The following is a 115,343-nucleotide window of genomic DNA, read 5'->3' on the forward strand; positions in this document are numbered from 1 at the left end:
CTGCGCGCGCGTTCCGGCATTGCGTTCTCGATCGTCAAGGAGCCGACACAGCTCGTCTACGACGACGTGATGAAGAAGATGAAGACGGTCGTGGCGAATCGCGATTCGACGCTCGAAGAGCCGTCGATGATGAAGCTCGTCTACCAAGCCGACACGCCGCAGCGCGTACAGGAGATGGTCAACGCAATCGTGCGCGTCTACCTGCAGCGGGACATCGCATATCGCGCAGAGAAAGCGCAGCGCAATCTCGACTCGCTGCACGCGCGCCTGCCCGTTCTCAAGAAGGATCTCGAGAAAGCCGAAGATGCGCTCAACCGCTACCGCACGACGACGGGCACGATCGATGTCGACCAGCAAGGCATCGCGCTCATCAACCGGCTGAACTCGTTGTCCGAACATCAGACCGTGCTGCAGCTCGCGCTCGACAACGTGAAGGCGCGCTTCCTGCCGGGCAGCACGACCTATCAGACCGTGCAGACGCAGCTCGATCAAGTGAAGAAGGAGATTCAGCAGACGACGACGGCGGCCAACAAGCTGCCGACCGCTCAGCGCGAATTCGTCCGGCTGTCGCGGCAAGTGTCGGTCGCGACGCAGCTCTATACGAGCGTGCTGACCAATGCCCAGCAGCTCGAGATCGCCGTCGCGAGCACGACGCCGGGCGTGAGTGTCGTCGATTGGGCGAACAAGCCGTACAAGAAGGCGTGGCCGCAACGCGGCATCGTGATTCTCGGCGCGCTGCTCGGCGGGCTGTTCGCGGGCCTCGCCGCCGCGTATCTGCTTGCGCGCTATCGCAACGAGCTGAGCGCTCCGCAATCGATCGCAGACGTGTCGGACATTCCCTGCGTCGCCGTCGTCGCCCCTTCGGCATCGGCGCTCGCGCTCGACGACGACAGAACCGGCGCCGCGCGCGCGACGGTGAAACCGCTCGCCGCACGAAATCCAAACGATCCGGGCATTGAAGCGCTGCGTGCGCTGCGCACGAGCCTGCGCGCGGCGTTCTCGCACGACGGCCGCAGCGGCGGCAAGGTGCTGGTGTTCGCGGGCCCGACCGCAGGCGTCGGCAGCAGCTTCGTCGCGTCGAATCTCGCGTATCTGTTCGCCGACGTGAACGCATCGGCGCTGTTCGTCGACGCGGACATGCGCGGCGGATCGCACAATCCGCTCAGCGTCGGCCGCAACGGCGGCGGCATCGGTCTCGCGAACGTGCTCGAAGGCGGGCAATCGCTCGACAAGGCGATCATCAAGATCGGCAAGAGCAAGCTATCCGTGATGACGCCCGGCACGCTCACGGGATCGAATCCGGGCGAGCTGCTCGAACGCGCCGAATTCTCGCAGTTGCTCGCGACGCTGCGCACGCGCTATGACTACGTGATCGTCGACGCGCCGCCCGTGCTGCCGTACAGCGACACGCTGTCGATCGCTGCACAGGACTGCGATGCGGTGCTGCTCGTCTCGCGCGGCAGGACGACCCGCGCCGCGGAGCTCGAAACGGCGCTGCAGCGCCTCGACAGCGTCGACGCGAAAGTCTCCGGCCACATCTTCAACGCATACGTTGCGCCGCCCGATCACCCGCGGACGTCGCAGCAAGCCTGGTGGCGCGATGTCGCCAAGCGTTGGGCGAAATCGCAGCGCACTGCCCGTCCGGCACGAGCAAAGCAGACGTTCCGGATGGCAAAGGGAACCGTCGCGAAAACCTCCCGAAACTGACGGCAGTGAGTCCGATCTCGTCGGATTCCGAATCAATGCGATATGAAGAAGCAATCGCAGAAAAAACCGGGAGCTTCCATACTCCCGGTTTTTTATTGGTTCGAGCGTTCGTATCTTTGCTACAACGACGAAGATCGTTTCGTGAATAGATCGCGAGTCGAATAAGAACCCCAATAGAAAAAACGCGCGTCGCACGCGCTCTCCGGCACGTCCCCAACACGAACCGCGGTCACGCGCCACGGCGGCCAAAGCCCGTCGCATAAGGCTCTCATCGCTTGCGTGAGCAATGGCGTTCGCCATATCGATCCGCGTTTCGAACATACGCCGAACCCTCCGCCGAGTGGGGAAAAGCCGCCCCGAAGCCACTATTTATCTCTCAAACGCAAACATTCAGAACGATCGCGTCGGAATTTTGAGATAGCTTTATCTCAATTTAACCTAAAATAGAAGTTTCTCTATTCGGGGACCCCACCATGAAACGCCTAGCCGCGGTCGCCATGAGCGTGACACAATTCATTAGTATTCCTATCAATTATCCGACGGCGAGGGCTGCATTGCTCGCGCTGTTGCTCTCCGCTTGCGGCGGCGGCGGAGATCAAGGCAAGGTCAACGCCGCCGCCGTCGCGCCGACGAACGGTGTCGTCGTGCCCGCTTCCGGCGCGTCGGCGACGTCCGGCTCGTCCGGCTCGTCGGGTTCGTCGACATCGTCGTCCGGTACGGGCACATCCGCGCCCGCGTCCGGCGCCTCTTCGCCTTCGGAAACCACTTCGGTGCTGCCGTTCTTCGGCGTGAACGGACATTACGTCGACGGCGGCGTCTATGCATCGATACCGCTCGCGACTCAGGCGGCCCACCTTGCCGGACTCGGCATGAACGTCTATCGGCAGGATGTGTACATTCCGGATCACGTCAACACGCTCGCATCGACGGTCATTCCCGGCCTCGGCCCCAACGTCACGGTCCTGCCGATGATCGAAGCGCACCCATGGGCCGATCCTTCGCTGAACGGGCAGCAGCCGACCGAGGCGAGCGCCTATGCGTACGCATACAAGCTTTCCGCCTACGCGGCGAAGAAGCTAGCCGGCATCCCGATGGTGGAATTCGGCAACGAGTACGATCTCGACAGCCACAACGCGCCAATCCAGGGCGACGGTGTCAATATTTCGGATTACGACAATTCAACCTTTCCGATCTGGCGTGGCGCGCTTACGGGCGCGCTCGACGGCTGGCGCTCGGTCGACACGAATCGCACGACGAAGCTGATCGCGAACGCGACATCAGGTGCGCTGCATTTCGGCTTCCTCGACGGTCTGATGACGGGCACACAGCCCGATGGCACGACCGGGCACCCGAAGATTACGCCGGACGTGATCCAGTGGCACTGGTATTCGAACGGCGGCGACTTCGAGAACGCGCTCGGCAAGACCGGCAGATACAACGTGCTTGCACGGCTGAAGGAGCGCTACAACTTGCCGATCATCGTCACCGAGATTGGCGTGAACACGGACAACTCAGACGCACAGATCTCCGCCTACATCGCGAAAACGATTCCTGAGCTGGTCGCGGCAAAGGCGGCCTACAACGTCATCGGCTTCAACTGGTACGAGCTCTATGACGATCGCAGCGGCCCTTACGGTTTGTTGACGGGCAGCGCACAAGAAAAGCCGCGCTACGGGCTCATGAAAGCGGCGATCGCCGGTTCTGCCCTAAACTGATCGGCGCTCGCGCGGCGACACTCGCGTCGTGAGAATGCAGCGCGCTTGTAACCAACCGGTAACGCGTGCTTCCGCTTGGCAGAACGCGGTCCGCCTTGCCTTCGCATGCACTCGATGCCGGGCCGCGCACCAGATCCGCGCGGCTCTCGTCATCGCCCACCGCCGCGCCGCTGACGGTCCGTCGCGTGGTTACCTTTGATTACAACGCCGCCGTTGTGTGACACATGCGGTTCGTACAATTCAATTGCCCAAACAACGCTTAGGAAGAGGCAAAAATGAAAGGTATTCGTTTGGTCGCACTGACTGCTACGGGTCTGTTCGTCTTGATGTCGTCGGTCGCGCAAGCGGCGGGCGGCGGCGCTGGTGGCGGCGGCCACGGCGGCGGCATGGGTGGCATGGGTGGCGCCGGAGGTAATACGGGCGGCATGTCGGCAGGTCATATGAGCAGCTCGGGCATGACGAACTCGAACAGCATCAACTCCGGCGATCGCGACAAAGGTCTTTCTCGCGCAGCCGATCGTTCGGATACGCAGGCTGACCGCGCGAGCACCGCGCCGGGGCGCTCGCATACACACCATGCGTCGACCCACATGACTCATCATCACCACCTCGGCAAGCACACGACCGCCGGCAAGGTGAGCTGATCGATCCGTCTCCGACGGACGATGTCGATGACAAAGGGCGCCATTGGCGCCCTTGTCGCTTTTTCTTCCTGATAATGCACTCTCGTCGCTGACGATCGGCGAGTATCTCCAATACGTCTGCGTCGTCGCACGTCGACCTCCCATGCCGATGCGCCGGTGATGCGACCCCGACGATCGGCGGCATATGGCCGCAGCAAAGCGAGCCGATCTTCGCTGAACGATACGCCGCGCGTCCGGCTCGCGGCATCGCGAATTCGCATACTCCCCCCCACTATACAAAACTGTGCATTGATATATACTCCCCCCCAGTATTTTGGGGGGAGGCGATGAGCCACACCATTCGAGAGAAACAGAAGCTCCTGAACCGCGTGCGCCGCATCAAGGGGCAAGTCGAAGCGATCGAGCGCGCGCTCGAGGAAGAATGCGGCTGCAACGAGGTGCTGCAGCGGATCACGAGCTGCCGGGGTGCGATGAACGGCCTGCTGGCCGTCGTGCTCGAAGATCACATCCGCACGCATCTCGTCGACGCGGACGCGCCCGACAACTACGAAGGCAGCGCGACCGAGCAGCTGATCGGCGTGGTCCACAGCTACTTCAAATAAACGGAGCGATCGATGAGCGAATTCGAAGACGTCGCATTCGGCGCCGGGCACGACCATATTTTCCTCGGGGCCGCGCACGAACAGAACGAACGCAGGACCTGGATCGTCATCGCTCTGTGCGCGGTGATGATGGTCGCGGAAATCGTCGGCGGCACGCTGTTCGGCTCGCTGGCACTGGTCGCGGACGGCCTGCATATGTCGACCCACGCGGGCGCCATGCTGATCGCAGCGGTCGCGTACACGTATGCGCGCAGGCACGCGAACGACTCGCGCTTCGTATTCGGCACGGGCAAGCTCGGCGACCTCGCCGGCTTCACCAGCGCCATCGTGCTCGCGATGATCGCGCTATTGATCGCCTACGAGGCGGTCGCTCGGTTTCTCTCTCCCGTTCCAATTCATTTCGACGAAGCGATTCCGATCGCCGTGCTGGGCCTGCTCGTGAATCTCGCGAGCGTGTGGCTGCTGAGCGGCGACCATCGCGGGCATGATCACGGACACGGCCGCCATCATGGGCATGTTCATGGCCACGATCACGACGCTGACCGCGAACACGGCGATGAAGCGCAGACGATCTCGTTGCGCGACGGCACCTTCGTCGTATCGATCTTCGAGGACGGTGTACCGCCCGTATTCCGGATCGAGCCCGCAGCGGGCCAGCCGGCCGTCGGCGATTTGCAGGCGTCCATCATGACGGTCCGCGCCGGCGGATCGCGGCAGACATTCGAACTGGCGAATCGCGGCGGCTATCTGGAATCGATCGACACGATCCCGGAGCCGCATGCGTTCACTGCGATCGTGCGCCTGCACGATGTCGAGCATTCGCTAGCGTTCGTCGAGCATGACCATCCGCATCATCATGATCACGGCGGCCCGAACGATGCTGCAGTACGCGACCACAACATACGGTCCGCCTACATACACGTGATCGCGGATGCGGCTGTCTCGGTGCTCGCGATCGTCGGGCTCGTGCTCGCGCGCGCATTCGGCTGGATGTGGATGGATCCGCTCGCGGGCATCATCGGCGCGCTCGTGATCGCGAATTGGTCGTACGGCCTGATGCGCGACACTGGCCGCATCCTGCTCGACATGAATCCGGACCGGCGTCTCGCGGATAACGTGCGCCGCTCGATCGAAAGCGGCGGCGACAACGTCACCGATCTGCATGTCTGGCGCCTGGGCCCCGGCCACATGAGCGCTGTGGTGTCCATCGCGACGGGCGATCCGGCGCACGACCCGCGCTTCTATCATCGATTGCTGAAGCGCTTCGAGAATCTGTCTCACGTGACGGTGGAAGTGCATTGCCGTGCTTGACGCGAAGGCGAAAAGAACTGTATTGCCGTTGACGAAGCGTCGACGGACCGAACGCTCCTTCGGTCCGTCGAATGTACACGACGTGATCGTGGCAACCATGATGCAAACCTGAAGCGAACATACCGCGCAAGACGGCCGTCATCGCGCGCGGCCGCTCGCTCGCGCCGTCGTCGCTGCGTTCGAGCGCGTGGAATGCTTAACGGCACCAGCGGCGTCACACCGCCATACATGGAAGCGGCCGCAAGGCCAGCGCGAAACGCAACGCGATTCGCGCCGTATTCGCGGCAGATCGCCTTTCCGATCGACTGCCCGACGGACGGCCCCCGTCGCACCGATGGTCTTCGCCGATCCGGCATCGCAACGCGCCCGGATTGGGCTTGCCGTTTTCGTCTGCGTGTTTCATGTCAAGACCACAAGAACCCGCTACTTCCGAAGTCGTGCCGCTTCGAATGTCAATGATCGGGTTCGGGCGCAAAAACATCGGATGGTAAAAAAGGAAGGGACGGCGCAATACGCCGACGCGCAGCTCGCCGAGTTGCATCCGGACGAGATCGGATACCTGCGCACTTACACCGAGCTGTCGAAGCCGGTGTTCTATGGTCCGGGATTCGTCAACGTGGATGGCAAGCAGGCGTCGTGAGCGGTCCGCACGACGACCGGCATTGGGCGGCGCGCGCAATGCGCGCCGCTCCTTTGTCGTCGAGTTCGCATTCGCGCTCGACGCGCCCGACCGGATCGGCGCACGCCAGCGCAACCGGCATCCAATCACTCGCCTTCAGGTCTTGTAGCTGTCGTCGCGACGCTCGAGCTTGCGGATCAGCGCGGGCCACACGAAAGCGCCTCCCAGGCCGCCCGTCTGCACGGTCGCCGCTTCGGCATTCGTCGCGACGATTTCGCGTGGCACCTCGACCAATTCGCCGCCGTGTTGCGCGGCGATCTGAATCTGGCACGTCGTCTCGAACAGATACATGGCGAGAAACGCATCCGCAATCGATGGGCCGACCGTCAGCAATCCGTGATTGCGCAACATCAGGAACGTCGCACGCCCGAGGTCGGACTGCAAACGCGGCTTCTCTTCGTCCTTCAGCGCGACGCCCTCGTAATCGTGGTACGCGAGCGAACTCAGCACGAACGTCGATTGCTGCGAGATCGGCAGCACGCCGCCACGCTGCGCACTGATGGCAACGCCCGAGCGCGTATGCGTGTGCAGCACGCATTGCACGTCTTCGCGCGCGGCGTGCACCGCGCTGTGAATCACGAAGCCCGCGCGATTCACCGGATACTGTGAATCGTCGACCTTGTTGCCCGCCTGATCGACCTTCACGAGCGACGACGCGGTGATCTCCTCGAACATCATCCCGTACGGGTTGATCAGGAAATGATGATCGGGGCCGGGCAGGCGCGCCGAGATGTGCGTGAAAATCAGATCGTCCCAGCCGTGCATCGCGACGAGGCGATAGCAGGCCGCCAGATCGCAGCGGAGTTTCCATTCGGCCGGTTCGACGTTGGCGGCGGATGCAGTGTTCATAGAGGATTCCTTTCGTTGCCGGCGATTGCCGCGCAACCGTTTCCGATGCATTGTGGACGCGTGAGCGCCGCGCGTCCGTCTCGTGCAGACGGTACGGCGTCGATGCGAATCCGCGTCCGCTCGTCGAATCCGTGCGCCGTCGCGGCGCGGCGCGGCGTCGCGACGGGTCCGTGCGTCACCCTATCAGTTTCGCGCGTCGATGTGCATCGGGTTTGCCCGCGCGCATGCGCTTCAAACGTTTGAAACGGGACCGAACGAATGCGGCGAATCGGCGGCATAATGACGGCCAATGTCATCGAAACGAAACGATTCGCCGCCGCCCCACGCGACCGCACGCTCGACGCCGACGCGACACGCCACCCTCGACGGCCTCCTCCGTGAGATTCGCGCATGCACCGTCTGCGCGTCGCACTTGCCGTGCGGACCGCGGCCGGTCGTGCGCGCGCATCCGCACGCACGTATTCTGATCGTCGGACAAGCGCCCGGCGCGCGCGTCCATGCGTCCGGCATTCCTTGGGACGACGCGAGCGGCAAGCGATTGAGGGAATGGCTGAACGTCGACGATGCGGCGTTCTACGACGAATCGCTGTTCGCGATCGTCCCGATGGGTTTCTGCTATCCGGGGCGCGGCGCGAGCGGCGATAACCCGCCGCGTCCGGAATGCGCGCCGCTTTGGCTCGACAGATTGCTGAGCGAACTGCCCGATATCCGGTTGACGCTGCTGATCGGGCAATATGCGCAGCGACACTTCCTCGGCGCGCGCCGCAAACCTTCGGTTACCGAAACGGTTCGCGCGGGTGCCGAGTACGCGCCCGAGTTCATTCCGCTGCCGCATCCGTCGCCGCGCAATCAGGGCTGGCTCAAGCGGCATCCGTGGTTCGTCACCGACGTGCTGCCCGTGCTGCGCGGCAAAGTGGCCGAACTGCTGCCTTCGCCCGAAGGACATCGGCAGACAAAACACTGACCGTCCGCAAGCATTCGGCTTCGTTCGCCTTCCGAAACAATGCCTCGAACGACTTCGCCGCGAGCGCGACATTCGCGGCGAAGTCTCGTTCAAGCGGCACGCGCATCGCGTACCGCTCGCCGCCATACGCTTCCCGTCAAGCCGGAAGCTGCGGCACCGTCACCGACGTTCCGGCCGGATCGAGCGTCAGCTCGGTACCCGGCGTCGGCCGCAGCGTCGCCTCGTTGTCGCTCGACAGCACGACGAGCCCGAGCCGATGCCCCGCTTCGAGCCTGTAGTCGCGCGGCATGAACGTCAGGCGCAGATCGTACGGCATGCCGGCCAGCACCGGCTCCGAAAGCCAGTTCGACAGGCGGTTGCGCGGATCGGTCCATGCGCGGGTGACGATCGTCGCGCTGCCGTCCGGCGCGCGATCGACCAATAGCGCGGTCACGTTCGCGGTCGCAGAGAACGTCAGGCGGACGCGCGCGGTCACGCTGCCCGAGATCCGCGTCGCGCCCGCGACCGGCGCCGTCTCGAAGCGGCTGCGATGCTCGCCCGTGCTCGCGTTCGCCAGCGTGAGCGCGGTAATTCGCGCATCGTCGGTGAACTTCACGAGCGGACCGCTCGTCGGCTCGCGCAGCAGCGTGCCGGTGCCCGCGCCGTCGCCGCCCGCGAAATACGTGACCCGCGCCGCGCCGCGTGCAGGCCAGCTCGCCTCCTTCAGCAGCGTGCCGTCCGCCTGCTCGATCACCGCGCCCGGGCTACGCTCGACGCCGTTGCCGTAGCCAAGCAGATAGCGCGTGAACCAGCGGTTCACCTGCGCGGTCCATGCGTCGGCCATCGCGGGCACGCGGGTCGGATCGGTATGGCGCGCGCGGTGCAGCCACAACTGTGCCGGCACGCCCTGGCGCCGCATCGCGAGATACCACGACGTCGACTGATCGGTCCTGACGTTGTCGTCGGCAAGTCCCTGTGCAACGAGCGCGGGCGCGACCGCTAACGCGCTCGGAATCTCGCGCGCCGCCCAGAACGCCGAATAATCGCCCGTCTTGCGATCCTCTTTCTGCAGCGCCTCGTCGATCAGGTGCGTGCAGCGCTCCGGATGCGGATTCGTCAGCAGCGCCTTGATGTAGACGTCGACGTCCTCGCCCTGATAGCCGTCCGGCGCGCGCACGAGCCCGCCCGAGCGGTAGTAGCCGTACATGTTCGACAGCCCTGCGACGGGCACGATCGCGTCGAGCCCGCGCGTGCGCAGGCTCGCGACCATCTTCGGCAGCGTGCCGTCGTACGATACGCCGTACATGCCGACGTGGCCCGTCGACCAGCTCGCGACGATAGGCTTGCCGTTCGCGTCTTTCGCGACCGCGCCGCGCCCGAGCCAGCGAATCACCGACGCCATCGCAACCGATTCGTCGCGCGTCAGGATCGTCGGGCAGCCGTCCGAACCGGCCGTGCCGAGCGAGTCCGCATACACGACCGTGAAGCCGCGCGGCACGAAATAGCCTTCGATCCACGAACGTCCCGCGGCGGCCGCGTCGACCTGCTGCCAGATCCGTGTCTGCGGCGCGGCAGCCATGATTCGTGCGGAGACCGAAGCAGCCGGATGCGGCGTGCCGTCGAGCTCGACGTCGACGTTGTGGTTCGGGCTGTCGGCGAGGCCGTTGTAGTAGGGACTCGCGAGCACGATGACGGGCGTGCGTGCACCCGCCGCGGTTTCGGACGGACGCACGATGCGCACGTGTATCCGGTCCTTCGCGCCGTCGCCGTCGGAGTCGACGGGCGTCTCGACCCATGCCTCTTCGGCGATCGTGCTGCCCGACAGCGACGGCTGCACCTGGCCGTTCTCGATCACGGGCCGATAGCGACCACCGCTCGACAGATCGGCATACGGCACGCCGGACGGCGAGAAACGCGCTGCGATCTGAGGTGCGCCGGCCGCCGCCGGCCCCCCCTCCTGTTGGACTTGAGCGAGCGCGGACGCACCCGGAACGCCTGCGCCGTCATCGCCGCCGCACGCGGCAAGCGTCGTAGCGGCAACGAGCGCGGCGATCCATGCGCGACGCGGTTCGGTTCGATGAAATTTCATTGTTGTCCTTATTTAGATGATCGTCGGGAAACGGTCATCCCGTGCGGGATGGCGTCGTGTTGAACATGCCGGCGGACACTGCCGACCGCACCGCGAGCACGTCGGCGCCCGGACGATGCCGGGCGCGTTCGTGACGCGATGCTTCGGCGCTGCCGGCGCGACATGACCGGCCGGCGGCGCCGCGATGCGGGCGTTGCATGACAGAGGGAGCCGCGCACCGACTCACCGCGCCGAGGCCCGCATCCCGCATGACGGGCATCGGCGCATGCGAACGCGAAGCTTCCTCGCGGCAACGCCCGCGTTCGCTCACTGCGCAGCGGCGTTGACGGCGTTGCCGGCGTCGAGCAATCCCGCGCCGCAGGTGCTCGTCGAGCAGCCCGATCCGCTCGCGAACGGACGCGCGCCCGACTGCAGCCGCTGCAGGATCTGCGACGGCGACAGCGTCGGATTGACTGCGAGCATCAGCGCGATGGTGCCCGCGACGTGCGGCGTCGCCATGCTGGTGCCGCTGTAGCTCGCGTAACTGTCCGCGCCCGGCGACGTCTTGCCGGCATTGAGCGTCGACAGGATGCCGACGCCCGGCGCGGCAATCTTCACGGCCGCGCCGTAGTTGCTGAAGCTCGCGCGAACACCGTTGCTGTCGATCGCGCCGACCGCGATCACGCCCAGGCAATTCGCCGGCTGGGTCGTCGATACCGAACCGCCGTTGTTGCCGGCCGCAACGACGACGTTCGCGCCGCGCGACGTGATCTCGCTGATCGCGTTCTGATACGTCGTGCTGCACGTGCGGCCGTATCCGCCCAGGCTCAGGTTCAGCACCTTCGCGGGATTCGGATTCGATGGCGCGCCCGGTACCGACAGGCCCGCGGCCCAGCGCATGCCGTCGACGATGTCGCTCAGCATTCCGCCGCACTTGCCGAGCACGCGCACCGGCAGCACCTTGCCGACCCATGAGATGCCCGCAACGCCAAAGCCGTTGTTCGTCACCGCACCGATCGTGCCCGCGACGTGCGTGCCGTGCCACGAGCTGTTGCTCGCGCCGCAGCCATAGAACGGACCGCTCGGATCGCCGTCTTCCTGCGCGGTCACCCAGTCGCCGGGATCGGATGCGTCGCTGTCGCGGCCGTTGCCGTCGTTTGCGATCGCCGGATCCGAGATGAAGTCGTAGCCCGGCACCAGATTCGCGGCGAGATCCGCATGCGGGCGATAGCCGGTATCGATGACGCCGACGACGACGCGCTCGGAGCCGGTCGTGCGATCCCATGCCTTCGGCAGATTCGCGCCGCCCTTGGGATTGAAGTAGCCCCACTGCTCGGAATAGCGCGTGTCGTTTGGCACGAGGAACGGATGCATCCGCGCATCCGGCTCCGCATACTCGATCGCGCCGTCCGCCGCGAAGTCGCGCGCGAGCGCTTCCGCTTCGGTGAGCGACACGCGACGCTGCAGCGACAGCACGGTCGCGCCTCCCGACATGTCGCGCTTGACGCGAAGGCCCGCCGCGGGATCGGCCGGGTTGCCCGGCGCGGAGGCGGCAGCCGCGCCGAACGCGCGCCCTGCTGCACGCGACTTGCGCGCGGCGAGCACGCGATCGATGACCGCCTGGACGTCGGCGTGCGCCGCTTTCGCGGCCGACGAATCGGTCGACGTCTTCGCCGCGCGCAACTTGACGATCAACTGGTTGACCGCATCGGCCGGCCCGGGAACGAGCGGAGCTGCTGCGGTTTCCGCTTGCGCGACCGAAGCGAGACCGGCCACCGCGGCACAGACGATGGTCACCTTAAATGAAGCAGTACGAATCAATTTAGACATGCCCATACTCCCCCAAACGAAAATTCATGAACGGAATGAGTCGACGATGTTGTGTTGTAGCTGCTTGCTTCGCTGCGCTGCCGGCAAGAAAGGACACGCCGCGCCGATGCGCACGACAGTGCTCGACCGGACGACGTGTTGCCGACAAACCGGTTGTGGTCGATCGAATCGTCCGGCCCGTGCGGCCAGACGATTCGTCTTCCGTCAGATCTGCGTCATGGGAACTGGGCGAAACGGTGACCCGTTCCGTCTGCCCCACCCTCTCAGGTTCTATTTGCCGCGTTTGTATTTATCGGTACGTCTTTGCGACTCGTCAGGCCCTCATCAAGCATTTACTGCGTCGTTCGACGGCAGCAAACTCTGATTACATTTGTATTTCAAAATGTCGACACGAGATCTCGAGCGACGCGGGAACGTCGGGCGGCTAGACCTGCCGCCGTCGGCCCTACAGGCACGGATCGCCGTCTTGTCGGCAATGCGGCGCCTGCGCCGCTCGGTCTCATTTCTTTCCATAAGCTTGCGCAAAACTTATATCGCTGAAATCAGTGTGTCAAACATTTTTAGCTTATATCAAAAAAAGTTTCGTCTTGATTATTCGGAGGAGAATCGGGTTTCACGCTTCGGTAAATCGACCCGCTGCGTTGATTGCGCATGCCAGCTTGGCAGCGCGTAGTTTCTCCATGGTCTCGATCTCGTAGAAGAAAACGGCAACCGCGCAAGAAAGCGCCAGTTTTGAACGCGGAACAGAGAGATTTTCGAACATCGGATCACGCGAACAGGAATAGCTTTTCTTTACCCGCTCCGCATGATGCGGCTGCGTCATCGAACCGGCGCGCATCGCATTGTCGCGATGCGCGTGCATTCCTTCACGGATCGGCAGTGTCGGCGGGATCTCGTGTATCGCGGCCCGACTATATGCGGCGAGAACCGCCAAGAAAGCGCTGCTTTGCAGCAACCCGCTTCGACTCGTGCAGTGCAGCACGTATTTTATTTCGAATATCCCTACACGTCATAAGGAATATCCTCGTGCGATTGCACGCGCCGCTCATTGCGTTGCCGGCTTTTCATCGCGCGCATGGCATACCGAATTGCTTCACCCGTCACGATCGCGGCTGCGTGTTTTCCTTTTGTCATTCGCGTCGTCGTGTCTTCAGATAGACGCCAATGCGATGCTTCATCGATGCGTCGATCGACGAATATCGAGCATGACCGATACCCAAGCGTCATCGCATGTCGGTTTCTTCATCGTCGAAAATTTTTTTTCGATTTCAGAAGTCAATCGCTTCCCCGTCGCGCGGGCATGACATTTTTGTCACGTTCACATGACGCAAGCACATGCCGAACGTCATCGGCGAATGAATGGCATCGCCACGTCCGCGACGAGCGAACGAAGCGACGAATGACGGCGCACACGACACTTCGCAGGTCACGTTCGTCTCCGCCCGCCGGCGCGGCTCCATCACACTTCGCGTCGCGTCCATCCCTCCCGCATTCGCATGTCGCCTGATCGCTTCGCCGGCTGGTTCACAGATGCGGCGTTTCATCGCGGCAACCATCGACGAAACACGATGTGCGCGCCACACGTCATTAATCACGTACACCGAAATGTTGAACTGTGAACGACACGCATTCTCAAAGAATATTTCACGCATTCTTAACGAGTTTGAAATGAAGGTTCTTATCGTAGAAGACGAGCTGAAGACGGGCATGTATTTGAAGCGCGGGCTCACCGAAGCAGGCTTCGTTTGCGACTGGACCCAAGACGGCATCAGCGGCCTGCACCAATTGCAGACCGAGAATTACGACCTCGCGATCCTCGACGTGATGCTGCCCGGCTGCGATGGCTGGACAATCGTTCGCGAGCTGCGCAGGACACATCGGACGCCGGTGCTGTTCCTCACGGCGCGCGATCATGTCGACGATCGCGTAAAAGGCCTCGAGCTCGGCGGCGACGACTATCTCGCGAAACCGTTCGATTTCGCCGAGCTGCTCGCGCGCGCGCGTTCGCTGCTCCGGCGCGGCCAGGCGACCGATGCGCCGGTGCTGCGCGTCGCGAATCTCGAGCTCGATCTCATCCAGCGCAAGGCGCGCCGCCAAGGCAACACGATCCTGCTCACTGCGAAGGAGTTCCTGCTGCTGTGGCTGCTGATGCGCCGGCAAGGCGAGATCCTGCCGCGTTCTCTGATCGCGTCGCAGATCTGGGACATCAACTTCGACAGCGATTCGAACGTCGTCGACGCCGCGATCAAGCGCGTGCGCGCAAAGGTCGATCAGGACTACGAGCCCAAGCTGATCCACACGGTCCGTGGAATGGGATACGTTCTCGAGCAGCGAGGCGAGCCGTGCGAATCGTGCGCGTGATGCATCGGCTCGCGCCGCGCACGATGCGCGTGCGGCTCGCGATCAAGTTCGCGCTATCCACGTCCGTGCTCCTCGCAATCAGCGGCTTACTGCTGTACGAAACGCTCACGCGCACGTTCGCGTATTCGTCGGAGCGCGCGATGGAAACGACGCTCGCCGGCGTGGTCGCACACATCGGCGAAGCGCGCAGCATCGCGGAGCTGCGCGAAAAGGGAACCAGGTTCTACTACTCGTTCCATAGCGACGAAAAGGTCGATTTCGCGATCTACGACGCACGCGGCACCGCGTACATGCAAAGCGGCTGGTTCGCGCCGTTTGGCGGCGTGCGGCAAGCGAAGACCGGCTCCGATCCGACGATCGTCGACGACAAGCGCCACGCAAAGCGCTATCTCGTCGCCGACGCGCGCCTCACCGGCAACCCGGGCTTGCCGCTGCGCGTCGCGGTTCAGTACGACTTCCGCCGCGAGCAGTCGCTGCTGCGCACGTGCGCGATCAGCATCATCGCGATCATCCTCGTCGGCACGGCTGTCGCGGCGACGGTCGCGTACTGGATCGCCGCATACGCGCTCAGGCCGCTGCGCCGCTTCGCCGCGCAGGCCGACCAGATCTCGAGCAGCCGGCTCGCGCAGCCGCTGACCGAAACGGAAATGGCAGGCGAGCTGAGGGAACTCGCGATCTCGTTCAACCGAATGCTCGCGCGACTCAACGCATCGTTTACGCGGTTGAAGGAATACTCGTCCGATCTCGCGCACGACATTCGCACGCCGCTCACCAATCTGCTCGCCGAGGCGCAAGTCGCGCTGTCGCAGCGGCGCTCTGTCGACGAATATCGTCAGGTGATCGAATCGAGTGTCGAAGAGTATCAGCGGCTCGCGAGAATGGTCGACGACATGCTGTTCCTCGCGCGCGCGGACGGCCATCAGAACAAGCTCGACATCGAGCCGGTCGAAGCCTATGCGGTGGCCGACCGGATCGTCCGCTATTACGAGACGGTCGCCGAAGATCGCGGCATCGGGATCGCCGTCGAAGGCCAGGCGAGTTTCAACGGCGACCTGATCCTCGTGCAGCGCGCGCTAAGCAATCTTCTGTCCAATGCGATCCGGCATGCACCCGACAACTCGACGGTCGTCGTCCGCTGCGAGCAGACCGAGCGGGATGTCGTGATCGCCGTGACCGACACCGGGCGCGGAATCGAGGCCGTGCATCTGCCGCGGATCTTCGACCGCTTCTACCGCGTCGATCCGTCGCGCCACGACTCCGCGTCGGGAACCGGACTCGGGCTCGCGATCGTGCGCTCGATCATCGCCGAGCACAGCGGTGATTGCTGGGTCGAAAGCGTGCCGAACGTCTTCACGACGTTCTTCCTGCGCTTCCCTCGTGAGCATGTTGCCGACGACGTCGATTGCGCGCCGCCTGGCCATGATTCGCGTTGGCATCTCGAACAGACTTGAGTCATTTCGCGAATCATTTTAAATTCGAATTCGGCATTTTCATCAAAATGACAAAAACATCATTTGAAGGTCACGTTGCCGGAGGGGCCGTTGTTCAAAATGTCAATCATCGAATTCTCCTTCTGGATTCGATATTGATATGGAGAACGTATGAAAACCAAATTCCTCATTGTCGCCCTCGCCGCCGCGATCGTTTCGCCGGCGGCATTCGCGGACGCGCCGGCCGGAAAGACCCGCGCCCAGGTCTACCAGGAGCTGGTCGAGGCAAAGGCTAACGGGCTCGACTATGTGACCGATGCGTCGTATCCGGAAATCTCGCCGCTCTACGCACCTCGCTTCGCGAACAAGGCCAAGCCGCAGCAGCCGACGCATGCGATCGCCGATACGCGTGGCGACGCAAAGGCGGGGGCCTCGGGCAGCATGTCGGAAGCGGCCGAGGAGCAACGCTGCGTCGGTCCGCGGACGTTCTGCAACCCGTATGCCGGGTCCTGAGAGCCATGGCTGCGCCCCGCGTCATCGCGGATGAAACGTGCGGCAGGTCATCTCGCGATGCCTGCCGCTTTTTGCCGTTCGAAGATATGGCGGTGCGAAAGAGCCGCGCACATGCGGCAAGACGGATTGGCGACGCGATCGCCCGCCGTCGCGTCAACGCGCCGCGAGTAGCTGCGGCAGATCACGCAGGAACGCGTCGCGCGTCCGTATGCCGGTGGAGACAGGTTGCTTGCCCTCGTCTTGCGTGAGACGCGCGAACACCAGCGTTTCCTTGCCGCGCGTGATCCAGCCGACGAACCAGCCGAATCCGTGCGCTTCGTCGCGCGTGCCGTCGGCCAGAAGCGGATAAGCCATGCCGGTCTTGCCGTGCACGACCGCTCCGTCGGCAAGCGTCGTCGTATCGACGATTTGCTCGGTCATGTCGATCGCCTTCGCGGACACAGGCAGCTTGCGATTCAGCATCTTGCTCAGGAATCCGATCTGTTCGAGCGGGGAGATTTGCAGTGACGAACCAATCCACGCGCGATCGAGGCCATTGTTCTTGCCGGGATCGCCGGACACGTCCGCATTGCCGTAATCGAACGCCTTCGCGTATCGCGCGAACCGCTGCGCGCCGAGATTGTGCGTGACGCGTTGCGAGTACCATACGACCGAATACTTGAGCCACCGCGTCGGATCGGTCGGCTGCTTCCACGCCGCACCGCCCCAATCGACGTAGCCGTCGCGATACGGCAGCACGGGCTCGTGCTCGTTGCGCAGGAAGCCGGCGTCGTAGCCCATCAGGCTGATCGCGATCTTGAACGTCGAGGCCGGCGTCGCACGACGGCTGCAATCGCCATCCTTCTGCAGAAACTTGCCCGAGCCCGCATCGGCGATCGCCGTGCAGATCGTCTCGGCATGCACTGATGCGGCGATACAGCCAAGCAAAACGAATGCGCTCGACAGCGCGTGTCGGATTTTCATTGTCGGTATTGAGGAAGTGGAGGATGACTCATCGTTCGGCCCGAACGATCGAATCGACGATTTTATAGCCGGCCGTCACTCTTTCGCTCAGCGGATACGATTTGTTTGCCAGAATCACGACGCCGACCTTCCTTGACGGCACGAACGCTGCATACGTCGAGAATCCGTTCGTCGAGCCGGTCTTGTTGATCCACGCGTCCTGCTTCGGCGGCAGCGGCGGATTGAACGGCTTCGCGACGACGTCCTTGCCGATCAGATCGTTGCCCGCGAGCAGCTCGCCGAGACTCACCGGATACGGATACTGCTCCCAGATCAGGCTCTGGATCATGCCGCCGGCATCGTAGTAGCCGACGTGCGTCGCGTCGAGTGCGCGCGCCCATTTGTCGCTCAGCGGTACGAGCCCCATGTTCGCATCGATGAACTTGATCAGATCCGACGTGCACGACCTGACGCCGTATGCTTCGGACGCGAGCATGCCCGCCTTCAGCCGAATCGGCGCGTCCTGCTTCGTGTAGCCCTGCGCATAATTGCCGCTCTGCTCGGCCGGCACGTCGATGTAGCTGTGCGTCATACGGAGCTCGGGAAACAGGTTTTTCTCGATCAACGTCTCGAAGCGCTCGTTCATGCTCGCCGCCGCAATCACGCCGAGCGTGCCGATGCCGAGATTCGAATAGACGCGGTGCGTGCCCGGCGTGTGCGCGGGCCGCCAGTTCTTCAGATAGTCGAGCAGCTCGGCCGTGTTCGTGATCCGGTCGGGCACGAAGAGCGGCAGGCCGGACGTCTGCGTGCCCATGTTCAGCAGGCTGATGCGATCGAAGCTGCTGCCCTGCAGCGCCGGCAGGTAGCGGCTCACGCTGTCGGCGAACGACAGTTCGCCGCCTTGCTGCGCGTACGCGGCAAGCGTCGCGGTGAATGTCTTGCTGAGCGAGCCGATCTCGAACAGCGTCCGGTCGGTGACGGGCTGCCGCGTCGCTTTCGACGCAACGCCATAGTTGTAGAAGTAATGCCGGCCGTCGACGGTCACTGCAATTGCGAGCCCCGGAATGCCGTACTTGTCCTGCAGCGGCCGCGCGACGGCGTCGACGATGCGTTCGACGTCGGCCGGCTCGACGCCTCGAGCGGCGTGTGCAACGGATGCGATGCAGCAGCTCAGCGCGAGCCACATCTTGATGACGAACTGCGTACTCTCGAGCATGGCGAATCGGGAAAATCGGGGGGTTCGGAATTGGACCGTGGGCGCTTTCGCGCCGCGAGCGAGATGATGCGTCGCGCGCGGCATCCGCGCAACGATGGAAGGCTTGCGCTCGCGACGCCGATCGATCGCCAAAAGCGCGGTCCAGGCTTCGGATATCGGTCGGGAATTATTACAAACGGAATGCAAGTCGGCAAGCGTCGATCGTGCGACGACGCCCGGCCTGGAAAAACACGCGAATCGACTGGATCGACGCAATGAGGCGCGATGCAACCGGTCGCGCGCATGAAGCGAGCTTGCCGATCGACGATGCGGCGAGCGCTTCGTTACGTCACGCACGCCGCCGTGCAAGCAATCGCCGCACGGCGGCGAACGACGCGCCTAAAGCAGAAACCGGATCGGCACGATGTCGATCCGGTTTCTCGCGAGCGCCGCGCCGTGTGGCATCTACATTGTAACGGTCGGTAATAGACAGGAAAACTAAGGATGCGGAGTGACCCGACGATGACAGAGCAAAAAAACGTGCGATATGCGGAGCGGCAGAGAGGCGGCGTCGACGAGCCCGAGGTCATTCCGGAAGCTGCAACGCGCACTTGGCAAGCGACAGGATTTTCACGGCGATCGCGGTCGAGCGGCCATTGCGTCACGCAAGCCAAGTCTCGCTTGCAGGCGTCGTTCGAAAGCGCCGCACGCGTCGAAGCCGAATGCGGCGGCATGCGCCGCGTTGTGCGACTGCGGTCGCGGCGGTCCGCTTCCGTGACGGGGACATTGGACTTCACGGCGGCCGATCGCCGCGTGTCCCCCGGCCCGACTCAGACGAACCGGGCGGCCAATGATAAACGTCGCCCGGCACGCGAGCCGGCGGCCGTCACGCCGGCTGCGTCGGCGCCGCCGAAGTTTGCTGCGTGCGCGACACTTTGCGTGCCAGCAGCGCGATGACGAGCAACGTGACGACATAAGCGGCGATCTGAACACCCGCCGGTCGCGCGGTGTAGCCGATGAGCGTATGCAGCATCTTGCCGACGACGCTCGATTCCTTCAGCAGCCAGGACGTATCCCAGACGGCATCGCCCCACGACGGCAGCCAGCCGGCCGACACGAGAAATCCGACGCCCTGACTCGCCATGCCGGCGGCGAGCAGGACGATCAGCGCATTGGTCACGGAAAAGAGGCGCTTCAACGGGATTTGCAGCAGCCCCGCGTACATGCCGACGCCCAGCCCGACGCCGCCGAGCACGCCAAGCACGCCGCCGACGATCATCTGCGGCGTCTGTCCGGGATCGCCCGCCGCGATGCCGTACAGGAACAGTACGGCTTCCGAACCTTCGCGCAGCACCGCGACGCCGACGACGACCGCGAGCCCCGTCAGCGGCCGGCTGCCCGCCGCGACGGCCATACCGACCGACGACAACTGCTGCGCCATCTCGCGGCCATGCTTGCCCATCCAGATGCTGTGCCACGCAAGCATGACGACCGCGACGAACATCACGCCCGCATTGAACACCTCCTGCCCCATGCCCGACGCCCATGCGGAGATCACGTCGGCGAACGCCGCGATGAGCGCGGCGCCGATCACGCCGCCGAGCAGGCCGCCGCTCACCCACCACCCACGCCTCGGCACGCCCTTGGTCGCCGCGAGGACGATGGACACGACCAGTGCCGCTTCGAGCACCTCCCGGAATACGATGACGGCGGTGGAGAGCATGTTGTGCAGCGCTTACTTGACGGTCAGTTTGGTTTTCGATTCGGCTTCGTGATACTCGTCGTGGAACTCGTACACGCCTGCCTTTAGCGGCCCGATGAGAACGTCGGCCTGCTTGCCCGCGGGAATCACCTTCTCCGCCTTGAAATCGTCGCTCTCGAATTCTGCGGGCGTCGTATCGAGGTTCCTGACCGTCACCTTCACTTTCTTGTCGGCAGGGATCGTGAGACCCGCGGGCGAGAATCTGTGATCCTTCAGAGTCAGGTTGTACGTGTCGTCGGCAGCGAAAGCCTGCGTCGCCGAAGCGGCGAACACGGCCAGCGCGAACGCGGAAATTGTCTGAAGCGTTTTCATGAAAATGAACGGTAGTGAGATGCGGACGATAATAGGAGCGATTCTCGTTCAGACAATTCGATATCCTTATTCTTCTTGTGGGCATAGCGCCGAACGCCGGTCGCGCATCCATCGCCTGGACGAAGGCGCGCCGGGCGACGCGACCGCGGCGCGATGCCGTCAATTAGGCAAACCACCTGTCGTTTTCGACATCGTATGAAGAAAGGGATAGGCAGGGCTCGGTCGCAATCGCTCGCATGAGGCACGAACGTCGATCGATCGACGCTAAAAGGCATGTGCATGGATGCCTGCCCACGTTCAGGCATCGTGCATGTCGATGGCCGCCGGGCTTGCGTCATCGCTTCACCGGCGGCTTTGCTTCGTTCGAATGAAACCTGTTCGGCGCAGCGTCTCCTGCGATGCAAGGCTGCCGCATCCTCAAACTGCGTGGCGCACTTCCGTTTCAGCGGCAAATTGCATACGCCACCGCTTTGATCAATGCTCGGACCGTCATGACCGCGCGAAATTCAACCGCCTGCCCGCGCGTCACGTTTGCTCCGACGGACGTCGACTCGCCTGCCGCCCATCGCTTGCGAACGGTCCGGTCGTGACCGTCCGCTGCAGCAGGCTCTTGCGCATCGACAGAATCTCGTTCAAAAGACCGGAACCGCGATACAGCAAGGAAGTTTCGTGACGCGCATACGCTCCCGCGCGCGCTGCGCTGAGCCAGTTGAACGAGCCGACGCAATAGATCTCTTCGTCGCCGATGACGATCTTGCTGTGCACCCGCCGCACGAACGTCACCGCAATTCCCGCCTCCCGAAACGCCTCTGTGTCGGCGAGCAGGCGCTCGTGCCTGCTCTCGGCCTCGGGGCCAGCATCGCCGATATTGAGCTGCGGATCCGTGTAGATCGCGACGTCGACGCCGCGATCGACCGCTTCGCACATCGCATCGAATGCGCCGACTTCCTTCGCCCGATCGAGCCGCAGCCACGGCGTCACGATCTGAATGCAAGCCTTGACGCGCGACAATGTGTCGAGCAGAAACGCATCGTGCCCCGCCGCATCGCGCAACTGAGAAACCGCCGCATCGCGCGTTTGCAGATCCGTGCGCGGACGATGCTCGAACGGCAGCGCGTTGCCGGGGCGACTAAAGAGAAACGTCGCCAGTACGCCGCGCGGCTCGCTCGGCGCGGCTGTCGTAAAGACATCCATGTCGCCGAACACGAGGAAGCTGTCCTTTGCGCGCGAGACGGCGACATTGAGCATGCTCGCGCTCCGGTCGATGAAGCGGCCGTCGTCGTGCTTCGAATAGACGGGCGAGAAGATCACGACGTGGCGTTCCGCGCCTTGCAGCGAATGCACGGTGCCGCCCGTCAGTTGACCGTCGGCCCGGCCGACTTCGATGCCGCGCTTCTCGCACGCCGCCTGGATGGCCGCGACCTGCGCGGCGAACGGCGACACGATGCCGGCGATTCGAGCGAGCGGCGCTTGATATTTCGCTTCCAGCATCGCGCGATTCGCGGCGAGCCACGCAGCGATCGTCTCGGCTTCAAGCAGATTGCGGCGGCTTCCAGTCGGCAGGCTCTCGCAGATGCCGTCGATGTGCAAGTACGCCATCGGCGGCAGGCAGTCCGGCGCCTGCGCGTCAGAGACCGGCGCCCGCCCGCGCCGCGGCAGCAGCTTGCCGCGATAGCAAAGCGTGTTGCAGAACGCAATGATCTCGTCATAGCAACGTCGATGCTCGTAGAGATAAAGCCCGCGCTCGAGCTCGGGGTCCGCGTGGAAACGGCTCGCATTCTGCGCGACGCGCATCACGCTGCCGCTCGCCGCGGCCTTTCCGGTCTCGGCGATCTTCTCGTATTGCGCCGTCTCGCTTTCTCCGCTCACCAGCCCGAGATTCGCGAGATTGCCGAAGTCGACCTGACGCGGAATCGACCAGATCGGCTCGATCTGCTGGGTGTCGCCGATGACGAGCGCCTTGCGCGCAAGCGCAAACGACGCGCCCGCAACTTCGGGCAGCACCTGCCCCGCTTCGTCGACGATCAGCAGATCGATGAAGTTGTACAGATACTCGCCGCGAAATCCGCCCTCGCCGGCGACGAACGTCCGCATATACTTCGGCAACATTGCGAACGTCGACACCATGCACGGCGTCACCATCATGCGCCGCCGAAAGCGCGGCATCAGCGTCGAAGGGCCGGGGTTGCGCTTTTCCTTCGTCTTCAGGATCGCGGGCATCCACTGCGCCATTTCGAGCAGCCAGCGGCCTTCCCAGTAATGCGTCGTCAACAGGAAGATCCGGAAGCGCAGTTGCGTATCGGCGATGAGGTCGCACTGCGCGAGCGTGAGCGCCTCACCGTCGACTTCGAGGCCTGCTTCGCGCGCGGCCGTCCGGAAGTCGCCTTGCGCGTCCGACAGCGCAAGCAGCACGGATTCGCCGCGCGCTACCGAAAGCGTCGCGGCATCGCGCGATCGGGCGTGCTCCTGAAAATACTCACCTATCGCCGCTTCGATCTCCGACATCGTCGCCCCCAGCGACTCGGGCGCAAACGAGTCGTCGCGCAACGCTTCTTTCAGGTGTTCGCGCGCCAATCGGATGCGCTTGTCCGCGACAGGCGACAACCACGAAAAGAACGCGTAAATCAGCGACTCTCGTGCCCGATAGGACTCCCATCCATCCTTGATCGTCTTCCATCGCCGCGCTTCCGCGCCTTTATCGGCTGCATCCTGGCGCCTGCGCGCCATTTCGTTCGCGGCATCGCCGCCAAGTTCGTTCGCGACCTCATCCTCCACATCGCGCAACAAACGCCAATGTCCTTCGGCGGCCGCGAGCCGTCCGGCCAGCGTCTTCAGTTCATCCTGAAGCCGCGCGACGACTGCGGCGACGGTCGGCTCCTTCATGCCGGGAAACGCCGCCCGCGCGTGAGACAGGTACTCCGCCCTCGCCCGATCGACGTATTCGGTCGTCTCGATCGCGTCGAAGAACGCGTTGGTCTGATACTTGCCGGCCGACTCCGTTTCGCGTTGCTGCGACGGCATATAAGCGCCGAAGCTCGCGACGCCGGGCAACCACCGGCCGCCCAAAGCCCCGTCTCCGTGCGAGAAGTCCTTTCCGAACGCGTCGATGATGTTGGTCACCGCCTGATTGTTGGTCGACGCCGCGCACACCACGGGCGGATCGCCGCCGTCGAGCGCCGCGCGCGCCCACAGCGACGCGACGACGGACAACAGCAGCGTCGTCTTGCCCGTGCCGGGCGGACCATTCACGGCGACGATTTCGCCGTCTTGCGCGGCAAGCACGTGATTGAGCGCCGCGCGCTGCGCGTCGACGAGCGCGAAGCGATCGCTCGAATGTCCCAGTCTGTCGGCAAACGACGCGTCGAGCGAAAGGCACGGCTCGATCTCGGCGGCGGTCTCGCGCGCGTAGGTGTCGAAGAGCGGCGACTCGGGACGTTTGTCGCGCAGATGGTCGTATAGCGGAACGATATGCTGCGTCGCGCCTTTGATGACGTTCTTCTTCAGTACGAGCGCATGATCGACGAGCATGAACTGCTGCGTGCGGAAGACGAATGCGCCGCATACCGCATCCAGCATGCGGTGCACTCCGGCGAGATAGGCAGCCCAGCGCTTCGCGAATTCGTCGAGCTGCATGCCGCTGTCGTCGATCACGTCGGAGGGAAGCATGTTCGGCGCGCCGCCTTCTTTCGTCAGGAACGTGTCGAGGTCGTCGACGGTTCCGATCGAAAAAGCGCCGGCTTCGAGCGGCTGCAGGATATCCCTGGGAACGATCGTGTCGTTTTTCGGCAGCAAGCAGCCGTCGCGCGACAACAGCGCCTGTGTGACGATCGGCGCAACCCATTCCGGCAATTGTTCAGCAATCTTGCCGTGCTCGACTTTCGCTCGGTAAAGCAACGGGCGATAGACGACTTCGACGAAGCGGGTATCGTCTTCTTCCTCGGAAAAAAATGCCGCAACAGTATCCTCGTGCAGGAAACCTGTTTGCGCTTCCGTTTCCGATACCTTCCGGTGCGCGTCCAGTTCGTCTCTTTTCAGCGTCCCCTTTCCCAACTCGGCGTCGACGAGCGAATTCCTCCAATATGCAGCGTAAGCTTTCGATTTGTCGTGCATGGCTTTTTCGGTCGATGGTTGAGCGACGTGGATTGCCGCTGTCGGAGGCTTGCATACGGCGCCGATGGCGAACGTCGAAGGCCGCTGCAAGGTGCTGATTGCCAGATTCGTCTGATTATATTAGCGGCAATGTGATCGCTTCGCGTGATTGGCCAATTGCGGTCGCGTACATGGCGGGAATCGGATGCGGCTGCGCCCGCATGCGCCTCGTCGATTCGGTCGCAACAGAACGAAACCAGACGGCGCACGCGAGATGCAATTCCTTTGATTGACCGCCCACCCTGTTGAACGGATACCGGGCACTTCGGCTGAAATCGCGGTTCGTCGCGTGTTCGCCTGCGGCGGCCCGTATCAACACGGATCTGCAAAGCGATGCAATTGCTTTCGAATCGAGGATTTCCAACGCCGCTTCAGGTTCGCCGAGCCGGGTCGTCGGAAAGATGTTTCAGTGCCGGCACGACCGGCAAGCACGTTCAGCCATGCGACGCGCCGGCGATCACGGAAAAATCACGGAAAAAATGACCCGGACCCGCAAAGACGTAGCGGTTGCGGGCGAATCGTCGCATCGCAGGCCAGGTGGTTCATCGACACTGCCACATCTCGTGAATGGCGGCATTCCGCCGCGCGAACGATCGCCCTCGCACGCATTTCAACGAAACGTCGATCTCAAGGCATCACGAGAAATACACATGGCTGTCGACATTCAGGCCCCGGTGCACGTCGACGACCGCTTGCTCGCGTCATCGCCTCGCAAGCGGAATGGCTGATAGCTATGCTCCGTCCAGACGGAATCTGTTCGGCGACGCGTTGCCTACGACGCGCGACCGTCGCCACCGGACGTCATGCTCGATGCTCGATGCTCGATGCTCGATGCTTGATGCTTGCCGCGTACCGGCATCGTGCGAATGCAACCGCCTTCATCGAAATCGGCACGCTATTCGGCGTGCGGCTCATAGATGACGACGGGGCATTGCATGCAAGCGGCGCTCGCGTGCTGCGCATACCACCTGCATGTGCTTCGGATGCCGCATTTCGGCAGTCCTTCTTCCGGCGGCGAAAGCACGGCCGGCTGGTTCACGATCGCGTCGGCGAGTCCGCAACGATGTCCGGTCCACTGCGCGCATTTTCCGCCCAGGCATGGGCCGAGAAATCGAACGCGGTTTTCGACCGGAACGCCGTTTGCACGGAGTCCGTCGAGCAATTCGCGGCTGATCGGGATTTTCGGGCTGATATAGGCGACGGTCCCGCTGTCCATCACCGCACCCAGCACTGCCGACGCCGACTCGGCCGGCGCACTCGGACAGGTGCCGAGCGAAGCTTCGCCCGCATCGGCCCAAGCCGCGCCAGCGGAGTTTCCTCCAGCCGGCGTCATCTCACTCTCCGATCTGCTCTTGTTCGGCGACTCTGAGCAAACGCTCCGCTGCCTCGGCCAGGATGAGCCTTCCGCCGTTCGGCAAGACCACGTTCCACGCCGGCCCCTTGATCTGCGTGGAATTTTCGCCGACGAGCGCGGTGAGCAGCGCGATGTTCAGATGCGCGGACGCGTGCGCGATTTGTCTCCCGTCCAACGCCGCGCCGGACACTGTGATCTTGAATTCGGTTGGTTTCATGGTTGTCTCCACAGGCTATTTCAGTTGTTGATGACCTGCACCGGGGTACTTGGTTTTTTTGCGCCGCGTACCGGATTAAAGCTAGTGCATTGAAACTCACATGTCAAAAATCCATTCTTTACATGATAATTAGATAATCGAATTAAGTGATTGGATAATGCATCGACGGACTTCGGCCATGATCGGCACGCGCCCGCACCGCCTCTTCGCCGCATCGGCTTGTCGTGGTGCGCTCCGAACATATCGCCGACGAGAATCGGAATACGCTTCTGTCCGGTCATCCGGATATATGCGACTTGCAGGCTCGGCATCCAGGATTCGATGCTCGTTTTCGCATCGTCGACGTCTGATTTCAATCCTGTGCGTTGCGAGACGATGCGGCCGAGAAGCAATGCGCGACACTCGGGGTCCCGACAAAACGAGACGCGTAGGCGGTTGATCTTTTCGTTGTTTCACAAGCGAAGCGAACGCGGCATAACCGCCGCTCGACGACGCATCGCCGGCACCGGTGCGAACGCCGCGGTCATCGTCGAAACCACCGCGCCGGGCGCATTGCCCGGCGCGCACACCGGTCGGCGATTACGCCGCGCCTACCGGCGTCCGGTCCGCGCTGCTTCAATTCGCCGTTGCGTCGCGCGCTTCCGTGGAAACCGCGTGCGACTCGGGCACGCATCGCCGGCGCAGTTTGCGCAACGGGCAACGGGTAACGGGTAACGAGTAACGGGCAATAGTCCGGAATCGGCGGCGCGATGCCTCGTCGCACCAGCCCCCTACTCGACCGTCACCGATTTCGCCAGATTCCTCGGCTTGTCGATATCCGCCCCCCTGATGCACGCCGCGTGATACGCGAGCAGTTGCAACGGCACGACATGCAGGATCGGCGACAGCAATCCGTAGTAATCGGGCATCCTCAAGACCGAAATCCCATTGCCGTTGTCGATCCGTGTGTCTGCATCGGCAAACACGTAAAGCTGCCCGCCGCGCGCGCGCACTTCCTGCATGTTCGACTTGAGCTTCTCGAGCAGCGCGTCGTTCGGCGCGATCGTCGCGACCGGCATCGTCTGCGTCACGAGCGCGAGCGGCCCGTGTTTCAGCTCGCCCGCCGGATACGCTTCCGCATGGATATACGAGATCTCCTTCAGCTTCAACGCGCCTTCGAGCGCGATCGGATAGTGGAGCCCGCGTCCGAGGAACAGCGCATTCTCGTGCTGGGCGAACTCGTCCGCCCAACCCGCGATCTGCGGCTCGAGCGCGAGCACGTCCTCGAGCGCGCCGGGCAGCCGGCGCAGTTGCTGCGAATAGCGCGCGAGCTGTGCGTCGTCGACGCAGCCGCGCATCCGCCCGAGCGTGGCCGCAAGGACGAACAGCGCGACGAGCTGCGTCGTGAACGCCTTCGTCGACGCGACGCCGATCTCCGGGCCCGCCCGCGTCAGGAAGCGCAACCCGGTCTGCCGCATCATCGCGCTCGTCGGCACGTTGCAGATCGCCAGCGTGTCGATGTGGCCGAGCGCCTGCGCATACTTCAGTGCGGCGAGCGTATCGGCCGTCTCGCCCGATTGCGATACGACGACGATCAGCGTGTTCGGCATCGCGACCGCGTCGCTGTACCGGTACTCGCTCGCGATCTCGGCCTGCGCGGGTATCCGCGCGATCGTCTCGAGCCAGCGGCGCGCGGTCAGTCCCGCGTAGTGGCTCGTCCCGCACGCGAGAATCAGCACGTTGTCGATCTGCTCGAACGCACGCCGCGCGTCATGGCCGAACACCGCCGGATCGAAGAGCCCGGCGTCGGGAATCGTCGCGGCCACCGCGCGCGGCTGCTCGTAGATCTCTTTCTGCATGAAGTGCCGATAATCGCCGAGCTCCACGGCGCCCTGCGTCGACGACACGGTCTGCACCGCGCGCGCGACCGGCGTGCCGTTGCGATCGACGATCCGCGCACCGTCCGGCGTCAGCTCGACGATGTCGCCTTCGTCGAGAAAAATGAACTGATCGGTGATGCCGGCGAGCGCGAGCGCGTCCGATGCGAGAAAGCACTCGCCGTCCTTCAGCCCGACGACGAGCGGCGAGCCGACGCGCGCGCCGATCAGCCGGTTCGGCTCGGTCTTGCTGAACACGGCGATCGCGTATGCGCCGCGCAATTGCAACGTCGCGTCGCGAACCGCGGACAGCAGGTCGCCGCGATACTTGCTGTGAATCAGATGCGCGACGACTTCGGTGTCGGTCTGTCCGTCGAACTCGTAATGCTGCTCGGACAACTGCGAGCGCAGCGCTTCGTGATTCTCGATGATGCCGTTGTGGACGAGCGCGATGTGATCGCGCGAGAAGATCGGATGCGCGTTGCACGTCGCAGGCGCGCCGTGCGTCGCCCAGCGCGTGTGCGCGATCCCCGTGCTGCCGGTCAGCCCGGCCGTGCGCACGTGCGCTTCGAGATCGGCGACGCGCGACACGCTGCGTTCACGTCGCGCGACGCCGTCGACCACGGTCGCGACGCCGCACGAATCGTAGCCGCGATATTCGAGGCGGCGTAAGCCTTCGATCAGAATCGGAACGATGTTCCGTTGCGCGACCGCGCCGACGATGCCACACATGACTCGTTACCTCCGATGACTTGCGATGCCTGCACGCGTCTTTTCATCGACGCAGCACGGCGGCGGCCGACGCCGTCGTGAACCCGCAGCGCGCGGGCGCGACCGGATCGGCCATCCTGCTTTCGAATGCCAGATAAAGCGCCTCCTCGAGTACGTTCCAGTGCGGACCGTGCCGATAGGGACCGGAACGCGCATGCCAGCACGCGACGGTGTTCCAGTCGTTCATCTTGTAAGCGATGAGCGCGATCAAGCCCCACGGATAGTCAGTGCCGGCGAGTTGCAGCCAGGTCTTGCCGTAGCGGTGCATCCATTGCGCGTAGATCGTCGCGTTCGATTGATCGGGCACGTGGATGCCCGACAGGATCGGAAAGATCTGCGCGACTTTCTCCGGGTAGAAGCTCGTGTCGTCGACCTGCTGCGTGCTCGCCCGGAAGCCCGATTGCGTGCCGCGCCAGAACACCTGCAGGATCGCGGCCGACAGCCGGTCGGCGCGATGACTCCACGGGCTCGCGTGCGCGTAGTCGGAGCGCCGGATGTAGTACGCGGCGAGCGCCTGCAGCGCACTGTGCACTTCGACGTTGTCCATCAGCAGCGCGACGTGCAGCGTCGGCGAGATCTGATAGACGCCCGTGCGCTTGTCGAGCAGCGTGTCGAGATGCGCGCTCGCGCGCGCGAGGCTGCGCGCCCAATTCGCAGGCATGCCGTTCGGCGGCGCAAAGCGGACGAGCAACTCCATCCATGTCGCCATCATCGAGTCGTCGGCGTCGGCGTCCGCACAGGCGATGTATTGACTGTCCTTCACGCAAAAGCGGTCGAAGCCGCCGTCCGCGCGCTGGCGCGGCAGCAGCCACGCGATCCATGCGCGCGCGGCCTGGCGCGCGTCGAGTTGCGCATCGGCGGCGCCGAGGAGCGCCTTCGCGGCGAAATACGGATCGATGCCGGCGCCGTTCAGGCGCACGGTGATTGCGCCGTCGGGCCGCTGGTAGTAGCCGCTCAATTGCAACTCGGCGGCGTGCGCGCAAAGCGCGACGCCGCACATGGCAAGAGCTGCGACGCGCGATGCGCAGCGTAGCAGAAGGCGGGCCGCCGCGCATGTGCAAGCGGCCCCGACGAGCGCGGACCGATTCATGATGTCGTGCGCTTCCGCGCGGTTGTGCTTCCGTGTCGTCGCCGGCGCGGCCGAAGCCGTGCCGGCGGCGTGTTGCATGAGCTACATCACTGCAGCTTCGCGCTCGTGAACTTGAGGCTCGTGCCGGTGCCGGCGATCACGAGCCAGTTCGTCGCGTCGGTGCCGACGATAGTGGCCGCGCCTTGCGTGACGACCGGCTGTGCATACGCCGCCTTCGGCAACAGCCACGTCATGTTCGCGAGGTTCGTCGGATGGCTCGCCGCGAATGCCCAGCTACCGCCCATGTCGGTCTCCGACCACGTAACGTTCAGACGCGAGCGGTCGAAGTTCGTGATGTCGCTCATCGTGTACCACGTGAACCGGCCGAGCAGCTTCAACGCGTTCGCCTGCGTGAAGATCGACGCCAGCACGGTCGGATAGAACGACGCACCGTACGGGTGCGCGTAGATCAGCCGGCTCGTCCGGTTCGCGACGACGAAGTTGATGAGGTTCGTATACCAGTTCGTGACGTCGGTGAGCGGCACGCCGTATTGCTGGAACTCCTCGAACGTCGCGTACTTGCCGAACGGCATCACCGGATATGACCACAGGCCCGGGTTCAGCAGCGCGCCGTTGCGATACGCGCGGGTCGGCTCGGAACCGGTGTGGCCAGTGAAGTAGTAGCCGTTGAAGCCGTTTGCTTCGAGCCAGTTCACAGACCAGGCCGGCGTGTTGCCTTCGGGCGCCGCGTATTCGACGTCGGGCTGCCCGGTCGCGGTCATCACGGCCTGATGGTTCATCACCAGATACTGCTGGAACGTGCTCTGGTTCGTCTCGCTCGCATACGCGCCCCAGTAGTCGTGTATCCATCCGCCGTGGCTGCCGATGTGGTGGCCCTTGCTGAGAAGGTACTTGACGAGATTCAGCGCGGTCGAGTTGGAGTCGAGGTTGATGCCGTCGCCGTCGCCGAACGTCGCTTCGTCCGGGCCGGCGGTGAATACGATCGAGAACGGGCCGTTCGTCCACACGCCGAGGCTCTTCAGATACATCGCCGGTTGGATCTGGTCTTCCGCGCAGAAGTGCCAGTTGAACACGAGTCCGGCCTTCGCCCCCGGTAAATTCGACAGTGACGGCAGCTTCAACAGGTTCGTGCCGAAGTAGCGCAGGTAGCCGTGGATCAGCATGCCGTCGGTCTGGCCGTCGAGGTACGCGAGCGGCAGGTTCACGAACAGCACGCCGCCGTTGCCGTACGTGTTGTAGCCGGACACGAGACCGAAGGTCGGCGACGTCAGGATCGTCGTGCCGGTATACGTGCCTTGCGTGACGAAGCTCGGATACGTGAGGAAGCCGTACACGTAGCCCGAGATGCCTTCGAGCGTATCAGTCAGCGTGTTCGTCGTCGCGAGCAGCGTGTTCGCCGCGGTCGTCACGGCGGTCGCCAGCGAACTCGCGGTGTACGTGCCCGACTTGACCGGCTTGCCGGTGACGAAGCCCGTCAGCTTGGGCGCGGTCGACGTGAACGTGCCCTTGCCATTCTTCGGCAATGTGTAGCCGAACCACGCGCCGTGGTTGTAACCCTTCAGGCCGCCCGGGTTCGACGGGCTCGCGGACAAGTACATCAGCGTGCCCGACGTGGCCGTGCTCGTCGCGCCGGCCGCCGTCGACAGCAGCGCGTTCGTCGTCGCAGTCGCCGACGTCGTCGTCCACGTCATCGACTTGCCGGGCGGCACCTGGAGCGTGCGCAGCCAGCTGCTCATGCCGGTCACGTTGCCGAGGCCGATCATGTTGGCGCCGAGCTGGTCGTACAGTACGTAGTCGACGCCGACCATCGAGCTGAAGCGCGATTTCGGAATCGGATAGAAGCCCGCCGAATTCAGCACGCCGAAGTCGTAGACGAGCAACACCTTGCCGCCGTTCAGCACGTAGTTCCGGATCGCGGTGACGAGCGTGTCGTCGGCGACCGTATGCACCTGGTCGGGCAGGATGAGCCCCGGATATTGCGACAGCGTCGCGCCCGCCTGCATGAACTGGCTGTCGGTCATCACCGTGATCTGCAACCCTTCCTCCTGTGCGCTGTCGAGCCAGGCGGACACCCTCGAGTCGGGCAGCGTGAGCGTATCCGGCACCAGCAACAGCAGTTGATTGGTGGCTGCCCGCGCACCGCCTGGGCTGAACGCGAACGCGAGCGCGAACAACGCGAACACGACTCGCAAGAATTTGCCTGACTTTGCAAACATAATGCGCTCCTCTCTACAGGGAAGGGCGGCTCGCGACCGGCCACGATGTGGCAGGCGCGCCGCCCGGCATGCCGGTTCCGACCTCGTAGATGTGATGGCCGCACTTCGCGCCGGCAAGCTGTCCGGCGTCCTCCGATGACAGCGTTGCCTCGTATTCGGCGTAGCACTGCAATCCCCCTCCCCCGGTAGAAGCGAGCTCCGTGCCATTTGCTTCGGATGCCCGAACGATCTGGCTCTGCGATCGATCGTATGGATCACCTCTGACGAAATCGCGTGAAATCGTCTCAGCGCTGATACGGAGAGGTTTTTCTTTTCGGCCGCTCAGGGCGGCTTGCGCGTCAACGCGCCGCGCCAGCTCGCGCAATAGCTGTAAAGCGTGACGAGCAGTCCGATCAGGAGTGGCGCGCCGAGCACGAAATGGCAGAACGGCACGAGCAAGAGCGAGCCGTGATAGATCACGACCGCGTGCAGCAGCAGCACGAACGGCAGCGCCAGCACGAAATAGCCGAGCACGAGCAACGACGCAAACGCCTTCTGCGCGAACGAGAAATCGAGCGGATAGTAGAGCGCCGCCATCAGCACCGGAATCAGTGCGATCGCCGCGGCGTTCATCACGAACACATCTCGCAAATGAAGCGACGCGTCGTACGGGAACGTGCCCGGCGTCGCCGCGCCGGACGCGGCCGAACCGTACATCGCCCAGAAATACAGGCAAATCGTCAGCTGCACGAACGCAGCGATCCGTAGCAGGTATGCAACGGGCAGCCATTTCGTCTGACGAACGAACGTGGCCGCGAAGCCCGCCGTGCAGACCGCGGCGGTCGCGAACAGCAGCGTGCCGCTCGGCATCCGCGCAACGAGATTGATCGACAGCAGCGGCACGCGCGGCGCCCGCGCCGGATAGCCGAGCACGACCGCGGTCAGCGACGGATCGAGCTGGCGCGCGCCCCATCCGACGACCGCACGCCAGTATCGCCACGCGTACGGCAGCGCGAGCCACAGCAGCGCGTACAGCGCAGGAGTGAGACAGGCAATCGACGCGAGCCAGCGCCGCGGATGCGAGTGCGTGCGCAGCGAGCGATCGGCGGACGGCGGGACGGGATCGATATCCATGCGGCCCGCCCGTCACCATCGATAGAACACGCCAACTTCGCCGCCGAAACGCGAGTAGTACGGGTTGTGGTAGTAATCGAACTCGACCTGCGTACCCCACTTGCGCGTGATCCAGTAGCGCCACTTCAGCGACATCTCGTGGCTGCGGAAATCGGTGATCTGTGCGTTGTTGCCGATCGCCTGATACGCCTCGCGGCCGAAACCGCCGCGCAGTACGATCACGCTCTTGCCGACTTCGCCGTACGTGACCGCGCCGTAATACGCGGGCGCCTTCACCGAGCCCGGCGAGTCGACCGTATAGTTCCAGCCCGCCTCGAATATCCACTTCGGCAGCGCGTACCAGATCGCGCCGAGGTGATAGAGCTGGTCGCGGTGGCCGTTGCGGTTCCATGCATAGCCCGCGCCCGCCGACAGCACGAGCGAACGGTTCGAGAGCAGCTTGCGGTTGATCGACAGGTCGACGCGCGCGCTCGGCAGGATCGTGCCGGACGTCGTGCCCGCAAAGCCGATGCCGCCGAACCAGTCGGGCCCCATGTCCTGGACGTAAGTGATCGCGCCGAGCTGCGTGGTCTCGCCGAAGCGGTGGAGCTGCGAGAGCTCGCCGATGACCGTGCGGCCGCCCGCCTGATAGAGGCCGCGCAGATGCACGCCGTACCAGTTGCCGTAGCCGTGCGTCAGATGCGCGGTCGAATACGCGAGCGACAGCTCCGTGTGCCGCTCCTGCGGCGCCTGGACATGCGTGACGATCGCCTCCGGCAGCGTCGGCTGGTTCTCCTGGCTCGGCGTGACCTCGGCGAGCGGCCAGCCGTCGGGCATTCCCTCCGAACCAACCTTCACGAGCGCCGTCTCGTCGAACTGACGCGGCACGATGACGAGCGGCGCAGCAGGCGGCGGCGCAAGCGGCGTCACGGGTTGCGTCACGGGTTGCGTCACGGGTTGCGTCATGGGCTGCGTCATGGGCTGCGGTGCCGGCTGCGGTGCCGGCTGCGATGCGGCCGCCGCCGCGATCGCGGCCGGCGCGGGAGATTCGGCCGACGCGGCAGCCGGCGGCGCGGGAAGTTCGGCGGAAGCCGCAGCCGGCGCATCGGTCGAGGCCGCGCGCGCAGGCGACGCGCCAAACGCGCAGACGCAGGCGAGCGCGAGCGCGGCGACGGGAACGGGCGGGCCGCATCGGCAACGAATCGCATGCATGTCGATCTCCTCTTTTTACGACGCTCGATACCAGCCGCTGCGCCGCGCGACGAGATCGCCGTGTACGCATGCATGGCCGACGACCGACACATCGCGCGCGCACGCGCTGACCGGATGATCGGCCGCGCCGATACGCGCGCCCGTCAGCCGCAGCAGGCCGCCCGCCGACACGACGCCGTCGATGCAGCTCGCTTCGTCGAGCAACACGTCGTGGCGCGCGAACACCGCGCCGTGCAGCAGCGCATCGCACTCGAGCTCGACGCTGTGCGCCTTCACGCTGCCGAGCAGCACGCAGCCCTCACCGAGCGTCAGCCGGCCTTCGACGATCAGCGTGCCGTGCAGGATCGTGTGCGGCGGCAGGCGGACGTCGCGCTGCACCAGATAGCGGTCGTGCAGAACGCGATGCGGCACGCCGGACAGGTGGCTCACGATGGACATCGCGCGATGCGGCGTCAGCGCGCCGTCGCGGCCGAACGCGCGCGCGGTGCGGCCGAACACGATCGGCGTGCCGTGCAGATTCGCGAATCCCCCGCAACCGTTCAGGCGCACTGTCTGCCCGATCACCGCGCCGCGCACGAGCGTGTTGTCGATGTCGACGCTCGGCGCGTACGCGAACCCGCCGAGCGTCGCGCCCGCGCGAATCTCGATGCGCACCTCGGCGAACGCGTACGCGGCTTGCGAGCCCGCTCCGAGCGCGATCGTCCGGTCCGCGTACAGCACGCCGTCGCGCCGCTCGCCGCGCGCGAGGCTAAGCGCATCGACGTGCTCGACGCGCAGGCCGAGCGCCTGCCACGGCGGCGCCGCGCCGCCCTGCGCGGGCGGCTCGCCGCGCACGTTCGCGCGCAGCGCATCGAGCCACTGCGCGGCGCGGCGCGGATAGTCGATGAACGGGCCGTCGCCGATCGGCAGCGCGTCGACGTCGCTGCGCTTCACCAGTTCGTTCAGGAGCGGCAGGAACGGCAGGCCTAGCATCCCCGCTACCGGCATCATCACGTTGAAGGTCGTCATCGCTCATCGTCCCGATTTCAACGGCCGGCGAAAGCGCTCGGTCTTGTCCCAACGCAACTCGCGACGCAGCAGCACGTCGAGCGCGAGCCCCCACAGCGCGGCGACGACCGCCGCGATCGTCACGCAGAATCCGACGACGTTCACCGGCACGAGCCGCAATCGCGTCGCGCGGCCGTCGAGGCGCGCCGCGACGACGATCTCGAAGAACACGCCGAAGTTGCCGAACGTACCGAAGGCGAAGAGCGCGAACACGGACATGAGCAGGCCGAGCGCGAGCGAATCGATGCCGTTCGTCAGATAGAGCGCGAGCGCGACGCCCCACGCGAGCGCGAGCAGCGCGGGCATCACGAACACGCCGAGCAGCAGCGCGCCGTCGAGGCGGCAGCGTCGCGACATCACCGGGCTGCACAACAGCGGAATCAGATAACGGAACAGCGTCTGGTTGTGGCCCTTCGCCCAGCGGGTGAGCTGACGCGCGCGCACGGGCCAGCGCTCCGGCACTTCCTCGTAGCACTCCGCATGGTTCAGGTAGACGGTGCGCCAGTCGCTCAGCAGCAGCCGGTAGGTCATGTCGGTGTCTTCGGCGAGCGTGTCGTCGCGCCAGCCGCCGACCGCATCGAGCGCGCTCTTGCGGACCCCGCCGACCGTGCCGCCGTACTGCGGCACGAGGCCGAGGTTGTTGCGCGCCTGCTGGTTGACCTGATAGCCGCCCGCACGCTCCAGATCGAGGAGGCGCGCAAGCAGATTGCGATTGGCGTTCTGCGGCACGACGCGGCCCATCACCGCGCCCACTTCCGGATCGAAGAACGGCGCGACCAGCTCCTTGAGCAGGCCCGGGCGCGGCAGATAGTCGGCGTCGAACACGACCATGATGTCGCCGCGAATCTCGCGCAGCGCGTCCTTCAGCGCCGCCGCCTTGCCCGGCTTGCCGCTCTCGCGGTGAAACGGCTTAATGAGATCGGGCGCGAGCGCCTGCACGCCGTCGATCAGCGCGCGCGTGTCGTCGGTCGAGCGGTCGTTGACCGGAATGATCGTCAGCCGGTCGCGCGGATAAGTCGTCGCGAGCAGCGCCATCAAGCAATCGACGACGACCGCCTCCTCGTTGTGCGCGGCGACGAACACCGTAATCTCCGGCCAGTCCGCGTGCGTGATCGCGCAGTACGGCGCGTGCTGCGGCTTGAACAGGCGATCGAGACTGAACACGTAGTGGCGCGCCGCGTAGATGCAGGTCAGCAGCGCGAACATCCACAGATAGGCCGTGCACAGCGCGGCGGCAATACCGCTGCCGGACGCGGACTGCGCGCCGGCGGCAGGCGGACGGACGGCCGCGAACGGCGGTCTCGCCGTATCGAACGGCGCGGGCCCGGCGGGCGGAAAAGCAATCGCATCCGCATCTGCGTCCGCATCCGCATCCGCATCCGCATCCGCATTTGCGTCCGCGACCGCGTTCGGCCGGCTCGGCTCGGCGAACGCGCGGACATGCAAGGCTGTCTCTGCCGCGCGCATGAGCGGAACCGCCGCGAGCGATGCGGACGCCGGCCGCATTGCGGTATCGCGCACGGCCAGCGAGCACGCGAACACGATCAGCAGCAGCACGCATTCCACGCACAACGACATCGCCCGCCTGTTCTTCATGCTCGTGTCCCCGTGCCCGCGTCGGCAGCGGCTCGCGCTCGCCCCCCGCACGGACTTGCAAAAGGAAACCGGCGCTGAGTGCCGCGCGCGTGTCGCATGTCGCGCGTCGCCGTTCGTCGCGCCGCGTCGCGGAACATGCGCCGCGACGCCGGGTTTCCGGTTTCGTCACATCGGCCGTTCCTTTGGTGTGCTGTTGTCGAATCGCGTCGGAACGGGCGTGTGGTGGTTCAAAGCAAAGGACGAGCCATCGTGCGGAAACGACCGCGCGGCAACGATTTCGCGGCGAAGTCGGGGACCGCGCACCGACTCGGGCGCAGCGTTTTGATTCACCGACGAATCAACGTCGAGGCAGCCGCCGCCGACACCGCCTCGCGCATCGTGCGCGTGCGCGCGCTCGCAAGCAGTCGCGAAGCGCCCGCGCGCCGCCGTGGCGACGCGCGCGCGAATCGACTTCGCCATGCTCGAGCCCCCGTCGTTAGCGCGGACGATTGGCGCCTGCGCACGCCCGGCGCGCGTCTCCCGCGTCCATGAGCATCGCAGCATGGCCGCGTTTCAGAATCGCAACGTTTCGCGACGGCGGCGGCGACGGCGCGCTTTCGGCCCGCCACGACCGGGAAATCCCTGACGAAATGCGCCGCGCGACAGGCGCGTCGCCCGTCCGCTCGACGATCGTCCATGCGCGCCGGAGCCAAGCGCCTCAAAGATACTCGGCGGACGCCGCACCCCATGCGCGCGCAGCGCGCCGCAACCGCATTTGTGCACCGCTCCAACGCGGCGCACGACGCGCGCCGCGCCGCGCCGCGCCGCGCAATGCGATCGCGCGCCGTAACAGCGGCGAGACGTTCCGACGCGCCGGAACGGCGCATCGCGCCGCACGGCAAGGCTGCGACGACGCTGGTTTGAATATTGCTGAATGGCAAGCGACGCAGTGCGTCGCATGCGGCGCGCGCAGACGTGCGTGGCGCGCGCTGCCGATCCCCGACATCACGAGGAGCGATTCATGACGTGACAGCCCCATCGCCACGGACCAGCCAGCCGGCCGCGACGCGATTCGCACGACGAATCACCGCGGACATGCTGTGCACGGATGTCGAAACACCGTCGCGTCGCGTAGCGGACCGCCTGTTCGAGCCTGACGGCGCGACACGGTCCGCGCGCAACGCTCGCTCGCACGCCAGCTTTGCGACACGCGGCCGCTTCGCCGCGTGCCGGATCGACTGGAACAACCGCGAATCGGGGACCAGGATGAAGAAGATCTTGCTTGCGTTCGGCACTCGTCCCGAAGCCATCAAAATGGCACCGCTCGTGCGTGCGCTGCAGGCGCGAACCGACGTCGACGCAAAAGTGTGCGTGACCGCGCAACACCGTCAGATGCTCGACCAGGTGCTCCAGCTGTTCGACATCACGCCCGCGTACGACCTGAACCTGATGCGGCAAAGCCAGACGCTGACCGACGTGACGACGGGCATCCTTCAGACGATCGGCGCCGTGTTCAACGACTTCGATCCGGACGTCGTGCTCGTGCACGGCGACACGACGACGACGCTCGCGGTGAGCCTCGCCGCTTTCTACCGCTACCTGCCGATCGGCCACGTCGAAGCGGGGCTGCGCAGCGGCGACATCTGGTCGCCGTGGCCCGAGGAATTGAACCGGCGCGTGACGGATGCGGTGTCGTCGTGGCACTTCGCGCCGACCGAGCGCGCGCAGCACAACCTGTTCAGTGAAGGCGTGCCGACGGAAGGCGTCGTACTGACAGGCAATACCGTAATCGACGCGCTGCACGACGTGAAGCACATGCTCGACGCCGACGCGCCGCTCGCATGCGAGATCGCCGCGCAGTTTCCGTTTCTCGGCCGCGACGAGCGCGTCATACTGATCACCGGCCATCGGCGCGAGAGCTTCGGCAAGCCGTTCGAGCATTTCTGCGACGCGCTGCGCACGCTCGCGCTCCGCTATCCGGACGTGCGCTTCGTCTACCCGCTGCATCTGAATCCGAACGTGCAAAGACCGGCGCATTCGCTGCTCGACGGCCTGTCGAACGTTCATCTGATCGCGCCACAGGAGTATCTGTCGTTCGTGTTCCTGATGTCGCGCGCGCATTTCATCATCACCGATTCGGGCGGCATCCAGGAAGAAGGGCCCGCGCTCGGCAAGCCCGTGCTCGTCACGCGCGAGACGACCGAGCGGCCGGAGGCGATCCAGGCGGGCACCGCGCGGCTCGTCGGCACGAATACCGAGCGAATCGTCGACGAGGCGTCGCGGCTTCTCGACGACGACGACGCATACGACGAGATGTCGCGCGCGACGAATCCGTACGGTGACGGCCATGCGAGCGAGCGGATCGTCCATGCGCTGCTCAACATGCCGTGTGCGGGCGCGGCGACGCGCTTCCCGCTCGCCGCCATCGAAGCGCCATGCAATGCGCTTGCGCTCGGCCTGCACGCACTGAGGTCCGCGTGAACGTGATCGTCTGGCGGCACGCGGGCCGCGGCGTCTGTGCGAGCGCCCGGGCGGGCGAGGTCTGCGGGTGCGCGCGCGGCTGCCATCCGGTGATCGGGCGGCGGCGGGTCGCGTCGCTGCCCGGACGGATCGGCGGCGGATGCGGCGGGTGCTGCTGCGGACATGGGCCGCGCGCGACACAATGTCCGGCGGGCCGGTGTTGTCGGCAGAGGTGATGCGGGACGTGTGAGAGGGGGATGCGCGAGACGAGGCGAGGCGTGCGTCGTGACGCGTCATGCATCGCGTGACGCAGCGATTGTGCGATTTGGCGACGCAGCGCGATGCAAACGCGATTGCGCGCGTGACCGTGCATGCGCATGCGCGTCGAACGAAACGCCGAAAACGAGGGAAGATCCGCCGCCGTCCCGTCCGTTGCGCCGGACGAGCGACAAGCGCTGCATGAAGCAGAACGCGGATGAAAGCGCCCGCCCGTCAGGGCGTTGCTGCGCCGTTCATCCGCGTCCGATGTGCGTTGGTAGGCTCGATTGGATTCGAACCAACGACCCCCACCATGTCAAGGTGGTGCTCTAACCAACTGAGCTACGAGCCTGTGTGAGGCGCGAATTATAGAGAGCCTCTCGCGGGCGCACAAGCCCTTTTGTGAAAAATTCCACCGATACGAACGTGCTTGCCGACAATGCCCGCGCGACTAGGTGAAATCTCTAGCGCACGTGGCGGCAACGCCAGCGCACGTGTCAATCGCGCGAATTTTCTTCCGATGCCGCGTGCCTACGCTTCGTTCATCCGGCCGGCGAACGATCGCAACGATATCCGCGCTTCGACGTTTTCCGCTTCGCCCATCCATCGCAGGAGACATCATGCCAGGCCTTTCGAACGCATCGGCAACAAGTGCCGCCATCGGCGCCGACAGCGCGCGCCGGCAGTTCCGTCAGGGCGTCGCGCGGCCGGCGGGCTGACGCCGCGCCGCCGGCGAGGGCGTGCGGCTCAGCGCCGCTCCGCCGCGGCCAGTATCTGCGCGACCAGCGGATGATGCTGCCCGCGATGCGACCGGATCGCATGGATCTCCTCGGTCACGCCTTGCGCGCGCCCGAGCCGCCGCAACCCGCGCAGCAGCGCGACGTCGCCCGCGCCCGGCTCGCTCAGCGGAAACACGCCGAGGCCGCGCGCGGCGAACACGGCCATCAGCGCGCTGTCCTCGAACTCGCCGATGATCCGCGGCCGAATGCCGTGCGCGTCGAACCAGCGGTCGAGCCGCGAGCGCAGCGCCGCGTGCGCGGTCGGCAGCAGCACCGGCAAGTCGGCCAGGCACTGCGGAAAGCGACCGCGCGCCGCCGACGACACGATCGCCGCCGGCCCGTACCAGTCGACGGGCGACGCAACGATCTGCTCGCTCGTCAGCCGCAGGTTCGCGCGGCGCGGCGCCGGCTCGCCCGCGAGCACCAGATCGAGGCGATGCAGCGCGAGCTCGGCGAGCAGTTCCTCGTATTCGCCGTCGTGACACAGCAGCCGCAGCGACGGCGCCGTAAGCGCGGGCTCGAGCACGGCGTGCGCGGTGAGCTTCGAGATGCCGTCGGTGAGCCCGACCGCGAGCCGCGCGCCCTCGCCGCGCGCCGCTTCGCGCACCTCGTCCTCAATGCGCTGTCCGATCCGGAAGATCTCCTCGGCGCGCGCGAACGCGGCCTGCCCCGCGTCCGTCATCGTCACGCCGCGCCCCGCCGGCTTCAGCAACGGGTGCCCGATCGATTTTTCCAGCTCGCGCACCTGCGCGCTGATCGTCTGCACCGCCATGTCGAGCCGAGCGGCCGCGCGGGCGAAGCCGCCTTCCTTCACGACGACCCAGAAGTAATACAGATGGCGAAAGTTCAGCATCGCGCCCTCTTGCGTTGTCATCGAAGCTTCGTAAAAACCGAACTATAAATCAGTTTTCTACTGGTTTTTACGAAGCGAGAAAGCGCCGATCATCACGGCTTCGACATTCGATTGACGACCCGATTCGACAACCCTCATGGACTACCTACTGACCCTCGCCGCCGATCCCGCTGTCTGGGCCGCGCTCGTGACGCTCGTCGCGATGGAAATCGTGCTCGGCATCGACAACCTGATCTTCATCTCGATCCTGAGCAACAAGCTGCCGGAAGCGCTGCGCGCGCGCACGCAGCGTCTCGGCATCGGCCTCGCGCTGATTCTCCGTCTCGCACTGCTCGGCACGGTCGCGTGGATCGCGCGGCTCACCGAACCGGTGTTCACGCTGTTCGACCATGCGTTCTCGTGGCGCGATCTGATCCTGATTTCGGGCGGCCTGTTCCTCGTGTGGAAGGCGACGAAGGAGATGCACCACCACGTGTCGAATGACGGCTCGGACGAAGCCTGCTCGACGAACGCCGTCGGCCTGACGATGTGGGCCGCCGTCAGTCAGATCCTCGTGCTCGACATCGTGTTCTCGATCGACAGCATCGTCACCGCGGTCGGCATGACGACGCACATCCCGATCATGTTCGTCGCGGTGATCGCGGCCGTCACGGCGATGCTGTTCGCGGCCGGCCCGCTGTCGCGCTTCATCGACCGCAATCCGGCGATCGTGGTGCTCGCGCTGAGCTTCCTGATGATGATCGGCACGACGCTGATCGCGGAAGGCTTCGGCGCGCACGTGCCGAAGGGCTACATCTACGCGGCGATGGCATTCTCCGCGTTCGTCGAAGGGATGAACATGCTGGCGCGGCGCGCGAAGACGAAGCATGCGAAACGAATCGCCGCGGAGTGACGCGCCGCGGCGGGTTGTGAACCGTTGCGCGGTTCGGCTCGTTCGCGCCGCGCGATGCGAAACGTTGCGCGGTCCGGTTCGGCCGGACCGCGCGGCGGGAATCGAAGCGCGGCTCGTCCGCGCGCCCTCGAAAGGTGTGGGACGATGCAATGCCCTGTTTGCGTGACGCTCGATCTGTCGGTGACCGAACGGCAATCGATCGAAATCGACTACTGCCCGACGTGCCGCGGCGTATGGCTCGATCGAGGCGAACTCGACAAGCTGATCGCCCGGTCCGACGACGATGCGCTCGAGCGTCGGCGCGATGCGGCGCGCGGCGCGACCTGATCTAGAACGGGCAATCGGTAAACAGATCGAGCACCTGCGTGAAGAACGCCCTTGCCTGAGCGTCGTCACGTAAATCGAGTCCGGCCGAATCGCCGCCGTACACGCCGCTCGACTTCGGACGCGCATTTGCGTGGCGTCTCGCGTATTCGACCGCTTCGCCGAGATCTGCCCGAAACCGCTCGACGACGCCCGGCTGCGTCTGCGGCCCGGTCACGCACATATGCAGCGCGTCCGGATGCTGGAGTCCGTTGAAGCGCCAGCCGTGCTGCCGCATGCAGTCGTTCACGTGATAGATATCGAACGCATCCGACACGAATGCGAAGCAGAACGTCGGCCTGCCGAGCACGCGCAACTCCGGGATCGCATGAACGGCGGCCTGCATGTCGAATGCCGTGTCGAAAATCGGCAGCGCGCGGGCCAGATACCCTTCGCGCCCGAGGCTGCGCAACGCCGCCCACGTCGCGGCGATCAGGCCGCCCGAGCGGCTGCCGGCCAAACCGGGCGAGCCGTACACGCCGCCCGCCCAGTCGGTCATCAGGTAGTACTGGTAGCGGCGAAAGCTCGCGTCGCGCCACGCAAGCACCGAGCCGCCCTTCGGTCCATAGCCGTATTTGTGCGTATCGGCCGATATCGACGTGACGCCCGGCAAGCGGAAATCGAAAGCCGGAATGTCAGGATAACCAAGCGCCTCGCCCCAAGGCAGGATCCAGCCGCCGAGGCAGCCGTCGACGTGCAACCACACGCGCTTGTCGATCGCGATGTCCGATAGCGCGGCAATCGGATCGATCGTCCCGTACGGGTAATTGCACGCCGAGCCGATGATCATCACGGTGTCGGCGTCGATCGCATCGCGTACAAAATCGACGTCGACCCGCATCGTCTCCGGATCGATCGGCGCAACGACCACGTCGAAGCCGAACAGATGCGCGGCCTTGCGAAACGCCGGATGCGCGGACGCCGGCCAGATCATCCGCGGCCGCACGATTCCGCGCTCGGCGCGCGCTTTCTCGCGATAAGCGAGCGTCGCATTCAAAATGCTCTCCGTGCCGCCGAGGCTCAGCGCGCCGCATGCGCGATGCGCGCCGTCGTGCGCGGTCACCGCCTCGCCGTGCAACAATGCGACCGTCATCGCAACGATCTCGCTTTCCATCCGGTTCATGCTCGGACACAGGTCGCGCTGCAGCGCGTTGACGTGACTGAATAGTCCATACGCTTCGTTCAGGAACGCATAATGCTCGTGATCGCCGCAATACATCGTGCCCGAGCAGCGGCCGTGCTCCCATTTGCGGTCTTCGCGCGCGGCCATCGATTCCAGTTGCTCGAGCAGCCGCTCACGCGGCATCCCGTGTTCCGGAAAGCCATGCATCGCGCCGAATTCGGCGGCGTACGGGTAAAGCTGCTTGATGCCTTCTTCGAGATCCATGACGTTCTCCTGTGCGAGGCCGGCATCGACGCGCGAAGACTCGCCGACATCGAGTGCAATTTCCATACTCGCGCATTGCCGTTCGAATTAAGGCTGCCTAATTCACCGCTTAAAAATTTTCTGGACGCGCCATTCGATCACGCTATGCTTCGACTTACATCCTAATAACAATTGGAAGATGTCATGAAAAAATACGCATTGGCTTTGTTGTTGATGCTGTTTTCATCGATATCGGCAATGGCGGGGGCAATCATTCCGTCGGGCGGCACATTGGTCGCCGGACAATACGTGATGTCGAACAACGGCAATTTCGCATTCGGCATCGACGCGGTCACCGGCAAACTCTATTTCCATTACAAGTTCCCGACGCGGGCGTGGGGCGCGAGCTCGGCGTCGCAACTCTTCGGCACGCAACCGGAAGGCGCGCTCTACGTGGGCAAAGGCGATCGGCTCGTCATGCAGACCGACGGCAGGCTCGTGTTCTATTCCGGGAACGACGTCGTCTGGAGCAACTGGTATTTCGGACCCGCGCCGACCCCGGGCTCCTATGCGGTCGTCGAGGATTTCGGCGTCGTCGCGATCTATCCGCCGCAAGGCGGCTACCCGTCGTTCGTCTGGCCGTTCGCACACATCACGCCGAACGACGGCGCGGTCAACACGGTCGCCGGCTATTCGTTCGGCATGAATTTCCCGATGCTCAACGGGCGTCAGTCGCTGCAGATCTTCAACAACGTCACCTATTACCTGTGGAACAAGAGCTTCACGTCGGACAGCGTCGCGATGCAGCCCGACGGCAATCTCGTCGTCTACGACAAGGGGCAGGCCGTCTGGTCGACGGGAACGTCGGGCAATCCGGGCGCCTACATGCTGTTGACGCCGGTCGGATTCGTGCTCGGCAAGCAATACAGCGGCATTCTCGCGAACGTGCCGTATCCGGTGTCCGTCGATCAATCGAGCCGCGCCAGCGGCCCGAACGATCCGAAGCCGAAGCCGGGCACGCCGCCGCCTCCGTCGCTCAATCTGCCGATCAACGCGAGCTGGAAGTGCTATTACGTCAAGGACTGGCTCGTGTGCTACGCACCCGGCTGAAGAACGTCCGATTGCGCATCGGCGGCTGCGCGCCGCCGGCGAAGCGGCCACGCGCGCCGCAAGCGATGGGCGACGCCGACGGCCGATCCGTTCGCTCGCCTAAGCGCGCTGCAAGGCGCGGAAAATCGGCCGATTGCGCTTGAACGCCTCGACGAATTGCGCCGACATCTCCGCGTAGATCGCCGCGTTCGCGCGATTCGGCTCATGGATGCTGCGAATCCGCACGCGTGCGCCGAACGCGTCGAAATCGAGCAAGCCGAGCCGCTGGAACGCGAGCAGCGCGGTTCCGACGCATGTCGTGTATTGCGGCTGCTCGACCCGATGAACCGGCGCGTTCAACACGTCCGCGACGATCTGCGACCACGCGTCCGATTCCGCGCCGCCGCCGTAGAACACGAAGTGCGAGAAGCGCCGTTTCGCGAACGCTTCGACGGGGCTGCGCAGCCAGCGCAGATTCATCGCGACGCCTTCGAGCACCGCGCGCGCGAGATGACTGCGTGTCGCATCAAGCCCGAGGTTGACGAAGCCGCCGCGCATCGACGCATCCGCGCACGGCGCGAGCGATCCCGCGAGCCACGGCATGAACATCACGCCGCCGCTGCCGGGCGGCGTCGCGTCGATCGCCATTTGCAGGCGTGCGAAGCAATCGTCGCGCGGCAGCGCGCCGAACGGATCGTCCGCATAGACCTGCTGCTCGATGAAGTGCTTCAACGCCGCGCCGCCGATGCCGTTTTCCGCCATCACGAAATACGTGTCCGGCACCGGGCTCGGCATGCTGAGAATCGCGTGACGGATATCGGTTCGCTTGAAGCGTACGTGCGCGATCATCACGCTCGAACTGCCGATCGACAGCGCCGCGTGCTCGCCCGCGAACGCGCGCGTGCCCATCCCGCCCGCTTGCGTGTCGTTCAGGCCCGCGACCACCAGCGTATCGCGCGACAAGCCGAGTTCGTTCGCGACGTCGGGCAGCACGCGGCCGACGATCGCGTCGACCGGCAGCAGTTCGGGGAGCTTGCCGGCGTCGATGCGCGAGTAATGGACGAGCCGCGGATCGTAGCGCGTCGCGTTCAGGCTGCGGTTGTCAATCGCGAGCGACATGAACGCCGTGCACTGGTTCGCGCACGCGCGTCCCGTGAAGCGCAGATTCAGATAGTCCATCGGCTCGAGAAACGTCGCGGTGCACGCATAGACGTCGGGCTTCGCGTACTTCAGATAACGCATGTGCGTGAGCGAAATCCCGCCTTCGACGGGCGGCAGCCCATGCACGCGCAGCCAGCGCCACTGCCGAAGCAGCGAATCGGCCCGCTTCGGATAATTCGCCAGGCCGCGCATCGCGCGCGGCGCGCCGCGCCGGTCGAGCCAGAGCATCATGTTCGCGACGGGCGCGCCGTCGGCGCCGATCGGCACGATCGACGAATACTGGCTGCTGCATGCGATCGCGAGCACGTCGCGCGGCGCCACGCCCGACGCATGCAACGCGAGGCTGCACGCATGCTTGACCGCGCGCCAGACTTCGAGCGGGTCTTGCTCGGCTCCGCCGCCCGGCATGCGCAGCGTCGCGACCGAATCGTGCGCCGCCGCGACGACGCGCCCGGCGAGCGAAACAACTGCGGCCTTCGGGCCGCTCGTGCCAAGATCGATCGCCAGCACGCAGGGTTCCGCCATCGCGTCTCCTTTCGCCGGGACGTTGGGGTACATGTTTGAAGCATAGTCGATGGAGCGCCGCGAAAGGGTTTGGCGGCGGCGCTTGGGATGCTCGCGATGGGATGGACGCGCGCCCGAAAACGAGGCAACGGTGTGGACCGGTCAGCAGGACATTGGCAAGTACCGGGCAACAGCGGCATTGGGCGGTACGCGGACGATGACTCAACGGAGACGAATGTCCCGTTCGCGATCGTTGCGCATCTGGATTTTCTTTGTACCTCGAAACGCCTTTTGCCGGGAATTTTCCTTTGCCGCGTTCGCCATCTCCACACCGGCGGCCCGGCGATCAGATCGCAAATCGCTCGACGACCGTCGCGTGTTCGTGACTGCCCCCTACGCTCGATCGATAGATATGCACGAACGTGAGGCAATCTCCGATTCGATAGGCAGTCGAATGGATTTCGGCGGAATCAAACAGAAACAGCGGCCGGTCGATCTCGATCTCGATGCCGCCGAGGGGAGCGGCCAGCCCGGCCTGCAACTCACGGCGCTCCGCCGGCTTTGCCTCGAGGATCATCGCCTCGCGGGCGCTCGCGGCATTCGCGACGACTTCTATGTATGACCACTGGTCCGCCGCTTCGGAATCGTGCCGGCAGATCCGGATGGCACGCGTCGCCGTGGCGATCGCCGATGCCGCCGACAATGCACCCAGCGTCTTGCGCAGCGGCCGCTCCACTGCGTCATTCGAGATCTCGTCGGGGAGGAACATGTCCAGCACCGCCCCCTCGACGCGAACCGGCATCGCGCCCAAGTCGCTGCCGTGCTCGATCGCGAGCGGCCGCATCGCGCACTGCAGATGCGCGAAGCGCTCGTCGCCGTTCATGAACTGGACGTCGCCGAGCAACAAATGACGCTTCTGGCGTACCGATATCGTGCAATGCACCAGGAACTCGTCGGCCGAGAAGAAACTGAAGGGCCGTTCGTAACGGATGCTCTGCCGCACGACGACGACGCCGAATCCGAATTCCCGAATGAGTTGCGGAAAGGGGCGCAGGTGATCCTTCAGCCATTGCGCCCAAACTCTCATTGTGCACGCCAGCACGCTTCGCGGCAGCAACTGGCGAGAATCGAAGAGACTCGTATCGTTGAGAACCTGCAGGGTGGAATAGCGCGCCATTTTTCATCCCGTCGTCCGGCCCGCCGCGCGGGCAACCGCAAGCAAGCCCATATTGACCTCCAGCACGTCCTGCGAACCGGCGCCGGAGATCAATCCGCAGAAATCGCGAAGATACCGCTCGAACTGATTCGCATGCGCATAGCCGCGCGCGCCGGTGAGCCGAATGGAGTCGAGCGCGACGGCAATCGCATGCTCGGTGATCTCGTGCTTGGCCGCCGACACGATCTCCTCGAGATGATTGTTCGCCGCGTTCTGATCCAGCCAGTCCAGCGCGGGATCGACGAGCGCCTTCGAAATGTGAACCTTCATCTGCATCCGGCCGAGCCGGGCCTGAATCAGTTGCATGCTCGTCAGCGGCGCGCCGTGCCGGACAGTCTCCGACAACATCTTTACGCACTCGTCCACGATACGCTGCATGCGCCCGATTGGCGCGCAACACAGAATGCCGCGGCGCGGATTCAGAAAATTCTGCACGTGATCCAGGCCGTTCTCAGCGAGCAGCAACTGTTCCTTGGGCACGCGCACGGAATCGAAGCGAACCGCGGCAAGGCCGCTCGCGCGCAGGCCCATCGTCTCGATCGGCTGCACGTGAACGCCCGACGCATCCCGGTCGATCATGACGACCGCCATGTCGTCGGTGGCTTCGTTCATCACATACGTCATGTAGCTGTCGGCCATCGCACCGGCTGTCACCATGACCTTGGCGCCGTTCACCAGGTAGTCGCCGTGATGTGCGCGCAGCGTGCTCTTCATGCTGAACGCGTCCGCCTCTTCCGTATAGGCGAACGCGGCGAGCCGCTCTCCGGTGCAGACAGGCGCGACATAGCGCTCGATCAGCCCGGCATTGCCGCTCGTAACGAGCATGTTGGCCACGGACTGAAACAGGCTGATGTTCAACGCGAACGACGCGTCGTCGCACAGATAGCCCACACGTTCGAGTGCGTGCCCCCAACCCAGCAGCGACATGCCGAGGCCGCCGACGTGACGCGGCAACGACGCTCCGAGCAATCCGCGGCGGGCCGCCTCGGTCATCACCTCGCGCCGGAGCGTCGCGCCGTCCCTGTCCAGTTGTCCGGCCTCGTTCGACACCTTGTCGAGCAGATCGCCGGAGAACCGGTCGACCCAGCGGCTCGCCGCATCGCGCGTCGCGTCCTCGGGCGGCGGCAGTTCGAAGAGCCCGTCCGCGTGCCGCAACAAAGGCCTGCCCGGAGCGATCACGTCCAATTGAGGGGCGAGCATGCGCGTCAACCTCCCGCGATCGCGGTCAGGATCTCCAGCCTGTCCTCCTGCTTCAGGCATTGGCCGACTTGTTCAGGCGAAATCTGATGGCCGTTCAGAAACATGCGGTGCACCTTGCGAGGATGACCGGCCGAATCCAGCAGCACGTTGCCCATCGCGGGGAAGCGTCCCACCAGCAGTTGGATGGCCTCCTGAACCGTTTCCGCGGCCAGCGAGTGCTCACGCTGATATTGCGCGTATTTCTGCAGCACACCTGACAGTACGATATTCATGGCGAGTCCTCCGGATGGGGTCATGCTCGAACTATGACAAAGCGATGCGAAACGGCGCCGATGTGCTTGCTCATCCGCCTGCGACCGTTCTTGCCGGGGTCAGGCGCCGGAACACCGCCTCGGCGAAATGGTCGGAATCGCGCTTCAGCGGGTGGAAATGCGGCGACAGGTATGCACGAGCGTACGTAAGCATGAACTGTGCGAAACGCTCGTCGACAAACATGAAGCGAAACCACTGGGCATACGTGGATGGCCGCAACAGATCCGAAGACTGTGCGGCGAACCAGAAAGTGGTCGCGAACAGCACCCCGGTATAGAGCGCGAACGCGAGAACGCCGACGGCGATCCGGGTGACGTAGCCCACGCCGGCCGCGTCCGCGACGTCGTGGATCACGGCGCGATGTTCGATTTCCTCGGCGAAATGCCAGCTCAGCAGCAGGCCAAGTTCGCGGTTCGCCCGCGCGAAGTAATCCGGCCGACGCAGGCACATCTCGCCCATCAGCGTATTGAGATGCTCGAGCGCCGCGATCAACGCGATGCGCAGTTTCCGGCCGAGAAGCGGAAACAGGAACCGAAACACGAGAAAGCTCTCGACCTTGTGAAAGCCGCGGTACCGGAGGCCGACACGATCCAGATAATCGCAGGCCTTCCGGTGCTGGACTCCGTGCGAGGCTTCCTGCCCCAGCCATGATTTGAGTTGGCGCAGCAGATGCTCGTCGCGTATCACGGGCAGATAATCGCGCGCAATGGCGACGAACTCGAATTCGTCGCACAGCAGCATCGTGTACGCGTTGAACAGCGCCGTGCGGAATCGATCGCCGCCGAACCACAGGCGGCCTTCGACGACATCGAAACGCGGTCGAACCCGGCGAACCGGAATGACTCTGTCAGGTTGTGGGCACATGGCGATTATCGGGCGGCCGCTGCGGCGACCGGCTCCCTCACTCGGAAGGTTGGTTACAGGATGTAGTAGTCCTTCATGACCTCGTGGCTCCAGGCTGGCTGGCTGACCCTTCCGATCGGTCCGAACTCCTCCAGGTACGGCTTGATGTCCAGCACGGGCGTGCCGTCGACGGCATCGAGGCCCCTCACGCGTAAGGTTCGGCCTTCGACCGACAGCAACTGGCAGCGGGATACGCCGATCAGGTTCGGACGCCCTTTCGCGCGTTGCGCGAGAATCCCGATCTTCGGCCAATCGGCGCGCCCGCGCGGATGCCGCGCGCCCCGCTCGATCTCCTGCGAAGGCACCTTATTCAAGTGATAGACCACCTCGATGTGACTAAACGTATCGAGCCCCATCAGCGCATCGTCCGACAGCGCCGGCGAACCGATCGTGATCGTTGACTCGATCGCCCCCCAGTGATCGTCGATCAACTCGACACGCGGCGACGCCACCCTGCCGATCGGAACCATGGTGATTTGACTAGCCGACACTGAATACCTCCTCGTCTTCAACGCGGATGACTTGAACAAACACGGTGGAGAAACCGCACCCGAGCGCGGCGGCCAAGGTCGACCGCACCGCGGCCGCGATGCCCTGCACTCGCGCGGCGGAATGACTGCGGCGGCAGAAGATCCTGACAATCGGCCCCCCCCCCGGCTCTCGGTTCCAGTCCGCACGCCAGGCCAGTGCGGGATCGATGGGATGCCAGAACGCCCAGACTTTGTCGCGCGGGATGTCGGATACGGCGCACACAGCTTCGCAGACCTGCTGCAGAAGCGATGACACGCCGTCTCCAGTGTGTCGATGCAGGATGTGAATGACAGGCATGGTCGGCTCGGAAATCGTCTTATCGAGCGTGTGCTTCGATGAAGCAGGTCCGGACGGGCACCGTGTAGCCCCGGTCGTCACGGCGCACGCCGATCGCATCGAGCGTCGCCTGAGGCGTCCCGTCGAGCAGCGCGACCATCGCCGCGTGCGCGGCGTCGCCGGAGTTGGCGATGTCGCACCAGCGCGCGAGACCGACCCCGCCCGGGCGTTCGGTGAGGTCGCGCTCCAGCGTCTCGATGCGCAGCCCCGCGTTCTCGAGCAGTTCGCGCCAGCGCGCAATGGTATAGCTGCGGATGTGGGTCGGATCGTGGAGCACCTCCAACTGATGGTTCACGCCGTCGCATTCGGGATCGTCGTCGCCTTGCAGATCGATGATGACGACGCTGCCGTTGGGCCGGAGAATGCGCCGGAATTCGGCGAGGGCCCGAGCAATGTCGTGGAAGTGATGCGCGGCCAACCGGCAAACCACAAAGTCGAAGCCACGATCGGGCAGCGGCATCGATTCGGCGTACGCCTCGACCGCGCGGACTGGCGCCCCTCTGGCCTGACCCAGCGCGACGAAGTTGCGCAGCATGTTGGGCGACGGATCGACGCCGCACATCAATTTCGCGCGCCCCAGAAACGCGAACGCCGAATGGCCGGCGGCGCACGCGACGTCACAGACGTCCAGGTCCGTCCGCCCGTTGCTGAGCGAACGCAGCATCGTGAGAGAAGGACTGGTCTCGTGAACCTCGCTGCTTGCGTAGTTGTCAGCAATCGCATCGAATCTTGCGCTCGCGTGCGTAGACGACATGGGTGTGGCTCCCGTTTATCCGATCAAGACAACTTGACAAGGCCTTCGTCGCGCGCCGCCGACCGATGATGTTTCGCTCCGGCGGAAACGCTGCCCGGCATTGCAAATCCGGCGTATCACTTCGCACACAGACTAAATTAAATCGCCGCCGCGCAGACAGTTCGTTTTGTCTCAGAAAGATGCCAATTTGTCTCACGCATGCATTGCGTGAATCTCGTACAAAACCGGTCGCAGCAATCCGCTCGAAAAGATAGCATCCGCGATCAATGCCTTTGATCATTTACGCACGATCAATTTTTCCATTTGACTTTCGACCTCGCTTCATCCAATGCGCCCGATCCCAATACCGCACCGTCATAAGAGGTTCGCCATATTATTTTTCTCGCCCGAGCGGCGCACGCCCCCCGCCGACAGCCGACATCTCGTCAAGCCGCGCATGCAGGCGCGGCGGGGCCGGATCATGTCGAGCCACCCGTAATCGGAAATGCGGCATCGCTGCGATGCGCCGGCGCCGTCGTACGCGCCGCGCCTCGAATTCAATCAATATGATTTCGCTCCGATTTCGCTGACGATCGACGGATTGCCGAGTGAGACAAATCCACATCTTTCTGAGACAAAACGAGCTAACACGTAACGACGACTTTACTTAGTCTATCCATCAGGAATAAATCGATTAACGAAACCCCCAATAAATAGGGTTGACTCAACTCGTAAAATATATTAGGTGATTCAAAAAATGCTCGCGCCGCGACTCGCGTACCGCACGGGGAATACATGCTCCCGCTCGGCACTCGGCGGACCAAGTTCGACGAAATCAAATATTTCGGATTATTAAATATGCAGAGCCATCAATCCGCTTTGGTGAGATCTCGCGATATCGCCCCTCATGCACCGGATCTCCCGCAGGCGCAGGCCGTCCTGCAAGCGGGAGACGCCGCTCCCGACTTCTCCCTGCCTGCCTCCCGGGCGGGCCGCCCTCTGCACTACGCTCTGAAGGACGCGCTGCGCAAAGGCGCCGTGGTGGTCTATTTCTACCCGTCCGCCTTCACGAGCGGATGTAACGCTCAGGCGCACGCGTTCGCCCGCGACGTCGACCAGTTCGCCTGCGCGGGCGCCTCAATCGTCGGTGTGTCCCTAGACAGCATCGAACGACTGCATGCGTTCTCGGCCGATCCCCGGTACTGCGGAGGCAGGTTTCCTGTCGCCTCAGATGCACAAGGCCGGGTGGCCCGCGCTTTCGGCCTGGCCGTCGAACCCGCCCCACCCGGCAAAACCGACACGCGCGGCGAGCCCAACGACCATGACCGCGTGCCGCGCACGACTTTCGTCATCGCCCCGCACGGCAAGGTGGCCGCCACGATCGCGGGCGCAAGCGCGGTCGAGCATGTGGAACAGGCGCTCGCGTGGGTTCGACGCTTGTCGGCGGACAACACGAATGCGCGCTGAAGAAGCCGCCGGGCGACGCTCCCCGCCGTCGATCCGGACAGTGCGGGGCGACGGCCCCGTTCCATCACACAGTCGTCGTGCGACAACAATCAACTGAGAGGCCTCAATGAACGTCAGAGCGTGTGACTTTCCGGAGACGATCGAATACGAACCCAATCTGGGCGCGCTTCTCGACCGTCACCCGGAACTGCAGATCGAACGGGACGACTACAACATCAACGTCACCGCGAACTACGGCGAGCGCCTCGAGCCCGATGCGCTGTTCGAGCGCTACAAGCAACATCCCGGGCAGGGCAGACCCGCACATCTGTACTATCACTTTCCGCTGTGCGAATACATCTGTCACTTCTGCAACTACGTCAAGCAGCTTGCCTCGCCGACATCGCGCGGCGCCCAGCTCGATCGTTGGACGGATGCGTTGATTAAGGAGTCCACGCTGTACGCCCAGCAGGTTCCGTGGGTCACCGGCGCGCTGATCGAATCCTTCTATATCGGTGGCGGCACAGCCGCTGTCCTCACTCCGGCGCATCTGAAACGCATTCTCGATCACGTCCGGTCGACGTTCCACGTGACGCCGGAATGCGAGCTGAACATCGAAGGCAATCCGGATAATTTCTGCGACATCGACAAGGTCCGAGCGCTCGGCGACATCGGGTTCAATCGCTTCAGCGTCGGCGTGCAATCCTTCACGCCGGAGGTGAACCAGTTCACCAATCGCGGCCATACGCCGGACATGTCGCGCCAGGCGATCCTCAACCTGCGCAGTACCGGATTCCCATTCAACGTCGACATGATGTTTGGCCTTCCGCATCAGACGCCTGAGACGGTCTCGGAGGACCTGCGCACGCTCGTCGAACTCAGGGTCCCGACCATCACGATCTATCGGCTGCGCAACGCGGATCGCCAGTCAATGGGGATCGGCAACCGGGCAGTGTGGAACGTGCCGAAGGTTCGCAACAGGCTCGTCGAGCAAGGCCTGTTTCCGACGCTGGGGGCGACTTACGAGATGCGCGAGCGGGCGGTCGAGCATCTCGTGCGAAACGGCTATCAACCGAGCCCATGCGGATGGTGGAGCCTGCCCGGCACGTATCGCGAAGGCAACATCCCTCGCGTGTCCCGCAACAAGTGGCAGCGCTTCGATACCATGCTGGCGTTCGGCCCCGGCGCATACGGCTGGCTCGCGGGCGCCGACCGGAGCGTGATCCAGACGCATAACAGCTCCGACATCAGCGGCTATCTCCATCACATGGAATCGAGCGACACGCCGCCGCTCGCCTTCGGGCGTCTGCTTACCGGCAATCAGGCCGTCGGCACCGCGCTCGGTTTCGCGTACAAATCCCGTCAGCCGATCGAGATCGACCGCTTCAAGCGCGAGTATGGCGTGGATCTCGTCGAGGACGAGCCTTTCAAGACCGTCTTTTCGGAACTCCTGTCCAAGGGACTGATCCGGTCGACCGACAACGGCAATGCATTCCTGCCCACATTGAACGGAGAAGCACTGCACGAGGAAATCATCTCGGTCTACCTGCACGAGCGCATCGGTTCATTCACCACGGCGGTCTGCAACAAGGTGGCCTGAACGCCGACCTCCGCACGCCGGTAATCCGTCCGGCCGGACGGCCGATCGCGAGCGAGTCGCATCGGCCGCCCAGCCGATTCGCGCGTAACGCGGCCGCGCGGTCGGGAAACGCCGCCTGACGATCGGACTCAGCGCCGACATTCCGTGCCCATGATCGTGACAACATCCAACGAACCGCGCATTCGCCGTCACTCCCCGTTCGTCGCCGCGCTGCGGACTCCACTTGCCGGCGTGTGGGTCGGCATCCGTTTTCTGCTCATTCCGTTGCTCTGGCTGCGCTACCGCACGGGCAGCCGGATGGATTGGGCGTTCTCGGTGGACGCCTTCATGAAGCGATCGCTGTATCCGCTCACCGAGACACCGGACGATGCGCTGAAGCGCGACCTGGAACTTCCCGCGTCAGTCCAAAGCCGGTACGACATCGCCGACCCGGCCGACGGCGAAACCGATGCGGCGCCTCCTCCGCGCTCCGAAAACGGATGGGCGAGCCTCGGCCATCATCCGATCGATCTCGCGCGATTCGCGAACGGCCGGCCGCTGCTGCTCATTCTGTATCGAGGCAATTGGTGCCCCTACTCCAGGCTTCATCTCGCCGATCTTTCAACGGTGGCCCATCGCCTGGAAACCCTCGGCGTTGCCGTTCTGGCCGTCAGCGCCCGCCGTCACGACGACTGGTGGCGCGCAAAGGGCATCTCGCTCGCATTCGCCGCGGATCCGGACGGCGACTTGTTTCACGCGATGGGCGTTCGCATCGCCCCGCCGCTGTCGCATCGCGTGTGGGGCATGCTGCTGCCGCACGAGAGCGGCTTCCTGTTCGATCGGCACGGGAATCTCGTGGCCGCGGACGTGCGGCGACTCAATCCGACGAAAACCAAGCAGACGTTCCTCTCGGCGACACGATGGCTCGCACTCGCGCACGAGCTCGCCGACGCGGAGCGGATTGCGCGGCACAACTTCTGAACCGACCACGATCGTCCATCGAAATGCATCCGACCGCCGTCGTCTTGGGTACGCTTGCGAGCTTGCTCGCAGGCTTCTGCGCATTCGCCCTCCGCAGAAGCCGGATGCGTTCGCCGGACCGACAACCGGCGCCGCCTGCGCGCCTCGAATCGCTGTGCGTCGGCGACACGGTCCGCACGTTCCTGCATGTCACGCCGCCGTCCCTGCCTCCGAATGCGCCGCTCGTCATCGTCTTCCACGGCGGCTCCGGTACGCCGGAACAGATCCGGAAATACACGGCGTTCGAATTCGATGCGCTAGCCGACGCGAACGGCTTTGCGCTCGCCTATCCGCGCGGCGTCGGCGGCAACTGGAATACCTGCCAGAAAGGGCGCAAGAACGCGGCGACGCGACGCAACGTCGACGACGTCAGCTTCACGCGAGAAATAATCGCATGGTTTGAATCCGTTTACGGGATCGATCGATCCAGCGTCTTCGTTGTCGGATTTTCGAACGGCGGGCACATGTGCTTCCGCCTCGCACTCGAAATGACGGACGACCTCGCAGGCTTTGCCGCGATTGCGGCCAATCGACCCGCGCCGGCCGATTGCAGGCACGCGGGCAGGCGCGTGGCGGTGCCGATGATGACGATCAGCGGCACGGCGGATCCAATCAATCCGTACCAAGGCGGAGAACTCTCACCGTACGGCCTGCGTGCGCTCGGTCCTGTACTGTCCGCCGAGGAAACCGCGCGCTCATTCGCCCGCCCGGACGCCGCGCACCATCGCGACGAAGCGGACGGCCTATTTCCCCGGGATCGCAAGACCCGCGCGGTGCGAGATGCGTGGGGCGACGAGAACGTACTGATCACGATTCACGGCGGCGGACACACGATTCCCCAGCCGCGCTATGTGTTCCCGCGCCTGTTCGGCAGAACCAGCACTGCGGTCGACACGCCGCTTGAAATCTGGCACTTCTTCCGCATGATCGCAGCGAACCGCGCGCGCGCGGCCGCGCCGAAGCAAAGGTCGATGCAGTCCGGCTGACCCGCGCGATTCCGTCGCCGCGGCCTCGCGGGGGCAGCGAACCGGTGCCGGCCGTTGCATCGAACGTCCCGGTGCGTGGAGCTGGCTCAACGCTAAACATTGCTGACGAGACGGAGTATCTTATGCTGTCCAATAATGAGATCAAGCGCTACAGCAGGCACCTCATCATGCCCGAGATAGGAATGGATGGGCAGCGCCGCTTGAAGGCGGCCAGCGTACTCTGCGTCGGCACGGGCGGTCTGGGATCGCCGCTCGCCACTTATCTGGCGGCGGCGGGCGTCGGACGTCTCGGCCTTGTCGACAGCGACATCGTGGACGTCAGCAATCTGCAGCGACAGATCCTCCATCACACGTGCGACGTCGGCCGCAGAAAAGTGATATCGGCGAAGGAAAAGCTGAACGCGCAGAACCCTGAAATCGAGATCGTCGTTCACGACGCAATGCTGACTCCAGACAACGCGCTGGACATCTGCACGGACTACGACATCATCGCCGACGGTAGCGACAACTTCCCCACGCGCTACCTGATCAACGACGCCTGCGTACTGCTCGACAAGCCGAACGTCCATGCGAGCATCTTCCGGTTCGACGGGCAGGCGACGGTATTCCACGCGAAGCACGGCCCTTGCTATCGATGCCTGTTCGCCGAGGCGCCCCTCCCCGGCGAAGTCCCCAACTGCGCCGAGGGCGGGGTGCTCGGCGTACTGCCCGGCCTGCTCGGCGTCGTTCAGGCAACGGAGGTCATCAAATTGATCCTGGGCATCGGAACGCCGCTCATCGGAAGACTGCTGACGTTCGACGCGCTGAGCATGCGCACGCACGAACTGCGGCTAGACAAGGATCCGGATTGCCCGATCTGCGGCGCCCGCCCCATCATTCGCGACCTGGTGCGCGAGCAGGCCGCTCAGCCCGCTTGCGGAACGCCGCCTCCCGAGACCGCGGAAATCGGGGTGGCGGAATTGCAATCGATGCTGAGCGATCCATCGATCAAATTGACACTGCTCGACGTGCGCGATCCGAACGAGTGGGAAATCTGCCGGATCGAAGGCGCAAAGCACATCCCAATGAGTGTTCTGAGCGAGCGCCTGCACGAGGTCGATCCCGCCGCGGACATCATCGTCTATTGCCTCGCGGGCAAGCGCAGCGGCACGGCCGTCGCGCTCCTGCGCCAGGCCGGCTTCGGGAACGTGCGAAGCCTGTCAGGCGGCATCCGCGCCTGGGCGGCTTCCGTCGATCCCGCGATGCCGATTTATTGATCGCGGCGCTCTAACGTGCCGTTTCGATGAACCATGGGAGAGCAAATGGAAAAGCAATCCAGGAAGTCGGCACGATCCGGCACGCTCGCCAACGTCCCCGCCGCCCACATCGACGACGTCCCGCTTTCGAGAGAATCCGCTCGTCCGCCGGCACGGCATGCGTTACGCCGGATATCTGATGCTCCGGCCGATCCGGCATCCGCTTGCGCGTCGAAACCGGCCACCGGCGATCGGCAACCGGCTCACGCGCCGCCGAGCGCGCGCGAAATCCGCACGATCTATTGGGCCCTGATGGTGGTCATCGGCCTCGGCACGCTCGATCAGAGCATCGTGGCAACCGCGCTGCCGCGCATCATGTCCGATCTCGGCGACATCGCCAAGAGCTCGTGGATCGTGACCGCCTACGTGTTGTCCTCCACCACGTCGATGCCGCTTTACGGGAAGCTCAGCGACCAGTTCGGCCGCAAGCGGATGATCTTCATCGCGGTGGCGGTGTTCCTCGTCGGCTCCCTGCTGTGCGGCCTATCGCAAAGCCTGACGGAGTTGATCGCGGCGCGCGTGGTGCAGGGCCTAGGCGCGGGGGCATTCCTGCCATTGAGCCAGACGATCATCGCCGATCTGATTCCGCCCGCGCAGCGCGGACACAAGCAAGGCGGCATCGCTGCAGTTTTCGCCGCGACGAGCGTGATGGGCCCGCTGCTGGGCGGCGTAATCACCGATGCATTGTCGTGGCACTGGATTTTTCTGATCAATCTCCCGGTAGGCGGCGCGGCGCTGTACAACATCGTCCGCAAGCTGCGCCCCGGGCAGCCCGGCGGCGCGCAGCGAATCGATTACCTGGGATCACTGCTGATGACGGCGGCCGTCACGGCGTTTCTGCTGGTGCTCTCGCTGGGCGGCTCCGCATGGCCGTGGCACTCGCCGCAGGTCTATGGCAGCGCGGGGGCCGGCCTAGTCTTGACTGCGGCACTGCTTATCCACCTGCGGCGCGCGGCGGCGCCAATCCTGCCCCCGAACCTGTTCGACAACACGGTATTCAACATCGCGTGCATCGTGATGTCGCTGACATTCATGGGCTTGTTCGGAGCGACACTGTTCCTGCCGCTGTTTTCACAGCTTGTCAGCGGGACGGGAGCGACCGAGTCGGGCCTGCTGATGGTGCCGCTGATGCTGGGCGCGGTCATCTCGTCGGTGATGGGTGGCCGCATCCTGGCGCGCATAGGCCGCTACAAGCCCACGCAAATGGCGGGACTGTCGACCGCCATCGTGGCGTTCGCGCTGCTCGCCTGGTCCATCTCGACCCGCCTCAGCTACTGGTTCATCGAGCCCTGCGTCTTCATGCTCGGAATCGGACTGGGTCTCGTCATGCCGAACATGACGGTCGCGGTCCAGAACGCGCTGCCGGTCGCGCAACGCGGCGTCGGCACCGCGATGCTGACATTCTTTCGCTCGCTGGGCGGGCTGGTCGGGATTGCCGGATCGAGCGCGATCATCGCGAGTCAGTTGCCAGCCACGGAAGCCGCGACGCGCACGGCGCTCGCCGGGCATCATCTAAGCGGCCCGATCCACCAGGCGGCCGGTGGCCTGGCGGACATCTACCGCAGTTCGATCGCCGAAACGTTCGCGGTCGGCTCGGCGATCGTCGCGCTCGCCCTTGTCGTGCTGTTACGGCTGCCCGAGCTTCCGCTCGTGGATCGGGACGACGCGCCGCCCGACGCCCAGGAAGTGCCCGCACATGATTGAGCACGCTCGGCCACAACGCCTTTTCCGTTTCGCATGCGACGGCCCTTTCGACGATCGACGCGGAAATCGGCGCGACGGCGACGGCCATCGGCGGCCGGCTGCGCCGATGCGTCCCGCATTGCGCATCCGCGCGCCGGGCTTTTGCGCGCGTCGTCCGCCGCCTCATCATCAGTGGTGCGTCCCATAAGAGCCGCGCTCAAGCGGTGGAAGTGCGATCTTGCGCACAGACCGGCGAACCGTATCGGTTCCATACGACAGTCGACAAATGCGCCCTCGAATATCGATTTCGCATATAAATATAGAAATCCAATAGAACTATTAATTCAATCAGATCATTCAGTCTTGGAGAGGGACATGGAGAATGTCGAAATATATCGATTTCCAAACATAAAATTCGATGCGAGCAAGGAATTCGAACCCTCGCAAAATCAGGACGCGATGGCCCATCTCCGGCGGGGTCAGACAGACGCCGCCGCGCCTGAGGGGCCGGACAGTTTTTTCAGCGGCGCGCACGTCGGCGACCTGATGCTCGGCACGCTTCGCTACCCCACGACGATCTCGAACGGCCTCGTCACATATGAAGCCATCCGGACCATTCAGCGCACCCATTGCGACGATTTCGATCACTACTTCTTCTGTGCCTCCCGCGAGCATGCGTGGCAGTCGACATCCGAAACCGGCATCGTTCGCATTGGCGCGCGGCAGCTCTTCTTCGCCGATCTGGCTCGGCCGCTGTGCATCGACGTTCAGTCCGGCGACGTCGTCATCCTGATCGTTCCGCGCAACTTCATCCCCATCGATCTCTCCTCGCGGCATAGCACCGTATTTTCCGGGCTGATGGCGTCGCTCGCCTCTCAGTACATCGTCGGTCTCGCGGAGCACATCGGCGCCATCTCCCATTCCGAATCGAAAGCCATCGGCGACGTCACGCTGCATATGCTGCTGGCCGCGACGTCTGTGGCCCACGACCCTATCGGGCCTGTTCGATCGAACCTGGAAATAGAATTGACCAGGAAAGTCAAAACCTATATCAACAACCACCTGGAATCACCGAAATTGTGCGTCGATTCCATTTGTCATGACATCGGCCTCTCGCGCGCCGCGCTATATCGATTATTTTCGAGGGAAAATCTGGGCGTCGCCGAATACATCAAACTTCTTCGACTGAGAAAGATTTATTACATCCTGAGACACTCGACCGAATCCCGCATCCGGATTTCCGAACTCGCCGACCGCTATGGGTTTTGCTACAACTCCTCGTTCGCGAAACTGTTCAAACGTCAGTTCGGCTGCGCGCCGTCGGAGATCAGGCGGAATACCGCGGTCGAGCTACGCTCGGACAACGACAAGGCAACGCAACACGACATGCTGCTCGATTTCAACGAGCGGCGCCACTTTCCCACTGGAGCTTCCTGAGAAGGCGAACTCGCCGTATCGCACTGCATCGTCGCTCGCGATCGATCCGCAACGCTGGTGTCGGCGAAACAGACGGACGCCGCCTCGATTCGGGCGAATGAACCTGAATAGGGCCGAGGGTAGCCGCGTGAGCGTTGTCATGCGCTGCTGAAGCGATCGACCGCGACGTGATCGCATCATGCGTGCGCATTGCATGCGGCGTTCGGGCGAAATGAATAACACGCATCCGACGCCGCCGCGCATCGCTTTTTCCTGCCCCAATCGTCCGAACGCCTTCCATGCCTGTCATTCCGACCTCGATATGGCGTCACGGGCCTCGCCCAATCATCGGCCAGCGCTGTCCCACGCATTGGCGCTCGCGATAATCGAGCGCGGCCGCCTATTGCCCGCCGCCCAAATGGTCGCCCGGGCGCAGGCGGCTCACCTCACCCCCGTTACCATCTTCCAGCCCCGATAATCGGGGGCTTTGGCCAGCCAGGCCCGGTATGATTCCCGCCCCCAGTCGCCGATGATCCGGGGGGTGTTGTCGCCGGGCCTGGTGGGTGGCTGGTGATCGTTGACAGGGGTTTGGCCGGGATTTCCCGACGCCGTCCGTAACGTGGATGCCGAGACTTGCCACCGTTGTTGCAGGCCAATCCGTTCACTCAGCACAAACTGCGATTCTTGTCATGATGCGCGGCATCGTTCATTTCGTCGGCATTCCGTTCATCCGCCGGTGTCGCTCGCCTCCGATCTAGCGCGATATGCGCGCCCGCCAGCTGCTGGTGGCTTGCCGAACGCGTTTTCACGGCCAGCGCCGCAAAGTTCCGGACATCGAACGAAAAGCGGTTCGTCCGCGTCAGCGCGCTTTCGCGGCGCGCTTTCTCTTCGCCGCACTCGCGGCCGCTGGCGCGGGCGCCGGCATCCCTCCTGTCCGCAACAGGAACTGCACCGCGTGATCGGCGAGCGCGTCGAAGCCGAGCGGCCCGTCCGGCTTGTACCATTGCGCGACCCAGTTCAGCGCGCCGAACATCAGCAGCCGATCGATCGGCGTCGGCGCGGGCCACTCGCCGGCGGCCTGCAAGCGCTCGATCACGCCATCCCACACCGCCTCGTAGCGGTCCTTCAGCTTCAGCACCTTCGCCTGCATCGCTTCGTCGAGCGACTTCCACTCGTACAGCAGCACCGGAATGAAATCGTGATCCGGCGACACCAGCGTCTTCAGGTGCGTGTGCACGAGCGCGCGGAACGCGTCGCGCGCGGGTTGGTTCTCGACGTCGAGCGCCTCGATCCGCGCAAGCGCGTTCGACATCCCCTGCTCCATCACCGCGACGAGAATGTCCTGCTTCGTCTTGAAATAGTAGAACCAGCTTCCCGCCTGCACGCCCGCCGCCGCGGCGATGTCGCGGACCGTCGTTCGTTCGTATCCCTGCGTGCGGAACAGCTTCGCGGACTTGAGGATCAATTCGTCGCGCAGCGTCGCGCTCTCGCCCTTCACGGGACGTCCGCGTTTACGCGCGGCCTGAGGTATGGCGCTCATAGAATCACAATGCGATGTTTCGAACCGGCATTCGCCGCCGCGAAGCCGCGACGAAGCCGGGAATTCGAACGATTATCGGCGAGTTTCAAACGCTTGGAAAGCCGATCCGCCCGCATGCGCCGCCCGTTCGCCGAGCGCCCCGCCCTAATATTCGAGCTGCCGCGCCGCGAGATCCTTCATGATTTCCTCCGCGCCGCCGCCGATCATGTTGACCTTCACTTCGCGATAGATTCGCTCGGGCCGCGTGCCGCGCATGTAGCCCATGCCGCCCAGGATCTGCACGGCGGCGTCCGCGCAGAACTGCATCGTCTGCGTCGCGAAGTTCTTCAGCATGCAGATCGTCGCGACGAGCGTCGGCGCGCGCCTGTCGAGATGATCGATCTGCCACGCGCATTGTTCGAGCCACGCGCGCGTCGCGTCGATGTGCATCGCCATGTCGACGAGCTTGTGCCGGATCACCTGATGGTCGACGATGCGCTGCCCGAAGGTCCGGCGCTGCCGCGCCCAGTCGAGCGCGTCTTCGTAGCAGACTTCCGCGAAGCCGAGCGCCGACGCGGCAAGGCTGAAGCGCTCCAGATTGAAGTTCTGCATGACGAGCGGAAAGCCGCCGCCTTCCGGGCCGATCAGGTTCGCGGCCGGCACGCGGCAATCGTCGAAACGCAGATGCGCGGTATCGGACGCCCACCAGCCCATCTTGTCGAGCGGCGTCTTCGACAAGCCCGGCACATCGCCTTCGACGAGCAGCAGCGACAGACCCTTCGCGCCCTGCGCGTCCGGATCGGTGCGCACCGCGACCGTGTAATAGTCGGCGCGGATGCCCGACGTGATGAACACCTTCTCGCCGTTCACGACGTAATGGCCGCCGTCGCGCACCGCGCTCGTGCGCAGCGCGGCGACGTCCGAGCCGCCGCCCGGCTCGGTGATCGCGAGCGCCGAAATCTTGCGGCCCGCGAGAATGCCCGGCAGCACGCGCGCCTTCAGTTCGTCGCTGCCCGCGTGCACGATCGGCGGCGCGCCGATCGTGTGCGACATCAGCGAGCTGACGACGCCGCCCGCGCCGCAGTGCGCAAGCTCGATCGAGCAGATCAGCCGATGAAACATGTCGACGTCCTCGACGCCGCCGTAAGCATCCGGAAAGCCGATGCCGATGAGGCCGATGCGCGCCGCCTTCTCGTACAGTTCGCGCGGAAACTCGCCCGCCTCGTCCCATTCGTTCACATACGGCGCGATCTCTTTCGCGACGAACCGGCGCAGCGTATCCTGCAATTCGATATGTTCCGGCCGGTAGTACGCCGGATTCGGGATGGCACGTTGCATCGAGGTCTCCTGTCGGTATGCCGGGGTCGGTTGCATTCGTGCCGATTCTAGGAATGCGGCAAAAATAAATCAACCGATTGATTTATTAGATTCGCAGCGCTACGATGTGCGCACGTTGCAACGACGACATTCGAGACACCCGATGAACACACTGCAAGGAAAGACCGTTTTCATCACCGGCGCCTCGCGCGGCATCGGGCTTGCGATCGGCAAGAAAGCGGCGAGTCTCGGCGCGAACGTCGTCATCGCCGCGAAAACCGTGGAAGCGAATCCGAAGCTGCCCGGCACGATCTACAGCGCGGCGGCCGAGATCGAAGCGGCGGGCGGCGCATGCCTGCCGCTTCAGGTCGACATCCGCGACGAGGCGCAGATCGCCGACGCGCTCGCGCGCGCGGCCGAGCGTTTCGGCGGCATCGACGCACTCGTCAACAACGCGAGCGCGATCAGCCTGACCGACACGCCGAACACGCCGATGAAGCGCTTCGACCTGATGTTCGACGTCAACGTCCGCGGCACGTTCGCATGCACGCAAGCGGCGCTGCCTTATCTGAAGCAGTCCGCGCAACGCGGCGGCAACCCGCACGTGCTGACGCTGTCGCCGCCGCCGAATCTCGATCCGAAATGGTTCGCGCCGCACGTCGCCTACACGATCGCGAAATACGGAATGAGCCTGTGCGTGCTCGGCCACGCGGAGGAATTCCGCACGCACGGCATCGCGGTCAACGCGCTGTGGCCGCGCACGGTAATCCATACGGCGGCGCTCCGGATGATTCCCGGCATTCCGCCCGCGATCTGCCGCACGCCCGAGATCGTCGCCGATGCGGCCGCGCAGGTACTGTCGCTCGACGCGCGCACGCATACCGGGCGCTTCTTCATCGACGAACAGGTGCTCGCCGACGCAGGCGTCACCGACCTGTCGCGCTACGCGGTCGTGCCGGGCACCACGACGTTTCCGAACGATCTGTTTCTCGACTGACGGATAACACCAGATGGGATATCGCTCACAACTTCGCGCGGGCAGCTTCGACGGCAAGATCGCGCTCGTCACCGGCGGCGGCAGCGGCATCGGCCGCTGCTGCGCGCATGAGCTCGCGTCGCTCGGCGCGCACGTCGTGCTGCTCGGACGCAACGCCAACAAGCTCGCGAACGTGTCGGCCGAAATTCACGAAGATGGCGGGCGCACGGACGAGATCGCATGCGACATCCGCGACGAAGACGGCGTGCGGCAAGCAATCGCGCAGATCGTCGAGCGGCACGGCCGCGTCGATCTGCTCGTCAACAACGCGGGCGGCCAGTTCCCCGCGCCGCTCGAGCAGATCAGCGCGAAAGGCTGGCAGGCGGTGCTCAACACGAACCTGCTCGGCGGCTTTCTCGTCGCGCGCGAGTGCTACGTGCAATCGATGAAGCCGCGCAAGACAGGCGCGATCGTCAACATCATCGCCGACATGTGGCACGGGATGACCGGCATGGGCCACAGCGGCGCCGCACGCGCAGGCATGCTCAACTTCACCGAGACGGCCGCAGCCGAATGGGCGCCCGTTCGCGTGAACGCGGTCGCGCCCGGCTGGATCGCGTCGAGCGGCATGGACACCTACCCGGACGCAGTCAAGCCGATGTTGCGCGCGCTGCCGAAGATGGTGCCGCTCGGCCGCATCGGCAACGAAGCCGAAGTGTCGGCGGCGATCGCGTTCCTGTTGTCCGACGCCGCGTCGTTCGTCAGCGGCGCGTGCCTGCGCGTCGACGGCGGCGCACCGAACGCGCGCCGCCATTTCCCGATGCAGCCCGTCGATGCGAACGCGCCGTTCGACGGCTTCCATCGCGCGATCGCGCCCGAACTCTTCAAGCGCTGACATGCCGATCTTCGATTCCCGCCTCGACACCACGAGCGCCGCGTTCCGCGACAACGCCGACCACATGCGCGCGCAGATCGCGCAGTTGCAGGCGCTGCACGCGCGCGCCGCGAACGAATCGGCGAAGGCCGGTCCGCGCTTCGAGAAGCGCGGGCAGTTGCTGCCGCGCGAGCGGCTCGCGCTGCTCGTCGACGCCGGCGCGCCGTTCCTCGAGCTCGCGTCGCTCGCCGGCTACCTCGTCGGCGAAAGCGATCCGGACAAGTCAGTGCCGGGCGCGGGTCTCATCGGCGGCATCGGCTACGTGAGCGGCACGCGCTGCATGATCGTCGTCGCCGATTCGGGCATCGACGCGGGCGCGCTGCAACCGATGGGCCTCGAGAAATTCCAGCGGCTGCAACGGATCGCGCTCGACAACCGGCTGCCGTTCGTGCATCTCGTCGAATCGGCGGGCGCGAACCTGATGCAATACCGCGTCGAGGAATTCATCCACGGCGGCCGCCATTTCTTCCAGCTCGCGAAGCTGTCCGCCGCTGGCATCCCGGTGCTCACGCTCGTGCACGGCTCGTCGACCGCGGGCGGCGCCTACATGCCGGGGCTGTCCGATTACGTCGTGATGGTTCGCGACCGCGCGAAGGCGTTCCTCGCCGGCCCGCCGCTCCTGAAAGCCGCGACGGGCGAGATCGCGACCGACGAGGAGCTCGGCGGCGCGACAATGCACGCGACCGTGTCGGGGCTCGCCGAATACGTCGCGGACGGCGACGCCGACGGCATCCGGATCCTGCGCGAGCTCGTCGACAAGCTCGGCTGGCGCGAACGCGAAACGGCGCTGCCCGTCGGCGCGGACCCCGCGCTCGATCCGGAAGGACTGCTCGGCATTCTGCCGCGCGACGGCAAGAAGCCCGTCGACATGCACGAGGTGATCGCGCGGCTCATCGACGGATCGGACTTTCTGGCGTTCCAACCATCGTACGGGCCGGCCACCGTCTGCGTGCACGCGCGCATCCACGGCATGCCCGTCGGCATCGTGACGAACAACGGCCCGCTCGATCCGGCCGGCGCGACGAAGGCGACGCACTTCATCCAGGCGTGCTGCCAGAGCGACGTGGCGCTCGTCTATTTGCAGAACACGACGGGCTTCATCGTCGGCAAGGCGTCCGAGCGCGCGGGGATGATCAAGCACGGCGCGAAGATGATCCAGGCGGTATCGAACGCGACCGTCCCGCAGATCACGATCCTGTGCGGCGCATCGTTCGGCGCCGGCAATTACGGGATGTGCGGACGCGGCTTCGATCCGGCGTTCGTGTTCTCGTGGCCGAACGCGCGCACCGCCGTGATGGGCGCGGAGCAGGCCGCGCTCACGATGGCGATCGTGATGGAAGGCGCGGCGCGCGCGAAAGGCGTCGAGCCGGACTGTGCGCGCATCGACGCGCTGCGCGAGAAGATCGTCGCGAACTTCGAGCGCCAGACCCACGCGTTCTATACGTCGGGCCGCATGCTCGACGACGGCGTCATCGATCCGCGCGACACGCGCCGCGTGATCGCGATGACGCTCGCCGTCTGCCGCGACGGCCACGGCAAGACCGTCCAGCCGCTCACGTTCGGCGTCGCCCGCCCCTGATCCGGAGACATCATGCACTTCACCGAAGAACACGCCGCCATCGCGCGCACCGTCAAGCGCTTCATCGAGCAGGAGGTCAATCCGTACGTCGACGAATGGGAAGAAGCCGGCATCTTTCCCGCGCACGACGTGTTCAGGAAGCTCGGCGCGCTCGGCATGCTCGGCCTGAGCAAGCCCGCCGCGTTCGGTGGCGGCGAGCTCGACTACAGCTACGAACTCGTGATGGCCGAGGCGCTCGGCGTATGCGCGGCGGGCGGCGTGCCGCTCGCGATCGGCGTGCAGACCAACATGGCGACGCCCGCGCTCGCGCGCTTCGGCTCCGACGCATTGCGCGCCGAATTCCTCGCGCCCGCGATCGCGGGCGAGCAGGTGTCGTGCATCGGCGTATCCGAGCCGGACGCGGGCTCCGACGTCGCATCGATCCGCACGGCCGCACGCAAGGACGGCGACGACTACGTGATCAGCGGGACGAAGCTCTGGATCACGAATGGCACGCAGGCGGACTGGATGTGCTGCCTCGCGAACACGTCGGACGGCCCGCCGCATCGGAACAAGTCGCTGATCGTCGTGCCGCTGAAATCGAAAGGCGTGCACATCGAGAAGAAGATCCGCAAGATCGGCATGCATTCGTCGGACACCGCGCAGATCTTCTTCGACGACGTCCGCGTGCCGCGCCGCAATCTGATCGGCGAAGAAGGCCAGGGCTTCACGTACCAGATGCTGCAATTCCAGGAAGAGCGGCTCTACGGCGCCGCGGCCGCGCTCGTCGTGCTCGATCGTTCGATCGATGAAACGATCGACTACACGCGGCAGCGCAAGATCTTCGGGCGGCCGGTGCTCGATCACCAGGTCGTTCACTATCGGCTCGCCGAGCTGAAGACCGAAGTCGAGGCGCTGCGCGCGCTCACCTATCGCGCGACCGAGCTTTACGTGCAAGGCGGCGACGTGACGACGCTCGCGTCGATGGCGAAGCTGAAGGCGGGACGCCTCGCGCGCGAAGTGACCGACAGTTGTTTGCAGTTCTGGGGCGGCATGGGCTTCGCGTGGGAATCGAGCATCTCGCGGACTTATCGCGACACGCGGTTGTTCTCGATCGGCGGCGGCGCGGACGAAGTGATGCTCGGCATCATCTGCAAGAAGCTCGGCACGCTGCCGCGGGAGTGACGCGCGATGATCGAAACGACTTCCCCGACGCTCGCGCCGCTGCACGTTACGCGAGCGGACGGCATCGTGTTCGCGACGCTGAATCGGCCGGCCAAGCGCAACGCGCTGACCGACGATCTCGTCGCTGCGCTCGACGCCGAATGCGAACGCGTCGCCGCCGATGACGGCGTGCGCGCGTTCGTGCTGCGCGGCGCGGGCGGCGTGTTCTGCGCGGGCGGCGACTTCGGCGGCTTCAAGACGATGATGCGCGAGCCGGCGCCCGCCGGTGAGATCGATCCGATCGCGGCGTCGAACCGCCGGTTCGGCGCGCTGCTCGACAAGCTCGCGGCACTGCCGATGCCGACGCTCGCCGTGATCGAAGGCGCGGCGATGGGCGGCGGCTGCGGGCTCGCCGCCGCGTGCGACCGCGTGCTGATGGCGAACGATGCATATCTGTCGATGCCGGAGACGTCGCTCGGGCTGCCGCCCGCGCAGATCGCGCCGTTCATCGTCGCGCGCGCGGGCGCGGTGCGCGGCCGCTGGCTGATGCTGACGGGCCGCAGGCTGTCGGCCGCCGACGCGCTGCATGCGGGCCTCGTCGACGAAACCGCGAGCGCCGACGGCATCGACTTGCTGCTGCGCGGCGAGCTCGCGCGCGTGCTCGCATGCGAACCGGCCGCGCAGCGCGCGACGAAGCGGATCGTCGCCGATGCGCTGCGCCGCGAGCGCGGCGCCGTTCTAGACGCGGCCGCGGACGAATTCGCCGCCGCGCTGCGCTCGGGCGTCGTCGTCGAAGGGCTCGCCGCGTTGACCGACAAACGCGCGCCCGGCTGGGCGAGCGACGCGCCGGCGCTGCCGGAGATGCCATGAGCGAACGCCGCTTCACCCGACTCCTGATTGCGAATCGCGGCGAGATCGCGGTGCGCATCGCGCGCACCGCGCGGCGGCTCGGCATCGCGACCGTCGCGGTCTACTCCGGCGCGGACGCGCGCAGCCCGCACGTCGGCGCATGCGACGCGGCGGTGTCGATCGGCAGCGCGACGCCCGCCGAATCGTACCTGTCGATCGACAAGCTGATCGACGCCGCATTGAAGAGCGGCGCGCAGGCGATCCATCCGGGCTACGGCTTCCTGTCCGAGAACGCGGCGTTCGCGCGGCGCATCGCCGATGCGGGCCTCGTGTTCGTCGGCCCGCGCGCCGACGCGATCGACGCGATGGGCGACAAGGCGCGCGCGCGCCGCCGGATGGCCGCGGCTGGCATCCCCGTCGTGCAAGGCTACGACGGCGACGACCCGAGCGAAGCGCGCATTCTTGCGGAGGCCGAACGAATCGGCTTTCCGGTGATGCTGAAGGCGTCGGCGGGCGGCGGCGGACGCGGCATGCGCCGCGTCGATACGCGCGACGCGCTGCCCGCCGCGCTGAAGCTCGCGGTGTCCGAAGCGCAGAAAGCGTTCGGCGACGGCCGGATGATCGTCGAGCGCGCGGTGATCGAGCCGCGTCACGTCGAAGTGCAGGTGTTTGCCGACGCGCACGGCCACGTCGTTCATCTCGGCGAGCGCGACTGCTCGGTGCAGCGCCGTCATCAGAAGATCGTCGAGGAAGCGCCGTCGCCCGCGGTCGGCGCCGCATTGCGCGCGCGGCTCGGCGCGACGGCCGTGGCCGTCGCGCGCGAGATCGGCTACGTCGGCGCAGGCACCGTCGAGTTTCTGCTCGATCGCGACGGTCAGTTCTACTTCATGGAGATGAACACGCGGCTGCAGGTCGAGCATCCAGTGACCGAGCTGATCACCGGACAGGATCTCGTCGAATGGCAGCTGCGCGTCGCGCGCGGCGAAGCGTTGCCGCTCGCGCAGCAGGACGTTCGGTTCGACGGCCACGCGATCGAAGTGCGTCTCTGCGCGGAAGATCCCGCCGACGACTTCCTGCCACGCACGGGCGACGTGCTGCTGTGGCGGCCGGGCCGTCATGCGCGCTGCGACCACGCGCTCGCCGACGGCGTCGCGATCAGTTCGTTCTACGACTCGATGCTCGGCAAGCTGATCGCGCATGGCGGCACGCGCGCGGAGGCGATCGACCGGCTCGCGAACGCGCTCGACGACACGGTGCTGCTCGGCGTGCCGAGCAACCGCGCGTTTCTCGCGCGCGTGCTCAGGCATCCGTCGTTCGTCGACGGTCGCACCGTGTCGACCGCGTTCGTCGCACAGCATTTTCCCAGCAACGACAGCCGCCGCTTCGCGCCGCCGGACACTGCGTGGGCCGTCGCCGCATGGCTGTCGGTCGCCGCCGCCGACCGCGCCGACGCGACGCCGCTCCCGTGGCGCGGCTGGCGCAACGGCGCGCCGCTGCCGGTGCCGTACCGGCTGTCGTGGGTGGGCGCGGGCGGCGATCATCCCGATGCGCGGCGCGGCAGCGTGACGATCGATCGGCGAAGCATCGTCGTGCATGCGCACGGCCGCTCGCCGCTCGCGCTCGAAGGCGCGCCGCCTGCGCATCCGGGCGCATCGTCGTCGATCGCGCTCGACGGCCGCACGCTCGATTACTGCTTCGCGATCGCGCACGGCCGCCTGTGGCTGCAACTCGACGGCATCGATTACGCGTTCGCGATCCACAACCGCGAAGGCGACGCGGGCGCCGACGCCGCCGGCAGCGACGGCGTGCTGCGCGCGCCGATGAACGGCCGCGTGATCGCGGTCGACATCGGCGAAGGCGCGACGGTCGCGGCCGGGCAAACCGTCATGGTGCTCGAAGCGATGAAGATGGAACACGCGATCGTTGCGCCGTTCGCGGGGCGGGTCGCGTCGCTCGGCACGCGCGCGGGCGAGCAGGTCGCGCCCGGCCAGGTGCTCGCGCAACTCGAGCCGCAAGCCGGCTGAACGCGGCCGGCATCCGAAACAAGGAGATTATTCGATGAGCAATCCGGTCGTCATCACGTGCGCGCTGAACGGCATCTTCACGGACCCGAAGCAGTTCAACGTGCCCGTCACGCCCGAGCAGATGGCGCGCGAAGCGAAAGGCGCATACGACGCCGGCGCGTCGTGCATGCACGTGCACTTCCGTCGGCAGGAGGCGGACAAGGGGCACCTGCCGTCGTGGGACCCGCAGCTCGCGGCCGAGATCGCGCAGGCGATCCGCGAGGCGTGCCCGGGCGTGATCTTCAATCAGTCGACGGGCATCGTCGGGCCGAACGTCGACGGCCCGCTCGCGTGCATCCGGTCGATCCGCCCGGAGATCGCCGCATGCAACGCGGGTTCGCTCAACTATCTGAAGGTGAAGGCCGATGGCGCATGGGCGTGGCCGCCGATGTTGTTCGACAATCCGGTCGACAAAATCGCGTCGTTCCTGAAGACGATGGCCGAGACGGGCGCGGTGCCCGAATTCGAGTGCTTCGACACCGGCATCGTTCGCTGCATCGACATGTACGCGCGCGCCGGATTGTTCGCGGGACGATCGAACTACAACTTCGTGATGGGCGTCGAGTCGGGAATGCCCGCCGATCCCGAGCTGCTGCCGATCCTGATCCGGCTGCTGCGGCCGGACTCGACGTGGCAAGTCACCGCGATCGGCCGCGCGAACATCTGGGCGCTGCATCGGCGCACGGCCGAGCTCGGCGGGCAATTGCGGACCGGTCTCGAAGACACGTTCTATCTGCCGGACGGCGCGCGCGCGACGTCGAACGCGCAGCTCGTCGATGCGATCGCGACGGTCGCGCGCGAAGCCGGGCGGCAGATCGCGTCGCCGCAAGAAGCGCGGCGGATGCTCGGCGCGCGCGCCGAGGCGGCATCGCATGCGTGATCGGATGAAAGCGCGATCGGATGGATGCTCGATTGCAGTGGCCGCGCCGGCCGCTTGTGCGGTCGGCGTACCGCGGACACTGCGGAGGTTGTAGCGAAGCGCCGGCGAGCGCGAGACTTGCATCCGCCGTAACGCAAGCCGATGCATTCGCGCTTGGTCTGCGCCTGGAAACGCGACGCGCGTGCGTGCATCACACACTGCGCGTCGAACGTGAAAGGTGAGGATTTTCGGGAGGCCAACGACGCCGTCCCGAACCGACGAAAACCGGCGCACGTCGGCGCTGTTCGAATGCACCGGGCCGCCACATCACAACGAACCGAGGCCGCGGCCGCCGCACGCGCCCGGCGCTCGCCAGGAGACGACATTGACCTCGATCGCCCCGGACAACCTGCCGCTCGAACGCCTTCAGCATTGGGAACGCGCGCGCGCCGACGACATCTGGCTCGTCCAGCCGACGGGCGGCGGCGAAGCCCGCCGCTTCACGTGGCGCGAGGCGGTCGACGAAGCCCGCCGCATCGCCGCGTATCTGCGCGCGCTCGACCTGCCGCGCGGCTCGAACATCGCGATCCTGTCGAAGAACTGCGCGCATTGGATCCTCGCCGATTTCGCGATCTGGCTGAGCGGCCACGTGTCGGTGCCGCTCTATCCGACGCTCGGCGCCGAATCGATCCGGCAAGTGCTCACGCACAGCGAAGCGGCGGTGCTGTTCGCCGGCAAGCTCGATGCGTGGGAGCACATGCGCGCGGGCGTGCCGTCGCACGTGCGATGCATCGGCCTGCCGTATCTGTCCGATGCGCAGTTCGACGGCGCGAGATGGGACGACATCGTCCGCGACACCGCGCCGCTCGCGGACCATGTGACGCGCGCCGCCGACGAGCTCGCGACGATCGTCTACACGTCGGGCACGACGGGCGATCCGAAGGGCGTGATGCTGACGTTCGGCGCGCTCGGGTGGTGCGTCGAGCCGGTCTTCGATCTGATCGCGCTCGGGCCCGACGACCGGATGATCTCGTACCTGCCGCTGTCGCACGTCGCCGAGCGCGGCTATGTCGAGATGCTGTCGGTGCGCACCGGATTCACCGTCCATTTCAGCGAATCGCTCGACACGTTCCTCGCCGACCTGCAGCGCGCGCGGCCGACGTTCTTCATCTCGGTGCCTCGACTCTGGGCGAAGTTCCAGCACGCGGTCGCGAGCCGCCTGCCGCCCGGCCCGATTCCCGATGCGATGAAGCCGATGATTCTGCAGCAGCTCGGCCTCGATCAGGTTCGCCTCGCCGCGAGCGCGGCCGCGGCGATCGAGCCCGCGCTGCTGACCTGGTATCGCGATCTCGGGCTCGAACTGCTCGAAGGCTACGGGATGAGCGAAGTGTGCGGCGTGTCGCATTCGTGCCGGCAGCACGACATGCGGCCCGGCTACGTCGGCACGCCGGTGCGCGGCGTCGAGAGCCGCCTCGCCGGCACCGGCGAGATCGAGATCCGCTCGCCGGGCAACACGATCGGCTATTACAAGCGCCCGGACCTGACTGCGGCGCTCTTCACGCCGGACGGCTTCGTGCGCAGCGGCGACAAGGGCGAGCTCGACGACGCGGGCCGCCTCAAGATCACCGGGCGCGTGAAGGATATCTTCAAGACGAGCAAGGGCAAGTATGTCGCGCCGTCGCCGATCGAGAGCCGGCTGACGATGCATCCGTTCGTCGACGCGTGCTGTGTCGTCGGCGCGGGACTGTCGCAGCCGTGCGCGCTCGTGTCGCTGTCCGACGAGGGCCGCCGGCTCGACGGCAACGGCCGGCGCGCGGCGCTCGTGACGTCGCTCGGCGAGCATCTCGAACGCGTCAACGCGAGCCTCGACGATCACGAGAAGCTGCGCTTCATCGTGGTCGTCGATTCGATCTGGAACGAGACGAGCGGCTTCGTGACGCCGACGTTCAAGGTGCGCAGGAATCGCGTCGAAGAGCGATATGCGCCGTTTCTCGACACATGGGACGCGCGAGGGACGACGGTCGTCTGGGAGTCCGAAGCGGCCTGATCGACGCCGCATCGTCACGGCATCGCTCGATGACAAAAGGCGCGCGGCGCGGCGCGCCTTCTTTCCGATCTGACCGTGCGTCGCGGCGTCAGCCGCGTTCAATGCGATCGTCTTCGTTTCCGCTTCCGTCACCCCGCATCGGCCGCCAACCGCATCGACGCAGCGCGCCGTCGCGCGACCATCAGTGCTTCGAATAAGGACAGCGAATCAGCTTGCCGATCGCATTCGACAGCAGATCCCCGGTTCCTTTCAGCGAATTCCGGGTATACGCCGTCGTCACGCCGGCCTGCCCGTCGGATACGTGCATCCGGCCGTGCGGCGACGATTGTCGTTATCGATGATGGTTCCTCGCGTCGGCCGACGCCGGCCGCGCCCCGTTCAGACGAGCGGCAACTGCAGCACTCGCTCGGTCGTCATCACGTCGCCGAACGTGTCGTCGACGGTCGCGAGCGCCGCGCGGTGCAGGTCGGCATGCGACAGCACGCTGCCGTCCGCGCGATCGAGATCGCGCGTCGCGCACGCGTCGTCGGCGACGATCACGTCGTAGCCGAGCGGCACCGCGTCGCGCGCGGCCCCCGCGACGCACGCATGCGTCATCAGGCCCGTGATGATCAGCGTCTCGACGCCGGCCGCCTTCAGACGCTTGTCGAGGTCGGTCGTCGGAAACGCGCTGACGGACGACTTCCGCAGCACATGATGATTCGTCGCGGGTTGCAGCTCCGCGTGGAATTGCACGCCGTCGCCGTCCTCGGCGAACACCGGGCTGCCCGCAGGCATGACATGCTGGATGTGGAACACGCGGATGCCCGCGCGATCGGCATGCGCGACGAGACGCTGCGTGTTGCGCAGCGCGCGGTCGCCGTCGGGGATCGGCATCTTGCCGCTGAAGTACTCGTTCTGGAAATCGATCACCAGCAGCGCGGTGCTCGCGGCTTCGATCGCCTGCGGAGCGCTCGCGCCGGCCAGGGTGCGAATGGTGGGATGGCTCATCGTGAAGGTCCTGGTGAATGAAGCGCGACGCACGCCCATCGTCCGTCGCTGTGCGTTTCGCCTCCGCGGCGGCGAAACAGACGCAAGTATCCGAGTGCGGGCCTGGTCGCGAAAGTGGCCTTGAAGACAGCATGTGATAGGATCGGGCCACTTTTAGGACTGCCGTCTCATCCGCCATGCATACCGTCGCGGTCATCGCCTTCGAAGGCATCAGCCCGTTCCATTTGTCGGTGCCGTGCATCGTGTTCGGCGACGACCTCGCGCGGCTCGGCGTGCCGCGCTACCGCCTGCTGATCTGCGGCGAGAAGACGGGGCTCGTGCCGACGATGTCGGGTTTCAGCATCGACGTGCCGCACGATCTGTCGGTGCTCGCCGAAGCCGATACGGTGATCGTACCGGCGTGGCGCGATCCCGACGAACGACCGCCCGAAGCGCTGCTGGACGCGCTGCGCATCGCGCACCGGCGCGGCGCGCGGATCGCGGGCCTCTGCCTCGGCACGTTCATCCTCGCGGAAGCCGGCCTGCTGGACGGCCGCACCGCCGCGACGCACTGGGCGTGGGGCGACGACTTCGCGCAGAAGTACCCGAAGATCAAGCTCGACCGAAAAGTGCTGTACATCGACGACGGCAACATCCTCACGTCGGCGGGCACGGCGGCGGCAATCGACTGCTGCCTGCATCTGCTGCGCCGCGATCACGGCGCGGACGTCGCGAACCGCGTCGCGCGCCGGATGGTCGTCGCGCCGCACCGCCACGGCGGCCAGGCGCAGTACATCGAGCAGCCGCTGCCGAAAGCCGCGGCGGACGACCCGCTCAGCACGGCGCTCGACTGGGCGATCGAGCATCTCGAACAGCCACTGTGCCTCGACGCGCTCGCGGCCCGCGCGGGGATGAGCCGGCGCAATTTCACGCGGCGCTTCAAGACGAAGACCGGGACGACGGTGTCGCAATGGCTGCTGAATCATCGGCTGACAGCCGCGCAGCGTCTGCTCGAAACCAGCGACAAGACGGTCGAGCGCATCGCGGAGATCGTCGGCTTCGGATCGACCGTTTCGCTGCGGCAGCACTTCACTGCCGCGTATTCGATTTCGCCGGGGGCGTATCGGAAGCAGTTCGGGCGAGGTTCGGCCGCCGCGAGATGACGCGCCCGGCTCGACCGCATCGCACGGCCATCCGTCGCCGCCGCGCGCCATTTCTTCAAATCGAAAATAGCACGCGCGATGATCCGGCAACCGGCGGCTTGCGCTCCGCCATATCGCGCGTCACACGAATAGATTAAGCACGTCATTGAATCGAAACAGCGTTTGCTTAATAGCGCGCGCACCAATTCGATCTTTCTTATCGTTATTTATTTCAGTTGCGCCCGGTTCCGCCATGCCGGCCGAATCCGATTCCGATCAGCAAGTCGATTCGACTATCGAGTGTTTCTTCGGTTTCCGGAACCGGGCCCAGAATCGGGCCGGCCCGCGATTGATCGATGTCGGCATCAAACTCATCCGCACCGATCGTTCACCGGAACGAAACGAGAGATCGCCGACTAGGAAACGCGAGATGCCCTGGAAACGGTTTCCAGCGATCTTTATCCGGTTCCGCATTCAAATCAAAATTCCACATCGACAAGTTGTTTCGGTATACCAAATACATCAGCGTTGACGATAGGAAAATTCATATTGAGTTTCGAATGCCGTCAATGAAATATGTACCAAACAATTTACTGAGAGATATCCGATGAGTCTCGGCCAGCCTCCGTCTTCAAGCGAGGCGAGCCAGCCCGAGGGTGCGATCGGAAGCGCGATTCCCGCGTCTTTTTCTTCCGCTTCGCATGGCGTGGCTCGCCCGACAAGAATCTTGCCCCGTTCAGCCGTTCGTCTCGATCGCCGTATCGCCGCCGTCGTCACACTGCTTCCCGCGTTGGGCACGGGCGCGGCGATCGCTTTATGGCTCGGCGGCCATGGGCCGGGCGCCGTCGAGCTGATCGTGTTCGCGGTCTTCTATTTCGCGACCGCATTGGGGCTCGAAGTCGGCTTTCATCGCCACGTGACGCACAAGGCGTTCAAGGCGAAGCCGTGGGTGCGGACCGCGCTGATCGCGCTCGGCTCGATGGGCGCGCACGGCCCCGTCAACTGGTGGGCGTCGACGCACCGGCGTCATCATTCGACGAGCGACGGCGACGGCGATCCCCATTCGCCGCACCTGTCGGGCGAAGGCGTCGGCGGCCGGCTCAAGGGTCTGTATCACAGCCACATGGGGTGGCTCTTCGTCGGCGAATCGACGCGGCCGGCGGGTTGGGAGAAATACGTGCCCGACCTTTACCAGGACCCGCTCGTCTTCAGGCAGCACATGGCGTATTACCGCTGGGTCTGGATCGGCCTCGCGCTGCCGCCGCTGATTTGCGGGCTCGCGTCGAGATCGTGGATGGGCGTGCTGCTCGGCTTCCTGTGGGGCGACATGGTGCGGATCTTCGCGGTCAGCCATTGCATCTGGGCGCTGAACTCGCTGTGCCACGTGATCGGCCGGCGCGATTTCCACACCACCGCGCACGACCGCAGCCGCAACAGCCTGCTGCTCGCGATCCCGACGTTCGGCCAGGGTTGGCACAACAACCATCACGCGTTTCCCGCATCCGCTTTCACCGGGCTGCATTGGTGGCAGATCGATCCGGGCGGGCTGTTCGTCTGCGTGCTGGAACGCCTGCACCTCGTCTACGACGTGCATCGTCCGGACGCAGCACTCATCGAAAAGAAGCGCATCGCACCATGAACGACTCTCCACGGGAGCCAGGAAAATGAAGAGCGCCACCTTGAAGGCAGTGGAAATCGACGCAAGAAGCCACGAAGGCATCGTCGACTGGATGACCGGCTATCTGGCAGCCAGACTGCGCACCGACAGCGGCTCGATCGACGTGAACAAGCAGTTCATCGAATACGGCCTCGATTCGGCCGACGCGATGAGGATGGTCGGCGATCTCGAGGATTATCTCGGCTTCGAGCTGTCCCCGAGCCTGCCCTATCAATATCCGACGATCGACGCGCTCGCGCAGGCGCTCGCCAATCTGTCGGCCGGGCGATAGGGAGACCGAACGATGACCGTCCAGCTCGACAACCGGGAAACCGGCGCGCCGTACGGCGCGTCCGCCGACGCGATCCAGTATCACTACGACATCGGCAATGCGTTCCTCGCGCTCGCGCAGGAAAGCGGCCGCAATTACTCGTGCGCGATGTACGAGGAAGGCGATACGCACGAACAGGCGCAGATCCGCAAGCTCGATTACCACATCGCGCAAATCCGGGCGCGCGGCGCGGAACGCGTGCTCGACATCGGCTGCGGCTGGGGCGCGCTGCTCGACAGGCTCGTCACGGTCGCCGGCGTGAAGGAGGTCGTGGGGCTCACGCTGTCGAACGAGCAGCTCAAATATATCGGCGAGCGATACCGGCACCCGGGCATCGACGTGATGCTGCGAAACTGGCAGGACTACGAACCCGATCAGCCGTTCGACGGCATCATCTCGCTCGGCGCATTCGAGCATTTCGCGAAGATCGACGAAGACAAGGTCGAAGCGTATCGGCATTTCTTCAGGAAGTGCCACGATTTCCTGAAGCCCGGCGGACGGCTGTCGCTGCAGACGATGGGCTACGGCGACGTGCCGCGCGACCGGCAGCACTCGGATCTCTTCATCGCGCGCGAAGTCTTTCCGGAATCGGATCTGCCGTATCTCGCGGATATCGTTCTGGCATCCGAAATGCTGTTCGAAGTGGAGCTCGTCCGCAACGATCGCCATGACTATGTGAAGACGATGCGCGCGTGGTTCGAGAACCTGCGCGCGCATCGCCGCGAGGCGCTCGCGCTCGCGCCGCTCGACGTCGTCGAGCGCTACGAGCGCTTGTACCGGACGATGAGCTATTCGTTCGATCTCGGCGCGTTCGTGCTGTACCGGATCACGTTCCGGCGCATCGAGCCGAACCGGATTCACGCCGGACCGCAACATCGGGCGGCCGTCGCATGAAGGACACGCCCGCCGACAGCGCCGGCTGCGCCCAGACGCCCGACGGCGCGGCATCGCCGACCGGCCCGGCGATCTCGTCCACGCCCGGCGATCGCGCGTCCGGACATCTATCGCGCGCGTCGTCGGCGCGGCATCTGGGCGTCGCGTCGATACCGGCGGTCGGCACCGTCGCCGCGATCGCGCTTTGGGCCGGATTCGGCCTGGCACCGCGCGCGCAGGACATCGCGATGCTCGCGATCTTCTACGTGCTCAACATCCTCGGCATGGAGCTCGCGCTGCATCGCTACTTCGCGCATCGCACGTTCAAGGCCGCGCCGTCGGTGAAGATCGCGCTCGCGATCCTCGGCTCGCTCGCGTACATGGGGCCGCTGATGTGGTGGGTCGCGATTCATCGGCTGCATCACGCGAACGCGGACCGGCCGGGCGACCCGCATACGCCGCAGTTGGGCGGGCGCGGCTTCGCCGGCCGCGCGAAGGGCATCCTGCACGGCCACGTTGGCTGGCTGTTCGATCCGTCGTCCGCGCGCCCGAAGGGCTGGAATCAATACGCGAACGACATGTACCGCGATCCGACGCTGTTGCGCATCCATCTCGCATACGACTTCTGGCTGCTGCTCGGCCTGCTGCTGCCGGCCGCGATCGGCGGGCTGCTCGATCTGTCGTGGAAGGGCGCGCTGCTCGGCCTGCTGTGGGGCGGCACCGTGCGGATCTTTCTCGCGACGAACGCGATCTGGGCGGTCAACTCCGTCGGCCATTCGCTCGGCGGCCGCCGGCCGTTTCCCGGCCGCGACCAGAGCCGAAACGCGTGGTGGCTCGCGATCCTGACGCTCGGGGCCGGCTGGCACAACAACCATCATGCATTTCCGCAGTACGCGAGCACGCGCTTCGATCGTTGGCAGATCGACTTGACCGGATCGCTGATCGCGCTGCTCGAACGGCTAGGACTCGTCTGGGACGTGCAGCATCCCGATCGCGACGCGATCCGCGAACGGCTCGCGAACGCGCATCGCAGCGATGCGTAACCCGCATTCTCCTTCCATCGAAATCGACCGAACCTCACGATGACGACACTCAAGATCTTCGATGCGCGCGTGCATATGCTGCCCGACGTCGTCGCGAAGCTCGTCTGGAAGAACTACGCGCGCGACGCATGGAAGATCCGCCACGAACTGCTCGCCGAGCAATCGATCGCCTTCCTGAAGGCGCGCGGGGTCGCGCGCGCGGCCGGCATTTGCTATGCGGCGCAGCCTGGCATCGCGCCGTTCCTCAACGACTTCGTCGCGCAACTGGCGTCACGGCATCCGGCGTTCGTCGTGCCGTTCGGCACCGTGCATCCGCACGACCGCGATTGCGCGCGCGAGACCGTCCGCGTGCTCGACGAACTCGGTTTCGCCGGCCTCAAGATCCACTGCCATCTGTTGAGGATCGCGCCGGACGACGACGCGCTCGCGCCGGTTTTCGAAGCGCTCGCCGAACGCGGCAAGGTGCTGAACCTGCATTCCGGCGCATTCGCAAAAAACAACGCGCAAATGGATGAAATCCGCCGCTTCTGCAATGTCGAACGCTTCCGGCGCGCGATGCGGCGCACACCGCATCTGAAGGTCGTCGTCCCGCACATCGGCTATGACGAAGTTCAGGAGTACGTCGATCTGCTCGACGAATTTCCCAACCTGTACTTCGATACCGCGATGGCGTTCGGCGGCCATCGCGTCGCGACGGGCGAGATCGTGGCCGACGTCAGGCCGCTTCGGGCGACGCGCTATCCGCGCGGCGCGCATCCGCGTCTGCCGACGCCGTGGAAGCCCGCGCTCGAACAGCTCGTGCCGCAGATCTGCGATCGTCCGGACCGGTTTCTGTACGGCAGCGACTTCCCGCTGATCCCGTACGAATGGGATTTCGAAATCGAGCAACTGAAGCGCTACCTGCCGGCGGACGTGCTGCATAAAATCTTGTGGGACAACGCCCACGCGCTGTTCGGCGGCAATGCGGGCAGTACGAACGATGCGGGCGACGCAAGCGCACGCGCGAACGCGCCGGCCAACCTGCTCGCAGCCGCGCCGACCGTGGAGCCGACGCGATGAAGCATCCGGAACCTTCGACAAGCACCGGCGCGCCCGCCGCCGACGCGTTCGCCGATTTCGTCGAACTGACGCGATATCGCGCCGCGCATCAGCCCGATCTTCAGGTCTACACGTTCGTCACGGGCGGCGATCGCGACGAGCGGCATCTTACGTGCGCGGAACTGGACAGGCGCGCAAGCATCGTCGCGGCGGCGCTGTCAGGGATCGCCCGCCCCGGGGATCGCGTGCTGCTGCTGTTTCCGCCGGGAATCGACTACATCGCCGCGCTGTTCGGCTGCATGTATGCGGGCGTCGTCGCGGCGCCCGCGTATCCGGTCGAGCCCGCGCAGGCGGAACGCACGTTGCGGCGGCTAATCGGCATCGTCGGGAATTGTGCGCCGGCCGCGATCCTGTCGACGACGGCCGTGCGCGGCGACGCGACTCGCATCGAAGCCGGTTCGCATGCGCTCGGCGGCCTGCGCTGGATCACGGTCGATACGCTCGCCGACAGCGTCGAGCGCTACGTCCCGCCGCCCGTCAATCATCGAACGCCCGTCTATCTGCAATACACGTCCGGCTCGACCGGCGCGCCGAAGGGCGTGATGATCAGCCACCGGAACCTGCTGCACAACTCCGCGCTGATCGCGAGCCGCTTCGAGCACGACGCGAACAGCCGCGGCGTGATCTGGCTGCCGCCGTATCACGACATGGGCCTGATCGGCGGCATCCTGCAGCCGCTCTACGTCGGCTTTCCGGTAACGCTGATGTCGCACGTCGATTTCCTCAAGCATCCGCTGCGCTGGCTGCGCACGATCGGTGAGCGTCGCGCGACGACGAGCGGCGGGCCGAACTTCGCGTATCAGATGCTCGCGACGATGCGCATCGCCGACGCCGATTTCGACAAGCTCGATCTCAGTTCATGGGACCTCGCGTTCGTCGGGGCCGAACCGATCCGGCACGGCACGCTGGAAGCGTTCTCGCAGCGCTTCGCGCGCTGCGGCTTCGATGCGCGTGCGTTCTATCCGTGCTACGGGCTCGCCGAGCACACGCTGTTCATGACGGGCGGGCTGAAATCGCAGCCGCCCGTCGTCGCAGTCGCGCCGCGCGATGCGGAACCGGCGCGCGAACCGGAAACGCAACGCACGAGCACGGCGATCGGATGCGGCGACGCGGCCGGCGACAGTCTGGTGTTGATCGTCGATCCCGATGCCCGCGTTCCGTGCGATGATGGCCAAGTCGGCGAAATCTGGGCGCAAGGGCCGAGCGTCGCGCTCGGTTACTGGAACAATCGTGAGCTGAGCGCACAGACTTTCGAAGCCGAGCTGCACGGCCATGATGCGCGATTCCTGCGCACCGGCGATTATGGATATCGGTCGGGGTCCGACGTTTTCGTCACGGGCCGCCTGAAGGACATGATGCTGATTCGCGGCGCCAATCATTACCCGCACGACGTCGAGGAAACGATCGAGGCGCTCGACGCCGAACTGTTTCGCCCCGGCGGATGCGCGGTGTTCACGCTCGACACCGATGCGTCACCGCAAGTGATCGTCGTGCGCGAGCTGCGGGCGCGCTATCTGAAGGCGTTCAGCGATGGCGATCATGCAAGCGGCCATGCGCCCGACGCGCTGTTCGGCAAGCTGCGTCATGCAATCAATCTGCACCACGGCATCGCGGTGCACACCATCGTCTTCACGTCGCCGTCGGCGATACCGAAGACGACGAGCGGAAAGGTCCAGCGGCACGCTTGTCGCGAACTGTTTCTCAACGACACGCTGCCGGTGATCACGCAGTGGCGCGCGCAACTCGGCGCGCCGAACGAAACCCGGAAGAACTGACGAGGAACGCAGCATGCAAGAGAAACTGGACGCGGACTACTTCAACCGATTCGGCGCCGATTATCTGCCGGGCCTGCTCGGCATCGTCGTCAACCAAGTCGAGAAAAACCACGTGCTCGCCGAGCTGACCATTCGCAAGGCCGTGCTCGCGCACGGCATCCTCCATGCGGGCACGATCGTCAGCATCGCCGATACCGCGTGCGGCTACGGGTGCCTCGCGAGCTTGCCGGAGGGCGCGTCCAGCTTCAGCACGCTCGAGCTGAAGAGCAACTTCATGGGCTCGGCCCGCGACGGCGCGATCGTCTGCGAAGCGCGCGCGATTCATAGCGGCCGGATGACGCAGGTGTGGGACGCAACCGTCCGGCATCGCGAAACGGACAAGCTGCTCGCGACGTTCCGCTGCACGCAGATGATCCTCTGGCCGACGAAGTAAATCGCGATGAGCACCCCGCGCCTGAAGGACACGCCGCATGCGGCCGCTCGCGAACGGCGTGACGGCATCGACATGACCTGGCTCGATCCGCTGCGGCTCCGTTTCCGCGCGTCGCGGATCAGAGGAGGCTGGGCCGCGCGGTCGCGGCCGGACGTGCGCTTCATCGACGTGCCCACCGCGACGATCCGTGTGCGCGCCGCCGGCCCGCGCGAGAGCGGACAGCCGACGATCGTGCTCGTCTGCGATCCGCCGAGCGTCATCGAGCACTTCGACCGGTTGTTTTCGCTCGTCGCGCCGCACGCGCGCATCGTCTGCTTCGAGCCGCCCGGCTTCGGCTTCTCCGTGCCGAACCGGCAATTCGCGTTTTCGTTCGACGACTACCGCGCCGCGATCGAAGCAATGCTCGCGAGCCTGAACGAAGGACCTTACCTGCTCGCGTTCTCGTGCGTCTGGGCGCATATCGCGTTGCAGATCGCGGCCGCGCAGCCGGCGCTCGTCGACAGGCTGCTGCTCTGGCAAAGCCCCGCGTGGGACGAACAGGTCGCGTGGGCGCGGCACGTCGATGCGCGCAACCTGCTCGCGACGCCTGTCGTCGGGCAGTGCGCGTGCGCGTTCGGCGCGCGGAAGATCGGCGCCGGCTGGTTCCGGCAAGCAATGGCGAAAGACCGTTACCGCGAATTCGCACCGATGCTCGATACGTCGTTCGATCACGGCGCGTTCTGCTGCCTCGGCTCGCTGTGGCAGCGGTTTTATAACGCAGCGCCGCGCGCCGTGCAGGTCGAGCAGCCGACGCTGCTCACGTGGGGTGCGGCGGACCGCACGCATCGGCATAGCGACAAGTGGTCGATCGCGCGGCACGTGCCGCAAGCCGTCCTGCATCCGGGCTTCGAGCAGGCGGGGCATTCTCCGGAGCTCGAGGATAGCGATGCGTTCGCGGCGCTCTTGCTCGACTGGCTGACGGCGAAGCGGGAAAGCTGAGTGCGCCCGGCCGAACGCGTGGCGCGACGCCGAAGATCGGCGCGCGCCCTTCGTCTGGGCACCATGCTTCGCGAGCGCGTTCGATTTCGCAATCGGCGCGCAATGCGCGCCGCCGCTTCGAGCAGCGCGCGCCCATCATGCCGCCACCGCGCGCCGCCCTCCACCGCCCCTCCGCCGATACGGAGCTTCACCGCGACGAACCGATCGCGCCCACTCTCTGCGCGACCCGTTCGCAATCCGACAACAACCGATCGACTTTTTCGAGGACAGCCTATGCCCGCACCGACCCGCCGTCGCGCCGGCCTGACGCGAGATGGACAACAACGCCGCGATTTCATCGACAAGACGCTGAAGACGATCGCCGCCGCACCATTGCTCGGCACGGCATCCGCCGCAGCGGCGGCATCGCCTGCGGGCGTCTACGACTACGTCGTGATCGGCGCGGGCTCGTCGGGCTCGGTGCTCGTCCGACGCCTGATCGACGCGGGCCACAAGGTGCTCGTGCTCGAAGCCGGGCCGACCGACAGCCTGCCCGCGATTCACGAGCCGCCGAGCGTGATGCAGCTCTATCACAGCGAAGTCGATTGGGCGTTCACGACGCTGCCGCAGCATCACGCGGCCGATCAACGCATGGACTGGCCGCGCGGCAAGACGCTCGGCGGCAGCAGCGCGATCAACGGGATGGTGTACGTGCGCGGGCTGCCGCAGGATTTCGACAGTTGGGCGGAACGCGGCGCGGCGGGCTGGGCGTGGCGCGACGTCGAGCCGTATTTCCGCAGGCTCGAACGCTTCCGGCTCGACGATCCGCTGCGCGTGCACGGCCACGACGGCCTGCTCGACATCGGCCGCCCGACGATGACGCCGCTCGCGCACGACTTCGTCGCGGCCGCGACCGAACTCGGCCTGCCCGATCGCGGCGACTACAACGACGGCCGCGACAGCACCGGGGCGGCGCTGTCGCAATTCACGATCCTGCCGGACGGCCGGCGCGCGAGCGCATGGACGTGCTACGTCGAGCCGATCAAAACGCATCCGCGCCTGACGATCGTCACGCAGGCGCGCGTGCTGAATCTGCTTTTGCACCGCCAACACGCGTTCGGCGTGCGCTTCCTGCTGCGCGGCGAAACGATCGCGGTGCGCGCAGAGCGCGAAGTGCTGCTGTGCGCGGGCTCGATCATGTCGCCGGCAATCCTGATGCACTCGGGCATCGGCCCTGCGGCGGACCTCGAACGCGCCGGCATTCGGCCCGTCGTCGATCTGCCGGGCGTCGGCGCGAATCTTCACGATCATGCGGCGTGCTCGATGGTGTGGGAAACGACGCGGGAAAACGCCAAGTCGTTCACGACCGGCATGGAAGCGACCGTGTTCATGAGGACGAATGCGTCGCTCGCGACGCCCGACGCGCAGATCCTGCTGTCGACAAACCCGTTCCTGCCGACCGTCAAGCGCGGCTTCACGCTGGTGCCGATGGCGATCGCGCCGCGGAGCCGAGGGCGCGTGCGGCTCACGAGCGCCGATCCGCTCGCCTACCCGAGCATGGACCCGCGCGTGTTCGCCGATCCGCACGATCTCGAAGTGGTCGCAAAGCAGGCGCTCTTCATCCGCGACGTCGCGACGCGCCCATCGCTCTCCGCATGGGGCGCGCGCGAAGTCGCGCCCGGGCCGTCGGTTTCGACGCTTGCCGCGATGATCGGCTATGCGAAGCAGTCGGCCGCGACCGGCTATCACCAGGTCGGCACCGCGCGAATGGGCGTCGATGCGATGGCCGTCGTCGATCCGCAATTGAAGGTTCGCGGCGTGTCGGGACTGCGCGTGATCGACGCGTCGGTGATGCCGACCGTGACGTCCGGCAACACGAACGGACCGGCGATGATGATCGCGGAGAAGGCGGCGGATTTGTTGCTTGGGATCGGGCGATCGCGCGGGAAGTGACGATTTCGCTGCGGCGCGACGGCTACGGCCACGCATAGCGCAATCACGTCGCGGCGGATTCCATCGATGTGATTCCCTCGTCCGCCGAGGACATTCCGTTCATTTCACGCTGTTCGCGATCGAGGACGACTTCGCGTCCGTGTTCGGCAAGGCGTTTCTCGCCGCGTACGATGCGGAAGTCGAGCGTTATCGCGGGCGCTGCCGGAACTGATCCGAATTCGCGGAGGCCGATCGCGGCCGCGCATGAACGCTGTCAATCATGCGCCTTCGCCCGCACGACGATCTGCGCGAGCACGTCGCGCTCGATTCGCCCGAGCGACGCACGCGCCGCATCGAAATCTTCCGGCGAACACACCTGATGCGCGAAGCGCGCGCGCAAGCGCCGCGTGATCTGCACGACGCGCGCCGCCGCATCGAGCACGTAGTGCGATTCATAATCGAAGAAGCGATCCTGCACGTGCGCATCGTTCGGCACGTCGGTCACGCGCACGTCGTCGGGCAGCGCGATCTGCGCGGTCTCGTCGAAATCGCCGCCGATGCACAGCCACGGCTGCGTGCGCACCGGCTCCGCAAGCCAGTCCTGCACCTGAGTCGCGATGCCGCCCGACAGGCTCGACAACGCCGGCAGCGCGGTCGTGCCGTCGGTCCACACGAAATGGTCGAGCGATCCCGTCATCGACGTCGAGAACGGCCCGCTCGTCGCATTGCGCTCGCCCGCGCTCAACTGGGCCGTGCCGCGCAAGCCGCTCTGTCGCAGGCGATCGGTCGCGAGCTGCTGCACACGCTCGCGCGCTGCCTGGCGGAACACGCTGCGTTCGAGCTCCGCTGTCCATCCTGCATCCTCGACGTAATACTGATAGCGCGCCGCTCCGCTTGCATCGACGTCGATCCGCAGGCGCGCGCCGCGCGTGCGCGGCTGCGTCGCCGGCGTGCGCGTCAGCACGCCTTCGTCGACGAGCAGCGCCGGCCGATCCATCACGACGGGCGGCAGATAGCCGAACGCGACGCTGCCGACCGTCGTATCGGCGAAGAGCCCGAGATCCGGCAGCCATGTGATCGCGTGATTGATCGCGCTGCCTCCGTAGCCGGGCACGGCGGGCAACGTATAGACCGGACCGAGATCGAGCAGCACGGGCTCGCTGCGTATCCCGGCCGCCGCGAGCAGCGCGCCGAAGAGCGCGACGTGATCCTTGCAATCGCCGTAGCGGTTGCGCAGGATGTCCGCCACCTTGTGCGGCGCGGCCGCGGTCTCGCCGAGAAAGAGCGCGACGTAGCGGACGTTCATCCGAACCCAGTCGTAGATCGCCTGCGCCTTCGCGCGCGGATCGGACGCGTTCGCGTTCGCCGTGACCGACTGCGCGAGCCGCGCGACGGCGGGATCGCGCGCGCTCGCATCGACGGCCGCCGCGCGATATCGCTCGGCGAACGACGCGAAATCGCGCAGCGTCGACACCATCAGGCGATCGCCGTACGTCGCATAGCCGACCGAGCCGTTCTCGACGCGCGGATACGGACCGTGCCGATAGTCGAATGCGTAGCGCGTGCGGCCGTTCTCCGTCACCGGCGCGAGCGCGACGTAGCCGCGCGCGTCGGCGTAGAGCGGCATGTCGGCGGGCAAATCGAAGATCAGCCGCTGCGCGTCGACGGGCATCCGCGACGGCGCGACGAAATAGCCGAAGAACCCCGGATCGCGCGGCTTCGTACGCGACTTGCGAAACACGAGGCGCGTGCGCGCGCCCGCATCGACGCCCGGAAAGATCACCGAGCGCAACACGCCATCCTCGAAAAACGGCGCGCCGGCGGAGCGCGGTTCCTGCACGTCGCGAATCGCCTCCGGGCCGACCGGATGCGCGGCGCCGGCGCGATCGATCGTCTCGGCGGTCAGCAGTTCGACCCGCTCGATGTCCTTGTTGAACCACACGTAGCGCTGCGCGACGTCGTCGATGCCGCTCGCGGTGTTCGCGCGCAGCGTCGAATCGTCGTGCTCGTCGACGGAGCCGTCATGCTGGACGACGAACACGTGAACGTCGCTGACGAGGGTCGCGGGCGCGGCGTCATCGGCGTCGGATTCTGCCGGCGACGCGTTCGCGCAATGGGCGGCCATGCAGACGCATGCCGCGCAGAATAGTCGGACGAAAGCGGGCATCGCAATCAACCTGCGGCGCAACGCGCGGTCGGATCGCAACCGGGTAGCGGGTTCGTGAACGGATCTTGCCGATCGGCCGGGGCGCATCGCGCGACTTCCGGCGCGACAAATGCGTTCGATGCTTCGCGCGTCGCCGCGCGCCATCTCCGCTTGTTCGACGCGCGCGGAATCCCGGTTTCGGCCCGGCCAGTTTGGGTCATCGCGGCCGATCGCGTCAAGCGCGTGCCGGACGCCATCGCGCCCCTCGGATACCGGCGAGCATCCGGACATCGACATCCGGGTGATCGCCGATTCGCAGTTCGCGACCTTCCGAAGCGACGGCGTCGATCTAGCGATCCGCTACGGCAAGCCGCCGTTCGGCAAGGGGCTCGTCACGCGCTTCCTGTTTCCGGTCGACATCTATGCGGCACGCAGCCCATCGCTGCTGACATCACCCGGCTCGCTCGCGATCCCGCCGCCTCCGCGCTGCTGCACGACGCGCACGATCTGTCGCCCGAGTTTCTCGCCACGATGCCGGAGCGCGTCGCGGTCGATCCGCACCGGGGCCCGCGCTTCAATCAATCGTCGCTCGCGATCGACGCCGCGACCGCGGGACACGGCGCCGCGCTCGTCAGCGATCAACTCGTCGGGCGCGACATCGAGGCCGGACGACTGTGCCGGCTGTTCGATTTCGCGCTGCCGCTGTCGGTCGGCTACTACATCGCCCATCCGAACGAGCCGCGGCGTCCGAACGACATCGCGACGATGGAGGCGTGGCTGATTCGTCACGCGCGGCGCGATATGCAGCGCGATCTCGCATAACGCACGCAAGCGCCGCCGGAAAACCGGTCGATTAGAATCGCCGCATGCACGCTTCCGACCCTCGCGATCTTCGCCTCCCGTCCCTCGACGGCCTGCTGGCCTTCGAGGCCGCCGCGCGCCACGGCACGTTCGAGCGGGCGGCCGAAGAACTGTGCGTGACGTGTCGGAATTTCTTTCGCATCGCGCCTGAAGATATTTCCGCGCGCGCCGCCGAGTGCGGCGGTAGCATCATCGTTCCCCTTTCGGAGCCGTCCATGCCCCTCCCGATCACCTGCATCGAAGATCTTCGCGTTCTCGCGAGGAAACGCATTCCGCGGATGTTCTACGACTACGTCGATACGGGCTCCTACACGGAGTCGACGTATCGCGCGAACGAAGCCGACTTCCAGCGCATCAAGCTGCGTCAGCGGGTCGGCGTCGACATCGCGCATCGCAGCCTGCGCACGACGATGGCGGGACAGGACGTCGCGATACCGGTTGCGCTCGCGCCGACCGGCCTCGTCGGCATGATGCGCGCCGACGGCGAGATTCTCGCGGCGCGCGCCGCGCAGCGGTTCGGCGTGCCGTTCACGCTGTCGACGATGAGCATCTGCTCGCTCGAGGACATCGCGACGCACGCGCCCGGGCCGTTCTGGTTCCAGCTCTACATGATGCGCGATCGCGTGTTCATCGAGCGGCTGATCGCGCGCGCGAAGGCGGCGGGCTGTCCCGCGCTCGTGCTGACGATGGACCTGCAGATCGGCGGCCAACGCCACAAGGACGTGAAGAACGGCTTGTCGAGCCCGCCGCGCATCACGCTGCCGAATCTGCTGAACATGGCGAGCAAGCCGCGCTGGTGCATCGGCATGGCCCGCACCCGACGCCGTCATTTCGGCAACATCGTCGGGCACGTGAAGGGCGTGACCGACATGTCGTCGCTCGATTCATGGACGCGCGAGCAGTTCGATCCGACGATCGACTGGCGCGACGTCGAATGGGTTCGGCAACGCTGGGACGGCAAGCTGATCGTCAAGGGCATTCTCGATCCGCGCGACGCTCACCTGGCGGCCGACGCGGGCGCGGATGCGATCGTCGTATCGAATCACGGCGGCCGCCAGCTCGACGGTGCGATGTCGTCGGTCGACGCGCTGCCTGCCATCGTGGACGCGATCGGCCAGCGCATCGAAGTGTGGCTTGACGGCGGCGTGCGCACCGGCCAGGACGTGCTGAAGGCGGTCGCGCTCGGCGCGCGCGGCACGATGATCGGGCGTGCGTTTCTCTATGGCGTCGCCGCGCTGGGCGAAGCAGGCGTGTTCCGCAGCCTCGACATCATCGCGCGCGAGCTCGATACGACGATGGCGCTGTGCGGCTATACCGACATTCTGTCGGTGGACGCCGACGTTCTCGCACGGCGATTCTGATTGCGTTCGATGCGCGCGAATCCCGCTGCGTATGCCTACGCGGATGCGCGAGCCGCGAACGGCGTCGCACAGCCGATCTCACGCGATGCGCGACGGCACGACGCCGCGCCGACGCAAACATCGAGCGGCGGATCGAAGCGCGCATCGGGCCGCCGAGCGGTGTTGTCGTCGGCGTCGAGCGCGGCCTTCCACTGCATCGCGTACAGACCGGATACCTGGACCGCATGCCCGGCGCGTCGATCAGGACTTCGGAATGTCGCCTCCGTGCCGCGTCGCGATCGCGCGTGTTGTGCGTGTTGTGCGTGTTGTGCGTGCGTGTCGGGCGCGTCCGGGCTTCTGGCTACTGCGGCCGTTGCAGATCCGCAATCACCGCCGCGAGAAAGCGCGCCGCCTCGCCGCCCGTGACGACTCGATGATCGAACGTCAGGCTGAGCGGCAGGATGCGATGCACGGCGGGCGCGCCGCCCGCCGCGACGACCGCGTCGTGCACGCGCCCCGCGCCGAGGATCGCAACGGTCGGCGGCACGACGACGGGCGCCGCATACTTGCCGGCGATCATCCCGAAGTTCGACAGCGTGATCGTGTTGCCGCGCAACTCATCCGGCGGAATCTTGCGCGCACGGATGTCGGCGCGCATCCGGTCGAGCCCGTTGCGCAAGTCGGCGGCGTCGCGATGCGCGACGTCGCGCAGCACCGGCACGAAGAGACCGTCCGGCAGATCGACCGCGATGCCGAGATCGATCTTCGCGACCACGTGCCGACGCCCCGCCTGTCCGTCGAACCACGCGTTGAGCCCCGGCTCCGCGCGGCAGCCGGCGACGAGCGCGCGAATCAGGCGCATCGTCACATCCGCGCCCGCGGGCCATGCGTGGATGTCGGCATCGTCGATCACGGTCGCCGCCGCGACTTCGCTCTGCGCGCGCGCCATGTTCTGCGCCATCGCGCGCCGCACGCCGCGCAGCACTTCGGGCGGCCCGAGCTCGGCGAGCACCTTCGCGACGCGCTGCACGTCCGCCGCAGTGATCACGCCGTCGGCGCCCGACGGCGTCACCATCGCCAGATCGACGTCGAGCTTGCGCGCGAGCGCGCGCACGGCCGGAATCGCCTTGACCGCGCCGGCGCCGCGGCCGCCCGCGCCCGTGCCGAGCGCTGCGGGCGCTTCTTGCACGACGTGCTCGCCGACCGTCATGTGGCCGACGACGGTCCCCGCATCGGCTTCGTCGGCTTCGCCTTCGAATGCGACGAGCGGCGCGCCGAGATGAACGATGTCGCCCGGCTGCCCGAACAGCTTCGCGATGCGGCCGGATTGCGGCGACGGGATCTCGACGATCGCCTTCGCGGTCTCGACCGACAACAGCGGCTGATCGGTCTGAACCGCGTCGCCAGCCTTGGCGTGCCATTCGACGATCTCGGCTTCCTGCAAGCCTTCGCCGAGGTCGGGCAATTTGAAGATCTTCATGTCGTTACGACGCCTCCAGCGTCTTCCTGACTGCGCTGACGATGCGCGCCGCGCTCGGCATGTACTGGCTTTCGAGCCGGAACAGCGGCACGACGACGTCGTAGCCGGTCACGCGCTGCACGGGCGCGAGCAGCGAATACAGACAGTGCTCGGCGACGAGCGCGGCGATCTCCGCGCCGACGCCCGCCGTGCGCGGCGCCTCGTGGACGATCACGCAGCGGCCCGTCCTCGCGACCGACGCGACGATCGTATCGGCATCGAGCGGCTTCAGCGTCGCGACGTCGATCACTTCGGCCATCACGCCTTCCTGCGCGAGCTGATCGGCGGCCGTCTGCACTTCCTGCAGCGTCGCGCCCCAGCTCACCAGCGTGACGTCGGAGCCGTCGCGCAGCGTGAAGCACGTATCGAGCGGCAGCGCCTCCCCGTTGTCTTCGACCGGCTGTCGGAACAGCCGATACAGGCGCGAAGGCTCGAAGAACATCACCGGATCCGGATCGCGAATCGCGGCGAGCAGCAGCCCATAGGCGCGCGCGGGCGTCGACGGAATCACGACGCGCAGGCCGGGGATATGCGCGAACAACGCTTCGGGGCTTTCCGAATGATGTTCCGGCGCGTGAATGCCGCCGCCGCACGGCGCGCGGATCACGAGCGGACACGACAGCCGTCCACGCGTGCGATGACGCAGCCGCGACGCGTGATTGAGGACCTGATCGATCGTCGGATAGACGAAGCCGGTGAACTGGATCTCCGCGACGGGCTTGAGACCCATCGCCGCCATGCCGATCGCGGCGCCCGCGATCGCCGTTTCCGCGAGCGGCGTGTCGATCACGCGCCGCGCGCCGAAGCGCGCCTGCAAGTCGACGGTTGCACGAAACACGCCGCCGTTCGCGCCGATGTCCTCGCCGAGCAGCACGACGGACGGATCGTGCGCGAGCGCGTACGCGAGCGCCAGATTGACCGCCTCGACGAGGTTCAGATCAGCCATGATGATTCCCCGCAGCCAGCGCAAATGCGAGCGCCGTCGCCAACTGTTCCTGCATCGCCTGCGGCAGGCTCGCATACAAATGGTCGAACATCGCCGACGTGTCCGGCTGCGGCGTCGCGAGATAAGCCTCCACTGCTTCTTCGACCTGCGCGTAGCACGCCTTGCCGAGCTGCTCGTCCAGCGCCTTGTCCCACACGTTGCGATGCATCAGGTATTTGCGCAGACGCAGCAGCGGCTCGAATTCCCATTGCTTGCCGACGGCGTCGGAATCGCGATAGCGCGTCGCATCGTCGGCCGTCGTGTGATCGCCCAGCCGGTAGCTGAGCGCTTCGACGAGCGTCGGACCGCCGCCGCCCCGCGCGCGCTCGAGCGCGTCGCCGACCACCTGACGCACGGCGACGATGTCGTTGCCGTCGACCTGCCGCCCCTCGATTCCCGCGGCGATCGCCTTTTGCGCGAGCGTTTGCGCCGCGGTCTGGCGGGCGCGCGGCATCGAGATCGCCCACTGGTTGTTGTTGACGACGATGACGAGCGGCGCGCGCCACGCGCCCGCCATGTTCATCGCCTCATAGAAGTCGCCTTTCGACGTGCCGCCGTCGCCGAGGATCGCCACCGCGACGCGCGCTTCGCCGCGCAGCATGAACGCATACGCGGCGCCCGCCGCATGGCACACCTGCGTGCCGATCGGCACGCAGTTCGGAAAATCCTGGCGCGCCGCCGCGAAATCGCTGCCGCGCTCGTCACCGCCCCAGTACAGCAGGCTTTCCGTCATCGTGACGCCGCGCAGGAATTGCGCGGCGTGATCGCGGTACGACGGAAACAGCACGTCGTCGGCGCGCATCGCGCTCGCGACGCCCACGCCGATCGCTTCCTGCCCGACCGACGACGCGAACGTGCCGATCTTGCCGGTGCGCTGCAGCGCAACCGCTTTCGTGTCGAACGCCCGCGTCAGCACCATCGCGCGATAGAGCGGCAGCAGCGCGGCCGCGTCCTGCGCGAACGCGGGCAACGGCTGGACCGGCTCGCCGTCGGGGCCGAGGTATTGCGTATAGTCGATGTCGAAGCTGCCGACCGTGGTCATCGCGGGCCCCTCGTTTTTCTAGACGTCGAAATACAGATAGAACTCCCAAGGATGCGGACGCAGCTTGATCGTATCGAGCTCGCGCTTGCGCTTGTAGTCGATCCACGTGCGAATCACGTCGCCGGTGAACACGTCGCCCTTGCGCAGGAACGCGCTGTCGGCTTCGAGCGCGGCAAGCGACGCGTCGAGCGAGCCCGGCACCTGCCGGATCTTCGATGCTTCCTCCAGCGGCAGCTCGTAGATGTTCTTGTCGAGCGGCGCACCCGGATCGATCTTGTTCTCGATGCCGTCGAGCCCGGCCATCAGCATCGCCGCGAACGCGAGATACGCGTTCGCCGACGGATCGGGACAGCGAAACTCCACGCGGCGCGCGGCGGGCGCGTCCGACACCATCGGAATCCTCGCCGCGGCCGAGCGGTTGCGCTGCGACATCGCCAGATTGACGGGCGCTTCATAGCCCGGCACGAGACGCTTGTACGAATTCGTCGTCGGCGCGCAGAACGCCATCAGCGCCGGGGCGTGCTCGAGCAGCCCGCCGATGTACCAGCGGCACAGGTCGGACGTCAGCGCCCAGCCGTTCGCGTCGTAGAACAGATTGCGTTCGTCGTCCCACAGGCTCTGATGGCAATGCATGCCGCTCGCGTTGTCCGCGAACAGCGGCTTCGGCATGAACGTCGCGACCTTGCCGTGCCGGCGCGCGACGTTCTTGCACACGTACTTGTAGATCATCACGTTGTCGGCCATTCGCGTGAGCGTCGCGAAACGCATGTCGATTTCGTTCTGGCCGGCGGTCGCGACCTCGTGATGGTGCACTTCGACCTGCACGCCTGCGCGCTGCAGCGTCAGCGCGATTTCCGAGCGGATGTCCTGCAGCGTGTCGTTCGGCGGCGTCGGGAAATAACCTTCCTTGTAGCGCTGCTTGTAGCCGAGATTGCCGCCGCCGTATGCGCCCTCGTCTCGGCCCGCGGCCCAGTCGCCCTCGGCCGATTCGACGTAGTAATAGCCGCAGTGCTGATCCTGGCCGTAGCGGATCGAATCGAAAATGAAGAATTCGAGTTCCGGCCCGACGTAGCAGGTCGTCGCGATGCCCGTCCCGCGCAAATGCGCTTCCGCTTTTTTCGCGACGTAGCGCGGATCGCGCGAGTACGGCCCGTGCGTCGCCGGATCGATCACGTCGCAGAGAATCGACAGCGTCGGCGTCTCGCAGACCGGATCGACGAACGCGGTCGTCGGATCGGGACGCAGCAGCATGTCGGATTCGTGGATCTCCTGGAAGCCGCGGATCGACGAGCCGTCGAAACCGATTCCGGCGCCGAACAGATCCGCGTGGAGTTCGGGGAGCGTAATCGAGAAGTGCTGCCAGAGCCCCGGCAGATCGGTGAACTTCAGATCGACGATCTGGATGCCATGCGTGCGCACCAGTTCGATCACATCGCTCACGCTGGCCGGCCGCGCGATGCGGTAGCTGCCTGCTTCGACGGACGCCGCGAACGGCGATCCCGCGTCGCCTTGCGTATTCGACATGGGCTTTCTCCTTCTTCCAGCCCTTTGCCTGCGATCCGGCTTCGGCCTGCTCTGCGACTCGCGTTCGAGCGGCCGACGACGGTGCGTGCGGCTTGCGCGTTACGGCAATCTGCCGATGATCGCGCCGATTTCGTTCTTCGTGAACGCGCGCAGCGTCTGCGTGCGGACGTTGCCCGCCGAGCCGAGCGCGAAGCCGAATGCGGTGAGACTTTGCTCGTCGGTCGCTTCGACGACCGCGACGATGTCGAACGCGCCCAGCGTCCAGTAGACCTCCTTCATTTCACAGCCGAAGCTCTTGGCCATTTCCGCCACCTGACCGGCCCGCTGCGAGCTGTTCTTCACGGTGCGGATGCCCTGATCCGTAAAGTTTGCAAGCACCACGTAAGTCGCCATGACGATTCCCCTTACGATTGAAACGTATCGAAATTCGAACGCGCGAGCGGCGTCGCCGGACGCCTTCGCGCCAATACGATCGGAACCGTCTCGCGCGTAACTTGATTTTAGGCAATGGGATCGACGGCGAAGGAGGGGTTTGCACGCGGGTTGCGAAGTCGATCGGCTGGAGCGTGCTTGGGGCGACACGCATGGGCGACGCGTATCTCGATCGAGCCGCGATCTCAGGCTGCGGTCACGCTGAACCGACGGCGACACACCGCGAATGCTCGGCAACGAAGCGGAATCCGACAGCGACGCCTGCCGCCGAGTCCGTGCGTTGCTCGCCCCGAATGGAGCAGACATGACCTTCAATGCGGCCGATGAGAAAAGATGACCCGCCGTCCGGCAAGACAAAGAACACAGGACGCAAGACGGCAGGTCGATCAACAACACAACGTGGGCCGATTGCTATTGATTGAAGTGCTGATTTGAGTTCGGAAAGGCCGGACGTCGAACAGCCTCCCCGACGTAAAAGTTAGACGATTACTCGCAAGACGTCTGTCAATTTTGGTCAGATCGACCAGCCGACGGACTGGAAACCCGCCGCGTTTCGTTTTTCGGGAGCGGATTCGGCATGCGTGCGCGCACATGATGGCGGTTTGCCGCGCGCCCCGGTACGCGGCTCGATTGCTGCCCGCCTCACAACAACCGATACGCGAGCCGCGCGGCCGCACGAGCCGTACGCCGGTCCTGATCGAGGGCCGGGTTGTATTCGGCAATGTCCGCCGCCAGCAGCTTGCCCGACGCCCGAATGCGCAGCACCATCGCTTCGACCACGGACAACGGCACGCCGAGGGACGCCGGCGCGGACACGCCCGGCGCCGTGGCGGCCGGCAGCACGTCGAGGTCGATCGACAGGTACAGCGCGTCGGCTGCGTCGAGCAGCCGATCGAGCCGATCGAGCAGACCGGGAAGATGACGCTCCTGCATCTGCGCATCGGCGACGTACTGCACACCGAGCTGCCGTGCGCGCTCGAACAGCGCTGCCGTATTGGCCAGATCGCTGATGCCGAGGCAGACATAATCGAAAGCGAGCCCTCGAGCGGCGCAATCGCAGGCGATCTGATCGAACGGCGTACCCGAATTTGCAGGACGCGCCTGCCGCAGATCGAAATGCGCGTCGAAATTCACGATCGTCAGACGACGCGCGCCGCCGTCGCCGAGCCACGCGCGCAAGCCGCGATACGTGCCCCACGCGACCTCGTGGCCACCGCCGAGCACGAGCGGCCGCCCGCCGCAGGCGAGCGTCTCGCACACCACCTTCGCGAGCTCGGCCTGCGCGCCCTCCAGATCGCCGTTGTCGCAGACCACATCGCCCGCATCGCGCAACGTCACCGCCGGCTTGGCCGGCAGGCCCGCCAGCGCGCGGCGCAACTCCCCGGGCCCGTGCGCGGCGCCGACGCGTCCCTTGTTCCGCCGCACGCCTTCATCCGAGCCGAAGCCCACGATCACCGCCGCATCGCTTGACAGGGCCGCGCCGGTGAAGGGCTCGATCTGATCGAACAAGCGCCGGGTGTCGCCGGGCTCCCCGTCGTCGGAACGGCCGCGCCAGACCCCGTTATCGAACGGCGCCTTCATGCACGCGACAACACGGCTTGCAGGAAAGCGCGCGTGCGCGGCTGCGATGGCGCGGAGAAGATTTCCGAAGGCGGCCCGGCCTCGACGATCGCACCGCCGTCCATCACCACCACCACATCCGCGACTTCCTTCGCAAACCCCATTTCGTGCGTCACGACCACCATCGTCATGCCTTCGCTCGCGAGCAGTTTCATGACTTGCAGTACTTCGCCGACGAGCTCCGGATCGAGCGCCGAAGTCGGTTCGTCGAACAGCATGACGCGCGGCTGCATCGCCAGCGCCCGGGCGATCGCGACGCGCTGCTTCTGGCCGCCCGACAGGCTCGCCGGCATCACGTGCGCCTTGTGCGCAAGGCCCACTTTCTCCAGCAGCGCCAACGCGCCCGCTTCGGCATCGGCCTTGCTCACGCCGCGCAGCATGCGCGGGCCCACGGTGATGTTGTGCAGGACGGACAGATGCGGAAACAGATTGAACGACTGGAACACCATGCCGACTTCGGTGCGCAACGCATTCAGCGAGCGTTCGCCGAGCATCGCGCCGCGATCGATGAGACGATGGCCGCAGATGTCGATGGTGCCGCCTTCCGGTTGCTCGAGGCCGTTGCAGCACCGCAAGAAGGTGCTCTTGCCCGAGCCGCTCGGCCCGATGACGACCACCACCTGTTGCGGCTGGATGTCGAAGTCGATGCCGTTCAGCACGACGTGCGAACCGAACGACTTGGTCAGGCCACGGATCCGGACGATGGGTTCGGACGTCTTGTTCATTGCACCATTCCTCCTGCACGCAGGCGCCGCTCGACGCGATGCAGCGCGTAATTGGTCGCCTGGGTCAGCACGAGATAGACCAACGCGATGGCCAGATACACTTCGAGCGATCGGTACGACACGCTGATGATCTTCTGGCCTTCATGCATCAGATCGTCGATCGTCAGCAGCGACACGAGCGCCGAATTCTTGATGAGCGCGATGAACTCGTTGCCGAGCGGCGGAATCATGCGGACGATGGCTTGCGGCAGGATGATCGTGCGCATCGCCTGCCCCGACGACATGCCGATCGAGCGGGCCGCCTCCATCTGGCCGCGATCGACCGACTGGATCGCGCCGCGCACGATCTCCGATACGTAGGCAGCCGAATAGAAACCCAGCCCGAGCATCCCGCACACGAAAGCGGGCAGCAGAATGTTGAATTGGGGCAAGCCGAAGAACAACAGAAACAGTTGCACGAGCAGCGGCGTGCCGCGAAAGAACGTCAGGTAGGCGGTGCAAAAGCCGTAGACGAATCGCCGCTGCGGCGCGAGCCGCCCGATGCCGATCAGCAGCCCGAGCACGCAGCTGAGCGCGAGCGCGGCCGCCGTCACTTCCACCGTGACGAGCGCACCATGCGCAATATCCGTCCAGCCGGCGATCACCGGCGAGAAATCGAGTTCCATGTGCATGACTCGGCCGGTTATTGCGCGCCGGCGCCGAACCACTTGCGGACGATCGCCGCATACGTGCCGTCGGCCTTGATCTTCGCCAACGCGGCGTCGAGCGCGGCCTTCAATTGCGGCTCGTCCTTGCGCACGGCGATGCCGTACTGCTCGGTCGTCAGCGGCTTGTCGAGCACGCGGAAGCCACCGCGCGTACGGACCAGCTGATAGGCGGCCGGCTTGCCGGTGACGGCGGCATCGGCGCGGCCGATGCCGACGAGGTCGAACATTTCCTGGTTCTTTTCCACTTCGACGCGCGTGATCTGCGGGAAGTTGTCGCGCAGGAAGTTCACCGACTTGGTGCCCACCTGCACCGACACCTTCTTGCCGCTCAGATCGGCCACCGTCTTGATCGGCGAATCGCGCTTCACCAGCGCGACGAGACCGCCCGCGTAGTACGGGCCGGCGAAATCGACAACCTTGGCGCGCTCGTCGGTGATGTATATCGCCGAGATCGCCGCGTCGAAACGATGCGCGATCAGGCCGGGAATCAGTCCCTTGAAGTCGATGTCCGTCCACTGCACGCTCTTGCCCATTGCTTTGGCGAGCGCATTCATCATGTCGATGTCGAAGCCGGTTCGCACACCGTTTTCGGTGTACTCCATCGGCGCGAACGTGGCGTCGGTCGCCACGCACAAAACGTCAGGGGTTTGCGCCGCGGCGTTGCCGCAAAAGCCGGCGAAGGTGGTCGCCAGCGCGAAGCAGGCAAGGGACAGCAGACGTTGCAATTTCATCGAAAAACTCCTTTGAGGCTCGGGGTGAGACGGATCATTCGGCTTGCAGATGCAGGGAAATCGCGCGAGCGGTTCGCAGCGTCCCGTCGATGAACTGGCTTTCGCGGCCGATCGCGCGCGTCGAAGGCGCCATCAGCGTGATCGACGCGGAGCTGCTCACGCCACGCCATGTGCGATGGAATATCGGCGCGCTGACGCCCCAGACGCCGGGGTCGACCTCGCTATCGCTCACCGCATAGCCCTGCGCGCGAATCCGCTCCAGTTCGGCTTCGATGGCCGCGCGCCCGGCGCGGTCGCCGGCGAATACCGAGTCCAGCACTTCGCTGCGCGCGTTCTCCGCCATGAAGGCCAGCAGCGATTTCGCCGACGCGCCCGCCTTCAGCGGCACCGCGCGGCCCTTTTCGAACGAGCAGCGCAGCGACTGCTCGCTGTCGACCCTGTCGAGGCACATCGCCTGATTCTTCACCGCGACGACGAGCCCGACGCTCTCCTTCGACGCCCGTGCGAGCTGCTGCATCTCCATGCGGCTCGCTTCGACAAGCATCGAGTTGACGTCGAAGCCGAGCGCAAGCTGAAGACTGATCGGACCAGGCGCATAGTGCCCCGTATGTTCGGCGACGAAGCCCCAGCGCTTGAGCAACGCGATCTGCCGATACAGCGTGCTTTGCGCGAGCCCCGTGACGCCCTGCAGATCCTTCACCGACATGGCCTTGCCATGGCTCGCAAGCGCGGCCAGCACGAGCAGCACGCGCTCCGCACCAGTGACTGTGGTTCCTGAATTCACGACAAAAGCAATGCATGTGACAACGAAGTCAGCATGCCAGACCACTCTCAAAAATTAAAACCGAATTTCCCATGAAACGGGAATGGGATGGAGGGGTTTTCCCTCGCATGAAGCGAGATCGCGTTCCGCGCGCGCGGAACGTGAAGCAGCGCGCGCCGACGGCTCATGCGCAGCGGCCCATGGCGACGTGAGAGGCCGGATTGATGTGAAGAAAACGCGGCGAAATCGGCACGGCGACAGCCCGTCGATCAGCCGGAATCGCGTCCGCCGGACGGGCGGTGGCCAATACCGCCGCGCGCCGTCGATGCCTGTCATCGCTGGCCGGCAACCCGACATCTGCATTCAATATGTCGACACGCATCGCATCGCCGCGCCGATCGCATCGCCTGGCCCGTTGCGCCGACATGTTCATGTGCGACGTCGCGGCACGCTCGATTCACTTCCTGCGCGCCGCAATGGAGACGGGGCATTGCGCGAGCACGTGGCGCTCGCGCCTCCACCGCCTCCACCGCCTCCGCTTCGATCGGCCATTCCTGATCGCTCATCACGCCCGTCAAATGACGGACTGCTTTCGACATCGCCGATGTGTATTTTAAGCACGCATCAAATGGATCTCGCATTCACGTTATTAGTAACCCAAAGAGAACCGAATCACAATAACGATTCGTTCCCGTCAGTAACCTGCGGGTAACTTAATTCCAAAATAAGACCAGTCTCTCGGCCACCCAAGATCAAGATTTCCACATTTATCCGAAAAGGATGAATTCCGCCGAGTTCGACCGAAATCACGCCATTTTTATCCGAATTCACTGTCTCACGCCCCATACCGTAGCGGTATCCCGCGTCCACACGCCATCGCGGCTCAGGTCTTGCACCGCCTGCCGCACCGCCGCTCCACCTCGAGTCCGGCGCATCGTCCGCGCTTAAAAACCACCCTCGCGGCATCACACGCCAAACATGAAGGCGCCGTAAAGGATTGAAGAAGCCGAAACAATGAATCGATTCAGTCCCAGTCGATTTGTAATTTTTCGTCAGCGATCGAGGCGATATCTTAGAGATAGTCGTCTCAGACAAAATTATTTACCATTCTTTTATTAAGATCTTAAGTCAGCTATGGAATACTGGCGGCGATGGCTGTAAAGCGTATGCGAGGGAGCATGAATTCTGCGAAATTTGATTGCTGCTGCATCGCATTGCCTTGCCGATGAACCGATTTCCGCAAGTGAAAAACAAGGGCTGCGATGAATTCTGGCTCGCTTGGATCCTCTTTCGTGGTTCGAGCATGCAAAGGAGGACGAATTTGACGGTCGTAGCCCATCGCCGTCGCGGCGACGCCGATCGCCTGATTCGCGCCGTGCCGCCGACGGCGACGCGCACGTCGGCAGCCTCGGTCCGCGACGAGCGGATCGCGCGCGGTCGCGCGCATCCCATTGCCCGCCCGACGTCGCGCCCTCCCACGATACTCCCCGACGGCACATGCCGCATGCGTCGGAACAGCCATCGTCCAGATCCAGCACCGGGTTCATGCCGCCTTATTGCAATGCAATGCCGTTGCGACATCGGCGCTCCGTCCGCAGCAGGACGGGTGCGCCGCCCGGTATTTCGAAACATGACCGTTCTTGAGGTGGGAAATATGTCCGAGGCGGGGATAAGAAATTTGAATCACCTGCGCGTTTTCATGGCGATTGTCGAGAAGGGTAGTTTCACTGCGGCAGCAGAATGTCTGTGCATGTCGAAATCGCTGGTCAGCGAATACCTGAGCCGCCTCGAAGCGGAGATCGACACTCAGCTCGTGATGAGAAGCACTCGCAGGATTGCGCCTACCGACGCCGGCAACAAGCTGTATTCGGCGTCCCAGGAGTTCGTCAGCGGCCTGTACGACGTGATCGGCAGCATCCGGTGCCTGCGCCACGAATCGACCGGCCTGCTGCGCGTCGCGGCGCCCAGCGGTTTCTCCACCGCGCATCTGAGTTCGATCGCCGCGACGTTCATTCATCGGCACCCGCAGATCGAGCTCGAGATCGTATGCAACGACGAGGAAATCGATCTGGTCGGCAAGCGCATCGATCTCGCGTTCGAGACGGGCTGGCCGAAGAAGAAGGGCTTCCGGATGAAGATGCTCGGCGCATTCGACCAGGTGCTCGTCGCATCGCCCGAGTATTTGCGCAAGCGCGCGGTGCCAAGACATCCTGACGATCTGCCCAGTTCGCATTGGATCGGGCACGGCGGGCTCGCGAACCTCAGCTATTCGGTGTTCGGCAACGACGGCCGCTCGGTCCGGATCCAGACGAACGGCCGCCTCAAGGTGAAATGCGTGCTGCTCGCGCATCAGATGGTGCTCGAAGGCGCGGGCGTTAGCGCGTTTCCCGACTATCTGGTCGCCGAGGACTTGCGGGAGGGACGCCTGCACCGGCTGCTGCCGACGTGGACGATGCCGAAAGGCGGCATCTACGCGTTTCGCACGTCTTCCCGGCATGCGTCGGTTCGGGAGCGACTGTTCCTCGGCGCGGTTCAGGCGTATCTGGCCGGTCTGTCCGGCGAACAGATGCGTGCAGGCGCGGCTCCGACCTAGCGGCGAACACGTTCTGTCGCTTCATGCGGAACGGCGCTCGCTTCGATGCTCGCTCGTGTACGTCGGGCCGAGCATCGGAGCAGCGCGCCGCTCTCCGGCTTCATGCGGGGTGACGACGGGTTCAGACTGGCCGTCGCCCGCACGGATATCGCGCATCGAGTTCGATCTGTCGGCCGCGATCGTATCGAAAGCCTGCGGCATCGTGTCCGCCGCTCATGCACGCAGCGATCTCCAGGCGATCGTGCGCCGCCGCCCGCGCATCGTCCCGATCATGCGCCTGCCGCTTTCCCGTGGCGCTGCGGCGCCGCCCGCGTCCACCCGCGATCGGCCGGACTGAACCACAGATGAACGTGACCGGTGCCGATCCCGTTCTCGTACTCGCTGAAGAAACGCCCGCGCGCCGCGCACGCGTGCGCGCCGATCGCGCCCGCCATCATCAGATAGTGGCCGAAGTTCGCCTCCGGATGAAAATGCAGAAACGCCGGCATCGTTTCGATCACCCGGTCGTGCCGCCCTTCTTCGAGCCACGCGATCCGCCGTTCGTCCGCCGCGCGCGCGGCCGGCGTCACGATGTTCGACGCAGCGCCCGCCATCCGGTTGCGCAGTTCCGCGAGCGGCCAGAACACGTGCGACAGTCCGCCCGACGCGATCAGCAGCACGTTGCGGTCGAGCCGCTCGACCGCCTCCGCGACGATCTCGCCCATCCGCAGGTAATCGCCGGTGGTCGCGGTCTGGCACACGGAAACGGAAATCCAGCGCTTGTCGGGCCGTCCGAGATAGGTCCACGGATTGAGCGTCGCGTAGTGGATCGGCAGGCACGGATCGTCGACCGCGGCGATCCATGACGCGCGCCGCGGCGCCAGTTCGGCGATCGCGCGCGCGAGCTCAGGATCGCCGGCGAGATCGTACGGCAACTGCCGGATCGCGTTCGGCATCTCGTCCGACGTGAAGCGGCCCTCGCGCCGCGCGTGCGCGGTGACGACCGCCTCGGTCGTGGTCCGCCAATGGCTGTCGAAGACGAGCACCGTGTCGTAGTCGCCGGCGTCGAACACTTCGCGCCGAAGCTGCATCAGGCCGGTCGCGAGCGTGAAGTCGCGGCCGCCGTTTTCATGAAGCCGCGTCGCCTCCGACATCATCACGACGGGCGCATGTGAAATCAGGCCTGCGCCGATGATCTTTCCCATAGATAGGCATCCTGTTCAATGAGTGAGCGAGCGGGCGCATCCGCGTCACGGCACGAGCAGCAGCTTGCCGGTGGTCCGGCGCGCGGCGAGATCGGCATGCGCCTGCCGCGCGTCGGCGAGCGGATAGATGCCGCCGATCCTGATCTCGAGCGAACCGTCCGCGACAGCGTCGAACACTTCGCCCGCGCGCCACAGAAATTCGTCGACGGTCGCGCGGAAGTGTTCGAGATATGGACGCGTCAACGTGAGCGAGCCGCCCCACAAGAGCCGCATCACGTCGACGGGCGGCACCGGGCCGCTCGCACCGCCGAAAATCACCAGCGTGCCGCGCGTCCTGAGACTCGCGAGGCTCGCGTCGAACGTCGCGGCGCCGATGCCGTCGTACACCGCATGCACGCCCTTGCCGTCCGTCAACCGGCGCACCTCGGCGGCGAGATCGTCGGCCGCGTGGTGCAGGATCACGTCGTCCGCGCCGTTGCTGCGCGCAAGCGCCGCCTTCTGTTCGGTCGACACGGTGCCGATCACCCGCACCCCGCGCTGCTTCAGCCACTGCGTCAGCAGCAGCCCGACGCCGCCCGACGCCGCATGAACGAGCACGGTGTCGCCTTCGCGGGCCTTGTATGAATCATTGACGAGATAGTGCGCGGTCATCCCCTGGACGAGCGCGGCGGCGGCCGTCTGCAGATCGATTGCGTCCGGCGCGACGATCGCCTTGTCCTCCGGCACGATCACGTGTGTCGCATAGCTGCCCATCACGGTCGTCCAAGCGACGCGATCGCCCGGCTTGAAACGCGTGACGTTCGGGCCGACCGCGAGCACGCGCCCCGCGCCCTCTTCGCCCGGCGTGCCGGGCAGCGGCATCGGATAACGGCCTTCGCGGCGGTACAGATCGATGAAGTTCACGCCGGCCGCGGCGAGCTCGACGAGCAGCTCGCCTTCGCCGGGCTCTCGCCGGGTGCGCGCCACGTAATTGAGGACGTCCGGGCCGCCCGTCTCGCGGATCTCGATTGCTTGCATCAGTTCGCTCCAAGTGTTCGTCAAAGGATCAACGCGCCGGGACGCCGTCGAGTTCGATTCGATAGAGATCGAGCCAGTCGTTGAGCCGGCTGCTCGACTCCAGCAGGATTCGTTCGAATTCCGAAAGGCTGCCGGTCGCGGTCTTCGCGGTCAGGTTGCGCAGCGCGCCGCCGTCGAGGAACGGCTTCAGCGGCGCGCGACCGCCGTCGATCGCCTGATTGAGGCGCGCGATGAGACCGCGGTCGTAGCCCGGCGCCTGAATCGACGGATATGCGGCCTTCTTGCGGTTCAGCACCGACTCCGGCAGCAGATCGGCGGCCGCCGCGCGCAACAGCGCCTTCTCCTGGCCGCTGAACGTCTTCATCGCCCATGGGATGTTGAACACGTATTCGACGAGCCGGTGGTCGCAGAACGGCACGCGCCCTTCCAGGCCGCTCGCCATGCCCATCCGGTCCTTCTTGTCGAGCAGCACCGGCAGCCAGCGCGTCAGCGTCAGATAGTGCAGCTCGCGCGTGCGACGATCCTCCGCGTTTTCGCCGTCGAGGCGCGGCACCTCGGCAAGCGCCGCGCGATAGAGATCCGCTTCGTACTCGCCGAGCTTCAGCGCGTCGATGAACCATCGATGGAACAGCGCACGCGGATCGAGGCCGCGATGCGCGCCGAGCTTGAGCCATGGGAACGTCTGCGCGCCGCGCGCAGCCGGATCGGAGAACCACAGGTAGCCGCCGAAGATTTCGTCGGCCGCCTCGCCCGACAGCGCGACCGTCGCGTGCTTGCGGACCTCGGCAAAGAGGCGATATAGCGACACGTCGAGATCGGCGAAGTTGAACGGCAAGTCCCACGCGCGCATCACTGTTTCGCGCACCTGAGGATCGAGCAGCCCGGCCTGGTCCAGCTCGATCGTGTGATGGTCGCTGCCGATGTGCCGCGCAACCTCGAGCGCAAACGGCGCATCCGCCGTCGGGCGAATCGGGTCGGCTCGAAAGTGCTGCGTGTGACCGGTGAAATCGACGCAGAATGTCGACAGCGCGCCGCCGCCGTTCGCGCGCCGCTGCTTCTGCGCGATCGCGGCGATGGTGCTCGAATCGATGCCGCCCGACAGCAGCGCGCACAGCGGCACGTCGGAAATCATCTGGCGCGACACGATGTCGTCGAGCAGCGAGCGGATCGTCGCGATCGTCGTCGGCAGATCGTCGGTATGCGGACGCGCTTCGAGCGCCCAATAGCGCGCTTCGACGATCCGGCCGCGCCGCACGCGCAACACATGGCCGGGCTTCAGTTCGCGCATGCCGGAGAACGGCACCTGTCCCGGCGTGCGCAGGAACAGCAACGCGTCGCACAGCCCTTCCGACGACGTGCGCGCACGCACGTCCGGATGTGCGAGGATCGCCTTCGGCTCGGAGCCGAAGATCACGCCGTCTGCCGTCGGGTAATAGAACAGCGGCTTCACGCCGAGCCGGTCGCGAACGAGCAGCAGCTCGTCGCGCGCGGTGTCCCAGATCGCGATCGAGTACATTCCGTTGAGGCGATCGACGAACGACGCGCCCCATTCGAGATACGCGCGCAGCACGACCTCGGTGTCGCAATGCGTGTCGAACCGATGGCCGAGCGCGGTCAGCTCGGCCCGCAGCTCGCGGAAGTTATACGTTTCGCCCGCATACGAAATCGCCGCGCGCGGCAGATCGCGCGGGCCGCGCTCCGGTGTGAGCATCGGCTGCGCGCCGCGTTCGAGATCGATGATCGACAGGCGCCGGTGCCCCAGCGCGACGTGCGTGTCGAGCCACACGCCGCGCGCGTCCGGGCCGCGGCGCGCGAGCGTATCGGTCATGCTGTCGACGATCTGCGCCTCGTTGCGCAGATCGCGGGCGAAGTCGACCCATCCAGTGATGCCGCACATAATTGCTCCTTTGAGTTGAAACGATAGGGATCGGATGGCGCGATTCAGCCGTGCAGCCACGGCCCTCGCGACCAGCCCGACGCGTCGTAGTCGTCCATGCAGCGCTGCGCGAACGCTTCGCAATCGGCGAGCTGGCCGAACCGGGTCGCCCACGTCAGCGAATCGAGACGGATCTGATCGAAGTTGCCGGAGTAATGCGTTTCGTAGACCGAATGACGCGAGCCGAACTCGCTGCCCGTCGCGTCCCAGATCAGCTTGAAGAGCTTGATCCGCTGTTCCGGTTCGAGCGCCGCGCCCCGGTAGTACGCGTCGATCAGCCCCTTCACCTGCGGATCGAGCAGGTCGGCCGCGCCGGATACGGTGACGAGCGGCGAGCCGCCGAGCGCGGTTTCCATCAGCTCGCGCACGCGCTTCCAGATCTGCGGCACCTGAATTCGCAGCGCCGATGCGTATTCGAGCTTCGGCACGACGACGCCGGCCTGCGTGCGCACGGGGTCGCGCGCCATCGCGGACGTGATCGCCCTCAGCAGGTGCCACAGCGAAATCAGCTCGCCGAGCGCCGCCTGAATCCCGCGAAACTGCTGCGTGCCGTTCGCGTGCGTGCCGAGCGACAGCAGCCCGATCATCAGTTCGAGCTTCACCGCGAGCCGGATGCCGGATTGGAAGTTGTAGAGATTCGCGAAACCCGACGCCGCATAGAAACCGGTCGCGCGCTTCACGTCGCGATAGACGAGCACGTCTTCCCATGGAATCAGCGCGCGATCGAAGATCAGCACGCTGTCGTTCTCGTCGAAACGGCTCGACAGCGGCGCGTCGAACGGGCTCGTCGCGGCGGCTTCGTACGACGGCCGGCACATCAGGCTCAGGCCCGGGTTGTCCATCCGCGCGAAGAACACGACAGCGAAGTCGTCAGCCTTGCCGGGCTCGAGCAGCGCCGACGCGACAGGCGCGACGAACGTCGCATTGGTCAGCGCGCCCGCGGTCGCGAGCATCTTCACGCCGCTCACGACAATGCCGCGATCGGTCTCGTCGACGACGTGCACGAACACGTCGCGCATGTCGTGAATCGCCTTGCTGCGATCGAGCGGCGGATTGATGATCGCGTGGTTCAGATACAGCCCGTTGCCCGCGAAGCGCTTGTACCAGTCGGCCGCGTTCTGACGAAAGTCGCCGTAGTAGTCGGCGCCCGCCTCGAGTCCCGACATGAACGCCGCCTTGTAATCGGGCGTGCGGCCCATGAAACCGTAGGTCATCTTCGACCACAGCTCGATCGCGTCGTGCGCCGACAGCAGATCGTCGACCGACTGGCTCGGCTTGAAGAAGCGATGCGTAACCTGGCCGTGCCGATCGGGCGCGGTCAGCCGCTCGCGATGCTCGCCATGCAATGCGTCGTACAGCGAAGCAATGCTGCGGGCCGCGTTGCGGAACGCGCGGTGCGACGTGACGTCGGCGATCCGTTCGCCGCCGAGATACACGTTGCGCCCGTCGCGCAGGCTGTCGAGATAATCGTTTCCGGTCATCAACGTCATGGTCGTTCCTCCGTCGACGAAGTTGTCAGGCTGCTGCATGGGGGGTTGTCTCGGCGTCTTGCAGCTGTTTCGGCAAGTGCGGATTGCGCAGCGGCGGCTCACCGTGGATGTGAACGCGGCGCAGATGGCGACCGGTCCGGCTCGTGAAGCGCTCGCGTCCGTGCAACAGCGTGAAGTTGTCGGTGAGCACGACGTCGCCCGTCTGCCAGCGATGCGCGTAATGCGCGCGCGGATCGTAGAGCGCGCGCTTCAGGCTGCCGAGCAGCGCTTCTTTCTCGTCGTCGGCGATGCCGCCGAATACGTAGCTCGACGGATTGATGAACGTGCTGTCGTCCGCGATCGGCGGCTCGCAGAAGCGCAGGATCGGAAATTCGCGGCGCGGATGCTGCTCGATAATCGGCGCTTCGACCGTGTTGCTGTAGAGCGCGACCGTGCGCTGATAGCGTCCGTGCGCGCGGCGCCACAGCGCGCGCGTCTCCGGCGTCGCGACGCGCAGCGCCTCCGTCGTGCTCGAGAACGTCGTACGCCCGCCATCCGCTTCGCCGATCGCCTGCACGCACTGGAACACCTGAAATTCCGGCACGGTTTCCAGATACATGCCGTCCCAATGCAGCGGCACGTAGCTGCTTGCGAACACATGATCGGCGGGGTGCGCCTGCTCGCACAGTTCGAGCACCGCGCCGAACGGCCACATCATGATTTCGCCGAACGTCGCGCAATAGCGGGTCATGCTTTCCGCATCGACGAAGCTGTCGAAGCCGCGCAGCACGACGAGCTGCTGGCTGCGCACCAGTGCGCGCAGCCACTCGACCGACAGCTCGCCGACATGAACATGCGCGCGGCGCGGCTTCACCAGCACGCCGAACGAACACGGTTCGCCGCCGTCGCCGACCAGCGGCTCGAGCGACACCGATCGCTGCAGGAACAAATCGCTCATACCGCCTCCAAAGGAATCCGGGGGCTGCCGGCGTTGGCCGAAGCGCTTTCGCCGCCGGCGGCGGGAAGCGGAAGGAGACCGCCGCCGCCGATTTGCGATCGCTCGATTTCGTAGTGGCTCGGCCGCTCGTCGCGCATCACGATGCGGCCACCCAGCAGCTCGACGTCGCGGCGCTTCATCAGCACGAACTGATCGCCGAAATCGACCGCGACGCCGTGCCATGGCGTCAGCCAGTTATCGCGCGTCGGCATCATATGGACGCCGATCTTCAGGCTCGCCGCGGGCTGCGGGTGGATCGACAGGCGAATCGCATCCGGAAATTGCGTGGCGAGAAGCGCGCCCCATGCCCAGCTGCGCTGAATCACGCCGAGCGCGCGCGTCTTCGAATCCTTCTGCAGCGCGGCCTTCGAGCCGCGATAGTCGGGCGTGAAGCCGTCTTCGAACATGAAGCGGGTGATCGCGCGATACAGCAGCGTGCCCTCCTCCTCGCTCGTCAGCTTTCGCTTGATCGCGTCGATCGGATCGGCGAATTCGTCGACGAGCAGCCGCCGCATTTCGCCGAAGCTCGACGTCCGGTTCGCGAACGCTTCGAAGTTCTCGAGGTTGTACGTCGACAGATGGTCCGCATGCAGATCCGCGATGATCTGCCGCAGCGCGCCCTGATACGCGGTGATGTCGCGATCGTCGACGCGGATCAGATCGCCGAACACCCGGCCGTCCGAGCAAATGGTCAGCTTCGCGCCGGGCGCATGGAAGCTTCGAATCCGCTCGCACAGGTCATTCAGGAACGACAGCGAGAGCTTCTCGGCCATGTCCGGAAAGCGCCCCAACACCTTGTTCGGATTCGGCGATTTGGACGGGAACGCCGGCAAGACGAATTCCACCGGCCGCGCCGTATCGACGAATACACGGATTCTGGGAAGCTGAACGGCGTGAATCTGCTCGATTTCGTGACGGATATCCGAATCCGTCGTGTATTCGGGATATCGACGATGGATCTTGAGAATTTCGCCCAGGATCGCCAGGGAAATCTCGTTGTTCCGGTCGTTTTTCATGAATTTCGACCTCGCTGATCGAATAGGTTAATGGCGAGGGAAATTCTATTTTTCGTTTAAAACTTGATAAATACTGATTAATCGAAATAACCGTTCGAAGAATCTGCTTACATGGCGAATAAAAATACGGCCATCCGCGCTCATTCAGATTGATGACGCGTTTCTGGCTTATCGATTGATTAACGGATTGAAATGCTGACCAGGATTGGAATGATGGGCGATATGCGGGAGACGGAAACGAGAAACTGAATTCGCCATTTGAACGACCACGTGCATCATCTTCTGCGAACTGGATTCGATCAGAACGGATATCGATGGAGAGTCTGGAAATAGCCCATTCAAACAGCTTTTATTCAATCGATCGCGCTCGACACACTCCGATTCATCCGATGAGCCGCCGATATGACTGCGCCGGGAACAAGAAAGGGAAACGAAGCGACAATGGCCCCGACCGCTGCCGTCTCGCGTCAAGCGCGCCAAATGTGAAGCGCGGCTCATCGATCGTCGGAACGGCGTGCAGCGGCAAGCCGCCGCCTTTCGCCGGCCACGGCCAACCCGCGCATGCCTCGTGCGAGCGCCACGCATCGGCATGCGCCCGCGCCCAAGCATCTACATCAAGCCGCCACGCCGATGCCGAACACGTGCATCTTGCCCGCGCTCACCTGCCGCGGCAGCGTGACGCTCGTCACGACCTTGCCGGCCGGCACCGGAATCTTCTGCGCGAAGATGTAGGTCTTCACGTTGTCCGTCTGCCCGCTGCCGGCGTTGCGATAGGCGGCCGTCGCCGCGATCGCCGACTTCGCGCTCGCGCTGCCGCCGTTCAGCGTCCAGTCGTCGAACGACAGCGTGACCTGCGCACTCGTTCCGTCCGCGAAGTTCAGCCGCGCGATACCCGCGCTCGGCCCGTTGTTCGACGCGCCCAGCACGACGACGCTGCTGCCCGTCGAGCCCGGCGGCAACATCACGGCCTGGCCGACCGTCACCGCGTTGTCGCACATGAACGCCGGCGGCGCTCGATGCGGCGCCGCGCCATCCGACGTTCGCCCGCCATGATCGAGCGCACTGCCGTCACGGCCTCCATCGATAGACGACGATGCTCGAGCCGTTGTAGTTGTCTTTCGTGATCACGTATTCGCCCGTCGATCGCAGATAGGCTCTCAGGCCGTACATCGAATCGACGTCGTTGCCGACGTCCATCGTGCCTGTGTTCGAATTGATCAGCGTGGTGACGAGCTGGCCCGTGTTGAGATCGAAGACGTCGACGTTCGGCACGGTGTGCACGTAGCCGACGAACAGATAGTTGCCGGCCGCCGCGATCGACTTCGGATTGGGGTTCGTAAGCGTGATGACCGGATTCGGCTGGGTGACGTTGCCGGCGTTCCAGCCGTGATAGACCTCGATCCGCCCGTTCATCGCCGTCCAGTCCCAGCTCCCCGCGAACCCCTGCGCGAGGATCATCGTATCGCTCTCGGACATGTGGAGGATGCGCGCCGAAGGCTGGATGCTCGCAGGCGTCGGGATCGAAGCGGCCGCGCCCCAGATCGGCTTGCCGGTCGCATCGAAGCCCGTCAGCGGATAGTGCGCGATGGCGTTCGTCCCGTTGAGGCCGGCCCACACGTCCCCCTTGTCGTCGATCGAGAATCCGGCCGTCACCTGCAGCGTCGTATTGAACGCCTTGCCCGGCAGCGACGCATCCGGGATCGCGATGTAGCCGCTTGCCGCGTTGAAGTGATAGAAGTTGAAGTTGCCCGGATTCTGCCCCGATGCGACGAGAATCTTGTTGCCGCCGACGCTGACGAGCTGGCCGAAGTGCTGGCCGCGCTGGTAGTCGTTCATGTCGAGACGCGGATCGGAAGGGTACGTGAACGGATCGACGGTGTTCGCGACGAAGGTGCCGCCCGCGGTACCTGTGTAGATGTTCATCCCGCTATAGAAGTAAGCGCCGTCCGTCGTCGGATCCGGCGCGGCGATCGCCTCGAAGTTGAGCGCCTGGAGCTTCCACAACGTGTTGCCGAAGGTGTCGTATGCGCGAATGTCGGTGGCGCCGTTGCGGCCGAGATCCCAACCGCCGCCCCATGGATTGTTGAGCACGTATAGCGTGCCGGCGGCGTCCTTGCCGATGCCGACCACGCGCGTGAAGCGCTTGTCGCCGACCTGGCCTTTGATGCCCGTCGTGGTGTCGAGATAGCCGCCCAGCACGCCGAACGTGCCGACCTGCTTCGGAATGCCTGCGATACCGTAAAGCTTGATGTTCATGTCGGGCCCCTGATCGCCGACCATCAGTTGCCGTTTCGATGCATCGTAGTACAGCGACGACGGCCGCGACGTCGTCGGCATCTGGATCGTGTTCATCAACGCGCCCGCCGGACTGAATTCGACGATCTTGGCCGCGTTCTTTTGGGCTACCCAGATATTTCCCGCACCGTCGAGCGCGAGCGCGCCGGGATTCGCGATGCTGATGTCGCGCTGCCAGACGCCGTCGGTCGTGAAAACCCGCACGCGGTTGCCGAAGAAGTCGCTTGCATAGAGGCGCGTGCCCGCCGTCGCGAGACCGGTGATCACGTCGGCCCGGCTGACGGCGTTCCACACGCTGACGGGAATCACGAGATCGCGTGCGAGCGTCGTCCGGTTGTAGCGCGCGGCCGAGCCGCTGCCCTGCGAGGTGCTGTATTGCGACGCCGCGAAGATCGATGTCGCGTTGCCCGTAATCGCGCCGCCCTGGAACTCGGCGTGCGTGCCGATCGAACCGAGGCCCTTGCCGTTCTGGTAGATCGCGACGCCGCCTTCGTTTTCGTCCCAGAAGGAAGCCGTATAGACGACGCCTTCGGGCGAGACCCACATCGACCGCGCGTTGTTGCCGACGTGCGACGCAATGGTTCCGTAACTGTTCGCCAACCAGTCCGTCGTGTATTGCGCCTGCGCCGCGGGCGCGATCATCGCGATCACGGCGCCGACCCATGCGGCATGGATGCGTTTCTTGACCATGATTGATGCTCTCCTGACCTGGCCCGTCGAAACCGTCGAAATATGGATTGCCGGGCATGACATGAGTGAGTACGGCGAGCGAATCGCCGCCGCCCTCGCTGATTGGTCACCACGCATCTTCAGCCGCATCGCGATTTGCTTCGCGCCGCCACGCGACATGGCAGGCTCGTCGACACTCGTCTCGTGTCCGTATCGCTTGCTTTTTCGGATCGCTCCGTCGATCCGTCGTCGAATGACGATGGGTTTCGCCTTGTCGCTCGCAATTGAATTTGTTAAGGAGTCTGGATCGACGCCCTATTTCTTGATTCGGTAAAACCGTCAGCAAGTCCGATTCGAAAGCGGTAGAAAATACAGCCGCCTCGATGCCTCGCTAGTCGATTATCCGGCGTAATGAGCAAACGCTTTTGCGACTCGCCGATCCGGCCCGAAGTG

At 65.2% G+C, this 115,343-nt stretch carries 96 protein-coding genes, 1 tRNA gene and 5 pseudogenes (2 of these 102 running past the window's edge); 45 read left to right on the forward strand and 57 right to left on the reverse strand.

Annotation, left to right across the window (positions count from 1 at the left end):
* The 6 genes and pseudogenes from WS70_RS29720 to WS70_RS29745 form a co-directional block, all read left to right on the forward strand.
* A protein-coding gene (locus WS70_RS29720; RefSeq protein WP_059596943.1) for a GNVR domain-containing protein crosses the window boundary here: on the forward strand, positions 1 to 1,707 show its 3' portion. It extends 657 nt beyond the left edge of the window; 1,707 of the gene's 2,364 nt are visible here — the last part of the coding sequence; the start codon falls outside the window, past its left edge; it ends in the stop codon at positions 1,705 to 1,707.
* A 473-nt stretch (positions 1,708 to 2,180) separates the two neighbouring features.
* Positions 2,181 to 3,422, forward strand: coding sequence for a glycoside hydrolase family protein (locus WS70_RS29725; protein WP_059596942.1), 1,242 nt, complete (start codon positions 2,181 to 2,183; stop codon positions 3,420 to 3,422).
* Between the two features lie 275 nt (positions 3,423 to 3,697).
* A complete protein-coding gene (locus tag WS70_RS29730) occupies positions 3,698 to 4,066 on the forward strand; it encodes a hypothetical protein (RefSeq protein WP_059596941.1) in 369 nt (122 codons plus the stop codon).
* A 326-nt stretch (positions 4,067 to 4,392) separates the two neighbouring features.
* Positions 4,393 to 4,668: a metal/formaldehyde-sensitive transcriptional repressor gene (locus WS70_RS29735; protein WP_059470643.1), complete on the forward strand. Its 276-nt coding sequence runs from the start codon at positions 4,393 to 4,395 to the stop codon at positions 4,666 to 4,668.
* Between the two features lie 12 nt (positions 4,669 to 4,680).
* Complete coding sequence (dmeF, locus tag WS70_RS29740) at positions 4,681 to 5,979, forward strand: CDF family Co(II)/Ni(II) efflux transporter DmeF (RefSeq protein ID WP_059596940.1); 1,299 nt, start codon at positions 4,681 to 4,683, stop codon at positions 5,977 to 5,979.
* A 514-nt stretch (positions 5,980 to 6,493) separates the two neighbouring features.
* Positions 6,494 to 6,619, forward strand: a pseudogene (locus WS70_RS29745) (ferritin-like domain-containing protein); the annotation flags it as partial.
* Positions 6,620 to 6,754: 135 nt separating this feature from the next.
* Here the strand turns inward: WS70_RS29745 and WS70_RS29750 are convergent.
* Entirely contained in the window at positions 6,755 to 7,507 is a 753-nt protein-coding gene (locus WS70_RS29750; protein ID WP_059470641.1) for a class II aldolase/adducin family protein, read from the reverse strand.
* A 289-nt stretch (positions 7,508 to 7,796) separates the two neighbouring features.
* Between WS70_RS29750 and WS70_RS29755 the strand changes: the two genes are divergently transcribed.
* The gene (locus WS70_RS29755) at positions 7,797 to 8,471 is read left to right on the forward strand and encodes a uracil-DNA glycosylase family protein (RefSeq protein WP_059470640.1); all 675 of its coding nucleotides are present in this window, start codon (positions 7,797 to 7,799) and stop codon (positions 8,469 to 8,471) included.
* 136 nt (positions 8,472 to 8,607) lie between these two features.
* Here WS70_RS29755 and WS70_RS29760 read toward each other — a convergent pair whose 3' ends face one another.
* The 5 genes from WS70_RS29760 to WS70_RS32595 form a co-directional block, all read right to left on the reverse strand.
* Positions 8,608 to 10,539, reverse strand: a complete 1,932-nt coding sequence (locus tag WS70_RS29760; RefSeq protein ID WP_059596939.1) for a Xaa-Pro dipeptidyl-peptidase — start codon at positions 10,537 to 10,539, stop codon at positions 8,608 to 8,610.
* Positions 10,540 to 10,845: 306 nt separating this feature from the next.
* Positions 10,846 to 12,354 (reverse strand): S8 family peptidase, encoded by a 1,509-nt coding sequence (locus tag WS70_RS29770; RefSeq protein WP_059596938.1) that lies wholly within the window; start codon positions 12,352 to 12,354, stop codon positions 10,846 to 10,848.
* Between the two features lie 607 nt (positions 12,355 to 12,961).
* Entirely contained in the window at positions 12,962 to 13,303 is a 342-nt protein-coding gene (locus WS70_RS32020) for a hypothetical protein (protein ID WP_156438056.1), read from the reverse strand.
* 47 nt (positions 13,304 to 13,350) lie between these two features.
* Entirely contained in the window at positions 13,351 to 13,482 is a 132-nt protein-coding gene (locus WS70_RS33505; RefSeq protein WP_257791902.1) for a hypothetical protein, read from the reverse strand.
* A gap of 134 nt (positions 13,483 to 13,616) precedes the next feature.
* Positions 13,617 to 14,000, reverse strand: a complete 384-nt coding sequence (locus WS70_RS32595) for a hypothetical protein (RefSeq protein WP_203236011.1) — start codon at positions 13,998 to 14,000, stop codon at positions 13,617 to 13,619.
* A 16-nt stretch (positions 14,001 to 14,016) separates the two neighbouring features.
* Here WS70_RS32595 and WS70_RS29780 point away from each other — a divergent pair, with 16 nt between their 5' ends.
* From WS70_RS29780 to WS70_RS29790, 3 genes are all read left to right on the forward strand, one after another.
* Positions 14,017 to 14,709, forward strand: coding sequence for a heavy metal response regulator transcription factor (locus WS70_RS29780; protein WP_059596937.1), 693 nt, complete (start codon positions 14,017 to 14,019; stop codon positions 14,707 to 14,709).
* Complete coding sequence (locus tag WS70_RS29785) at positions 14,706 to 16,160, forward strand: heavy metal sensor histidine kinase (protein WP_059470650.1); 1,455 nt, start codon at positions 14,706 to 14,708, stop codon at positions 16,158 to 16,160. Before WS70_RS29780 ends, WS70_RS29785 begins: the two co-directional genes overlap by 4 nt.
* Before the next feature lie 150 nt (positions 16,161 to 16,310).
* A complete protein-coding gene (locus WS70_RS29790) occupies positions 16,311 to 16,652 on the forward strand; it encodes a DUF4148 domain-containing protein (RefSeq protein ID WP_059596936.1) in 342 nt (113 codons plus the stop codon).
* A gap of 153 nt (positions 16,653 to 16,805) precedes the next feature.
* On the opposite strand, the gene blaOXA is transcribed toward WS70_RS29790, so the two are convergent.
* The 5 genes from blaOXA to WS70_RS29815 form a co-directional block, all read right to left on the reverse strand.
* On the reverse strand, positions 16,806 to 17,615 hold the full coding sequence (gene blaOXA / locus WS70_RS29795) for an OXA-42 family class D beta-lactamase (protein ID WP_059596935.1): 810 nt from the start codon (positions 17,613 to 17,615) through the stop codon (positions 16,806 to 16,808).
* 28 nt (positions 17,616 to 17,643) lie between these two features.
* Positions 17,644 to 18,810, reverse strand: a complete 1,167-nt coding sequence (gene ampC / locus WS70_RS29800) for a class C beta-lactamase (RefSeq protein ID WP_059470634.1) — start codon at positions 18,808 to 18,810, stop codon at positions 17,644 to 17,646.
* Positions 18,811 to 19,675: 865 nt separating this feature from the next.
* A complete protein-coding gene (locus WS70_RS29805; RefSeq protein ID WP_059596934.1) occupies positions 19,676 to 20,512 on the reverse strand; it encodes an FTR1 family iron permease in 837 nt (278 codons plus the stop codon).
* A 12-nt stretch (positions 20,513 to 20,524) separates the two neighbouring features.
* Positions 20,525 to 20,863, reverse strand: a complete 339-nt coding sequence (locus WS70_RS29810; RefSeq protein WP_059596933.1) for a cupredoxin domain-containing protein — start codon at positions 20,861 to 20,863, stop codon at positions 20,525 to 20,527.
* Between the two features lie 525 nt (positions 20,864 to 21,388).
* Positions 21,389 to 24,973: an AAA domain-containing protein gene (locus WS70_RS29815; protein WP_059596932.1), complete on the reverse strand. Its 3,585-nt coding sequence runs from the start codon at positions 24,971 to 24,973 to the stop codon at positions 21,389 to 21,391.
* Between the two features lie 284 nt (positions 24,974 to 25,257).
* Between WS70_RS29815 and WS70_RS32025 the strand changes: the two genes are divergently transcribed.
* Positions 25,258 to 25,740: a hypothetical protein gene (locus tag WS70_RS32025; RefSeq protein WP_159082993.1), complete on the forward strand. Its 483-nt coding sequence runs from the start codon at positions 25,258 to 25,260 to the stop codon at positions 25,738 to 25,740.
* A gap of 167 nt (positions 25,741 to 25,907) precedes the next feature.
* Here the strand turns inward: WS70_RS32025 and WS70_RS29825 are convergent, their stop codons facing one another.
* The 10 genes from WS70_RS29825 to WS70_RS29865 all read right to left on the reverse strand — a co-directional run bounded on the left by WS70_RS29825 (position 25,908) and on the right by WS70_RS29865 (position 37,463).
* On the reverse strand, positions 25,908 to 26,345 hold the full coding sequence (locus tag WS70_RS29825; RefSeq protein WP_059472314.1) for a hypothetical protein: 438 nt from the start codon (positions 26,343 to 26,345) through the stop codon (positions 25,908 to 25,910).
* 1 nt (position 26,346) lies between these two features.
* A complete protein-coding gene (locus WS70_RS29830) occupies positions 26,347 to 26,583 on the reverse strand; it encodes a hypothetical protein (protein ID WP_010110536.1) in 237 nt (78 codons plus the stop codon).
* 20 nt (positions 26,584 to 26,603) lie between these two features.
* Entirely contained in the window at positions 26,604 to 26,975 is a 372-nt protein-coding gene (locus WS70_RS32030) for a hypothetical protein (protein ID WP_156438253.1), read from the reverse strand.
* 378 nt (positions 26,976 to 27,353) lie between these two features.
* Positions 27,354 to 29,171: a glutamine--fructose-6-phosphate transaminase (isomerizing) gene (gene glmS, locus WS70_RS29835; RefSeq protein WP_059472315.1), complete on the reverse strand. Its 1,818-nt coding sequence runs from the start codon at positions 29,169 to 29,171 to the stop codon at positions 27,354 to 27,356.
* A gap of 43 nt (positions 29,172 to 29,214) precedes the next feature.
* On the reverse strand, positions 29,215 to 30,300 hold the full coding sequence (locus WS70_RS29840; RefSeq protein ID WP_059472323.1) for a hypothetical protein: 1,086 nt from the start codon (positions 30,298 to 30,300) through the stop codon (positions 29,215 to 29,217).
* An 86-nt stretch (positions 30,301 to 30,386) separates the two neighbouring features.
* Positions 30,387 to 32,516: a polysaccharide deacetylase family protein gene (locus WS70_RS29845; RefSeq protein ID WP_059596931.1), complete on the reverse strand. Its 2,130-nt coding sequence runs from the start codon at positions 32,514 to 32,516 to the stop codon at positions 30,387 to 30,389.
* Positions 32,517 to 32,837: 321 nt separating this feature from the next.
* Complete coding sequence (locus tag WS70_RS29850) at positions 32,838 to 33,629, reverse strand: hypothetical protein (protein ID WP_059596930.1); 792 nt, start codon at positions 33,627 to 33,629, stop codon at positions 32,838 to 32,840.
* Between the two features lie 12 nt (positions 33,630 to 33,641).
* Positions 33,642 to 34,820 (reverse strand): YaiO family outer membrane beta-barrel protein, encoded by a 1,179-nt coding sequence (locus tag WS70_RS29855; protein ID WP_059596929.1) that lies wholly within the window; start codon positions 34,818 to 34,820, stop codon positions 33,642 to 33,644.
* A 15-nt stretch (positions 34,821 to 34,835) separates the two neighbouring features.
* The gene (locus WS70_RS29860; RefSeq protein WP_059596928.1) at positions 34,836 to 35,828 is read right to left on the reverse strand and encodes a polymer-forming cytoskeletal protein; all 993 of its coding nucleotides are present in this window, start codon (positions 35,826 to 35,828) and stop codon (positions 34,836 to 34,838) included.
* A gap of 3 nt (positions 35,829 to 35,831) precedes the next feature.
* The gene (locus WS70_RS29865; RefSeq protein WP_059596927.1) at positions 35,832 to 37,463 is read right to left on the reverse strand and encodes a glycosyltransferase family 2 protein; all 1,632 of its coding nucleotides are present in this window, start codon (positions 37,461 to 37,463) and stop codon (positions 35,832 to 35,834) included.
* Positions 37,464 to 38,708: 1,245 nt separating this feature from the next.
* Between WS70_RS29865 and wecB the strand changes: the two genes are divergently transcribed.
* Entirely contained in the window at positions 38,709 to 39,923 is a 1,215-nt protein-coding gene (wecB, locus tag WS70_RS29880; protein ID WP_059472324.1) for a non-hydrolyzing UDP-N-acetylglucosamine 2-epimerase, read from the forward strand.
* A 512-nt stretch (positions 39,924 to 40,435) separates the two neighbouring features.
* On the opposite strand, the gene WS70_RS29890 is transcribed toward wecB, so the two are convergent.
* Positions 40,436 to 40,512, reverse strand: a tRNA-Val gene (locus WS70_RS29890).
* A gap of 395 nt (positions 40,513 to 40,907) precedes the next feature.
* Entirely contained in the window at positions 40,908 to 41,792 is an 885-nt protein-coding gene (locus WS70_RS29900; protein WP_059471037.1) for a LysR family transcriptional regulator, read from the reverse strand.
* 136 nt (positions 41,793 to 41,928) lie between these two features.
* Here WS70_RS29900 and WS70_RS29905 point away from each other — a divergent pair, with 136 nt between their 5' ends.
* Entirely contained in the window at positions 41,929 to 42,684 is a 756-nt protein-coding gene (locus WS70_RS29905) for a TerC family protein (protein ID WP_059596925.1), read from the forward strand.
* Between the two features lie 144 nt (positions 42,685 to 42,828).
* Positions 42,829 to 43,005: pseudogene (locus WS70_RS29915) on the forward strand (TFIIB-type zinc ribbon-containing protein); the annotation flags it as partial.
* A 7-nt stretch (positions 43,006 to 43,012) separates the two neighbouring features.
* On the opposite strand, the gene WS70_RS29920 reads toward WS70_RS29915, so the two are convergent.
* Positions 43,013 to 44,434: a pyridoxal phosphate-dependent decarboxylase family protein gene (locus WS70_RS29920; RefSeq protein WP_059596991.1), complete on the reverse strand. Its 1,422-nt coding sequence runs from the start codon at positions 44,432 to 44,434 to the stop codon at positions 43,013 to 43,015.
* A gap of 183 nt (positions 44,435 to 44,617) precedes the next feature.
* On the opposite strand from WS70_RS29920, the gene WS70_RS29925 reads away from it, so the two are divergent.
* On the forward strand, positions 44,618 to 45,523 hold the full coding sequence (locus tag WS70_RS29925; RefSeq protein ID WP_059596923.1) for a hypothetical protein: 906 nt from the start codon (positions 44,618 to 44,620) through the stop codon (positions 45,521 to 45,523).
* Between the two features lie 99 nt (positions 45,524 to 45,622).
* On the opposite strand, the gene WS70_RS29930 is transcribed toward WS70_RS29925, so the two are convergent.
* From WS70_RS29930 to WS70_RS29965, 8 genes are all read right to left on the reverse strand, one after another.
* On the reverse strand, positions 45,623 to 47,188 hold the full coding sequence (locus WS70_RS29930; RefSeq protein ID WP_059596990.1) for a xylulokinase: 1,566 nt from the start codon (positions 47,186 to 47,188) through the stop codon (positions 45,623 to 45,625).
* Between the two features lie 325 nt (positions 47,189 to 47,513).
* Positions 47,514 to 48,344, reverse strand: coding sequence for a hypothetical protein (locus tag WS70_RS29935; RefSeq protein WP_059596922.1), 831 nt, complete (start codon positions 48,342 to 48,344; stop codon positions 47,514 to 47,516).
* Between the two features lie 3 nt (positions 48,345 to 48,347).
* Complete coding sequence (locus WS70_RS29940; protein WP_059596921.1) at positions 48,348 to 49,583, reverse strand: acyl-CoA dehydrogenase family protein; 1,236 nt, start codon at positions 49,581 to 49,583, stop codon at positions 48,348 to 48,350.
* Positions 49,584 to 49,588: 5 nt separating this feature from the next.
* A complete protein-coding gene (locus tag WS70_RS29945) occupies positions 49,589 to 49,855 on the reverse strand; it encodes a MoaD/ThiS family protein (protein WP_226382890.1) in 267 nt (88 codons plus the stop codon).
* Positions 49,856 to 49,925: 70 nt separating this feature from the next.
* On the reverse strand, positions 49,926 to 50,759 hold the full coding sequence (locus WS70_RS29950; RefSeq protein WP_059471043.1) for a metal-dependent hydrolase: 834 nt from the start codon (positions 50,757 to 50,759) through the stop codon (positions 49,926 to 49,928).
* A 53-nt stretch (positions 50,760 to 50,812) separates the two neighbouring features.
* Positions 50,813 to 51,229 (reverse strand): SAM-dependent methyltransferase, encoded by a 417-nt coding sequence (locus WS70_RS29955; RefSeq protein ID WP_226382891.1) that lies wholly within the window; start codon positions 51,227 to 51,229, stop codon positions 50,813 to 50,815.
* Between the two features lie 49 nt (positions 51,230 to 51,278).
* Complete coding sequence (locus WS70_RS29960; protein WP_059471045.1) at positions 51,279 to 51,626, reverse strand: hypothetical protein; 348 nt, start codon at positions 51,624 to 51,626, stop codon at positions 51,279 to 51,281.
* A 19-nt stretch (positions 51,627 to 51,645) separates the two neighbouring features.
* A complete protein-coding gene (locus WS70_RS29965) occupies positions 51,646 to 52,419 on the reverse strand; it encodes a class I SAM-dependent methyltransferase (protein WP_082716149.1) in 774 nt (257 codons plus the stop codon).
* Positions 52,420 to 53,256: 837 nt separating this feature from the next.
* On the opposite strand from WS70_RS29965, the gene WS70_RS29970 reads away from it, so the two are divergent.
* The 8 genes from WS70_RS29970 (at position 53,257) to WS70_RS30000 (ending at position 61,844) form a co-directional block, all read left to right on the forward strand.
* The gene (locus WS70_RS29970; protein WP_059471047.1) at positions 53,257 to 53,865 is read left to right on the forward strand and encodes a peroxiredoxin; all 609 of its coding nucleotides are present in this window, start codon (positions 53,257 to 53,259) and stop codon (positions 53,863 to 53,865) included.
* A gap of 106 nt (positions 53,866 to 53,971) precedes the next feature.
* A complete protein-coding gene (locus tag WS70_RS29975) occupies positions 53,972 to 55,444 on the forward strand; it encodes a coproporphyrinogen-III oxidase family protein (RefSeq protein WP_059471048.1) in 1,473 nt (490 codons plus the stop codon).
* Positions 55,445 to 55,594: 150 nt separating this feature from the next.
* Positions 55,595 to 56,404: a redoxin domain-containing protein gene (locus WS70_RS29980; RefSeq protein ID WP_059471049.1), complete on the forward strand. Its 810-nt coding sequence runs from the start codon at positions 55,595 to 55,597 to the stop codon at positions 56,402 to 56,404.
* Between the two features lie 23 nt (positions 56,405 to 56,427).
* Entirely contained in the window at positions 56,428 to 57,429 is a 1,002-nt protein-coding gene (locus WS70_RS29985; RefSeq protein ID WP_226382893.1) for a CE1 family esterase, read from the forward strand.
* Positions 57,430 to 57,551: 122 nt separating this feature from the next.
* Positions 57,552 to 58,685 carry a molybdopterin-synthase adenylyltransferase MoeB gene (moeB, locus tag WS70_RS29990; RefSeq protein WP_059596920.1) on the forward strand — a complete coding sequence of 378 codons (1,134 nt, stop codon included), beginning with the start codon at positions 57,552 to 57,554 and terminating at the stop codon, positions 58,683 to 58,685.
* Positions 58,686 to 58,730: 45 nt separating this feature from the next.
* Positions 58,731 to 60,428, forward strand: coding sequence for an MDR family MFS transporter (locus WS70_RS29995; protein WP_226382894.1), 1,698 nt, complete (start codon positions 58,731 to 58,733; stop codon positions 60,426 to 60,428).
* Positions 60,425 to 60,724: a hypothetical protein gene (locus WS70_RS32035; RefSeq protein ID WP_156438089.1), complete on the forward strand. Its 300-nt coding sequence runs from the start codon at positions 60,425 to 60,427 to the stop codon at positions 60,722 to 60,724. Before WS70_RS29995 ends, WS70_RS32035 begins: the two co-directional genes overlap by 4 nt.
* Before the next feature lie 58 nt (positions 60,725 to 60,782).
* On the forward strand, positions 60,783 to 61,844 hold the full coding sequence (locus WS70_RS30000) for a helix-turn-helix domain-containing protein (protein WP_203236012.1): 1,062 nt from the start codon (positions 60,783 to 60,785) through the stop codon (positions 61,842 to 61,844).
* A gap of 838 nt (positions 61,845 to 62,682) precedes the next feature.
* Here WS70_RS30000 and WS70_RS30005 read toward each other — a convergent pair.
* The gene (locus tag WS70_RS30005) at positions 62,683 to 63,363 is read right to left on the reverse strand and encodes a TetR/AcrR family transcriptional regulator (RefSeq protein ID WP_059596918.1); all 681 of its coding nucleotides are present in this window, start codon (positions 63,361 to 63,363) and stop codon (positions 62,683 to 62,685) included.
* 144 nt (positions 63,364 to 63,507) lie between these two features.
* Entirely contained in the window at positions 63,508 to 64,680 is a 1,173-nt protein-coding gene (locus tag WS70_RS30010; RefSeq protein WP_059471053.1) for an acyl-CoA dehydrogenase family protein, read from the reverse strand.
* A 142-nt stretch (positions 64,681 to 64,822) separates the two neighbouring features.
* Between WS70_RS30010 and WS70_RS30015 the strand changes: the two genes are divergently transcribed.
* The 8 genes from WS70_RS30015 (at position 64,823) to WS70_RS30050 (ending at position 75,109) form a co-directional block, all read left to right on the forward strand.
* A complete protein-coding gene (locus tag WS70_RS30015; protein ID WP_059471054.1) occupies positions 64,823 to 65,656 on the forward strand; it encodes an SDR family oxidoreductase in 834 nt (277 codons plus the stop codon).
* 13 nt (positions 65,657 to 65,669) lie between these two features.
* Positions 65,670 to 66,530, forward strand: a complete 861-nt coding sequence (locus tag WS70_RS30020) for an SDR family oxidoreductase (protein ID WP_059471055.1) — start codon at positions 65,670 to 65,672, stop codon at positions 66,528 to 66,530.
* 1 nt (position 66,531) lies between these two features.
* Positions 66,532 to 68,148 (forward strand): acyl-CoA carboxylase subunit beta, encoded by a 1,617-nt coding sequence (locus WS70_RS30025; RefSeq protein ID WP_059596917.1) that lies wholly within the window; start codon positions 66,532 to 66,534, stop codon positions 68,146 to 68,148.
* A gap of 12 nt (positions 68,149 to 68,160) precedes the next feature.
* The gene (locus tag WS70_RS30030; RefSeq protein ID WP_059596916.1) at positions 68,161 to 69,312 is read left to right on the forward strand and encodes an acyl-CoA dehydrogenase family protein; all 1,152 of its coding nucleotides are present in this window, start codon (positions 68,161 to 68,163) and stop codon (positions 69,310 to 69,312) included.
* Between the two features lie 6 nt (positions 69,313 to 69,318).
* Positions 69,319 to 70,161: an enoyl-CoA hydratase/isomerase family protein gene (locus WS70_RS30035; RefSeq protein WP_059596915.1), complete on the forward strand. Its 843-nt coding sequence runs from the start codon at positions 69,319 to 69,321 to the stop codon at positions 70,159 to 70,161.
* Complete coding sequence (locus tag WS70_RS30040) at positions 70,158 to 72,164, forward strand: acetyl/propionyl/methylcrotonyl-CoA carboxylase subunit alpha (protein WP_059596914.1); 2,007 nt, start codon at positions 70,158 to 70,160, stop codon at positions 72,162 to 72,164. The genes WS70_RS30035 and WS70_RS30040 overlap by 4 nt, the downstream gene beginning before the upstream one ends.
* A gap of 34 nt (positions 72,165 to 72,198) precedes the next feature.
* Complete coding sequence (locus WS70_RS30045; RefSeq protein WP_059471060.1) at positions 72,199 to 73,083, forward strand: beta-keto acid cleavage family enzyme; 885 nt, start codon at positions 72,199 to 72,201, stop codon at positions 73,081 to 73,083.
* Positions 73,084 to 73,447: 364 nt separating this feature from the next.
* Positions 73,448 to 75,109, forward strand: a complete 1,662-nt coding sequence (locus WS70_RS30050) for an AMP-binding protein (RefSeq protein WP_059471152.1) — start codon at positions 73,448 to 73,450, stop codon at positions 75,107 to 75,109.
* A gap of 378 nt (positions 75,110 to 75,487) precedes the next feature.
* On the opposite strand, the gene WS70_RS30055 is transcribed toward WS70_RS30050, so the two are convergent.
* Positions 75,488 to 76,099: a cysteine hydrolase family protein gene (locus WS70_RS30055; RefSeq protein ID WP_059471061.1), complete on the reverse strand. Its 612-nt coding sequence runs from the start codon at positions 76,097 to 76,099 to the stop codon at positions 75,488 to 75,490.
* 176 nt (positions 76,100 to 76,275) lie between these two features.
* On the opposite strand from WS70_RS30055, the gene WS70_RS30060 reads away from it, so the two are divergent.
* The 10 genes from WS70_RS30060 (at position 76,276) to WS70_RS30105 (ending at position 87,340) form a co-directional block, all read left to right on the forward strand.
* Positions 76,276 to 77,241, forward strand: a complete 966-nt coding sequence (locus WS70_RS30060; RefSeq protein WP_059471062.1) for a GlxA family transcriptional regulator — start codon at positions 76,276 to 76,278, stop codon at positions 77,239 to 77,241.
* A 586-nt stretch (positions 77,242 to 77,827) separates the two neighbouring features.
* Positions 77,828 to 78,859 carry an acyl-CoA desaturase gene (locus WS70_RS30065; RefSeq protein WP_059596913.1) on the forward strand — a complete coding sequence of 344 codons (1,032 nt, stop codon included), beginning with the start codon at positions 77,828 to 77,830 and terminating at the stop codon, positions 78,857 to 78,859.
* A 25-nt stretch (positions 78,860 to 78,884) separates the two neighbouring features.
* Positions 78,885 to 79,169, forward strand: a complete 285-nt coding sequence (locus tag WS70_RS30070; protein ID WP_059471064.1) for an acyl carrier protein — start codon at positions 78,885 to 78,887, stop codon at positions 79,167 to 79,169.
* 12 nt (positions 79,170 to 79,181) lie between these two features.
* Positions 79,182 to 80,102 (forward strand): class I SAM-dependent methyltransferase, encoded by a 921-nt coding sequence (locus WS70_RS30075; protein ID WP_059471065.1) that lies wholly within the window; start codon positions 79,182 to 79,184, stop codon positions 80,100 to 80,102.
* Positions 80,099 to 81,124, forward strand: coding sequence for an acyl-CoA desaturase (locus WS70_RS30080; RefSeq protein ID WP_059471066.1), 1,026 nt, complete (start codon positions 80,099 to 80,101; stop codon positions 81,122 to 81,124). Before WS70_RS30075 ends, WS70_RS30080 begins: the two co-directional genes overlap by 4 nt.
* A 39-nt stretch (positions 81,125 to 81,163) precedes the next feature.
* On the forward strand, positions 81,164 to 82,183 hold the full coding sequence (locus tag WS70_RS30085; RefSeq protein WP_059596912.1) for an amidohydrolase family protein: 1,020 nt from the start codon (positions 81,164 to 81,166) through the stop codon (positions 82,181 to 82,183).
* Positions 82,180 to 83,997 carry a fatty acyl-AMP ligase gene (locus WS70_RS30090; protein ID WP_059471068.1) on the forward strand — a complete coding sequence of 606 codons (1,818 nt, stop codon included), beginning with the start codon at positions 82,180 to 82,182 and terminating at the stop codon, positions 83,995 to 83,997. The genes WS70_RS30085 and WS70_RS30090 overlap by 4 nt, the downstream gene beginning before the upstream one ends.
* 13 nt (positions 83,998 to 84,010) lie before the next feature.
* Positions 84,011 to 84,430: a PaaI family thioesterase gene (locus tag WS70_RS30095; protein WP_059471069.1), complete on the forward strand. Its 420-nt coding sequence runs from the start codon at positions 84,011 to 84,013 to the stop codon at positions 84,428 to 84,430.
* A gap of 6 nt (positions 84,431 to 84,436) precedes the next feature.
* Positions 84,437 to 85,408: an alpha/beta fold hydrolase gene (locus tag WS70_RS30100; RefSeq protein WP_059596911.1), complete on the forward strand. Its 972-nt coding sequence runs from the start codon at positions 84,437 to 84,439 to the stop codon at positions 85,406 to 85,408.
* Between the two features lie 273 nt (positions 85,409 to 85,681).
* Positions 85,682 to 87,340: a GMC family oxidoreductase gene (locus WS70_RS30105; RefSeq protein ID WP_059596910.1), complete on the forward strand. Its 1,659-nt coding sequence runs from the start codon at positions 85,682 to 85,684 to the stop codon at positions 87,338 to 87,340.
* Positions 87,341 to 87,593: 253 nt separating this feature from the next.
* On the opposite strand, the gene WS70_RS30115 is transcribed toward WS70_RS30105, so the two are convergent.
* Entirely contained in the window at positions 87,594 to 89,486 is a 1,893-nt protein-coding gene (locus WS70_RS30115; RefSeq protein WP_059596909.1) for a DUF3857 domain-containing transglutaminase family protein, read from the reverse strand.
* 250 nt (positions 89,487 to 89,736) lie between these two features.
* Between WS70_RS30115 and WS70_RS30120 the strand changes: the two are divergent.
* Together WS70_RS30120 and WS70_RS30125 are read left to right on the forward strand one after the other, a co-directional pair.
* Positions 89,737 to 90,287 (forward strand): annotated as a pseudogene (locus WS70_RS30120) (LysR substrate-binding domain-containing protein); the annotation flags it as partial.
* A 254-nt stretch (positions 90,288 to 90,541) separates the two neighbouring features.
* The gene (locus WS70_RS30125) at positions 90,542 to 91,687 is read left to right on the forward strand and encodes an alpha-hydroxy acid oxidase (RefSeq protein ID WP_059596987.1); all 1,146 of its coding nucleotides are present in this window, start codon (positions 90,542 to 90,544) and stop codon (positions 91,685 to 91,687) included.
* 119 nt (positions 91,688 to 91,806) lie between these two features.
* Here the strand turns inward: WS70_RS30125 and WS70_RS30130 are convergent.
* From WS70_RS30130 to WS70_RS32040, 12 genes and pseudogenes are all read right to left on the reverse strand, one after another.
* Positions 91,807 to 91,920: pseudogene (locus WS70_RS30130) on the reverse strand (NAD(P)H-dependent oxidoreductase); the annotation flags it as partial.
* Positions 91,921 to 92,027: 107 nt separating this feature from the next.
* Positions 92,028 to 93,146, reverse strand: a complete 1,119-nt coding sequence (locus WS70_RS30135; RefSeq protein ID WP_059471073.1) for a dihydrolipoamide acetyltransferase family protein — start codon at positions 93,144 to 93,146, stop codon at positions 92,028 to 92,030.
* 4 nt (positions 93,147 to 93,150) lie between these two features.
* Positions 93,151 to 94,131 carry an alpha-ketoacid dehydrogenase subunit beta gene (locus WS70_RS30140; protein WP_059471074.1) on the reverse strand — a complete coding sequence of 327 codons (981 nt, stop codon included), beginning with the start codon at positions 94,129 to 94,131 and terminating at the stop codon, positions 93,151 to 93,153.
* On the reverse strand, positions 94,124 to 95,212 hold the full coding sequence (gene pdhA, locus WS70_RS30145; RefSeq protein WP_059596908.1) for a pyruvate dehydrogenase (acetyl-transferring) E1 component subunit alpha: 1,089 nt from the start codon (positions 95,210 to 95,212) through the stop codon (positions 94,124 to 94,126). The genes WS70_RS30140 and pdhA overlap by 8 nt, the downstream gene beginning before the upstream one ends.
* Before the next feature lie 18 nt (positions 95,213 to 95,230).
* Positions 95,231 to 96,736, reverse strand: a complete 1,506-nt coding sequence (gene glnA / locus WS70_RS30150) for a type I glutamate--ammonia ligase (protein ID WP_059596907.1) — start codon at positions 96,734 to 96,736, stop codon at positions 95,231 to 95,233.
* A 99-nt stretch (positions 96,737 to 96,835) separates the two neighbouring features.
* Positions 96,836 to 97,129, reverse strand: coding sequence for a GYD domain-containing protein (locus tag WS70_RS30155; RefSeq protein WP_059471077.1), 294 nt, complete (start codon positions 97,127 to 97,129; stop codon positions 96,836 to 96,838).
* A 681-nt stretch (positions 97,130 to 97,810) separates the two neighbouring features.
* A complete protein-coding gene (hutG, locus tag WS70_RS30160) occupies positions 97,811 to 98,749 on the reverse strand; it encodes a formimidoylglutamase (RefSeq protein WP_059596906.1) in 939 nt (312 codons plus the stop codon).
* The gene (locus WS70_RS30165; RefSeq protein ID WP_059471079.1) at positions 98,746 to 99,513 is read right to left on the reverse strand and encodes an amino acid ABC transporter ATP-binding protein; all 768 of its coding nucleotides are present in this window, start codon (positions 99,511 to 99,513) and stop codon (positions 98,746 to 98,748) included. Before WS70_RS30165 ends, hutG begins: the two co-directional genes overlap by 4 nt.
* A complete protein-coding gene (locus WS70_RS30170; RefSeq protein WP_059471080.1) occupies positions 99,510 to 100,178 on the reverse strand; it encodes an amino acid ABC transporter permease in 669 nt (222 codons plus the stop codon). The genes WS70_RS30165 and WS70_RS30170 overlap by 4 nt, the downstream gene beginning before the upstream one ends.
* Before the next feature lie 17 nt (positions 100,179 to 100,195).
* Positions 100,196 to 100,951, reverse strand: coding sequence for a transporter substrate-binding domain-containing protein (locus WS70_RS30175; protein WP_059596905.1), 756 nt, complete (start codon positions 100,949 to 100,951; stop codon positions 100,196 to 100,198).
* A gap of 34 nt (positions 100,952 to 100,985) precedes the next feature.
* Positions 100,986 to 101,735 carry an IclR family transcriptional regulator gene (locus WS70_RS30180; RefSeq protein ID WP_059471155.1) on the reverse strand — a complete coding sequence of 250 codons (750 nt, stop codon included), beginning with the start codon at positions 101,733 to 101,735 and terminating at the stop codon, positions 100,986 to 100,988.
* Positions 101,736 to 101,898: 163 nt separating this feature from the next.
* Positions 101,899 to 102,147, reverse strand: a complete 249-nt coding sequence (locus tag WS70_RS32040) for a hypothetical protein (RefSeq protein ID WP_159082994.1) — start codon at positions 102,145 to 102,147, stop codon at positions 101,899 to 101,901.
* Between the two features lie 1,221 nt (positions 102,148 to 103,368).
* Between WS70_RS32040 and WS70_RS30190 the strand changes: the two genes are divergently transcribed.
* Entirely contained in the window at positions 103,369 to 104,307 is a 939-nt protein-coding gene (locus WS70_RS30190) for a LysR family transcriptional regulator (RefSeq protein ID WP_162499018.1), read from the forward strand.
* A 269-nt stretch (positions 104,308 to 104,576) separates the two neighbouring features.
* Here the strand turns inward: WS70_RS30190 and WS70_RS30200 are convergent, their stop codons facing one another.
* The 8 genes and pseudogenes from WS70_RS30200 to WS70_RS30235 form a co-directional block, all read right to left on the reverse strand.
* Positions 104,577 to 105,491, reverse strand: coding sequence for a DODA-type extradiol aromatic ring-opening family dioxygenase (locus WS70_RS30200; protein WP_059596904.1), 915 nt, complete (start codon positions 105,489 to 105,491; stop codon positions 104,577 to 104,579).
* Positions 105,492 to 105,536: 45 nt separating this feature from the next.
* The gene (locus WS70_RS30205) at positions 105,537 to 106,508 is read right to left on the reverse strand and encodes a quinone oxidoreductase family protein (protein WP_059596986.1); all 972 of its coding nucleotides are present in this window, start codon (positions 106,506 to 106,508) and stop codon (positions 105,537 to 105,539) included.
* 28 nt (positions 106,509 to 106,536) lie between these two features.
* Positions 106,537 to 108,405 (reverse strand): asparagine synthase (glutamine-hydrolyzing), encoded by a 1,869-nt coding sequence (gene asnB, locus WS70_RS30210; RefSeq protein ID WP_059596903.1) that lies wholly within the window; start codon positions 108,403 to 108,405, stop codon positions 106,537 to 106,539.
* A 44-nt stretch (positions 108,406 to 108,449) separates the two neighbouring features.
* Positions 108,450 to 109,934, reverse strand: a complete 1,485-nt coding sequence (locus WS70_RS30215) for a 4-hydroxyphenylacetate 3-hydroxylase family protein (protein WP_059471086.1) — start codon at positions 109,932 to 109,934, stop codon at positions 108,450 to 108,452.
* Between the two features lie 25 nt (positions 109,935 to 109,959).
* Positions 109,960 to 110,871 (reverse strand): TauD/TfdA dioxygenase family protein, encoded by a 912-nt coding sequence (locus WS70_RS30220; RefSeq protein WP_059471087.1) that lies wholly within the window; start codon positions 110,869 to 110,871, stop codon positions 109,960 to 109,962.
* Entirely contained in the window at positions 110,868 to 111,926 is a 1,059-nt protein-coding gene (locus WS70_RS30225) for an L-tyrosine/L-tryptophan isonitrile synthase family protein (protein ID WP_059471088.1), read from the reverse strand. The genes WS70_RS30220 and WS70_RS30225 overlap by 4 nt, the downstream gene beginning before the upstream one ends.
* A gap of 614 nt (positions 111,927 to 112,540) precedes the next feature.
* Positions 112,541 to 113,005 (reverse strand): annotated as a pseudogene (locus WS70_RS30230) (GH92 family glycosyl hydrolase); the annotation flags it as partial.
* Positions 112,995 to 114,911, reverse strand: a complete 1,917-nt coding sequence (locus WS70_RS30235; RefSeq protein ID WP_059471090.1) for an SMP-30/gluconolactonase/LRE family protein — start codon at positions 114,909 to 114,911, stop codon at positions 112,995 to 112,997. The pseudogene WS70_RS30230 and the gene WS70_RS30235, both read right to left, overlap by 11 nt.
* Here WS70_RS30235 and WS70_RS30240 point away from each other — a divergent pair.
* Entirely contained in the window at positions 114,904 to 115,224 is a 321-nt protein-coding gene (locus WS70_RS30240) for a hypothetical protein (RefSeq protein WP_156438093.1), read from the forward strand. The two genes, WS70_RS30235 and WS70_RS30240, sit on opposite strands and share 8 nt — an antisense overlap.
* A gap of 65 nt (positions 115,225 to 115,289) precedes the next feature.
* Here WS70_RS30240 and WS70_RS30245 read toward each other — a convergent pair whose 3' ends face one another.
* A protein-coding gene (locus WS70_RS30245; protein ID WP_059471092.1) for a nuclear transport factor 2 family protein crosses the window boundary here: on the reverse strand, positions 115,290 to 115,343 show its final stretch. It continues 312 nt past the right edge of the window; 54 of the gene's 366 nt are visible here — the last part of the coding sequence; its start codon lies off the right edge, out of view; it ends in the stop codon at positions 115,290 to 115,292.

The sequence above is a fragment of the Burkholderia mayonis genome (genome assembly GCF_001523745.2).
GTDB classification, from domain to species: domain Bacteria; phylum Pseudomonadota; class Gammaproteobacteria; order Burkholderiales; family Burkholderiaceae; genus Burkholderia; species Burkholderia mayonis.

Excerpts from the sequence above, each read along its gene's own strand:
- WS70_RS29725 (WP_059596942.1), top strand. The coding sequence starts at position 2,181 with ATGAAACGCCTAGCCGCGGTCGCCATGAGCGTGACACAATTCATTAGT.
- WS70_RS29730 (WP_059596941.1), top strand. The coding sequence starts at position 3,698 with ATGAAAGGTATTCGTTTGGTCGCACTGACTGCTACGGGTCTGTTCGTC.
- WS70_RS29735 (WP_059470643.1), top strand. The coding sequence starts at position 4,393 with ATGAGCCACACCATTCGAGAGAAACAGAAGCTCCTGAACCGCGTGCGC.
- dmeF (WP_059596940.1), top strand. The coding sequence starts at position 4,681 with ATGAGCGAATTCGAAGACGTCGCATTCGGCGCCGGGCACGACCATATT.
- WS70_RS29750 (WP_059470641.1), bottom strand. The coding sequence starts at position 7,507 with ATGAACACTGCATCCGCCGCCAACGTCGAACCGGCCGAATGGAAACTC.
- WS70_RS29755 (WP_059470640.1), top strand. The coding sequence starts at position 7,797 with ATGTCATCGAAACGAAACGATTCGCCGCCGCCCCACGCGACCGCACGC.
- WS70_RS29760 (WP_059596939.1), bottom strand. The coding sequence starts at position 10,539 with ATGAAATTTCATCGAACCGAACCGCGTCGCGCATGGATCGCCGCGCTC.
- WS70_RS29770 (WP_059596938.1), bottom strand. The coding sequence starts at position 12,354 with ATGGGCATGTCTAAATTGATTCGTACTGCTTCATTTAAGGTGACCATC.
- WS70_RS33505 (WP_257791902.1), bottom strand. The coding sequence starts at position 13,482 with ATGACAAAAGGAAAACACGCAGCCGCGATCGTGACGGGTGAAGCAATT.
- WS70_RS32595 (WP_203236011.1), bottom strand. The coding sequence starts at position 14,000 with ATGCGTGAAATATTCTTTGAGAATGCGTGTCGTTCACAGTTCAACATT.
- WS70_RS29780 (WP_059596937.1), top strand. The coding sequence starts at position 14,017 with ATGAAGGTTCTTATCGTAGAAGACGAGCTGAAGACGGGCATGTATTTG.
- WS70_RS29790 (WP_059596936.1), top strand. The coding sequence starts at position 16,311 with ATGAAAACCAAATTCCTCATTGTCGCCCTCGCCGCCGCGATCGTTTCG.
- blaOXA (WP_059596935.1), bottom strand. The coding sequence starts at position 17,615 with ATGAAAATCCGACACGCGCTGTCGAGCGCATTCGTTTTGCTTGGCTGT.
- ampC (WP_059470634.1), bottom strand. The coding sequence starts at position 18,810 with ATGCTCGAGAGTACGCAGTTCGTCATCAAGATGTGGCTCGCGCTGAGC.
- WS70_RS29805 (WP_059596934.1), bottom strand. The coding sequence starts at position 20,512 with ATGCTCTCCACCGCCGTCATCGTATTCCGGGAGGTGCTCGAAGCGGCA.
- WS70_RS29810 (WP_059596933.1), bottom strand. The coding sequence starts at position 20,863 with ATGAAAACGCTTCAGACAATTTCCGCGTTCGCGCTGGCCGTGTTCGCC.
- WS70_RS29815 (WP_059596932.1), bottom strand. The coding sequence starts at position 24,973 with ATGCACGACAAATCGAAAGCTTACGCTGCATATTGGAGGAATTCGCTC.
- WS70_RS29825 (WP_059472314.1), bottom strand. The coding sequence starts at position 26,345 with ATGACGCCGGCTGGAGGAAACTCCGCTGGCGCGGCTTGGGCCGATGCG.
- WS70_RS29830 (WP_010110536.1), bottom strand. The coding sequence starts at position 26,583 with ATGAAACCAACCGAATTCAAGATCACAGTGTCCGGCGCGGCGTTGGAC.
- glmS (WP_059472315.1), bottom strand. The coding sequence starts at position 29,171 with ATGTGTGGCATCGTCGGCGCGGTCGCGCAACGGAACATCGTTCCGATT.
- WS70_RS29840 (WP_059472323.1), bottom strand. The coding sequence starts at position 30,300 with ATGAATCGGTCCGCGCTCGTCGGGGCCGCTTGCACATGCGCGGCGGCC.
- WS70_RS29845 (WP_059596931.1), bottom strand. The coding sequence starts at position 32,516 with ATGTTTGCAAAGTCAGGCAAATTCTTGCGAGTCGTGTTCGCGTTGTTC.
- WS70_RS29850 (WP_059596930.1), bottom strand. The coding sequence starts at position 33,629 with ATGGATATCGATCCCGTCCCGCCGTCCGCCGATCGCTCGCTGCGCACG.
- WS70_RS29855 (WP_059596929.1), bottom strand. The coding sequence starts at position 34,820 with ATGCATGCGATTCGTTGCCGATGCGGCCCGCCCGTTCCCGTCGCCGCG.
- WS70_RS29860 (WP_059596928.1), bottom strand. The coding sequence starts at position 35,828 with ATGACGACCTTCAACGTGATGATGCCGGTAGCGGGGATGCTAGGCCTG.
- WS70_RS29865 (WP_059596927.1), bottom strand. The coding sequence starts at position 37,463 with ATGAAGAACAGGCGGGCGATGTCGTTGTGCGTGGAATGCGTGCTGCTG.
- wecB (WP_059472324.1), top strand. The coding sequence starts at position 38,709 with ATGAAGAAGATCTTGCTTGCGTTCGGCACTCGTCCCGAAGCCATCAAA.
- WS70_RS29900 (WP_059471037.1), bottom strand. The coding sequence starts at position 41,792 with ATGCTGAACTTTCGCCATCTGTATTACTTCTGGGTCGTCGTGAAGGAA.
- WS70_RS29905 (WP_059596925.1), top strand. The coding sequence starts at position 41,929 with ATGGACTACCTACTGACCCTCGCCGCCGATCCCGCTGTCTGGGCCGCG.
- WS70_RS29920 (WP_059596991.1), bottom strand. The coding sequence starts at position 44,434 with ATGGATCTCGAAGAAGGCATCAAGCAGCTTTACCCGTACGCCGCCGAA.
- WS70_RS29925 (WP_059596923.1), top strand. The coding sequence starts at position 44,618 with ATGAAAAAATACGCATTGGCTTTGTTGTTGATGCTGTTTTCATCGATA.
- WS70_RS29930 (WP_059596990.1), bottom strand. The coding sequence starts at position 47,188 with ATGGCGGAACCCTGCGTGCTGGCGATCGATCTTGGCACGAGCGGCCCG.
- WS70_RS29935 (WP_059596922.1), bottom strand. The coding sequence starts at position 48,344 with ATGGCGCGCTATTCCACCCTGCAGGTTCTCAACGATACGAGTCTCTTC.
- WS70_RS29940 (WP_059596921.1), bottom strand. The coding sequence starts at position 49,583 with ATGCTCGCCCCTCAATTGGACGTGATCGCTCCGGGCAGGCCTTTGTTG.
- WS70_RS29945 (WP_226382890.1), bottom strand. The coding sequence starts at position 49,855 with ATGAATATCGTACTGTCAGGTGTGCTGCAGAAATACGCGCAATATCAG.
- WS70_RS29950 (WP_059471043.1), bottom strand. The coding sequence starts at position 50,759 with ATGTGCCCACAACCTGACAGAGTCATTCCGGTTCGCCGGGTTCGACCG.
- WS70_RS29960 (WP_059471045.1), bottom strand. The coding sequence starts at position 51,626 with ATGCCTGTCATTCACATCCTGCATCGACACACTGGAGACGGCGTGTCA.
- WS70_RS29965 (WP_082716149.1), bottom strand. The coding sequence starts at position 52,419 with ATGTCGTCTACGCACGCGAGCGCAAGATTCGATGCGATTGCTGACAAC.
- WS70_RS29970 (WP_059471047.1), top strand. The coding sequence starts at position 53,257 with ATGCAGAGCCATCAATCCGCTTTGGTGAGATCTCGCGATATCGCCCCT.
- WS70_RS29975 (WP_059471048.1), top strand. The coding sequence starts at position 53,972 with ATGAACGTCAGAGCGTGTGACTTTCCGGAGACGATCGAATACGAACCC.
- WS70_RS29980 (WP_059471049.1), top strand. The coding sequence starts at position 55,595 with ATGATCGTGACAACATCCAACGAACCGCGCATTCGCCGTCACTCCCCG.
- WS70_RS29985 (WP_226382893.1), top strand. The coding sequence starts at position 56,428 with ATGCATCCGACCGCCGTCGTCTTGGGTACGCTTGCGAGCTTGCTCGCA.
- moeB (WP_059596920.1), top strand. The coding sequence starts at position 57,552 with ATGCTGTCCAATAATGAGATCAAGCGCTACAGCAGGCACCTCATCATG.
- WS70_RS29995 (WP_226382894.1), top strand. The coding sequence starts at position 58,731 with ATGGAAAAGCAATCCAGGAAGTCGGCACGATCCGGCACGCTCGCCAAC.
- WS70_RS30000 (WP_203236012.1), top strand. The coding sequence starts at position 60,783 with ATGGAGAATGTCGAAATATATCGATTTCCAAACATAAAATTCGATGCG.
- WS70_RS30005 (WP_059596918.1), bottom strand. The coding sequence starts at position 63,363 with ATGAGCGCCATACCTCAGGCCGCGCGTAAACGCGGACGTCCCGTGAAG.
- WS70_RS30010 (WP_059471053.1), bottom strand. The coding sequence starts at position 64,680 with ATGCAACGTGCCATCCCGAATCCGGCGTACTACCGGCCGGAACATATC.
- WS70_RS30015 (WP_059471054.1), top strand. The coding sequence starts at position 64,823 with ATGAACACACTGCAAGGAAAGACCGTTTTCATCACCGGCGCCTCGCGC.
- WS70_RS30020 (WP_059471055.1), top strand. The coding sequence starts at position 65,670 with ATGGGATATCGCTCACAACTTCGCGCGGGCAGCTTCGACGGCAAGATC.
- WS70_RS30025 (WP_059596917.1), top strand. The coding sequence starts at position 66,532 with ATGCCGATCTTCGATTCCCGCCTCGACACCACGAGCGCCGCGTTCCGC.
- WS70_RS30030 (WP_059596916.1), top strand. The coding sequence starts at position 68,161 with ATGCACTTCACCGAAGAACACGCCGCCATCGCGCGCACCGTCAAGCGC.
- WS70_RS30035 (WP_059596915.1), top strand. The coding sequence starts at position 69,319 with ATGATCGAAACGACTTCCCCGACGCTCGCGCCGCTGCACGTTACGCGA.
- WS70_RS30040 (WP_059596914.1), top strand. The coding sequence starts at position 70,158 with ATGAGCGAACGCCGCTTCACCCGACTCCTGATTGCGAATCGCGGCGAG.
- WS70_RS30045 (WP_059471060.1), top strand. The coding sequence starts at position 72,199 with ATGAGCAATCCGGTCGTCATCACGTGCGCGCTGAACGGCATCTTCACG.
- WS70_RS30055 (WP_059471061.1), bottom strand. The coding sequence starts at position 76,099 with ATGAGCCATCCCACCATTCGCACCCTGGCCGGCGCGAGCGCTCCGCAG.
- WS70_RS30060 (WP_059471062.1), top strand. The coding sequence starts at position 76,276 with ATGCATACCGTCGCGGTCATCGCCTTCGAAGGCATCAGCCCGTTCCAT.
- WS70_RS30065 (WP_059596913.1), top strand. The coding sequence starts at position 77,828 with ATGAGTCTCGGCCAGCCTCCGTCTTCAAGCGAGGCGAGCCAGCCCGAG.
- WS70_RS30070 (WP_059471064.1), top strand. The coding sequence starts at position 78,885 with ATGAAGAGCGCCACCTTGAAGGCAGTGGAAATCGACGCAAGAAGCCAC.
- WS70_RS30075 (WP_059471065.1), top strand. The coding sequence starts at position 79,182 with ATGACCGTCCAGCTCGACAACCGGGAAACCGGCGCGCCGTACGGCGCG.
- WS70_RS30080 (WP_059471066.1), top strand. The coding sequence starts at position 80,099 with ATGAAGGACACGCCCGCCGACAGCGCCGGCTGCGCCCAGACGCCCGAC.
- WS70_RS30085 (WP_059596912.1), top strand. The coding sequence starts at position 81,164 with ATGACGACACTCAAGATCTTCGATGCGCGCGTGCATATGCTGCCCGAC.
- WS70_RS30090 (WP_059471068.1), top strand. The coding sequence starts at position 82,180 with ATGAAGCATCCGGAACCTTCGACAAGCACCGGCGCGCCCGCCGCCGAC.
- WS70_RS30095 (WP_059471069.1), top strand. The coding sequence starts at position 84,011 with ATGCAAGAGAAACTGGACGCGGACTACTTCAACCGATTCGGCGCCGAT.
- WS70_RS30100 (WP_059596911.1), top strand. The coding sequence starts at position 84,437 with ATGAGCACCCCGCGCCTGAAGGACACGCCGCATGCGGCCGCTCGCGAA.
- WS70_RS30105 (WP_059596910.1), top strand. The coding sequence starts at position 85,682 with ATGCCCGCACCGACCCGCCGTCGCGCCGGCCTGACGCGAGATGGACAA.
- WS70_RS30115 (WP_059596909.1), bottom strand. The coding sequence starts at position 89,486 with ATGCCCGCTTTCGTCCGACTATTCTGCGCGGCATGCGTCTGCATGGCC.
- WS70_RS30125 (WP_059596987.1), top strand. The coding sequence starts at position 90,542 with ATGCCCCTCCCGATCACCTGCATCGAAGATCTTCGCGTTCTCGCGAGG.
- WS70_RS30135 (WP_059471073.1), bottom strand. The coding sequence starts at position 93,146 with ATGAAGATCTTCAAATTGCCCGACCTCGGCGAAGGCTTGCAGGAAGCC.
- WS70_RS30140 (WP_059471074.1), bottom strand. The coding sequence starts at position 94,131 with ATGGCTGATCTGAACCTCGTCGAGGCGGTCAATCTGGCGCTCGCGTAC.
- pdhA (WP_059596908.1), bottom strand. The coding sequence starts at position 95,212 with ATGACCACGGTCGGCAGCTTCGACATCGACTATACGCAATACCTCGGC.
- glnA (WP_059596907.1), bottom strand. The coding sequence starts at position 96,736 with ATGTCGAATACGCAAGGCGACGCGGGATCGCCGTTCGCGGCGTCCGTC.
- WS70_RS30155 (WP_059471077.1), bottom strand. The coding sequence starts at position 97,129 with ATGGCGACTTACGTGGTGCTTGCAAACTTTACGGATCAGGGCATCCGC.
- hutG (WP_059596906.1), bottom strand. The coding sequence starts at position 98,749 with ATGAAGGCGCCGTTCGATAACGGGGTCTGGCGCGGCCGTTCCGACGAC.
- WS70_RS30165 (WP_059471079.1), bottom strand. The coding sequence starts at position 99,513 with ATGAACAAGACGTCCGAACCCATCGTCCGGATCCGTGGCCTGACCAAG.
- WS70_RS30170 (WP_059471080.1), bottom strand. The coding sequence starts at position 100,178 with ATGGAACTCGATTTCTCGCCGGTGATCGCCGGCTGGACGGATATTGCG.
- WS70_RS30175 (WP_059596905.1), bottom strand. The coding sequence starts at position 100,951 with ATGAAATTGCAACGTCTGCTGTCCCTTGCCTGCTTCGCGCTGGCGACC.
- WS70_RS32040 (WP_159082994.1), bottom strand. The coding sequence starts at position 102,147 with ATGAACATGTCGGCGCAACGGGCCAGGCGATGCGATCGGCGCGGCGAT.
- WS70_RS30190 (WP_162499018.1), top strand. The coding sequence starts at position 103,369 with ATGTCCGAGGCGGGGATAAGAAATTTGAATCACCTGCGCGTTTTCATG.
- WS70_RS30200 (WP_059596904.1), bottom strand. The coding sequence starts at position 105,491 with ATGGGAAAGATCATCGGCGCAGGCCTGATTTCACATGCGCCCGTCGTG.
- WS70_RS30205 (WP_059596986.1), bottom strand. The coding sequence starts at position 106,508 with ATGCAAGCAATCGAGATCCGCGAGACGGGCGGCCCGGACGTCCTCAAT.
- asnB (WP_059596903.1), bottom strand. The coding sequence starts at position 108,405 with ATGTGCGGCATCACTGGATGGGTCGACTTCGCCCGCGATCTGCGCAAC.
- WS70_RS30215 (WP_059471086.1), bottom strand. The coding sequence starts at position 109,934 with ATGACGTTGATGACCGGAAACGATTATCTCGACAGCCTGCGCGACGGG.
- WS70_RS30220 (WP_059471087.1), bottom strand. The coding sequence starts at position 110,871 with ATGAGCGATTTGTTCCTGCAGCGATCGGTGTCGCTCGAGCCGCTGGTC.
- WS70_RS30225 (WP_059471088.1), bottom strand. The coding sequence starts at position 111,926 with ATGAAAAACGACCGGAACAACGAGATTTCCCTGGCGATCCTGGGCGAA.
- WS70_RS30235 (WP_059471090.1), bottom strand. The coding sequence starts at position 114,911 with ATGGTCAAGAAACGCATCCATGCCGCATGGGTCGGCGCCGTGATCGCG.